We start from the raw sequence: 113,918 nt of genomic DNA, 5'->3' as shown, positions 1-113,918 counted from the left end.
GATGCCCGAAGCCTCGCTGCGGGCCTGGGTTGAGCTGATCGCTTCCTATGTGCAGCGGACATCGCCATCCATCGTCGAGATCGGATCGGGAACGGGCGTCTTCTCGGCCGCGATGGCTCGCTGGATCGAGGGAAGCGAGGTGATGGCCGTCGATGCGTCAGAGGTGATGCTTGCCGAGGCCCGACGGCATCATCCACATCCTGCGGTGCGGTATCTGTCGGGGGAGGCGGAGGCGGTGCCCGCCGCTGCGGGGACCTTCGACCTGGCCTTGATGTCCCGCGTTATTCATCACATTCCCGACCGCGCGCGAGCGGCCCGCGAGCTGGTCCGCGTGCTGCGCATCGGCGGGAGAGTGGTCATTCGCACCACGTTCCGCGAACGGCTGGATGCGCTGGTGTACGACTTCTGGCCGCAGCTCCGGGCGATCGACGAGCAACGCTTCCCGGGCGAAGAGGAAGTGGTCGGCGACTTCGTCTCTGTCGGGTTCACCTTGGACGAAGCCACCTCCTTTGCCCAGCCGGTCGCGACAAACCTGGCGGAGTACCACACCCGGCTGGTCAGCCGGCCGCAGTCGAAGTTCACCCATCTCACCGATGAGGAATTCCACCGGGGCCTTGTCCGCTTGGAGGCCACGGCTCGGAGCGAGGCGTTGGGCGAGCCCCGGCCAGTCCTCGAACGCTATGACGTGGTCGTGTTCTCCCGCTTGTGACAGGCGCTTCGTCGCTCCAGGCGGCGGTAGCCGATGAGGGTTGCGGCTATGCCGACGAAGGCCAGGAAGTGTTCGGCCTTGCGTTCATAACGGCGGTGTAGACGTCGGCAGCCGGCCAACCAGGAGACCGTCCTTTCGACCGCCCACCGGCGGCGGCCCAGCCGCTGTGAAGACTCGCCCCCCTGCGGGCAATGCGGTGGCAGATGCCCCGCCGACGGAGCCATCGGCGCAGGTGGTCGTAGTCGTAGCCCTTGTCCGCGTGCAGTTTCGTCGGCCGCCGACGCCGAGGTCCGCGGCGCGACCGGATGGGCGGGATGCCACGCACAAGTGGCTCCAGGCCCTGGCTGTCGTGCACGTTCGCGCCGGAGATTCCCAGGGACAGCGGCAGTCCGTTCCTGTCGGTAATCAGGTGGATCTTCGATCCCAACTTGCCGCGATCGGTCGGATTCGGTCCGGTCAGCGGCCCCCTTTTGTCGCCCGCAGACTGACCGAGTCGATCGCGCACCGCGACCAGTCCAGCTCGCCCCGTGCCCCGAGCTCGTCGAGGATCACGCGGTAGAGCCTGGCCCAGACCCGGTCCCGGCTCCACTGGGCGAACCGACGGTAGACCGTGGGCCAAGCCGGGCCGAACACCGGCGGCAGCTGGCGCCACGTGCAGCCCGAAGTGGCCACGAAAATGATCGCCGCGAGAGTCTCGCGATCACCGGTCCGGCGTCGGCCCCCGCCCTGCGGACGCTTCACCTCAGTTGGCGGCACCACCCGCCGGAACAACACCCACAACTCCTCTGGCACCAACCGTTCGACCAGATCCGTCATGCACGGAACAACGAACGATCACGCCAAAGGAAATGAAGTCTAAGGGCCGGGGCGCCGACGGCGGGCCGGTCCGCACCGTCGGGCCACCGAGGAGTACCCCCACACACGGACGCCCGCCAGGATGGCCGAGGCCCTTCGTGCACGCCTCGGGCGACCGCCTCCTGACGGTCCGGCCCCGTCACGCCCCCACCGGGAACGCCACCTGGAAGGCGAGCCGTCGGGCGGCGTCCGCGCCGATCCGGGTGAGCAGGTCGTCGAGGGCGAGGTACTCCTCCCAGGGCTCCCGCCCCGACACCCCGGCCAGTTCCCGTACGAGCCCGTCCTCCAGGTCCGGGACGCGCTTGTCCTTCCACACCTTGTCGGCCACGCTGACGAGGAGGTCCTCGATCCCCGCATCCGTATCGCCCCACCTCGCGTGGTCGGCGGCGAACCTGGCGAGCCCGGGTGCGAAGCCGTGTTCCAGGAGCAGGTCCCGGCCGGCCGTTTCGTGGTCCGATCCGGGTCCGGAGAGCTCCCCGGGGTGCAGCACCTTGCCCACATCATGGGTCGCCGCGCCGAAGAGGACGGCGTCACGGTCCCACACCAGTTCCGGGTAGCGGGCTTCCGCCCAGGCGACCAGTTCGGCCGCGACGTCGTGGACCAGACGCAGGTGGGCCGCCAGGCGCGGCGGGGCCTCCAGGGAGCGCAGGAGCTCCGCCACCACGGCCGGCAGCGGCCTCAAGGGCGGCTCGCCGCAGGCGTTCAGGGCGCGGGACAGGAGGTCGGAAGGCGTCGCGGTCACTCCGGGGACCCTACCGGCCACCGTCCCGATCGGCTCCGCCGTTCACGTACACGGCCGGGAAGCAGATGGTGACCTTCCGTCACATGTCCCGCCCCAGGCAACCCCGGCCCCCTCCCCCGCGATCTTCCAGGGCGCCCCCACCACCTCCACACCCCCGGAGAGCCCCCGTGCGCCGCAGCGACGTCCCGGTCCCTTCCCGTCTTCCCGTTCTCTCCGCGTCCGTGGCCGCCCTGGTCCTGGCGCAGGTTCTGGTGGGGAGTCCCGCGTCCGCCGGGGCTGCCGTCGGGCCGGAGCGGCGGGCGGCGGAGGTCGCCGCCGTCACCTATGACCTGGGGGACCGGGCGTACCGGCTGCCGTCGACCGGGGAGCCGGTCGAGATGGCCGGCGTCGTGCACTATCCGAAGGACCTGGGATCGGCGCCGCGCCCGCTCGTCGTCCTCCTGCACGGCTGGCACGAGACCTGCGCGGACCGTGCGGCGGAGGCGGCGCGGTCCGCCGCCGAGCAGGCGGAGGACTGGGACGCCTACGCGGCGGCCAGTGAGAAGCTGTTCGGCTGGCCCTGCGCCCCGGGCACCCCGGTCCTGCCGAACGAGCGCGGTTACGACTACCTCGGCGAGGAGTTGGCCCGCCGCGGCTTCATCGTGCTGTCCGTCCGGGCCAACGGCATCAACGCCTCGTCGGTGTGGGGCGACGGGAACGCCTCCGCCCGGGCCGATCTGATCAACCGTCACCTCGCGCTGTGGCAGAAGCTGAACGCCTCCGGTCGCGGCGGACTGGAGGGCGCGTTCCGCGACGCGGTGACGAACAAGCCGCGGCGCGTCGACTTCCGGCACCGCGTGGACCTGAACAGGGTCGGCACCCTGGGCCATTCGCGCGGCGGCGCGGGCGTGACGTGGCAGGCGGCGGACCGCCACCGGGCCCAGTGGCCCGCCGGCGTCACGGTCCGGGCGGTGCTGGCGCTGGCGCCCGCGTACAACGTCATGACCGAGGACATGTCCGCGTACGGGATCACCCGGACGCCGCTGGCGGTGGTGCGCGGGACCTGCGACGGGCAGGTCGGGGAGGAGGCGTTCGCCTTCGCCGCCGACGCGGCCGCCGGCGGTACGGCCGGCTTCCACCGGCGCGCGATGCGCGGCGCGAACCACAACTACTTCAACACGCAGTGGTCGCCGTCCGGCGGGCAGGTCGCCGCCCGCGACGACGCCGGGCACGACGCCGCCCGCCCCGGCGAGTGCACCGAGCCGGGCGGCACCGTCTACGACACCCAGCTGTCCGAGACCGCCCAGCGCCGCGCCGGCACCGCCTACGCCGCCGCCTTCTTCGAGCGGTACCTCACCCCGTCCGGCCGCTCCCCCCGAGGCCGCTAGGGCCCGTCCGGCACCGGCGGAACCTTCCCGCCCTGGTGAAACGTCTCTCCTCGCATGGAGACTCAGCGGACACCCCGGCGCGAAGCCGTCACCGGCGCCGCCGGGTGCCTGGCGGCGGTGCTCGGCGCGCTGGCGGGCCTCGCGGTGTGGCTGCCCCACGGCCGCCGGGGCCTCTCCGGCGCCTTCGAGGGCGAGCGGAACGTGGACCTGCTCTGGCCGGGCCTGCCGCTCCTGGTTGCCGGCGGGGCCGTGGCCGCCCTGGCGGTCCTCGCCGCCGCGCGCGGCCGGTGGCGCGCGGCGCTCGTCCTGGCGGCGACCGTCGCGGCGCTCACCGCCCTCGGGTACGGCCTGGACGTCCTGGCCGCCCCGCAGGCGGTCCGGGACTGCGGGGCGGCCTGCTGAACCCGCGGCCCGCCCGCCGCCGGGCCGTCAGGCCCGCGCCTCCCGGTGGGCGCGGATCAGTTCGGCGTACCGGCGGCCGCTGGTCTTCACCGTGCGCTCCTGGGTGGCGTAGTCGACGTGGACGAGGCCGAAGCGCTTGTCGTAGCCGTAGGCCCACTCGAAGTTGTCCAGGAGCGACCAGGCGTAGTAGCCGGCGAGCGGGGCGCCCTTGCGGACGGCGTTCGCGCAGGCGGCGAGGTGCTGTTCCAGGTAGCGGACCCGGTCGGGGTCGTGGACGGCGCCATCGGGGCCGGCGGTGTCGGGGAAGGCGGAGCCGTTCTCGGTGACGTACAGCTCGCGGACGCCGTACTCCTCGGTGAGCCGCAGCAGCAGGGTCTCCAGGCCGGCCGCCTCGATCTGCCAGTCCATGCCGGTGCGCGGCACGTCGGGGAGGCGGACCTCGCGGGCGTGCGGGACGGGGCCCTCGGGGTCGTCGGCGACGGTCACCGGGAAGTAGTAGTTGAGGCCGTGCCAGTCCAGCGGGGCGGCGATGGTCTCCGGGTCGCCCGGCTTCTCGGGGAGTTCGACCCCGTACAGCTCGCGCATGTCGGCGGGGAAGCCCTTGCCGTACACCGGGTCGAGCCACCAGCGGTTGCCGTGCCCGTCCATGCGGGCGGCGGCGGCGAGGTCCTCGGGGCGGCCGGAGGCGGGCGTGACCGTGGAGTGGTTGGTGACGAGGCCGACGCGGGCGCCGGGGACGGCGGCCCGGACCGCGGCGGTGGTGAGGCCGTGGCCGAGGAGCAGGTGGTACGAGGCGCGGACGGCGGCCGTCAGGTCGGTGAGGCCCGGGGCCATCCGCCCCTCCAGGTGGCCGATCCAGGCGGAGCAGAGCGGTTCGTTGAGGGTCGCCCAGGTGCCCACCCGGTCGCCGAGCCGGCCGGCGACGGCGGAGGCGTACGCGGCGAGGTGTTCGGCGGTCTCGCGGGAGGTCCAGCCGCCGCGGTCCTGGAGGGCCTGCGGCAGGTCCCAGTGGTAGAGGGTGACGGAGGGGGTGATGCCCGCCTCCAGGAGTCCGTCGACGAGCCGGTCGTAGAAGTCGAGGCCGGCGGTGTTGACGGGGCCGTCGCCGCCGGGGACGACCCGGGGCCAGGCGATCGACATCCGGTAGGAGTCGGTGCCCAGTTCCTTCATGAGGGCGATGTCCTGGGGCCAGCGGTGGTAGTGGTCGCAGGCGGTGTCGCCGGTGTCGGCGTTGTCGATCGCGCCGGGGACGCGGCAGAAGGTGTCCCAGATGGAGGGGGCGCGGCCGTCCTCGGCGACGGCTCCCTCGATCTGGTAGGCGGAGGTCGCCGTGCCCCAGGCGAAGGCGGGCGGGAAGGCCGCCAGGTCGGGCGCGGTGCGCGGGGCGGTGGGTTCGGACACGGGGGACCCCTTCGTGGTGGGTGTGGAGGCGGTGGGCGGGACGGGGGCGCGGGGCGTCACTTGACGGCGCCCGCGGTGAGGCCCGCGACCAGGTAGCGCTGGAGGAGGAGGAAGCCGGCGACGACGGGGACGCTCACCACGAGGGAGGCGGCCATCACCTGGTTCCAGTAGACGTCGTTGAGGGTGGAGTAGCCCTGGAGTCCGACGGAGAGCGTGCGGGTGGTGTCGTTGGTCATGACGGAGGCGAAGAGGACCTCGCCCCAGGCGGTCATGAAGGCGTAGATGCCGACGGCGACGATGCCGGGGCGCGCGGCGGGGATGATCACGCGGAAGAGCGCGCCGACCGGTCCGCAGCCGTCGACCTTGGCCGCCTCGTCGAGCTCGCGCGGGATCGAGTCGAAGTACCCGGTGAGCATCCAGACGGAGAAGGGCAGCGAGAAGGTCAGGTAGGTGAGGATCAGGCCCTCGCGGGATCCGAAGAGGGCGATGCCGGTGGCGTTGCCGATGTTGACGTAGAGGAGGAAGAGGGGCAGCAGGAAGAGGATGCCGGGGAACATCTGCGTCGACAGGACGGTGACGGCGAAGACCCGTCTGCCGCGGAACTCGTAGCGGCTGACCGCGTACGCCGCGAAGATCGCGACGGCCACCGAGAGGACGGTGGCGGCGCCCGCGACGACGATCGAGTTCACGAAGTAGTCGGCGAGCGGGACCGTCTCCCAGATGTCGAAGTACGGGGCCGCCGTCAGGGTGGACGGGATCCATTCGAACTTCCCCGAGACGTCCTCCAGCGGCTTCAGCGAGCTGGACACCATCACGTACACCGGCAGCACCACGAAGGCGGTGACCAGGGTGAGGAAGATCCGCCGGGTCCACAGGAAGGACCGGGGCGGGGCCATCGGGGAGCGCGGGGTGCGCGCGCGGGCGGCGTCAGGCACGGGAGGTCTTCCTTCCGCGGGTGGTGAGCAGGAGGTAGACGCCCGTGACGGCGAGGAGGAAGAGCAGCAGGAGCACGGACATGGCCGAGCCGGTGCCGAAGTTCCACGTCCGGAAGGACGACTGGTAGATGTGGAGCGAGATCAGGTCCGCCGCTTCCGGGGCCGCCTTGCCGAAGAGGACGAACGGCGTGTTGAAGTCGTTGAAGGTCCACAGGAAGAGGACCAGGACGAGGACCTGGTTGACGGGGCGCAGGGACGGCAGGGTGATGTGCCGGATCTGCTTCCACACGCCGGCCCCGTCGAGGGCGGCGGCCTCGTACATCTCCCGGGGGATGTTCTGCAGGGCGGCCATGACGGTGAGGAAGGCGAAGGGCCAGCCCTTCCAGACGGAGACGACGAGCAGGGCCCAGAAGCTGTTGTCCCCGATGAGCCAGAAGGCGGGGGTGTCGCCGATGCCGAGCTGGTCGTGGAGGACGTGGTTGATGACGCCGTTGTCGCGCTGGAACATGAAGGCCCAGGTGATGACGGCGGCGTAGACGGGGAGCGCGTACGGCACCAGGAAGAGGGTGCGCAGGACGGCCCGGCCCCGGAAGTTCTCCTGGAGGAAGACCGCCGCGGCCGTGCCGAGGAGCCAGCACAGGCCGACGGAGGCCGCGGTGAAGACGCACGTCGTGAGGAAGGACTTCAGGAGGGCCCGGCCGGCCGGGGCGTTGAAGTCGACGGCGACGGAGAAGTTGTCGAACCCGGCCCAGGGAGCGGCGGACCAGTCGCCGATGGAGAACTGGGTGAGTTCGCGGAAACTCATGGTGATGCCCATGAGCATGGGGACGAGGTGGACGAGGAGTTCGAGGAGCAGGGCGGGCAGGAGCAGGACGTAGGGCAGTGCGATGCGGCGGCGCCCGGAGCGACGCGGGGTGCGCGCCCCTCCGGGTGCGGCCTTGCGCACCGCCGGCGCCCGCTCGGGGGTGACGGCGGTATCGGTCATGGCGGGGGGGCCTACTTCTTGGGCATCTGCTGCTGGGCCGCTTCGAGCTTGGCCCTGACGGACGCGGTGGTGACGGGCCGGCCGGCGGCGGCCTCGGCGAAGAGTTCCTTGACCGCGGTGCCGACGACGGTCTCGAACTGGGACTCCTCCGGGACCTGCGGGAGGGCGGTGGCGCTCGTGGCGAGGGTGTCGCGCAGGACCTTCAGGGCGGGGCCGTCGAAGGCGGGGTCCTGCTGGGCGGCCATGACCGGCGGGATGGAGCCGTAGGCCTTGTTGAGGACGACCTGCTCCTCGTCGCTGGTCATGAACTTGACGAACTTCCGGGCGCCGTCGAGGTTCTTGGTGTTCTTGAAGACGGCCATGTTGATGCCGGCGACCATCGAGTTGGTCTGGGCGCCCGCGCCGGGCCCGCCCGAGAGGACGGGGGCGGGGACGACGCCCCACTCGTCGTCGTTCATGCCCTGGGACGCGAACGTGGCGGAGGCGCTCTGCCACAGGACCATGCCGGTCCTGTCCTTGGAGAAGTCGCTGAGGGACTGGTTCTGGGCGTACTCGGCGTTGCCCGGCGCGACGATCTTGTGGACGGCCATGAGGTCGACGTACTGCTTCACGGCGGTCACGGCGGCGTCGGAGGTGAAGTCGGCCTTGCCGTCGGCGGTGAAGAAGTCGGTGCCGTTCTGCTTGCCGAGGGCGAAGACCTGGTGGATGTTGTTGGAGAGGTTGGAGCCCTCGACCCCGATGCCCCACCTGCCGTCCTTGCTGAGCTTCTTGCCTGCGGCGATCACCTCGTCCCAGGTCGTCGGCGGCTGGGCGATGCCGGCGTCCGCGAACATCTTCTTGTTGTAGTAGAGCGCGTAGGCCATCGAGTAGAGCGGGACGGCCGCCGGGTCCTGGCGCCGGACGCCGGTGGAGCCGAGGGCGGATTCGACGAAGCGGTCCTTTCCGCCGATCGCCTCGAAGTTCTCGGCGTTCCAGGGCAGCAGGGCCCCGGTGGACTGGAGGGAGGCGCTCCAGGTGTTGCCGATGTTGAGGACGTCCGGGCCCTGGCCGGAGGTGGTGGCGGTCAGGATCCGGTTGAGCAGGTCGGACCAGGGCACGACCTCCAGCTTCACCTTGATCCCGGTCTCCTTCTCGAACTTGTCGAGCTCGGGCCGCAGGACCTTCTTGTCGGCCTCGATGCTGGCGCCCTGGTTGGAGGCCCAGTAGGTGAGCGTCCGGGGGTCGCCGTCGGAGCCGGCTCCGCCGCCGGAGCCGCCGCAGGCGGTCGCGGTGAGGACGAGGGAGAGCGTGACGGCGCCGGCGGCGGCGACTCTGATTCTGCGCATGGTCCTGGGGTCTCTTTCGGGGGAGGCGGCAGCCGGAAAGAAGGGGGGGCGACGTCCCGCGCTGGACCCCCACCTGGCCTCTCGGCTTAATTTAGGATGTGAGTTAAACCTCGGAAGAAGGTCGCGTCAAGAGGCGTCGCGGCGGTATCTTGCACGTAAGGCCTAAGGAAGAGGGTGTCCGGTGAGTGTGCGCAGCGGCCGTACGGTGCGTGACCTGCGACGGGAAAATCGCAGCGCGGTATTGCAACGGTTGTATTTCGACGGCCCGTTGAGCCGTCTGGCGCTCGGCCCGGTCACGAGCCTGAGCTCCGGGTCGGTGAGCAACGTGGTGGCGGACCTGCTGGCCGAGGGCCTGGTGGAGGAGGCCGGGAGCGTGGACTCCGCCGGCGGGCGGCCCCGCACCCTCCTGCGCGTCCGGCAGGACAGCGCCTACATGATCGGCGTCGACATCGGCGAGACGCGGGTCCGGATCGAGCTGTTCGACGTGGCCCTCACCGAGCTCGCGCGCGCCGACCGGCCCCTCGCCGCCAACGGACCGCGCCGGGAGGACCGCTACGACGTCGGCGTCGTCCTCGGCCACGTCCGCGACGGCATCGAGGAGGTCGTCCAGGAGGCCGGCATCGACGCCGAGCAGCTGCTGGGCGTGGGCGTGGGCGTCCCCGGCATCGTGGCGCGGACCCCGCAGGACGGCGCGGTGGTGCACGGACAGACGATCAGCTGGGACGCCGTACCGCTGGAGCGGCTGCTGCGCGAGTCCGTGTCGCTGCCCGACTCGGTGTCCTACTTCATCGAGAACGGGGCCAAGACCCTCGGCCAGGCGGAGATGTGGTTCGGCGGCGGGCGCGGCGCGGGCAGCGCCGTCGTCGTCCTCTTCGGCTCCGGGGTCGGCGCGTCCGTCTTCGGCGAGGAGCTGCGGCCCGGCCGGGCCGTCGAGTGGGGGCACCTCAAGGTGCGCGTCCGGGGCCGCCGCTGCCGCTGCGGCGCCCAGGGCTGCCTGGAGGCGTACGCCGGCGCGGAGGCGCTCCTGGAGCGCTGGCGGGAGGCCGGCGGGAAGCCGCCGTCCGACGCCGGGGAGGAGGCCGCGCTGACCGCGCTCCTCGCCGCGGCCTACCCGGCCGGCCCGGAGGAGGAGGCGGACACGGTCGCCCTCGCGGTCCTGGAGGAGACCGCCGAGTACCTGGGGGCCGGGTTCGCCGACCTGATCAACCTGCTCCAGCCCGAGCGCATCCTCGTGGGCGGCTGGGCGGGCCTCCAGCTGGGCACCCGGTTCCTCGACCGCGTCCGCTCCTACGCCACCTCGTCCGCCCTGTCCTATCCGGCCTCCCACGTGGAGATCAGGCTCGGCACCCTCGGCCCGGACGCCGTCACGGTGGGCGCCGCGATCCTCCCCCTCGCGGACTTCTTCGCCCACGGCGGCCGCCGGGCGCCCGTGGAGGCCGAGGAGCCCGCCCCGGCCTGGCAGACCACGCTCCGGCAGCGGGCCGCGCACTAGGGCGTTTCTTTCGGATCAGGCCCTGGGGCCCGTCCGGGGCGGTGCCCGTCCCCCGCGTACACGCGCCGCGCACGTGCCGTACGCACGTGGCGCGCGGGCCTGCCGGGGCCGTGGCGGCGCGCCGCGAGGAGCGCGGCCGGGCCGTCACGCGGCGCGTCCCCCTCACGGCGGAGGGGGCTCGGAGCCGCCCACCACCGTCTCCCCCTCCCACTCAGGGGCCCCCGCCGAACGCCCCACCACGATCCGGTACGGTCCGGGCTCGGTGCGCCATCCGCCCCCGCCGGGGCACCAGTGCCGCAGCGCGCGCGGCGCCACGGCCACCTCGACGGTCGTCCGCCGGCCCGGCGCGGCGCTCGCGGTCGCGTACCCCGCCAGCCACCGGACGGGGCGCTCCACGGCCGAGCCGGGACGTGCCAGGTAGACCTGGACGACCTCGCGCCCGGCCCGCCGGCCCGTGTTGCGCAGCGTGACCCGGACGGTGAGGGGCTCGTCCCGCGCGATCCGCCCCGGCGCCTCCACCCGCTCGTACGCCCAGGTGGTGTAGCCCAGCCCGTGCCCGAACCAGTAGGCGGGCCGGTTCCCCGAGCGCAGCCAGGCGCGGTAGCCGATGTGGAGGCCCTCCGCGTAGTCGAGCCGCCCGCCGACGGGCCGGGTGCTTGTGACGGGCGCGTCGGCGAGGGACGCCGCCCAGGTGGTGGGGAGCCGGCCGCCGGGCTCGGCGCGGCCGAAGAGGACGTCGGCCAGGCCGCCACCGGCCTCCTGGCCGGGGAACCAGGCGAGGAGCAGGGCCCCCACCTCGTCGCGCCAGGGCAGCTCGACGGGTCCCCCGCTGTTGACGACGGCGACGGTCCGGGGGTGGACGGCGGCGACCGCGCGCACGAGGTCGTCCTGGCGGCGGCCCAGGGACAGGTCCGTACGGTCGCGGCCCTCCGTCTCGTCGTGCTCCGTCGTGCCGACGACGACGATGACGGCGTCCGCGCCGCGGGCCGCCGCCACGGCCTCCGCCAGGGCGGACTCCGGGTCCCGCGCCGGGGGCGCGGCGACGACGACGGTGGCGCGGCCCGTGCCGGGGGCCAGCTCCCGGCTCGCCACCAGGTGGACGGCGCGGCCCTCGGCCAGGTGCGCCCGCACGGTCCGCAGGGGCGGGGTGACGTGCACGACCGCCGGATCGTCGGTGTCGCGGGGGCGGACCTCGTCGAGGACGGTGCGCCCGTCGACGCTGAGCGTCAGCCTGCCGAAGCCGCCGACGCCGAAGGTCCACGCGCCGGTGGTCTCGGGCCGCAGCAGCGCGCTGATCTCCACCGTGTGCGCCCCGGCGGGCAGGCCGGGTTCGAGCTGCCGGCCCGACAGGCGCCGTTCGGCCGACAGCTCGCGCCCTTCGGCGTCGAGGCAGCGCAGCAGCACCCCGGGCTCGCCCGTCCTGGGGTCCGCGCACCGGCCGGGGTCGAGCGGGGCGGGCGGCGGGTCCGGCGAGGGCCCGGGGGCGTGGATCACGCGGGCCCGGCCGCGCAGGTGGGCGCGGATGCCGTCGAGCGGGGTGACGGCCCGCGCCGGGAACACTCCGGCGCTGCCGCCTCCCTGGAGCCGGGGCGCGGCGGCGTGCGCGCCGAGGACGGCGACCGTCGCCAGGGCGTTCGGGTCGAGGGGCAGGACGTCCTCGTTGCGCACCAGGACCGTGCCGGCGGCGACCGCCCGGCGCAGCAGCCGCCGGACGGCCGCGGGGGGCGTCGCCGGGCGGCGGCGGCCGGGCTCCCCCAGCGCGCCCACCCGGTCCGCGAGCCGGAGCAGGCGGCGCACCTTGTCGTCGAGGGCCGCCTCCGGGACCCGGCCGTCCTCCACGGCCCGGAGGAGCTCGGCCGCCCAGGGGCCGCGGGGCCCCGGCATGGCGAGGTCGAGGGCGGCGCGGGCCGTCTCGCGCGCGGTGCGGACCGCGGCCCAGTCCGAGACGGCGACCCCGTCGAAGCCCCAGGCTCCCTTGAGGGGGTCGGAGAGGAGCGGGTGGGCGGTCATGGTCGTGCCGCCGACGCCGTTGTATCCGGCCATGACCAGCCACACTCCGGCTTCCACGGCGGCGGCGAAGGGCGCGAGGTACACCTCGTGCAGGGCCCGCTCGGAGAGGCGGACGTCGACGTGGAGCCGGTCGGTCTCGGAGTCGTTGGCGACGAAGTGCTTGGCCGTGGCGGCCACGCCGTGCTCCTGGATGCCCCTGATCAGGGCGGCGCCGGTGCGGGCGGTGAGTTCGGGGTCCTCCGCGTAGCACTCGAAGTGCCGGCCGCCCAGCGGGGTGCGGTGGAGGTTCAGGGTGGGGGCGAGCACAACGTCGACGCCCTTGCGCACGGCCTCCGAGGCGAGCAGTCCGCCCAGTTCCCGCAGCAGCCGTTCGTCCCAGGTCGCGCCGAGGGCCGAGGCGGAGGGCAGCAGCACGGACGTGTCGCGCTCGTCCCAGCTCTCGCCCCGGACGCCCGCCGGCCCGTCGGAGAAGACCATCTCCCTGAGTCCGACCGCCTCCTCGGCGGCCGTCCGCCAGGTCGTGGCGCCGGTGAGCAGGCGGACCTTCCGGGCCGTGCTCAACTTCCCGACCAGGGCGTCCAGCACGTCGTCACGCATCACGGCCCACCTGTTCTCTCCTGTCGTCTCTTCGTGCGCGGACGGCCGGGGCGGATGCCGCCCCGGCCGTGCGGTGGGGTGCCGGCCGGGTCAGGGCAGGCGGTGGTCGGCGTCCAGCACCGTGCCGCGCTCGGGGCGGTACAGGTCGAAGCCGCGGGTGTCGCACTGGAGGCCGCCGTTGATGCAGTGGTCGACCAGGGCCTTGAGGGTGCGTTCCTCCCACGCGTTGAAGAAGTCGTAGTGGAAGGAGTAGCCGCGGCCGCTGGCGAGGCGGACCTGGCTCATGTCGCCGTTGACCGGCCACGCCATCTTGAACTCGATCATCGGCAGCGCGACCGGGTGGGAGGCGGGGCACATGGTGTCGTTGGTGCCGGGCTTCACGACCGGGTACGCCATGTGGCTCTTGTGGTCGGGGGTGTCGAGATGCAGACCGTTCCAGCAACTGGGCGCCTGCATGCGCAGGTTGAGCTGGACGTCGGGCCGGCTGGGGCAGTTGGCCGGGATGTCGGTGTTGAAGAAGCTGTCGCCGCACTCCCAGCCCTCGACGAAGCCCTTGTGGGCGCGGAACTCCTGCTCGGTCTGCATCGGGTTGCCGACGACGAACCGCAGCCCCTTCGGGAAGGGACGCACGCTGCGGTAGTCGGTCACGCCCGACTTGTAGTAGATGACCTGCGGGCCCGTGGGCAGGACCTTCTGGTCGCCGTTGTACAGCGAGGGCATCCAGTACGCGGAGGCGTCCGCGGGCGCCTTGCAGGTGGTGGCGCCGCCGTAGAGGGAGGCGGTGGTGCTGGCGGCGTTCGTGGAGGTGTTGCCCATGAACGTGTGGTCGTGGGACTTGCCGAACTGGCCCGGGTAGACGATCGGGTCGTCGGGCGCGGTGTGGGTGACGGAGCAGCCGGCCTGGAACTCGTGGTGGTAGGCCGGGGGCGGGGTGTCCGTGGACGGGGTGACGCCGGTGACCGGCGGGTTCGCGGGGATGTACCCGTCCCCGTCGGCGTCGTCGCCGGACGCCTGGGTGGAGGCGGCCATCCGGTGCCCGGTGTGGTTGGCGGCCGCGGCGACGGCGGCCGGGACGCCGTCGGCCGGGTCGGTGGCCTGGGCCATCGTGCCGAAGCCGAGGGCTCCGGCGATGAGGGCCGTGCTGACGAGGAGTACGGAGAGCCGCTTCGGACTCGATCTCATGGGGATCTCCTCAGTGGGGTGGGAGGTGGGGGTGGTGCGGGCCGGTCAGCTGTAGACGCCGAACTCGTGGAGCGAGTAGCCCCAGCCGGTGCCGCGCGCGGTCATGTGCACGCGCACGTGGCGGGCGGTGGCTCCCGTCCCGATCGTGTCGACGTCTCCGTCGCCGGCGGTCTCGGTGTGGATCGTGCGCCAGTTCCGGCCGTCGTCGGAGACCTGGACCTCGTAGGCGCGGGCGTGGGCCGGGTCCCAGACGAGCTGGAGCCGGGAGAAGGAACGGACCGAGCCGAGGTCGACCTGGATCCACTGGGGGTCGGCCCAGTCGCCGGCCCAGCGGGTGTCCGGGTCGCCGTCGGTGGCGTTGCCGGCCGGGCAGGGGCAGTCGCCGTACGAGGCCTGGAAGGAGGAGGCGGTGGTGGGGCGGCCCTGGGCGATGTTCGTACCGCTGACGGGCGGGGCGACGACCTTCATCGACTTCGTCTCGATGCCGGCGTTGCCGCGGCCGTCCTCGGCCTGGACGTACACCTTCCACACGCCGAGCTTCGCGGGGGCGGTGACCGTCAGGGAGCCGTCGGCGTTGCGGCGGTGGGGGGTCTCGATCAGCCGCTTGTCGCCGTCGGCGTAGTTGCCGCTGAGGAAGACCCTGGTGGTGACGGGGTCGCCGTCGGGGTCGCGGACGGCGGCGCGGATCGTGAACTCGCCGCCGGCCGGGGCGGATCCGGACGGGGTGACGGTCATGTCCGTGATGACGGGCGGGGTGTTGTCGCCCGCGGTGCCGCCCGTGTACGCCTTCTTCACCGCGTAGTAGGAGAGCCGCTTGAGGCCGTCGGGCAGGAGGTTGAACCAGACGCCGCCGAAGTCGTGTTCGGTGCCGTAGTGGAAGACGGTGGCGCCCAGCGCGACGCCCCGGTGTCCGGTGACGCACTCCCAGGCGCGGGTGTAGCCCTCGGCCTTCCGCACGTCGGTGGGTTCGTCGGCGACGCCGTTGGCGTCCTCGGGGGTCTCCCACTCCCCCGCCGGGCCGGTCTCGGTGATGAGGTACGGCTTGGTGTAGCCGCCCCGTTCCCAGTCCTCGCGCACCCCGCACAGGTCGCCGTAGGCGTTCATCGCGTACAGGTCGAGGTCGGGGGCGTTGCGCTCGTAGTACGGCCAGGCGCCGGTCCACGCGTCCGTGGAGGTGACGGGGTGGTCGGGGTCGATGGTGTGGATCTTCCTGGCGACGTCGTTGACGAAGCTCGTGTAGGCGTCGCGCTGGGCTTCGAGTTCGGTGCCGGAGTAGCAGTTCTGGAGGCCGAGGACGGACTCGTTGCCGACGTTCCACATGAGGGTCGCCGGGTGGGACCTGTACTCCTCGACCCACGTGGCGAACTCGTTCAGCGTGTTCGTCTTGTACGTGGTGTCCGTGACGTAGTCGACGCAGCCGCCGGAGCCGGGGCCGCCCCCGGGCTGGAGCCAGAAGCCGTTCATGACGCGGATGCCCTGGGCGGCGGCCGCGTCGAGGAGCGGCCTGGTGGAGCCGTCGGTGCCCCAGGTGCGGAGAGTGTTGGCGCCCATCGCCTTCACGTCGGGCATGTACCGGCCGGCGTCGGCGGCGGACGGGCCCCAGGTGACGCCCTTCACGGTGTACGGCCGGCCGTCGACGGTCAGCTGCCAGTCGCCCCGGCTCCCGGTGACGCGGACGGCGCCGCCGGACTGGGGCGGGGTGCCGCCCTCCTGGCCGTACACCTCGAACTCCCAGAGGGAGAGGCCGTATCCGCCGGAGCGGGTGACGCCCTGGAGGCGGACGTACCGGCCGGTGCCGGAGACGGCGATCTCGTCGGTGCCGCCGTCGGCGCCGGTCACGGACTTCACGGTCCGCCAGGTGGTGCCGTCGTCGGAGAGCTGGATGTCGTACGCGGTGGCGTGGGCGGCCTCCCAGTCCAGCACGATCCGGCTGACGGTGGCGGTGCGGCCGAGGTCGACCCGGAGCCACTGGCCGTCGCTCCAGCGGCTGGCCCAGCGGGTGCCGGGGTCGCCGTCGACGGCGGCGGAGGCGGGGAAGCCGTCGCCCTCGGTGGAGGAGGCGGTGGCCGTCCCGCCCCGCGAGAGCAGGGTCTCGGCGGCGGAGGCGGGGGCGGTGGCGAGGGCGGTGAGCGAGCCGGCGAGCAGGGCGCCGAGGGCGGCGAGCGAGACGGCGGCGCGGGGGCGGCTCGGGGCGGTGTGGTGCGCGGTCATGGCGGCTCCAGGACGGACGCGATGGGGGGTGCCTTCCGGGCGGGGCGCCGCCCGGAAGGGGCCGGGGGCCGGGGCGCGGCGGGTGCCGTGCCCCGGCGGGTCGTCACGGGAAGCTGACGACGGTGGAGGGCACGGTCGAGCTGCCGGCGGGGGCGGTGGACGCCCCGGTGTCGTTGATGACGTGGTTGAAGTGGCCGTTGCCGCCGAGGGAGACCGTCAGCAGGCTGTGGAACTTCACGCCGGGCTTGACCGGGGCCTTGAAGCCGTGGTCCTGGACGATGGTCGGGTCCACGTTGTAGTAGCAGTAGCTGCCGAGGCCCCAGCCCTCGTGGGTGTCCACCGAGTCGTCGACGCGGTAGGCGGCGTAGCCCTTGGTGGAGCCGTTCTGGATGGCGGCCTGGTCGGGGGCGTCGTACGCCTTCTCGTTCTGGAAGAAGACGGTGCGGCCGCGCTCGCCGTACCACTCGACGTCGTACTTGTTGAAGTGCTCGACGAAGAGGCCGGTGGCCAGGACGTCGTCGCCGTTGACGCGGACGCCGTAGTCGGCGCGGTTGGTCTCCCAGCCCACGCCCGCGCCGTGGTCGGCGCGCCAGACCCAGGTGTGGTCGACGATGACGTCGTCGCTGTTGACGACCATGCTGGTGGTGGCCTTGCCGGGGCCCGCGCCGCCGATGCGGATATAGACGTCCTGGACGGTCGTCGGGTCGGCGGCGTGGTCGGAGGACGAGTTCCGCGGGCCTATCTCCAGCAGGACCGGGGAGTTGACCGGCCCCGCGTCGACGAGGAAGCCGGCGAGGCGGACGCCGTCGACGTCGGCGACCTTCATCGCGGCGACACCGTTGTCGGGGATGATCGTGGCGAGGCCGAGGCCGAGCACGACGGTGCCCGCGCGGTCGATCTCGATCGGCCGGTCGACGTGGTAGACGCCGGGCGTGATGAGCAGGTGAAGGCCCTGCCGGACGGCCTGGTTCATGGTCTCGGCGGTGGTGCCGGGCTTGACCACGTAGAACCGGCTGAGCGGGATCGTCTCGCCCTGCGGGGTGCCGTTCGCCCAGGTGGTGCCGCGGGCGTTGGTCCGCTTGGCGGGGACGAAGACCTTGTACTGGCCGTCCTGCCAGATCAGGTAGGGCTTCTCGCGGGAGATCGGGGTGGTCTCCAGGGTGGTGTACTTCGGCTCGGGGAAGGCGGTCGGCGGGGCGCCCTCGGTGCCGGAGAAGACCTGGTTCCAGACGCCGTTGGTCCAGCCGCCGATGGAGCTGTCTCGGGTGTACCACTGCTGCTGCGAGTAGTTGCCGACCTGGCCGTCGATCTTGGAGTCGGCGATGTAGCCGCCGGAGGCCCAGCCGTAGCCGTTCGGGGAGAGGTCGAGGCTGCCCTTGACGTGCATGCGGCGGAAGGAGGACGCCTGGGAGACGGCCCAGCGGTCGGTGCCGCTCACCGGGTCGACGGTGAGGCCCTCGGCGCCGCGCCAGAAGTTCTGGGTGGCGTTGCCGTTGAACCATCCGGCGTCGACGGTGATGTCGCCGTTGATGGTGGTCTCGCCCGGCCGGACACCGAGGCCGGCGATCTGGGTGTAGAAGCCGAGCTGGGCGTTGAGCCCGTCGTACGTGCCGGGCTTGAGCAGGAAGGCGTGGCGGCCGGAGCCGAACTGGTCCGACTCCTGCTGCCGGAAGACCTCGTCCAGTTTGGCCTGGAGGCCGGGCGTGGACGGGTCGAAGACGTGCACGTCGGGGCCGAGGTCGCCGCCGCCGGGCAGGGTCGGGCCGGTGCCGTCGGTCTCGCCGTACACCTGGAACTCCCAGAGGGAATAGCCGTAGCCGGTGGCTCTCGTGAGGCCGTTCATGCGGACGTAGCGGCCGGTGCCGCCGAGGGCGACCTCGTCGGTGCCGCCGTCGCCGGAGGTGATGGTGGTGACGGTGCGCCAGTCGGTGCCGTTCTCGGACGCCTGGATCTCGTAGTCCTTGCCGTAGGCGCCCTCCCAGGTGAGGACGGCCCGGCTGAGCCGCTTGCTGGCGCCGAGGTCGACCTGGAGCCACTGAGCGTCGTTCCACTGGCTGGCCCAGCGGGTGCCGAGGTTCCCGTCGACGGCGTTCGCGGCGGAGAAGACGGCTCCTTCGAGGGAGGAGGCGGTGGCCGTCCTCCCCTGGGAGAGCAGGGTCTCGGCCGCCTGCGCCGACGTGACCGGGACGACGGAGAGGAGGGTGGCGGCCATCGCGGTGACCACGGCGCCCGTGAGGCCGCGCCGCACCCGCCCGCGGACGGGTGGCGGAGCGGACGCGGGCATGCCGAATACAGACATGAGGGGGGTTCTCCTTGGGGTGAGAGAAGCTCGGAGAGAGCGCTCTCCCCGAACCTTGCCGCCCCTCCCGGCGCGTGGTCAATATTCCTACACGACTTTCCTTCCGTCTTGAGTTAACCCTTGGTTTTCATCTTTGGCATGTGGGAGCGCCGCCACTCGACCGCCCTGCGGGGGCCGCCGGAGCAGAACGCGCTGATGAGGGGGCCCGCGCCCGGACCCGCCGGGCGGCAGCGCGGACGGGGCCCGCCGGAGCGGATACCGGACTTCCCGGACTCCGCCGCCGCGGACCGGACCCACCGGCTTCGAACCGTCCGTGACCGGGGGTCGCGCGTACGGCCCCGTCGGCACCGGGCCGCGTACGCGCCACCCGCCCCTGGGGCACCGGCCGCCCGGCGGGGTCCGTCCGCGCTCCGGTGACCGTGCGGGGTGTCCGCACGGCCGACCGGGGCGCGGACCCCGAGCCGGTCGCGCCTTCCCGCTCTCAGAGGCGCGGGGAGTCCACCGGCGGCGGCCCGCCGGGGCGGGCCACCCGCAGCAGGACGGGGCGGAGCCGGCTGTAGCCCCGCACCGACACCGGGCGGAGCGCTTTCAGGGAGTACGCGGTCGTGCCCGCCAGTTCACCGGCGAAGGCGGTGTCGACGAGCACGGTGCCGGGGCGGGCCACGGCGGTGAGCCGCGCGGCGATGTTGACCGCCGCCCCGTACACGTCGCCGTACCGGTTGAGGACCGGGCCGTGGGCGAGCCCCGTGCGCAGCCGCGGCAGGGTCCGGTCGCGGCCGGCGCGGGCGGCCAGTTCCCACGCGATGCCGGCCGCGTCGGGTGCGGACTCGCACACGAAGAGCACCTCGTCGCCGATGGTCTTCACCACGCGGCCCCGCCCTTCGGCGACCACGTCGCCGACCAGGGCCTCGAACCGGTCGAGGACCCGGGCGAGGGCGGTGCTGTCCAGTCCCCGGGTCATCCGGGTGTAGGCGACCATGTCGGTGAAGCCCACCGCCAGGTGACGGATGTCGGTGCCGCCCGGGGACGGCTCCCCGCCGCCCGGCGCCGCCTCCTCCGTACCGGTCCCGCCGTTCGTCGCGTGCGTCCGCGCGGGCCGGCGGGACGGTTCCTCGTCGTCCGCGGCGAGCACGCGTCCGGCGTGGGCCGCGAGGTGCCGGCGCCACACGTGCCGCTGGAGCAGTTCCATCTCCGGCAGCAGCCGGGCGGCGTGCGCGATCAGCGCCGCCCGGTCCCGGGCGTTGCCTTCGGGGAGGTCACGGGCGCCGCCTTCGGGGAGGGCCGGGGCGTCGTCTTCGGGAAGGCCCCGGGCATCGCCTTCGGGAAGGTCGCGGCCGAGCCAGGTCCACAGGGTCCGCATCTGCCATTCGGCGAGCCGGGAAAGGTGGTGGCCCAGGGCGCGGGCCATCATCGTCTCGTCCTCCTCGGTGATGAGCCCGGCGGCGATGAGCCGTTCGCCCGAGCGCAGCGCCTCGACGTCGGCGTCGGTGAACACCCTCGCGCGGTCGTCGACCACGGGAAAGCCGAGCGCCCGCCAGATCTGCGCGGAGCGCTCCGGGCCGACCCCGGACCGCTCGGCGATGTCCCGCCGGGTCCAGCGACGGCCGCCGTCGAGGAGGAGTTCCTCGACGGCCCGGTGCAGCGCTTCACCGTCCGCCGGATCGTCCGCCGCCTTCCGGCCGGGCCCCACCGCACTCACGTGGTGTGCACGATCAGCACGTCGAGACCGGCCTTCCGCGCGATGTCGGCCGGCACCGAGCCGAGGATCCGTCCGGCGAGCGAGCTCAGCCCCCGGTTGCCGACGACGATCAGGTCCGCCCCGCACTCCCGGGCGATCCGCTCCAGGGCCGGGACGGGCCGGTCCTCCACCGCGACCGTCCGGACGTCTTCCGCCCCTTCGCCCCGGGCCTTGTCCTGGGCGGCGCGCAGGGTGGCCTCGGCAGGCGACGAGCCCACCACCTGGTACGCCTCGGCTCCCAGCCGGTCCTTCGCCTCGTCCAGATCGGGCCCGCGCATCGGCGAGTACGCGCAGGCGATCACGAGCTCGGCCCGGCAGGCGACCGCGAGCCGCGCGGCGCTCGCGACCGCCGCGAACGACGACTCAGAACCGTCCGTGCCGACCAGCACAGTCCGATAGGCGGCCACGGCCAACCTCCTTACTCCGAAGTAAACTTACTTCAAAGTAAGGTAGAGCGCGGGGGAGACACGGACAAGACGCCGTGAAGTGACGGCCCTCTCCTCCGCGTCCGGACCGGGCCAGGCCGTCGCCACCGGCCTCGGTGCCGGGCGGCGAAGGCGCACCGGCGCGTCGTCCGCAGCCCGCACGTCGCCGTCCCCGGTGGCGGACGGCGGAGGGGACCCGGCCCGCGAACAGCCGCCGTACGCCGCACCCGTCAGGAGGTTCGCCCGGCCCGCACCGCGGCTCGCGCGTTCGGCGGGTGGGGGTCCGACGACGTCACGCCTATCCGATCAGGCCGTTGAGGATGCCCTTCTCGGCGAGGTAGAAGACGAGGCCGCCCACGGGAGCGAGTACCGCGCACAGCCAGGAGCGGCGCACCCCGGCGCGCGCCAGGTAGACGGTCAGGAGGGCGGTGAGCAGCACACCGGCGGCCAGGAAGACGAACGCCGTTTCCCAGTAGCGGAGCGCCAGCCCCAGCCAGAGCCCCTCCCCCAGCACCACCATGGCGATGACGGCTCCGGCAACCGCGCGCAGCTCGCTCCGCGCACGCCGTACGGCCCACCCCGCCCACCCCAGCAGGGGCCCTCCGGCCAGTCCGGCCGCCGCCCACACGGCGGCGGTCCCGAGCCCTCCGGCCCCGAAGGTGCCCCCGAGAGCGGACGCCGCGTAGTAGCCGCAGCAGGTCGCGAGCATCATCAGCGCACCGCTCCAGACGGCGACCCACCGGTCGCGGATCAGCGCACCGGCCACGGCGGTCCAGATGATCCAGGTGGACGACGAGTTGGTCGCCCGGTCCAGCCAGGGCCATATCCCGTGCAGGCCGTACGTCGCCCAGCCGAGCAGCAGTCCGAAGACGGCGGTCGCGGTGAGCACGGTGCCGGGGCTGTCGCGGCGAAATGCGGTCAGAGGAGCCATACCGCGGAACTATACCTGCCATGTATACACACCATGCATAGCCGCTGACGAGGCCGAACACCACACCCTCCGAGTCGACCACCACCCTCGCCACCCCCGATCGACGACCGGCGCCACCACCCCGGTGAAGACCCCGGACGCCCCCGGCACGGCAGGCGGGCGCAAGGCACCAAGGGTGCAGGCAGCCGGGTCGCCGCCCTGGTCATGCCCTTCAAGCTCATCGAGTCGGCCAGCAACGCCGGCGGGCCGTGGATGCACCCCGCCTCGTCGCACTCGCCCGAGCCGGGCCCGCTTCGAGCGGGGCGTCCCGGCCGAGCCGTCCGAGGCCCGCGCGGCATGCACACCACCGTCCGCCGCCGATCGGAAAACAGTGGCGGGCCCAGCCTCCCCGTGGTGAGGATCGCGGCACGTCCGACTTCCTGGAGACCGACCGGCTCGTCCTGCGCGCGTTCACGGCGGCCGACATCGACCACTTGCTCGCCCTGGACAACGACCCCGAGGTCATGCGCCTCATCAACGGCGGCCGCCCCGCAAGTCGGGAGCCGGTCGGGACGCGGACCCTGCCGCGGCTCCTGCACGACTACCCGTGCCGGGAGCCCCGCGGTTACTGGGCCGCGCGGGAAAGGACCACCGGCGCGTTCCTGGGCTGGTTCGAGTTCCGACCGCTGGAGGAGCACGGTCCCGCCGTGGTCGAGCTCGGTTACCGGTTGAACCAGGCGGCGTGGGGGCACGGCTATGCCACCGAGGGGTCCCGGGCCCTGGTCCACAAGGGGTTCGCGGAACTCGGGGTCGAGCGGGTCACCGCGAACACCATGGCCGTCAACGTCCGCTCCCGTCGCGTCATGGAGAAAACGGGCCTGTCCTTCGTCCGGAACTTCACCGGGGACCGGCCGGAGGCGATCGAGGACTCCGAGCACGGTGAAGTCGAGTATCAACTCACCCGGACCGAGTGGAAGCAGCCTCGATAGATATCGACGGCCCGATCCGCACATCTTGGCAATTACCCACGCCAAGCAGGTTGACGAAGCCGATTGCCGAACCGAACTCACGGAACACTTGGCGACACTACGAACCCAGGGCCTTCAGTTTGGGTCACGCTGATGCCATCACCCATGGTGACGACCAATCTTTTTCAGCCTCCGGAGCACCTCGTCCGGCCTCCCGCTTCTCCTGAGGCCAACCGGCCACCCGCTCGCTAGAGCTCCTGAGCCTCCTGCGGAGGCATTGCGCAGGATTCTTTGTTTTATACAGCCGGGTCTACCTGCGACATGGATATACGATCTTGAAGAGGCCCGAGCATACGAGCCGCTGACCACCTAGCCGCATCGCGCCACTATCCGGAAATCGACGCTCATCGTCCGCCAGGGATTTCCGGTGGCGATCACCACATCGGAATCACGAATCACAGGAGTGCAAGACAGTCACTGGACAGCTTCGTTCCGTCCGGAACAGGACAACGCTTCCGGTGGACTCTTCCCCGTCATGCCACTGTGTCGCCGCATCATCCTGATGCGGCGACACAGTGCACCGACCAAGGAGGAACTATGAGCCTGCGGCCCTCGACCACGCGGTTCCGCGCCGCTTTCACCGGAGCGGCTGCCTGCTCCGCCCTCGCCCTGGGAACCGTGCTCGCCGGTTCCGGCACAGCAGCCGCCTCGACGGAGACAGAGCGGAACCTTTCGACCGCCTCGACGCAGGCCGCGTGCTCCGTCCACTGGAAGGTGGGGGTGGACTACGCCGGACTGACCGCAGGCTACAGCTGGGCCTGGAACGTCATCATCAGGCAGGGAGACACCGGTGACAGGGTCCGGGAGATCCAGTGTCTCGCCATTTACCACGGCTACAGCCTGACGGTCGACGGCCAGTTCGGCCCCGCGACCAAGAACGCGGTCACAGCGTTCCAGCGGGCCCGGGGAATCGGGGCGGACGGCATCGTCGGGCCCTCCACGTGGCGCCAGCTGCGCAAGTGAGCGAGCCCCTTCCATCCCGTGCCGGGGAGTGAAATGAGCTGATCGGCGGGGGTGTTGACGAGGCAGGGCCCCTCGTCGTCGGCATGGTGATTCCACTCATCACACCGGCGACCGAAGGGGCCCTGTTCGTCCCGTGGCCTGCCACGCTCGATGTCTCGCATGAGCGGCGTCGAACATGTCGCCCGACTGCCGCACGAGCACCGCCGGACCGAACCCCGACGCGTACCTCTCCACCGGGCCGCGCGGCGGACGCAACGCCACCCACCGGGACAGCATTGTCACCCGCCTCGGGCCCAACCCGCTGGTGACCGTACGTGGTCGTCGGCGTAGCGACTCCGGTCTTCTCCGGCCTCGGATGCGAGGCCGGTCGCGGTGGCGTCGGCGGGGGCGAGCCGGGCCGGCATCGACGCCGCGGGCTCAACGAGTCGCCCCGGAAGGCCGCGACGCCTGGTTGCGGCACTAACCTGCGGTGGTGACCGGAACCGAACTGGATGAGTTGATCGTTGCCGACAGCGCGGCGCTGCGCGCGTGGCTGCTGGACAACCACACCGTCTCCCCTGGCGTGTGGCTCGCCCTGACCAGGAAGGGCGGCACCATCACCACGCTGACCTGGCAGCAGGCGGTCGACGAGGCACTGTGCTTCGGCTGGATCGACGGGCAGGCCCGCAAGCGCGACGAGGAGAGCTCCTGGCGGCGGTTCACCCCGCGCCGGCCCCGCAGCGTCTGGTCCCGGCGCAACGTCGCCAACGTGGCCCGGCTGGAGGCGGCCGGCCTGATGCGGCCCGCCGGCCGCGCCGCGGTCGACGCCGCGAAGGCCGACGGGCGGTGGACGGCCGCCTACGCGCCGTCATCGGAAGCGGAGGTGCCGGCCGACCTGCGCGTCGCGATCGCCGCCGACCCAGCGGCGCAGGCGATGTTCGAGGTACTCACCAGGACCAACCGCTTCGCCCTCATCAACCGGGTCAATGCCGTCAAACGGGCCGAGACGCGAACCCGGAAGATCGCCGAGTACGTGGCGATGCTGGCCCGGCACGAGACGATCCACCCGCAGAAGGCCAGGCCGGCGGACCCGTCGGCGTCGTGACCGGACTCCTGCCGGAACGGACGGACCCGGCCTGTTGCGCGGAACTTTCCTCGGAGCCCTGACCCGTCCGCAGTATGTCCATCCCGTCGGGTGCGCACACCGCCCGGACCTCCAGCGGCGTTCGTCTGCGATCGACCTCTTCGGCGATCTCGTTCCAGCTCTCGGCAAGGTCGAAGTCCCCGGGGCGGTGCACAGGGTCACCGGTCGGGTCGGCGGACGACACGCGGTCGATCCGGAAGGTCCGTCGGCCGGTCTCGGTGTCGGAGACGAGGTACCACACAGGCCCTTTGGCGACGACGCCCAGCGGGTGGACGGTTCTCCGGGTTTCGACGCCTTTGCTGTCGACGTAGCCGAGCGACACCTGGACGCCGCTGATCACCGCGTCCTGGAGTACGTCGAGGAAGCGGTGCGGCCGGTGCTCGATCCGGCCCGCCCCCCCATCGCTGCGGGTCTACGACCAGCGACGCCGCCGCCCCGGCCCTGCTCGGATCGCATACCGACAAAACTCTCATAAAAACCGGTCATGAAGTGACCGGTTTGGGGAGCACGATGGCGACATGACCTGATCGAAAAGGTCGATCGCCAGCGAACGCCCCAGAGAGGAAATGCGGTGTTCAATCAAGCGGAATTTCCCGAGCCCACCCTCATCCAGGTCAACGGTGTGGAGCTCGAAGTCTTCGAGGCGGACCGGGAGAACAAGGGCAAGCCCCTCGTGCTCTGCCACGGCCGGCCGGAGCACGCCTTTTCCTGGCGTCACCAGATGCCCGTCCTCGCAGTGGCCGGATACCACGTCATCGCACCGAACCAGCGGGGTTACGGCAACTCGTCCCGCCCGACCGAGGTGGCGGACTGCGACATCGAGCACCTGACGGGTGACCTCGTCGGGCTCCTGGACCACTACGGCTACGAGGACGCCACCTTCGTCGGTCATGACTGGGGCGCGTTCGTCGTCTGGGCACTGACCCTGTTGCGCCCCGACCGGGTGAACAAGCTGATCAACCTGAGCCCGCCTTACCAGGAGCGCGGAGAAACGCCGTGGATCGAGGTGATGGAAACCTTCCTCGGCGGCGACTTCTACTTCGTCCACTTCAACCGGCGGTCGGGCGTCGCGGACGCCGTATTCGACGCCCACACCTCCCGGTTCCTCCGCGATCTCTACCGGAAGAACGTGCCCCCGCACCCCCTGAGCCGGGCATGGCACTCATCAACCTCGCCGAGGCGGAGACACCGCTCGGTGAGCCCCTCAAGCAGCCCGCCCTCATGATCTACGGCGACCAGGACTTCGCGATCCCGAGGTTCGAAAGACTGGCGGAGTTCGTGCCCAACGTGGACGTGGCCGGCCTGGACTGCGGTCACTGGATCCAGGAGGAAATGCCAGAAGAAACCAACCAGGTGATTTCGGAATGGCTGGAACGGCAGGGCTGATGCCCTGCGCTCCGGTTCGTATCACCTGAAGGCCGGGGCCTCTCGGCTCCAGGCGCCGCCGGTCTCGTCGCGGAGGCGGCCGGTGGTCTTGTCGTGGTGGCCGAGAACGTCCGCGACGACAGGTGCGGACCGTTCGAGGAGTTGCTGCCGGACAGCGCGTTGAACGCGCCGCGCAGCTCGGACGAGCCGCTGCGCCCCGCCCTACAGCACCCCCGCGTCGCGCGCGGCCTCCAGCCACTGGGGGAACTCCTGGAGCAACTGGTCGAACAGCACGTCGTCGTGCACGGCCCCCGGCGTCCGGCCGGCGTGGAAGAAGCCGGCGTTGTCGACGACCCGGTGGGCCGGGACGGCGAGGGTGTCGAGCTTGCGCAGGAACGCGAACTCGTTGTCGTCGGGGTCGCCGAACCCGATGAACTGCCAGAACAGGGGCAGCCGGGCCGCCTTGCAGAGGTACTTCTCGGCGGCGCGCCTGCTGGTCGGTCCGCCGTCGGTCTGGAAGACGACCAGCGCGGGAGCCGTGCTGCCGGAGTCGAGGTAGTGGTCGATGACCTCGTCCATCGCCTGGTGGTAGTTCGTACGTCCCATGTGCCCGAGGTTCGCGTGCAGCTTGTCGATGTGTCCCCGGTGCCGGCCGAGCACCAGGTGGGTGGAGCCGTCCACGTCCGTGGAGAAGAACACCACCGGGACGATCCCGTCGTCATCGAGGTGAGCCGACAGCGACAGCACCTGTTCGGCCAGGCGCTGCATGGTGCCGTCGCGGTAGTACGGCCGCATCGACCCGCTGCGGTCCAGCACCAGGTAGACGGCGGCCCGCATCCCCTCCAGCCCGTGGGCCCGGACGCTGCCGCCCGCCGCCTCGTAGTGGGGCACCAGGTCGGGCGCGTACTCGATCACCTTGGACAGGCTGATGGCCGGAACGGACCCCCGGCTGTTCGTTGAACTCACGCTCCCATCTTGCCGGGGCGCCCCCGGTGGCATGAGCGGTTCGCCCGGACCGGAGCCGGTGGTCATGTACGCGCACGGTTCCCCGCCCCGGCGGCGAACGCCCTCGACGTCCCCGGCGAAACCGCCGCGCTTCCCGTCCCCGGGCAGAGTGCCGGTGACCGCACCGCTCGGTGGGGTCGGCGAGCGGGAGGGCGACGGGGCCCGGAAGGCTCAGGCGTCCCCCGGGCCGGCCAGGATCAGCCGGCCGACCTCGCGGGTCAGGACCGCCCGGGCGTCCTCGCCCAGGGCGTCGTCCGAGACGAAGTAGTCGATCTCGTCGAGCCCGGCGAAGCGGCTGAGCCCCGTCACGCCCCACTTGGTGTGGTCCGCGACCACGGCGAGCCGGGCGGCGGACTCGATCAGCGCCCGGTTGGTCTGCGCCTCGGCGAGGTTCGGGGAGGTGAGGCCCGCCCGCTCGGACACGCCGTGGGCGCCCATGACGAGGAGGTCCACCCGCAGCGAGCGGATCGCCTGGTCGGCGAGCGGCCCCACCAGCGAGGCCGACCTGGTCGGGGCGCCGCCGGTGAGGAGCACGGTCGGGGCGCCTCCGTCGGGTTCCTCGGCGAAGTCGCGCAGCAGGTCGGCGACGGGCAGCGAGTTGGTGACGACGGTGAGACCGGGCGTGTGCCGCAGCCCGGCCGCCACCGCGTAGGCGGTGGTGCCGCCGGCCACGGCCACGACGCTGCCGGGCTTCACGAGTCCGGCCGCCGCCGTGGCCACCGCGGCCTTGGCCGCCGACTCCAGGCCGGCCTTGGCCTCGAAACCGGGTTCCTCGCCGGTGGTGGCCGTGGGCGTGATGACGGCTCCGCCGTGCACCTTCTCCAGGGATCCGGCCCGGGCCAGCGCCTCCAGGTCGCGCCGGACCGTCATGTCCGAGACGCCGAGCCGCTCGACGAGGTGGGCCACCCGCACGGCGCCGTCCCTGCGCACGAGGTCGAGGATCACCGCTCGCCGCTGCAACGCCAGCACCGATTCCTCCGCCCCTGTCTCGTCCGCGTCGTGTGGGAACCGGCCGGTGAGAAGTCCACCGAAGTCCTTATATTCGGACAGGATACATATCCTCGTACAGAGGAGCGGGACACGTACGCTCCGGTGGATGGGGGAGAGTCGCGAGCGGGCCGGTCACCGCTACGAGGTGGTGAACTGCTGGTTCGGGGCGGCGGAGCAGCCGTACTGGACGGCCTCCGCGCCGTTCGCCGTGGAGGCCCCGCTCACGTTCACGCACTTGCCGCTGTGCCGCGCCATCAGGGTGGCGAAGCCGTCGGGCGTCCGGTGCACCGACCACTGCTGGTTGGTGCCGCCGTTGCAGGCGTACTGGAAGACGATCGCGCCGTCGGCGGTCGACTCGCCGGTGACGTCGAGGCACTTGCCGCTGTGGCGGGCGACGACGTTGACGTAGCCACCGCCGACGGGACGCAGGGACCACTGCTGGTTGGTCGCGCCGCCACAGGTGTACTGGACCACCTGGGCGCCGTCCGCGGTGGAGGCTCCGGTCACGTCCAGGCACTTGCCGCTGTGGCGCGTCCGCAGCGGTGTCCAGGTGTCCGCGGCGAGGGAGCGGAAGGTCCAGGACTGGTTGGGCCCGGTCGTCGGACGGTGGACGCCGACGGGCGCGCCGTCGCTCGTGGACTCGCCGCTGACGTCGAGGAGCTTGCCACTCGCGCTGTTGACCAGGGTATGGCGCCCCTCGCCCGTGGTGGAGAGCATCCACTTCTGTTCGGCGGAGGTGCCCGCGTTCACCAGGGCGAGGGAGTCGCCCCGGGCGGCGAGGGCCTTGCCGTCGGCGACGCTGGTGACTCGGTAGGCGGCGGTGTTGCTCCAGTCGGCCGGGGACAGCTTGGTGAACTTCCACTGCTGTGCCGCGGTGGTCGGGCTGGAGGTGCGCTGGACCAGGGTGCTCCGGCCGCCGCTGCCGGCGACCGCGAGGGCCTTGCCGCTGTGGTCGTTGAGCAGCTGGCGCGCGGCGCCGGTGGGGGCCGTGGCGTCGGAGGCGTTCACGCCGGTCGCGCCGGGCAGGACGAAGGTCGTGACGGAGCCGGCGCCGACGGTGGCGGTGAGCGTCTTGCCCGCGGGGGCGAGGTCGCTCTCGCGGTGGAGGTTCTTGGTGCCGTCGGTGGTGTAGCGCTGGACGGGCCCGGTGCCGACGGTCTGGAAGCCTCCGAGGTTCAGGGTGAGCCGCTGGGGTTCGCCGGTGGGGTTGGTGTGGACGACGACGGCGCCCTGGCCGGCGGGGCGCAGGGCGGCGAAGGTGTCGGCGTTGTCGGTGTTGATGACGCGGGCGCCGGGTCGGACGAACTTGGTGTAGTTCGCCAGCGCCCAGTACTTCTTGTTCTTGCGGAGCGGCTCGGTGGCCGCGTCCTGCGGGGTGAAGTCGGTCTGGATGAGGCCCCAGTTGGAGTTCTCGCGCCCCGGTGTCATGTTCTCGTAGTCCTCGACGGCCTGCCACAGGACCCAGGCGCGGGGCTCCAGTTCACGAAAGTCCTCGTTGACGCGCTGGGTGAGGTCGAGGGCGGGGCTCATGTCGGTGAAGCTCTGTCCGACGCCGCCGCCGAGGTCGACTTCGGACATCCACAGCGGGGTGCCCGCCCCCTTGGCGATGTCGCGCACTCCGGTGCGGCCGCCGGTGCTGTACGTGTGGGTGTTGAGCTGGCCGAGTGCGGCCTTGGCGGCCGTGTCGTAGGTGTCCCAGTCGGTACGGAAGGTGTTCGGGTTCGTCTCGTCCATGGCGGCGATGCGCGTGCCGACGCCGTCGGCGTTCAGCCGGGCCCGCATGGTGGTGAGCATGCGCGCCTGGGAGGCGGGGTCCCAGTGGGAGCCTTCCTGCCGGCCACCCGCACCCCAGTAGTCGGTGTTCGGTTCGTTGAAGGGGGAGAGGGTGGCGAAGGTGACCCCGGTGGCCGCCTCGGCGCGCTTCATGGCACCCGCGAGGTACGCCGCGAACCGTTCATACTGGTCGGAGCGGAGGTTGTCCTGCCAGGCGTTCCAATTACCCGAGACCAGGCCGCTGTTCGTCATGAAGTACGGTGCGGAGTTGGAGAACGCCTCGAAGGTGTCGGCGCCCCGCGCCTTGGCGGCGGCGAGCCACCAGCGCTGGTTGGCGTCGGCGTCCGGGTTCCAGTGCGCGGGGTTGTCCGGGTCCCACCAGTCGGGGGACTCGGGCCCGGGGCGGTTCCACCAGCCGGGGACGGCGCCGCCGGCCCGCATGTAGGGGGTGGTCTCCGGGCTGTCGCCGCCTCCGATGTTGTAGCGGGCGATGGTGAAGCCGAGGCCGTCCGCTCCGTAGAGGGCGTCGGCGAGCGCGTCGCGCTGGGCGTCCGGCCAGCCTCCGGTGACGTTCGCGAACCAGGCCAGTGCGGTGCCCCAGCCCTGGAACGGCTGCTGCTGGTAGCTGGGGTCGGGGCGTACGGTCACGGCCCGGCCGGTCTCCTCGGCCGCCGCGGAGGTCACGGGCGCGAGGCCGGTCGCGAGGAGGGCGGCCACGGCGGCGGCGCCCAGGAACGCACCGCTCCGGCGCGCGCGGGTCGGGGGTCGTTCTCTGGTGGAGCGCATCGTCGGTCTCCCTGGATGGGTCGGTGGGCGTCGGTCACCGAGGACCGCGGGCGTCAGGGACGGGGCGGCCGGGTGCTGTGGGCGGGGGCGGGGCAGGCCCCGTCGGGGGCTCGGGGCCTGCCCCGGGGTGGTCCGGACGGCGTCAGGCAGCCGTGCGGAGCCATTTCTGGTTGGCACCGTTGTTGCAGCTCCACTGGATGAGCGCCGTGCCGTCGGACGTGGACCGGTTGGTCACGTCGAGGCACTTGCCGCTCGACGGGGCGGACAGCTGCACGGTGCCGCCGGAGCCGGTCACCCTCCACTGCTGGGCGGTCGTCCCGCTACAGGGGTACTGGACGATCGCGGCGCCGTCGGCGGTGGACCCGTCCTTCGGGGCCAGGCACTTGCCGCTGTAGCGGGCCACGATCTGTACCCGGTTGGTGCCGGCGGGCTTCAGCCAGAACTGCTGGTTGACGCTGTTCGCGCAGCCCCACTGGATGAGTGCGGCACCGTCGGCGGTGGAGCGGTCGGCGACGTCGGCGCACTTGCCGCTGTGCGACGCGGTCAGCGTCTCCCAGGTTCCGAGCCCCCGCACCGTGCCCGCGGCCGCGTCGACGGTGAGCTGCGGGTAGTAGTCCATGGTCATGGTGGTGGCGGTGGGGAACTTCAGCGGGAGCCAGACGTACTGGGAGCCGTTCACCGTGCCGCCCATGGAGTTGCCCCAGCGGTCGCCCATGTAGAGGTACGAGGTCCCGGACGTGCCCTGGACCGGCAGCACGTATGCCGTCTGGGATCCGTAGGTGTTCCAGTCCCCGATGTCCCGCAAGCCGCTCCAGGAGCCGGTGACGCTGGTCGCGGTGGCGTACTTCTGCTGGTTGGGAGCCCAGCCGGTGGATCCGGAAGTCAGCAGGAAGTAGACGCCGTCGCGCTTGAACATCGCCGGCGCCTCGCGCCACTGGCCGGGCCACAGCTTCTGCGCCTGCGCCGCGATGCCGGTGTAGTCCGGGGTCAGGCGGTAGACGTGGAGGTCCGCGTTCTCGTTGGCGGCGGAGATCATGTAGCCGGTGCCGTCGGTGTCGACGAACGTGGTGATGTCACGGGACATGTGCCCGAGCGGCCGGAAGCTGCCCTGCCAGGTGTAGTCGCCGTCGACGGTGTCCGAGACGGCCACCGCGGCGCGCGCCTCGGAGTAGTCGGTCGCGCTGCCCTCCTTGTGCATCCACATCACGAACTTGCCGGTGGCGGCGTTGTAGATCACCTTCGGCCGCTCGATGTTCGCCCCCGCGAGTTCGGGGTGGCTGCTCGCGGTGAGGACGTGGTGGCGGAACTCCCAGGTCTTCAGGTCGGTGGAGCGGTAGGCGGAGACGTACTGGAAGCTGTTGTCGGCGTTGCGGTTCTCGCCGAACCAGTAGTAGTACGTGCCGACCTTGACGACCCCGCCGCCGTGGGCGTGGACGGGGTTGCCCGCGGGGTCGGTGAACTGGACGGCGTTGGTGACCGTGACGGCCGCCGCGTGGGCGGTGCCGGCGGCGCCGAACAGGGACAGGAGGACGGCGCAGAGTGCGGTGAGCACCGTGGCCGTTCCCGAGGTGGTGCGTCGCATGATCGCGTACCTCGTGGTCTGGGGGGGGGAGGGATGGGCTGATGCGGCGGACGGGACGGGCGACGGCGTGGCTTCCGGGAGGGAAGCCCTTCTCCGGGGGGAACGCGCTCGTGGGATCACCGCCGACCGTGGGCGCCCGCCGGGGTCCGGAAACGCCGACGGCATGTGATCGCCGCGTTGCGGAGAGGTACCGGTCGGCTATGTTCGCGTTAACACGGGCGCTTGGGAGGAGAGTGTGGGAGGGGCGGGAAAGGGCTGTCAAGGATTCGGACACGATCCACCGAAGATCGACCGACGGGAATGTTTGCGCCAACGCGACCTGGGCCCTCCTCGCGGGCCCCGGACGCACGCGGCGGAAGGGCATCGACGGCGACGGACGACAGAACGAGGTCGCCCCGCCCGCGCCCGGCCCGTCAGCGGCCGGCCACGGCGGACGCCGCCACCCCGGCCGGCATCCGCTCGCAGACGGTGCCCCGGGCGGCGAACGACCGGCGGAACACCGGCTCCGCGCCCCGCGAAAAGGCGCTCTCCCCCGTGCGCTCGCCCGGCCACCGCCCTGACACGGCACCCCGCGCGCTGGTCACCGGCCGTTCCAGGGCGCCGGCGTCATCGGCTTCGACGTCGGCGCGCACGGCACCGCCCTGACACGGCAGCCCGCGCGCTGGTCACCGGCCGTTCCAGGGCGCCGGCGTCATCGGCTTCGACGTCGGCGCGCACGGCACCGTCCGCGCGCTCGGCGCGCTCGCCGACGCCGCCCGCGGGGCCGACTTCTCGGTGAACTTCATGGGCGTGCGGACCCAGACCGAGACCGCCGCGCGCCACGCCTTCCGGCCTCCGATGCCGCGGTCCGTCGACGGCACGGTGCCGGTCGAGTCTCGGATGCTCGATCCCCTCCCGCCGCCGCGCCCGCCGCCGTCGATGCCGGTGGTGGCCGCCGACGGCGACACCGGCCACGCGTGCCCCACGTCGGCTTCGACCAGGCGCACGGCTCCCGGAGCGCGGTGTCCCACCTCATCGGTCTCGGCCGCCGCACGGTCCGGCGCCTCGCGGGCCCGGCCGGCGCGTTCGCCACGCGCCGCCGCGCCGAGTCCTGGCGGCGGACGCCCGTGGACCTGGACGCGCCGTACCGCCCGTGGGGCACGGGGACCGGACGGCGCGGTCCGACCACCGGGCCGGGCTCGACCTCGCCCGCCGGAGGTCACAGCCGTCCTCGACGCGAACGACCGGACGGCGAGGGGTCTGACGCGCGCCCCGCACGAGGCGGGCAGGAACGCGCGGCCACGTCGGCGCCGCCGGTTTCGGCGACATCGCCGAGGCCGCCCACCCCGCTCCGCCCCTCACGACCGCGCACCAGGACCGCGAAGCGGTCGGCGAGCACCGCGCGGCGCTGCCGCTCGATCGGACCGGGGGCCGGACGGACCGGCCGCGGCGCAGGGCCGTGGAACCCGTCCTCGCGGTGTGTGCGAGCACGGCTCCGCCACGGCCGGGCGCTCCGGCCCGAAGCCGCCGCCGGACGCCCCGGGCCCGCCCTCCCCCGTGCGACCACGGGCGTGCGGCGTCAGCTCTCCCGTCCGCGCGCGGCGGGGGACGCCGTACTGTGCCGCTCCACCAGGGTGGTCGGCACCAGGCGCACCCCCGTGACCGTCTCGCCCGCCAGCTCGCGCAGGACCGCGTCGACGCACCACTCTCCGACCTGTGCGAAGTCCTGGTGGACCGTGGTCAGGGGCGGGATGAAGGACGCCGCCTCGGGGATGTCGTCGAAGCCGACGACGCTGACGTCCCCGGGGACGCGCACCCCGCGGTCGTGGAAGGCCCGCAGCAGGCCGAGGGCCATCTGGTCGTTGGCCACGAAGACGGCCGTGCACCCGGCCTCGTCCGCGAGCCTCAGACCGGCCTCGTACCCCGACCCGGGGGTCCAGTCCCCGCGCAGCACGGGCGGCACCGCCCGCCCCTCGGCACGCAGCGCCTCCTCCCACGCCTCGGCGCGGCGGCCCGCGGCGAAGGACTCCTCGGGTCCCGCGATGTGCCAGACCGTGTCGTGGCCGAGACCGAGCAGATGCCGCACGGCGGCGCGGGCGCCCTGCCTCTGGTCCGTGTCCACCACCGGGAAGTCGGTGGCGTCGGAGTCGACCACGACCACCTTGACGTGCGGCGGCAGGGTGAGAGCGGCGGTGTCGAGCAGGTGCACTTCCATGATCAGCACGACGGCGTCGACCGCCAGTTCGTCGAGGCGGGTGAACGCCCCCTTGACGTTCTCCTGGGTGGGCGCGTCCAGCGGGATGAGCGTGACCGCGTAGCCCGCGCGGGACGCCGATCCCGCCACGGCGTCCAGCGTCCGGACGTTGCCCGTGCTGGTGAGCCCCATCGTGATGACGCCGATGGCCCGGAAGTCACCGCGCTTGAGGGCGCGCGCCGCGCTGTTGGGGCGGTATCCCAGCTCCTTCATCGCGTCGAGAACCCGCTTCCGGGTGGTCTCGACGACGGCCGCGTCACCGTTGGAGACGCGCGAAACCGTCTGCGAGGACACACCCGCCAACTGGGCGACGTCCGCCATGGAGACCCTGCGCTGCCTGGTACGCGCACCTCGCCCACCGTCCTTCGCGACCACCGCCGGCCGGTCGGTCGCGTTCTGCTCGGTCACCCGATTCCCTCTCGTTCGCTGCCACTTCGTGCTTGACGCCCCCCTGCGGGAATGCCACCATCACGCTACCGATGATTACGTAAACATCTCTCGTCGGCCAGTTCTCCCCAGGGCCCGTCTCGGCCGGCTGCCGCCCTGGCCCCCGGGCGGCCACACCTCGGGCCCCATGCCTCCGCTCCCGTCCTCCGGACCGACCGGACACCGACGCTAGGAACACGCCATGACGCTTCTGTCGACGCGCGCTACGGCAGCACCACCGCCCCGCCCACGAGCCCGCTTCCGCCTCCGCAAGGAGGCCCTCGTGGGCTGGGGATTCGCCGGCCCGTTCGTCGCGGTCTTCGGCCTCGTCTTCCTCGCACCGATCGGGTACGCCGGATATCTGAGCCTCTTCCGGGACCGGCTCATCGGCGGGACCTCCTTCGTCGGCCTGGACAACTACGGCGAGGCGCTGACGGACCCCCGCTTCTGGGACGGCCTGACGCGCGTCGGCCTCTTCCTGCTGGTGCAGGTACCGATCATGCTGGGCATCGCCCTCCTCACCGCCCTCGCGATCGACAGCGGCCGCCTCTACGGCAAGACCTTCTTCCGCGTCTCGATCTTCCTCCCGTACGCCGTGCCCGCCGTCGTCGCCAGCCTCATCTGGGGCTTCATGTACGGCGGCCAGTTCGGCCTGGTGGGCAACATCAACGAGGCGCTCGGCGTCAGCCTCCCCGACCCGCTCTCCCCCTCCCTGGTCCTCGCCTCCATCGGCAACATCGTCACCTGGGAGTTCGTCGGATACAACATGCTGATCTTCTACTCCGCCCTCAAGGTCGTTCCCCGCTCGCTGTACGAGGCGGCGGCGATCGACGGCGCCGGGGAGTGGCGGATCGTCACCTCGGTCAAGCTGCCGGCCATCCGCAGCGCCCTGGTCATCGCCACGATCTTCTCGATCATCGGCAGCTTCCAGCTCTTCAACGAGCCGAGCATCCTGCAGAAGCTCGCCCCCAACGCCATCACCAACGACCTGACCCCCAACCTGTACACGTACTCGCTGTCGTTCTCGGGACAGCAGCACAACTACGCGGCGACCGTGGCGATCGTGATGGGCGTGATCACCGCGATCATCGCCTACGCGGTCCAGCTGCGCGGCATGCGGAAGGGCTGAGCCATGACCACCTCCATGACCACCGCGGCCGCCGGGTCCGGCCCGACGTCCGCGGAGCCCCGTACCGGCAGGGCCCCGGCCGCCCCGCACCGCATCCCGCCCGCCGCGGTCCGCGGCCGGAAGCGGCTCCCGCACACGCCGCTCAACCCCCGGCGCAGCGTCCCGCTGACCCTCCTCACCGGCCTGGTCCTCGTCTACACCCTGCTCCCGCTCGCCTGGCTGGTCGTCAACGCCACCAAGAGCCGGCGGGGGCTGGTCGACTCCTTCGGGCTGTGGTTCGCCGACGACTTCAGCCTGTGGGACAACATCACCCGCACGGTCACCTACGACGACGGCGTCTTCGTCCGCTGGCTGCTCAACACCCTGCTGTACGTCGCCGCCGGCGCGGGCGGCGCCACGGTACTCGCCGTCCTCGGCGGCTACGCCCTCGCGAAGTACGACTTCCCCGGCCGCAAGGCGGTCTTCGCGGTCGTCATCGGAGCCGTGGCCGTCCCCGGCACCGCCCTCGCGGTGCCCACCTTCCTCATGTTCAGCAACATGGGCCTGACGAACACCCCCTGGGCCGTCATCATCCCCTCGCTGATCTCCCCCTTCGGGCTCTACCTGATGTGGGTCTTCGCCGCCGAGGCCGTCCCCGCCGAGCTGCTGGAGGCCGCGCGCATCGACGGCTCCGGCGAGCTGCGCACCTTCTTCACCATCGCGCTGCCGCTCCTCGTGCCGGGCACCGTCACCGTGCTGCTGTTCTCCATGGTCGCGACCTGGAACAACTACTTCCTGCCACTGATCATGATCAAGGATCCCGACTGGTACCCGCTGACCCTCGGCCTCAACGCCTGGAACGCGCAGGCCCAGACGGCCGGCGGCGAGGCCGTCTTCGACCTGATCGTCACCGGCTCCCTGCTGACGATCGTCCCGATCGTGGTGGTCTTCCTGCTGCTCCAGCGGTACTGGCAGTCCGGCCTGGCCGCCGGCAGCGTCAAGGAATGACCGCCCACTCCTCCGGTCCACCTCCGCACCCGCGCATCCCTCCCCACCCGGAAGCCCCTCCCCTCCCGTACCACCGACCAGGAGCACCTCCCATGCGTACCCGCACTCCCCGCAGACTGCTCGGCGCCCTCGCCGTGCTCGCCGCTCTCTCGCTGACCGCCACGGCCTGCGGCTCCGACGACTCGGGCACCGGCACCGGCGGCGGCACCCCGAAGGACGTCGCCGCCGCGCTGGAGAAGGGCGGCAAGGTGACGGTGTGGGCCTGGGAGCCCACTCTGAAGAAGGTCGCCGCGGACTTCGAGAAGAAGTACCCCAACGTCGACGTCGAACTCGTCAACGCCGGTACCGGCGACAAGCAGTACACCGCCCTCCAGAACGCCGTCGCCGCCGGCTCCGGCGCCCCCGACGTCGCCCAGATCGAGTACTACGCCCTCGGCCAGTTCTCCATCGGCGAGACCGTCGAGGACCTCTCCCCCTACGGCGCCGCGAAGTACGGCACGAGCTTCACGCCCGGCCCGTGGAACGCGGTCACCGAGGACAAGGCGGTCTTCGCGCTGCCGATGGACTCGGGCCCGATGGCGTTCTTCTACAACAAGAAGGTCTTCGACGAGCACGGCGTCAAGGTCCCGACCACCTGGGACGCGTACGTGGAGGCGGCGCGGACCCTGCACAAGGCCGACCCGAAGATCTTCATCACCAACGACACCGGTGACGCCGGCGCCACCACCAGCCTCATCTGGCAGGCCGGCGGCCGGCCGTACAAGACCGACGGCACGAAGGTCACCGTGGACTTCGGCGACGAGGGCACGAAGAAGTACACCGCGACCTGGCAGAAGCTCCTCGACGAGAAGCTCGTCGCCCCCATCAGCTCCTGGAGCGACGCCTGGTACAAGGGCCTCGCCGACGGTTCCATCGCCACCCTCTCCATCGGCGCCTGGATGCCCGCCAACCTCTCCTCCGGCGTCGCGGCGGCCTCCGGCGACTGGCGCGTCGCCCCCCTCCCCCAGTGGACCGAGGGCGGCAAGGCCAGCGCCGAGAACGGCGGCAGCTCCCTCGCCGTCCCCAAGGCGGCCAAGAACAAGGAACTCGCCTACGCCTTCGCCGAGTTCGCCACCACCGGCGCCGGCGCCACCAGCCGCGTCGCCGAAGGCGCCTTCCCCGCCACCCGAGCCGACCTCGAATCCCGGGCCTTCCTCGACAAGCCCTTCCCCTACTTCGGCGGCCAGCAGGCCAACCGCGTCTTCGCCGAATCCGCCCGCAACGTGGGCGAGGACTGGTCCTACCTGCCGTTCCAGGTCTATGCCAACTCCATCTTCAACGACACCGCCGGCAAGGCGTACGTCTCCCCGACGAAGCTCGACGACGGGCTCAAGACCTGGCAGGACGCCAGCGTGAAGTACGGCAACGACCAGGGCTTCACCGTCGACGAGTAGACGGGACCACCCCGGGGCGGAGCCCTGGAGCCCCGCCCCGAGAGCCCCGGAAAGGGCTTGCCACGTCCATCGTGTTTACGTAAACACTATGGACGACGTCTCACCCCGCACGCCTTCACGTACAGGAGCAAGCAGCGCATGCCCGTCCTCCAGACAGACCAGACCGGATTCCTGCTCGACGGAAAGCCCTTCCGTTTCCTGTCCGGCGGGCTGCACTACTTCCGGGTCCACCCCGAGCAGTGGCGGGACCGGCTCCGCAAGGCCCGGCTCATGGGCCTCAACACCGTCGAGACCTACGTCCCCTGGAACCTCCACCAGCCGCGTCCCGACCGGTTCGTCCTCGACGGCGGGCTCGACCTCCCCCGCTTCCTCGACCTCGCCGCCGCCGAGGGCCTGTACGTCCTGCTGCGCCCCGGCCCGTACATCTGCGCGGAATGGGAGGGCGGCGGCCTGCCCTCGTGGCTGCTCGCCGAGCCGGACATACGACTGCGCTCCCGCGACCCGCGCTTCGTGGCGGCCGTGGACGACTTCTTCCACCGACTCCTCACCCCGCTCCGGCCGTACCTCGCCTCGCGGGGCGGCCCGGTCCTGGCCGTGCAGGTGGAGAACGAGTACGGAGCCTACGGCGACGACACGGCGTACCTGGAGCACCTCGCCGACTCGCTGCGCGCCCGCGGCGTCGACGTCCCCCTGTTCACCTGCGACCAGCCGGTCGACCTGGAGCGGGGCGCCCTGCCCGGCGTCCTCGCCACCGCCAACTTCGGCAGCCGCTCGGCCCACCACCTGGCCGCCCTGCGCGCGCAGCGCCCCGAAGGACCGCTGATGGCCACGGAGTTCTGGATCGGCTGGTTCGACCGCTGGGGTGCCCGGCACGTCGTCCGCGACCCCGACGACGCCGCTCGCGAGCTCGACGAGGTCCTCGCCGCCGGCGCCTCGGTGAACTTCTACATGTTCCACGGCGGCACCAACTTCGGCTTCACCAACGGCGCCAACGACAAGCACACCTACCGTCCCACCGTCACCTCCTACGACTACGACTCGCCGCTCGACGAGGCCGGAGACCCGACGGAGAAGTACACGGCCTTCCGTGCCGTGATCGCCAAGTACGCGCCCGTGCCGGACGCGCCCGTGCCCGGCCCGAGCCCCAAACTGACCGTTCCCGCGGTCACGTTGACGCGGAGCGCCGAGCTGCTCCCGAGCGCGGACGGGCTGACGTCGCGGATCGCGTCGCGCCGGCCGCTGACCATGGAGGAGCTGGAGCAGGACTTCGGCTTCGTCCTGTACGAGACCACCCTGCCCGTACGCGGCCCCGCCCTGCTGGAGATCGAGCACGTCCGCGACCGCGCCCAGGTGTTCGTCGACGGGCAGCCCGTGGGCGTCCTGGAGCGCGAGAACCACGAGCACGCGCTGGCCTTCACCGTCCCGCGGTCCGGCAGCGTGCTCTCGGTCCTGGTGGAGAACCAGGGGCGGGTGAACTACGGCCAGGGCATCCACGACCGCAAGGGGCTGCTCGGCTCGGTCCTCCTCGACGGCGTCGAACCGTCGGCGTGGACGAACCGGCCGCTGCCGCTCGCCACGTTGACGGACATTCCCTTCGCGGCGACCACGACGACCCCCGTGGGCCCGGCCTTCCACCGGGGCGAGTTCGACGTCACGGAACCGGCCGACACCTACCTGCACCTCGACGGCTGGACCAAGGGCAACGCCTGGGTCAACGGCTTCCCCCTGGGCCGGTACTGGTCCCGCGGCCCGCAGAAGTCGCTGTACGTCCCCGCCCCCGTCCTGCGTGCCGGTACGAACGAGATCGTCGTCCTGGAGCTCCACGCCGGCCCCCGGAGCCGTACCGTCGGCTTCCGCGCGACGCCCGACCTCGGCCCGACCGAGGAGTAGGCCACCGGAACCACCCGGCGGAGCCGGGACCGGACCCGTCCCCCGCGCGCCCGGTCCCGGCTCCTTTCCGCCCCCGCCCTCCCGGCTTCCGGGAGGGCTCTCGCCGTTCGACCGGGCTGCGGGGCTGCCGGGCACAGGCGTACGGCGTACGGCGGGCGGCGGGCGGCGGGCGGCAGTGTCCGACGGCCCGGCGGAGGCGCCCGCCTCGGGAAAGGACGCGCCCCTCCACGGGGACGCCGTCTCCGGTCAGGGCCTGTCCGGCGGGTTTCCCTCACCGCGTGACCCCGACGGGCGCCGAGCGGCCGAAGAGCGTGGCGTCTTCCCGTGTCCTCCCCATGCCGCGAGGCCCGCTCCCTTGGGGGAGCGGGCCTCGACCGGGCGAGGACGTGCCGGTGCGGCGGGGCGTCAGTGCGGGAGTCCGACCGCCCGTTCGCCGTTGCGGCGCTGCTGGATCACCACGGCGGCGACGAGCAGAACGCCCTGGGCGACGTTCTGCCAGAAGGTGTTGATGCCCTCGACCGTGAGGCCGTTCTCCAGGGCGCCCAGGAGGGCGACGGCGAGCAGGGTGCCGCCGACCCCGCCCTTGCCGCCCTTGAGGGCGCAGCCGCCGAGGGCCGCCGCGGTGATGGCCTTGAGTTCGAGGCCCTCGCTGCCGGAGACGGGCTGGCCCGAGCCGGTGCGGGCGGTGAGCAGGATGCCCGCGACGGCGGCGACGACGCCGATGAGGGCGTACACGGCGACGAGGTACTTGTTGATGTTGATGCCGGCCAGGCGCGCGGCGGTGTCGTTGCCGCCGATCGCGTAGAGGTTGCGGCCGATGTCGGTGTATCCGAGCATCACGTGCACGGCGATCGCGACGACGATGAGGATCCAGACCATGACGGGCAGTCCGGCGATCTTGCCGCGGCCGAGGAAGACGAAGACCGGGTCGTTGAGGACGTACCCCTGGGCGCGGCCGTCGGACAGGAGCTGGGCGAGGCCCTTGTAGGCGGCGAGTCCCGCCAGGGTGGCGATGGTCGGGTTGACGCGGCCGTAGACGATGACGAGGCCGTTGAGAACGCCCACCAGGACGCCGGCGCCGACGGCGGCGAGCACGCCGACGAACGCGCTGGAGCCGGTGCCGGTGAAGACCATGGCGCTGACGACCGAGGCGACGCCGACCTGGGAGCCGACGGAGATGTCGAGGCCGCCGCAGATGATGACCACGGTCTGCACGACGGCGAGGAGACCGGTGATGGTGGCGGCCTCGGCGATCACCTGGAGGTTCGAGAGGCTGAGGTAGTTCTCGTTGAGGGCGCCGAACAGGCCGAGGACGACGACGAGCGCACCGATGAGGCTGAGGTTCTGCCCGCCGAGGGCGGCCAGCGGGGAGCGCTTGCGCGCCCCCGGCGGGGCCTGCTCGGTCTCGGCCGGGGAGGTGGTGGCGGTGGTCATCGGGGGCCTCCAGGGGCGGAGTCGGTACGGGGCCGGGCGGCGGCCCGGGCGGGGTCGAGGGGGGCGAGGTCGTCGGCCATGGCGAGGTGGAGGATCGCTTCCTCGGTGGCCTCGGCGCGGCCGAGTTCGCCGGTGACGCGGCCGCCCTGCATCACCACGATCCGGTCGGCGAGTCCGAGCACCTCGGGGAGTTCGGAGGAGATCACGAGCAGGGCGACGCCGTCCCGGGCGAGGTCGGCGATGATCCGGTAGATCTCCGCCCTGGCCCCGATGTCGATGCCGCGGGTGGGCTCGTCGAGGATCAGAACCTTCGGCCGGCGCAGCAGCCACCGGGCGAGGACGACCTTCTGCTGGTTGCCACCGGACAGTTTGCGGACTTCGTGCTCGATGGACGGGGTGCGCACCCGGAGCCGGTCGGAGAAGTCCTGGGCGGCGGCCCGCTCCCGGCCCCGGCGGACGAAACGCATCCGGCGCAGGCGTTCCAGGCTGACCAGGGAGGTGTTGTCGCGGATCGACCTGTGCAGGAAGAGCGCTTGGGCCTTGCGCTCCTCCGGGGCCAGGCCGATGCCCGCCCGGATGGCGTCCTTCGGGCCGCGCAGCCGCAGCGGCCGGCCGTTCAGGGCGATCCGGCCGGAGCGCAGGGGGCGGTCGCCGGCGAGCGCGAGCCCCAGCTCCGAACGGCCGGCGCCCATCAGGCCGGCGAGGGCGACGACTTCTCCGGCCCTGATCCGGAGGCTGATGTCGGTGACGTCGTCGGTGGTGACGCCGTCCAGTTCCAGGACGACGTCGTCCCGGGCGACGTCCTGCCGCACGAAGAAGGAGGAGAGGTCGCGGCCGACCATCATCCGCACCACCTCGCTCTCGGTGGTCTCGGTGGCGTCGAGGACACCGGCGGAGGAGCCGTCGCGGAGCACCGCGATGCGGTCCGCGAGCCGGAAGATCTCCTTCATGCGGTGGGAGACGTAGATGATCGCGATGCCCTGGGCGCGCAGCCGGTCGATGAGGGCGAACAGCGCCTCGGCCTCGTTCTCGGCGAGCGAGGAGGTCGGCTCGTCGAAGGCGATGATCTTGGCGTCGCCGGTGAGGGCGCGCAGGATCTCCACCAACTGTCTTTGAGCAGGGGTGAGTTCGGAGCCGAGCTGGTCGGGGTCGATGACCTTCTCGAAGCCGAGCCGCGCCAGGTCCGAGGTGATCCTGCGGCGCAGTTCGGCGCGGTCGAGGCGTCGGCCGGTCGTGCGGGGCAGGGATCCGGCGTAGACGTTCTCCGCCACGGAGACGTGCGGGATGATCTCGGGTTCCTGCGGGATGATGCGGATCCCGGCGCGGCGCGCGTCGTGCGGCGAGGCGAAGGAGACCGGCGCGCCGGCGAGGAGGACGCGCCCTTCGGTGGGCTGGTGGTCGCCGGTGAGAATCTTCAGCAGCGTGGACTTGCCGGCGCCGTTCTCGCCCATGAGGGCGGTGACCTGCCCGGGGCGGAAGGCGAGGGTGACGCCGCTCAGGGCCTGGACGGCGCCGAAGCGCTTGGTGACGTTCTCGACGGCGACACCGACACCTGGGGTCGCCTGCGTGGGGGGTGGGGTGCCGGGTGTGGTCATGCTGGCCTCACGTGCCGGAGGGACGGGAAGGGGGCCGGGGCGGGCGCCGGCCGGGGGCCGGTGCGGCGGGTGGGACCGTGCGCCGCACCGGCGTCGGGGCGGCGCTCAGCCGCAGGTGACTCCGGCGGACTTCCAGGTGGCGGCGTCGACCATGGTGGTCGGGGCGAAGGCCTCCTTCGGGAACTCCTTGCCGTTCTTGAGCCTGTCGTACATGGTCTGCACGGCGAGGGCGCCGACGTCCTCGCCGTTGATGAACAGCGCGGCCTTCATGCCGGACGGCTTGCCCGAGCTCCAGTTCTTGCAGGCGAGGTAGGCGCCGAGGCCCACGCCGATGACGTCGTCGGCCTTGAAGCCGGCGTTCTCCAGCGCGGTCACCCCGCCCTGGACGTTCTCGTCGTTGCAGCCCCAGACCACCCAGTGTTTGACGTCCGGGTTGGCGGTGACGGTGGCCGCGATCTTGTCCTGGGCGCCGGTGGGGCTGTTGTCCGTGGGGACGTCGATGTTCCGCACTCCGGCCCCGGCCCCGGCGGCGAAGGCGTCCTTGGCCGCCTTGACGCGGTCGGTGCAGACGGTCACGTCCTGCTTCCAGGCGGAGATGGTCCGGGTCTCCGCGGGGTTCCAGCCGGCCTTCTTGAACTCGGCCGCGGCGCGCTTGCCGACCTCGCCGCCCATCTGGGCGCCGCTGAAGCCGATCCGGGGGACGAGGGCCTCAGGGGGGCACGAGGACGGGTCCGGTCCGGTCGTGCAGATCTGGTCGTCGGAGGTGAGCAGGGCGACCTTGGCGTCCTTGGCGATCTGGGCGACCTGGGGACCGACGGCCGGGTCGGGGACGACGACGATCAGGCCGTCGCTCTTCTGCGAGATCGCCGACTGGGCCTCGCTGATGGTCTTGTTGGCGTCGGTCCCGAGGTTGACGACCTTCAGGTCGATGCCGAGTTCGTCCGCCTTGGCCTTGGCGCCGGCCGCTTCTCCGACGAAGTACTCCTGGTCGCCCTGCTTCTGAAGGTACGTCAGGGAGATCTTGCCGTCGACCTCGGCGACCTCCCCGGCGCCTTCCGGGCCCGCCGCCTGCTGACCGCTGGAGCAGGAGGCAAGCACGAGGACGGTGGCCAGTCCCAGTGCGGCCGCCGCGATCGGACGCCGGTGATATTCCGTGAACATGTCATTCCCCTTGCCTTGCGGCCGCGCGCGGCCGGCCGACGCAACGTGGATCAGGTGGTGCCGCAGGGGCCGTCGCGAGCAGAGGGGAACAGCGGTTCCAGTCCGGGCGAACGACCATGCGAGTGAGCTACGGGGGCGCTTCAGAGATGCCGAAGCCGCCACAGTGCACCATTAATCAACTGGATGCACCAAAGAAAAGCGCTGACTTCACCAAAAGTCAACAAGCGAGTCCAGGCCCCCGGGATCGATACTGCTCCGTTACCGGGGTCGGCATAAAGAGGTGGCGACGCACTGCCGCCCCCTCGCCCAGGGCCCCGGGGCATGCCGCGTCCACCATCAAGGTGTTGAAATTTGTTTGTTCTGCCTCTCGGCACAGGGGCGGCCTCACCCTTCACGCCGGAGGCCGGGGTACGACCTGCCGACGCGGGGCGGCGTCAGCGAGCGCGGCGTCCAAGGGCGGGGCGTGCGCGCTGATGCGCCAGCTCGCCGTCGAATACGGACCCGCGGTGCGGTTCAACTCCGTCCTTCCCGGCCCGATCCTCACCGAGGTGTGGGACACCGTGTCCGAGGAGGACCGACGGCTCTCCGCGGACGCCACCGCGCTGCGCCGTCTCGGCGCCGCGGACGAGGTCGCCTCCGCGGTGGCCTTCCTCGCGTCGTCGGACGCCGCCTACATCACCGGTACCGAACTCGTCGTCGACGGCGGCTGGTCGGTCAAGAAGGAGTCGAAGTGAAGATCACCTCTCTGCGCACCTACCTCGTCGCCCCCCGCTGGTGCTTCCTGAGGATCGACACCGACGAGGGGATCACCGGCTGGGGCGAACCCGTCGTCGAGGGCCGCGCCCACACCGTCGCCGCCGCCGTCGACGAGCTGTCCGACCACCTGACCGGCCAGGACCCGATGCGGACAGAGGACCACTGGCAGGTCCTCACCAAGGGCGGTTTCTACCGCGGCGGACCGGTCCTCTCCAGCGCCGTCGCCGGCATCGACCAGGCCCTGTGGGACATCAAGGGCAAGGCCCTCGGCGTCCCCGTCTGGCAGCTCCTCGGCGGCAACGTCCGCGACCGCGTCCGCGTCTACAGCTGGATCGGAGGCGACCGCCCCGAAGACGTCGTGGAGCAGGCACTCGCCAGGAGATCCGAGGGCTTCACCGCCATCAAGATGAACGCCTCACCGCAGCTGGAGTTCATCGACACCCCCGCCGCGGCGCGCGGCATCGCCGAACGGGTCGCGAGCGTCCGGGAGGCGGTGGGCGACTCCTTCGACATCGCGGTCGACTTCCACGGCCGGCTGACCGTCCCCATGGCCCGTCGCGTGCTGCCGCTCCTGGAGCCCTACCTGCCCTTCTTCGTGGAGGAGCCGGTCGTTCCCGAGATGAGCGACCACATCGGCGAGATCGCCCGCTCCACCTCGATCCCCGTCGCCACCGGTGAACGCCTCTACTCCCGCTGGGACTTCAAGAAGGTCCTCGGCCAGGGCATCGCCGTCGCCCAGCCCGACCTCTCCCACGCGGGCGGCATCTCCGAGACCCGCCGGATCGCCGCCGTCGCGGAGGCGTACGACGTCTCCCTCGCCCCGCACTGCCCCCTCGGGCCCCTCGCCCTCGCCTCCTGCCTCCAGGTCGGCTTCGCCACGCCCAACCTGCTCATCCAGGAGCAGAGCCTCGGCATCCACTACAACACCGGCTCCGATCTCCTCGACTACCTCGTCGACCCCTCCGTCTTCCGCTACGAGGACGGGCACGTCGCCCTCCTCGCCGCACCCGGCCTCGGCATCGAGGTCGACGCGAAGGCCGTGGAGCGGGCCGCCGAGACCGGCCACCGCTGGCGCAATCCGGTGTGGCGCCACAAGGACGGCTCCTTCGCGGAGTGGTGACGAAGCCCCGCGAACAGCTCCGTTCGTCAGCGACGGAGACCGTTCACGGACCGTCCTCGCTCTGGCGGAAGGTTCTGGAGCGGTCGCTTCACACGGCGCCGCTCCATGGAGTGCTCGGTCCGGATTGCCTCGTCGAGGAACCGGCCGGCCCGTGACGTGCCGCGTGGCGAATGGAGTGCCGACGCACGGCTCCGCATTTCGGCCGATGCGAGTGTGCCCGTCCAACTCAACGGCTCGCTCAGGCAAATTCCGGAGGAGAAGAAAGGCAGGGATGGGGCAAATCTTCAGCGCGGCGGTTCTTCGCCGTTGAGCTCCCGTACGGGCTTCCCGTCATCCGACTTCACACCCCGCGTGCGGGTCCGACGTGACCGGGCGGTTCAGCTCGGCAATCCGTGGTTCAGTAAACGCATGGCTGACAGGCGACAACCGAATCGCAAGAACGGCCGACCGTTCAGCACTGATTCGCTGAACCGACTTCACCACCTCATCTGTTCGCCATAAACGCGTCCTTCGTGCTTGACATGTATCCGGCCACGGGTGCCTCATGGTGGACACCTCGGCACGACACGGACCAGCGGCTCGGTCCTTGAATTCTGACAACGTTGTCTCGTCGTCGGTTTTCTCCGTGCGCGAGGTTTCCCCCGATTCCTTATGAGGAGAGGCATGACCAAGTCATCGCGCAGGACGTGGCTCACGGCCGCCGGCAGCGCTCTCGCCGGCGTCGCCGGACTGCTGCTTCCCGTCTTCGGCGCCGCCGGAGCCGCCCAGGCCGCCGACAGCGGCATCCACGTCAGCAACGGCCGCGTGTACGAGGCCAACGGCAGCGAGTTCATGATGCGCGGGGTCAACCACGCGCACGCCTGGTACCCGGGCGAGACCGACGCCATCGCCGACATCGCGGCCAAGGGCGCCAACACCGTCCGCGTCGTCCTCTCCAGCGGCGACCGCTGGACGGAGACCAGTACCTCGCAGGTGTCGTCGATCATCGACGACTGCAAGACGAACAAGGTCATCTGCGTCCTGGAGGTGCACGACACCACCGGATACGGCGAGGACGGCGCCGCCGCCACCCTCGGCCAGGCCGCCGACTACTGGATCGGCGTCAAGAGCGCCCTCCAGGGTCAGGAGGACTACGTCGTCGTCAACATCGGCAACGAGCCCTTCGGCAACAGCGGTTACACCGCATGGACCGGCGCCACCAAGGGCGCCATCAGCAAGCTGCGGAACGCCGGCATCGAGAACGCCCTGATGGTCGACGCCCCCAACTGGGGCCAGGACTGGTCGAACACCATGCGCGACAACGCCGCCTCGGTCTTCGCCTCCGACCCGCGCCGCAACACGATCTTCTCCATCCACATGTACGGCGTGTACGACACGGCCGCCGAGGTCCAGGGCTACCTGAACCACTTCGTGAACAACGGACTGCCCATCGTCGTCGGCGAGTTCGGCGACAACCACAGCGACGGCGACCCCGACGAGAACGCCATCATGGCCACCGCCCGGTCGCTGCGCGTCGGCTACCTCGGCTGGTCCTGGAGCGGCAACGGCAGCGGCGTCGAGTACCTCGACATGGTCAACGGCTTCGACGCCGGCTCCCTGACCACCTGGGGCAACCGCTTCTTCAACGGCGCCGACGGCATAGCCGCCACCTCGAAGCGTGCCACGATCTACGGCGGTGGCGGCAATGACAACGGCGGCGACACCGGCGGCACCGCCCCCAACGGCTACCCGTACTGCGTGAACAGCTCCTCCGACCCGGACGGCGACGGCTGGGGCTGGGAGAACAGCCGCTCCTGCGTCGTCCGCGGCGGCGGCGCCGACACCGGCTCCGGCGGCGGCACCGCGCCCAACGGCTACCCGTACTGTGCCAACGGCAGCGCCACCGACCCCGACGGCGACGGTTGGGGCTGGGAGAACAGCCGCTCCTGCGTCGTCCGGGGCGGCGCCGCCGACCACTGAGCAGCGGAGTGCCCTCCCGTCCTCGCCGGCGGGAGGGCACTCCGCGTCCATACCGCGCCTCAGGCCAGCTGGGTCGCCTGGAGGCGCGCGTACGCGGAGCCTCGTTCGAGGAGTTCCTGATGGCTGCCGGTCTCCACCATCCGGCCCCGTTCCAGGACCACGATCCGGTCCGCCCGCCGGATCGTGGAGAGGCGGTGGGCCACGACGAAGACCGTCCGGCCGGCGACCAGACGGGCGAGGGCCTCCTGGACCTGCGCCTCGGAACGGGCGTCCAGCGCCGAGGTGGCCTCGTCGAGGACCAGGACCCGGGGGTCACGGATGAGGGCCCGGGCGATCGCGAGCCGCTGCCGCTGGCCGCCCGAGAGCCGCGTGCCGCGCTCCCCCACCACCGTGTCGAGGCCGTCCGGCAGCGCGTCGACGAACTCGGCGGCGTTGGCATCGCGCAGGGCGCGCCGCAGCGTCCCGTCGTCGACGTCCTCCAGACCGTAGGTGACGTTCTCCCTGACGGTCCCCTCGAAGAGGACGGATTCCTGGGGCACGACGGAGACGGACCTGCGGTAGCTCCGCAGGTCGAGGTCGGCCATGTCCTGGCCGTCGAGGAGGACCCGGCCCGCCGTGGGCCGGTGGAAGCCGAGCACGAGGTTCAGCAGCGTGGACTTGCCCGCGCCGGAGCCGCCGACGATCGCGAGGGTGGTGCCGACCGGCACGTCGAGGTCGATGTCGCTCAGGGCGGGTTCGTCGCTGTCGCCGTGGGTGAGGCCGACGCCCTCGAACCGGAACACCCCGGTGACCGGCTCCACCCGTCGCTTGCCGTCGTTGACCTCCAGGTCGGGCGCCTGGAGGACCTCGCCGACGGACTTGAGCGACTCCACCGCCCTGCCCACGACGGGCGCGAGCGCGAGCAGGCTGGTGACCGCACCGGTGAGGGTGGAGAAGTAGGCGCTGAGCATCACGACCTCCCCCGCGGTCACCGACGCCCACCCGTGGTAGGCGACGAGCGCCGCCCCGACGAGGCAGGCGGTGCCGAGCCCGTTGAAGACGACCCAGGAAAGGGATCCGAAGCGGGCGTTGAGCAGGTCGAGTCTGGTCCCCTCCCGCTGCACCTGGTCGAGCTCGCGTCCGACGCGGCCCAGGGCCGTGCGCTCCAGGGCGTGGGCACGGGTGATGGGGATGAGGGTGGTCATGTCGCTGACGGAGGCGGACATGCGCTCCACGGAACGCCGGTAGGTGTTGTTGCCCTCGCCGAGCCGCGCGCGCAGCACACCGATGAGCAGCACGGCGACGGGGACGAGCAGGAGGAAGACCGGCAGGAAGACCGGGGTGACGACGGCGATGACGGCGAGGCCGCCCGCCAGGGTCGCGACGGCGGTGAGGCCGTTGTCCGCCGTCTGCTGGAGTCCCGTCTCCAGCGCCTCGACGTCCCGGACCACCTTGGCGTGCAGCACGGACGAGCTGGTGCGGCTGTGGAAGCCGATGGAGAGCTGCTGCATCCGGGTCACGAGGGCGGACCTCAGGTCGCGGCCGAGCCGGCGGATCGCCCCGTGCGTCCAGCGGACGTACCACAGGTGCAGCGGCGGGTTCAGGAAGAGGACTGTGAGCATCACGGCGCAGTTCCACCACAGTTCGGCGATCGGCCGGTGCTCGACGACGACGTCGATGACGTTCGCCGTCACCGGGGGGAGCAGCCAGACGGGCGCGTGCTTGGCGAAGAAGACCGCGACGGCCCCGGCGAGCCGTGCCCGGTCGGGCCCGAAGAGGTAGTGGACCGTGCGGATCGGGTGTTCGCCCCGGTAACGGTGATCGAGCGGACTGTGATTCATGGCTTCTGCGGCTTCCTTCGTCGTGGCCGGCCGCGCCTCTCCCCGTGGCGCGCATCCGGTGGCGGCGCGTGGGCCGGGGCGGAGCCCGCCGCGTACGAGGGCTGCCCGGTCCCTCGGCCGTGGGACGGCCGGGGTCTCTCCGGGGCGAGGACGGCGGCGTGCTCTCGTAGAAGCATGCGACGTGCGGGCCGTCCGATTCCAGTGCCGGCGGCGGTCCGTCGAAGCTTTACGAAACCCTGGCTAAATCCGCCGGTTCTCGCAGTTCACGCCGGTGCACCGCGCCGTGGAACGACACCGTGGCGCACTCCGCGGACGGCTCCGGCGCGATGGCGCCGGCCACGCGCCGACCGGCGCCGAACCGCCTTCGACGGGCGGCCGGTGCCTCCGCGACGGCCGGATGGTCCTCCGCGCGGACGGCGCCCCACGGGTGTACGCCGCGCCCTTTGCCGACGGTGGGGGCCACGCGACCCCGGGTGCGGCGCTCCCCGGGCATCGTGCCGACGAAGTCGTAGGAGATGCCCTGGCGGTAGGGTCGGGGCATCGAGGTTCAGGATGGAGCTGAGGTGCAGGTGAAGCGGCCGACGATGGCGGACATCGCGCGGCGGGCGGGCGTGTCGAAGGTGGCGGTCTCGTACGCGCTCAACGGCCAGCCGGGGGTGTCCGAGACGACCCGGGCCGCGATCAAGGCGATCGCCGAGGAGCTCGGCTGGCGGCCGAACAGCGCCGCCCGCGCGCTGACCGGCGGACGGGCGCAGGCGGTCGGCCTGGTGGTACGACGGCCGGCACGCACCCTTGGCGTGGAACCGTTCTTCATGGAGTTCATCAGCGGCGTGGAGACGGTGCTCGCCGAGCACGCGTACGCGTTGATGCTCCAGATGGCCGGGGACCAGGAGCAGGAGGTCGAGGTCTGCCGGCGCTGGTGGGGCGAGCGGCGCGTCGACGGGGTCTTCCTCATGGACCTGCAGACCGAGGACGAGCGGGTCGGCGCCGTGCGGGACATCGGTCTGCCCGCGGTGGCCATCGGGCCGCCGGAGGTCGCCGGCGGGCTGCCGGCCGTGTGGTCGGACGACGGCGAGAGCATTCACGAGATCGTTCGGTACCTGGCAGCGCTCGGGCACCAGCGGATCGCGCGAGTGGCGGGCCCCTCCGGCCTCGCGCACACGGCGGTCCGCGACGCCGCCCTCGCGGAGGCGTGCCGGGAGGCCGGCATCCCCGGGGCGACGGTGGTGCACACCGACTACACCGGCGACGCGGGCGCGCGGGCCGCACGGGCGCTGCTGATCTCGCCGGAGCGGCCCACGGCGATCGTCTTCGACAACGACATCATGGCGGTGGCCGCGCTGTCGGTGGCGCAGGAGTTGAGTCTGTCGATCCCTGCCGACGTGTCGGTCGTCGCCTGGGACGAGTCGCCGCTGACACAGGTGGTGCGTCCGACGCTGTCGGCTGTCACCCGGGACATCGCCGCGTACGGGGCCCGTTCCGCGACCGCGCTTCTCGCGCTGATCGACGGGGACGACGTCGACAGCATCCGCGACGGATACGCGCACTTCGTGCCGCGGGGCAGCACCGCTCCGCCGCCCGCCCCGCGCTGACGGCCGTCTCCGAAGCACTGGCCGGGGGCCGGACCGTCCCCCTCGTACGGTCCGGCCCCCGGCCGTCTTCCGGTGTCTACTTGGTGGCTCCCTGGGCGAAGCCGTTGTAGATCCACCGCTGGAGCAGCAGGAAGACGACCAGCGTCGGGACGATGACGAGGATCGCGCCGGCGGAGATGGCCTCCCAGTGGGCTCCGAAGGGGCCCTTGAAGCGGAAGAGCGCCGTCGAGATCGTCCCCAGGTCCTCGGAGTGCATGTAGAGGAAGGGGATGTAGAAGTCGTTGTAGGTGGTGATCCCCTTGATGATGACGACGGTGGCGATCGCGGGCTTGAGCAGCGGGAAGATGATCTTTCGGTAGATGGTGAAGGCGTTGGCGCCGTCGAGCCGGGCCGCCTCGTCCAGGGAGACCGGGATGCCTCGGATGAACTGCAGGAAGATGTAGACCGAGACGATGTCGGTGCCCATGTAGAGCAGGATCGGCGCCCAGCGGGTGTCGATCAGGCCGAAGCCGTTGATCACCTGGAAGGTCGCGACCTGGGTGGTGACGCTGGGCACGAGGGTGGCGACGAGGAAGCCGGCCATGACGAGCTTCTTGCCGCGGAAGTCGAAGCGGTCGACGGCGTAGGCGGTCATCGAGCCGATGATCACCGTGCCGCCGATCGAGAAGACCAGGATGAAGGCGGTGTTCCCGAACGCCATCAGCATCTTGCCGTCGTTGAAGGCGGTGACGTAGTTGTCGACGTTGAACCAGTTCCCCGGCAGGGAGAGCGCGCTGCCGTCGCCGACCTCCTTCGAGGTCTTGAGCGAGGTCAGGAAGACGACGGCCAGCGGGATCAGGACGACCGCGGACGCCACGAGCAGCGACAGGTAGGTCAGCGCGTTCCCCACGGGCAGCCGGCGGCGGGCGGCGCGGTGCGCTTTCACGGTGTCGGTGGTGAGGTCGGGGGAGGTCATACGAGGTCCACCTTGTCGTCGGGCACGAGCCGGCGCTGGATCCAGGTGATCAGCAGGATGATCAGGAGCAGCACCACGGCCGCGGCCGAGGCCAGGCCGGTCTTGTTGAACTGGAAGGCGAGCTTGATCGTCTGGATGACGAAGGTCTGGGTGCCTGTGGCGCCGCCGGTCATGATGTAGGGGATCTCGAAGACCGAGAGCGAGCCGGAGATCGCGAGGATCGCGCTGAGGCTGATGACGGGCTTGATGCTCGGGGCGATGATGTGGCGGAACTGCTTCCACTTCCCGGCCCCGTCCAGCTCGGCCGCCTCGTACAGCTCCCCGGGGATGGACTGGATCGCGCCGAGGAAGAGGACGAAGTTCAGTCCGGTGAAGCGCCAGACGGAGACGCCGGCGAGGGAGACGTTCGCGGAGGTCGGGTCGCCGAGCCAGGGATGGTCGGTGGTCACGCCCAGCTGGTCGAGCACGGAGTCGAGGGTGCCGCCGTCCTGGAAGAAGTACAGGAAGACGAAACCGATGGCGACGCCGTTGATCAGATAGGGGAAGAAGAGGATCCCCTTGAAGAAGTTCCGGAACCGCAGGTTGAAGCTGAGGATCACCGCGAAGTACAGCGCGACCACGATCTGGACCACGGATGCCGCGAGGTAGTAGCCGCTGACGAAGAAGACGCGGAAGAGCTCGGGCCGTGTGAAGATCTGGACGTAGTTGTCGAAACCCACGTTCTCCCGGTCCGGGCTCACCCCGTCCCAGTCGGTGAAGCTGTAAGAGATCATGCTCGCGACGGGGACGTACGTGAACGTGATCAGCAGGGCGAGCGGGGCCGCCAGGAAGAGCCAGGGCGTGATCCGCCGCAGCGGTGAATCCCGCCAGGATCTCGTCCGTCGGGCGGCGGGGCCGCGCCGTCGGCCCGCCGGGCGGGGCCGCCTCCCCTGTGCGTCGGCCTTGGCCTTGTCCGTGCTGGATCGCCCTGTCATGGCGGCGCCCTCTGGTGCGGTGTCGGTGGTCTGGGTCATGTCGGCCTTTCGTGTCCGCGGCTGCGGAAGGTCCAGGGGCCCCGGCCGGCATCGTGCGGCCGGGGCCCACTCCGTCGGTATCAGCTACCGACGGTCTTCGCCGCCTCGTCCCACCTCTTGTTCAGGTCGGCGAAGAAGTCCTCCAGGCTGCCCTTCGCGGCCCCGCGGGCCGTGTCGATCAGCTTCTGGCGGTAGTCCTGCTTGTTGAGGCCGATCTCGGCCGCCTCGTCGATGTCGTTGACGGTCGCGGTCTTCGCCTCGGACCGGTCGAAGAAGGTGACATCGTTGTCAGTGAAGTCCTTCAGCGTGGCGGGCATCGGCGCGGACTTGACCGCGGAGACCACGCCCTCCGTCTCGGCGAAGCCGGACTTCTCGGTGAACCAGTCGATCCAGGCCCGCGCGGCCGGCTTGTTCTCCGAGTGGATGCTCACCGCCTGCTGGTAGTCGGAGACCAGGGCCGCGCAGTGCTTGCCGTTCTTCTGGACCGGGAAGGGCATGAAGCCGATGTCCTGCGCCGAACCGTTGACGTCCTCCGCCGCGTCCTGCATCTGGGTGATCGACCAGGAGCCCAGCATCATCGTGGCGATCTGCCCCCCGCCGAGCAGAGCCTTGGAGCTCTCCCAGTTCGTGGTGGTCGGGTCCTTCTCCGACAGGCCCTGCTTCACGATGTCGTAGAGGAGGGTGTCGCCGGCGTTCAGCTCGCTCCCGGCCTTCCAGGGCGAGACGGCACCCGCGAGGGCGTTGCCCGCCTGGGCGTCGCAGCCGACGACGCCGAGGTTGTTGGTCCACTGGACCAGCGGCCAGCCGTCCTTGAAGTTGGTGTAATAAGGGGTGGCTTCGGTCTTCTCCTTGATCGCCTTCAGGGCGGCCAGGAACTCCTCGGGCGTCTTGGGCCACTCGGTGACGCCCGCCTGCTTCCAGACCTTCTTGTTGTAGACGAAACCGTTGGCGGTGCCGAACTGGGCGATGCCGTAGACCTTGCCGTCGACTTCGGTCTTGTCGCTGAAACGGTACTTCGACAACTCCGCCGTGGTGCCGAGGGGCGCGAAGAACTTCGGATAGTCGTTCTTGGCCACCGCGCCGGGGATGAAGAGCACGTCACCGTACGCCTTCGTGTTCATGCGGATCTTCACCTCACCCTCGTAGTCGGTGATGCCGTCGAACTTGACCTTCACCTTCGGGTAGATCTTGTTGAACTCGGCCGCGTACTTCTGGAGCGTGCCGTTCTGGACGAGGTCGGTCCGCTGCGTGAGGACCCTGATCTCGCCGGAGACCTCCTTCGGGTCCGACGGAGGGGCGGCCACCTCTCCCGTGGCGCCGCCACCTCCGCCGCCACACGCCGACAGCGTGAGCATCACGGCGGCCAGTACGGCACTGGAGAAAGCGGTCGTCTTCTTGTTCCCCATGGCCCAACTCCTTCAAAGTCACGGCTCAGGTCATCGGTGGGATGACGGCACTATGTCAGCCAGCCGTGAACCGGTAAAGTACTGGTTTCCAGCGTGATACTCAATCGTTACCAGGATCGGTTGCCCATCAAGCTGCGATGAAGCCATGCACTCGATCCACCGTGCGCTACGGGGAACAAGCTTCACCGGTTCATGGACAGTTAAGTAAATGTACGGCTAGCTTGTCGGCCCGTACCCGTATCCCGCCCATCCGCCAGGCGATTGGAGCCGCACCATGAAGGACGTCACTCAGCTGCACGAAGGGTGGAGCCTGCGCCACGGGGGCGCACTGCTCCCCGCGCAGGTGCCCGGCTGCGTCCACACCGATCTGCTCGCCGCCGGAGTGATCCCGGATCCGTTCCTGGGCCTGAACGAGACCGAGATCGCCTGGGTCGGCCGACAGGCATGGTCGTACACGACCGAGCTCACCACCGACGGCGGCGGGCACGAGCGGAGCGAGCTGGTCTTCGAGGGCCTGGACACCGCCGCGGAGATCAGCCTCGGCGGCGCGTCCCTTGGCACGACACGGAACATGCACCGCGTCCACCGCTTCGACGTGACCGGGCGAAGCGGCCCGCTGGAGGTCAGGTTCGGATCGGCGTACGACGAAGCCGAGCGGGTCCGCGCGCTCACCGGCGACCGACCCAACGTCTACCCCGAGCCCTTCCAGTACATCCGCAAGATGGCCTGCTCCTTCGGCTGGGACTGGGGCCCGACCGTGGTCACCGCCGGCATGTGGCGCCCGGTGCGGATCGAGCACTGGTCGACCGCCCGGCTCGCCGAGGTCCGCCCTCTCGTCACCGTGGACGGCACCACCGGCCGCGTGGAAGTACGCATCCGCACCGCCCGCACCGAAAGCGGCGCGGACCGGACACTCACCCTGCGCGCCGAGGTCGCCGGCGTGACCGCGGAGACCTCCTTCGACGGGGCCGAGGCGGTGCTGTTCCTGGAGGTGCCCGAGGCGGAGCTGTGGTGGCCCCGGGGATACGGTGCCCAGCCGCTGTACGGGCTCGACGTCGAGCTCCTGGACGAGAGCGGCGCACCGCTCGACTCCTGGTCGCGGCGGATAGGCTTCCGCACCGTGACCGTCGACCGCTCCGCCGACGAGCACGGCACCGGCTTCACCTTCGTCGTCAACGGCACGCGGATCTTCGCCCGGGGGGTCAACTGGATCCCCGACGACGTCCTGCCGTCCCGGGTCACGCCCGAGCGCTACCGCGCCCGGCTCACCCAGGCCGCCGAGGCCAACATCGACCTCGTGCGGATCTGGGGCGGCGGCATCTACGAGGACGACGCCTTCTACGACGTCTGCGACGAGCTGGGCCTCATGGTCTGGCAGGACTTCCTCTTCGCCTGCGCCGCCTACCCCGAGGAGCAGCCGCTGCGCGGAGAGGTGGAGGCGGAGGCGCGCGACAACGTTGTCCGCCTGATGTCGCACGCCGGCCTCGTCCTCTGGAACGGCAACAACGAGAACCTGTGGGGCTTCCGCGACTGGGACTGGGAGGAGCCGCTCGCCGGCGACTCCTGGGGCGAGGGCTACTACCTCGGGGTCCTCCCCCGGATCGTCGCCGAACTCGACCCCACCCGCCCCTACACCGCCGGCAGCCCCTGGTCCGGCTCCTGGGACCACCACCCCAACGACCCCCGGCACGGCACCCACCATTCGTGGGAGGTCTGGAACCGCCAGGACTACGCCGAGTACCGCACCGAAGTACCCCGCTTCTGCGCCGAGTTCGGCTGGCAGGCACCGCCCGCGATCAGCACCCTGCGGCGCGCCCTGCCCGGCGAGGACCTCGCCCCCGACTCCCCCGGCATGCTGCACCACCAGAAGGCCGAGGACGGCAACGCCAAGCTGAACCGCGGCATCGAGCGCCACTTCGGCCTGCCGGAAGGCGACTTCGACCGCTGGCACTACCTCGCCCAGGTCGTCCAGGCCCGCGCGGTCGCCGCCGGCATCGAGCACTGGCGCTCCCACTGGCCGGTCTGCGCGGGCACCGTCGTCTGGCAGCTCAACGACTGCTGGCCGGTGAGCAGTTGGGCCGCCATCGACGGCGATGGACACCTCAAGCCGCTCTACCACGAGCTGCGTCGCGTCTACGCCGACCGGCTTCTCGGCCTGATCCCCGCCGACGGAGGCCCGGTCCTCGCCCTCGACAACCAGTCCGGCACCACCTGGCGCACCACCGTCACCCTGCGGCGCGTCACCGCCGACGGCACCGTACTGAAGGAGGCCGCCCTGGACCTGGAGGCGGCCGCCCGCACCGTGGTACGCCTGGTCGTCCCGGCCTCGCTGCTCCCGGACGCAGGCTCGGCGAAGGAGCTCCTGGTCGCCGACGCGGACGGCCTGCGCGCGGTCCACTTCCCGGTCCACGACAAGGAGTTCGCCTACCCGGCGGCGCGGTACGACCTCCGGGTCGAGCCGGCCGGGGACGGCGACTCGGTGGTCGTGGTCACCGCCCGCACCCTCGTGCGGGACCTCCTCCTCCAGGCGGACCGCCTCGCCCCGGCGGCGAGCGCCGACCGGGGCCTGGTCACCCTGTTGCCGGGCGAGGAGGTCCGGATCGTGGTGCGCGGCTGGTCCGGCGATGATCCGGAGGCCGTACGGACGGCCCTGTTCAGTGTGGGAACGGCGTGAACTCTCCAGCCCCTCGCATCCCCGGCCGGCGCGTCACGATCAACGACGTCGCCGCGCTGGCCGGGGTGTCCAAGGGTGCGGTCTCCCTCGCGTTCAACAACCGTCCGGGGGTGTCCCCCACCACCCGGGACCGCATCTTCGCGGCGGCTCGGGAACTCGGCTGGAGCCCGAACCAGACCGCGCGCAACCTCTCCGGGCAGCGGGCGGGCATCGTCGGCCTGGCGATCTGCCGGCCCGCCCGGCTCCTCGGCCTCGAACCGTTCTACATGGAGTTCATCTCCGGTATCGAGGACGTTCTCGCCGAGCGCTCGTGCTCCCTCCTGCTCCGGCTCGTACGCGATCTGGACGAGGAAACCGTCCTCTACCAGGAGTGGTGGCGCGGCAGGACCGTCGGCGGGGCGATCCTCGTCGACTTCCACCAGGACGATCCGCGCATCGCCCCCTTGCGGGCGCTGGGCATGCCGGCCGTCGCCGTCGGGCACCCCGCTCTGACCGGCGGCTTCCCGTCGGTGTGGACGGACGACGCCTCGGCGGCGGCGGAGGCGGTACGGTACCTGGCGGCGCTCGGGCACCGGCGGATCGCCCGCGTCGGCGGCCCCGCCGGGCTCGGCCACAGCGGCATCCGCGCCGCCGCCTTCGAGACGACCATGGCCGAACTCGGCCTGGACGGAGGCCGCCAGGTGGCGACCGGCTTCGTCGGGGAAGAGGGGGCGCGCGCCACCCGCAGTCTCCTGATGTCCCCGGACCGGCCGACGGCCATCGTGTACGACAACGACATCATGGCCGTCGCCGGGGCGGCCGTGGCGGCGGAGATGGGCCTCTCGGTCCCCGACGACCTCTCCCTGCTGGCCTGGGACGACTCCCAGTTGTGCCGTCTGACCCACCCACCGTTGTCGGCGATGAGCCACGACGTCCACCGCTTCGGGGAGGAGGTCGCCCGGACCCTGTTCGGGGTCATCGAAGGGACCCGTACGGGCGCCCACCAGGTGCCCACTCCGTCCTTGACGCCTCGCGGATCGACGGGACCGCCGCGACGCATGTAGGCCAGGACACGGTGTCGAGGGGCTGCCTTCCAGGGGCAGCCCCTCGACGCTTTTCATCGGCTCGGTGGTGGGGGCGGAAAAAGACGAGGAGCGGGCTCCGGGCAGGGACGTGCCCACGGAACCCGCTCCTCTCGCACCTGATGCGGCGGGTGCGGTACGGGGTTCAGCCCTTGGCGCAGGGGACGCCGTCGAGGCTGAAGGAGGCGGGCACGGCGCCGGGGCCCGTGACGTTGACGCCGAAACTCACGGCTCCGCCGACCGGGACGGACGCGGTCCAGGACTCGTTGGTGGCGCGGACCCGGCGGCCGTCCTGGGTGACGGAGGCGTTCCAGGCGGAGTTCACCGTGGCGCCCTCCGGGAGGGCGAAGTCGAGCTTCCAGCCCTTGAGGGGCTGTTCGCCGGTGTTGCGGACGGTGACGTCGGCGTTGAAGCCGGTGCCCCAGTCGTCGAGGCGGTACGCGATCGAGCAGCCGCGCCGGTACACGCCGGCCTCCTGGGCGGTCTGGCGGATGCCGTCGGGGCCGTGGAAGAGGCGCTCGCCCCACCCGGTGAGCCGGTCGGCGTCGAAGCCGGTGGCGAGGTCGAGGTACTCGACGCCTCCGCCGTTTCCGCTCCAGGACCAGCCGAGGTAGCCGAGGCCCAACCGGCGCGCGGTGGCCATGACGGCGTCCTCGTCGGGGTCGCCGTCCGAGTGGTCGAATCCGAACTCACCCACCACGATGGGCAGTCCGCGGTCGACGAAGCTGCCGAGGTAGTCCTCGACCTCGGCGGCGGTGTCGTACACGCCGTACATGTGGATGGAGAAGACGGTGTTGCGGTCGGGGTCGGAGGCGAAGACCGCGGGCGCGTTCTCGCGCATGGTGTTCGACCAGTCCTGCCCCCAGTTGGGGGCGTCGGCCATCAGGGTGTGGGCGAAGCCCGCCGCGCGCAGCCGGCCGATGGCGTCCTTGGTGTCCTGGGTCCAGGCGGTGTGACCGGCGTTTCCGTGGGGCTCGTTGCCGAGGTTGACGATGACGTACTTCTCCTGCCCCTTCAGGGCGCCCGCCACCTCCAGCCAGTAGTCGACGGCCTCGGACAGGGAGGCCGCACCGCCCTGCTCGCCGTATCCGGTGGTGTCGTGGGCCTCCAGGACGCAGACCAGCCGGTTGGCCTTGCACCGGGAGACGACGGCCGCGACGTCGGCGGCGTCGTTCTTCGTCCAGCGGGCGCCGGTGGAGAGGACCACGCGGACCGAGTTGGCACCGAGCGCCTTGATGTCGGCGAGGGACTGCCCGGTGCGGTCGGTGTACCAGGTGTGGGCGTGGTTGACACCGCGCAGGACGAAGTCCTTGCCGGTGGCGTCGACGAGCCGTCCGTCCACGACGCGGAAGCCGTCGGACCGCTCGGCGGCCCGGGCGGTGACGGGGGCCGAGGTGATCGTGGCGGCGAGGGCGAGCAGCGTCGCTGCCGAGAGGACCCGTGTCCTGTTCATGTGGTGCTCCCAACTCGGACCGCGCCCTCAGGGGAAGATCGGGCGCGGCGGTGCATGACATGGAGTGAGATCGCGGTTGATCGGGGCCGGTCGCCCCGGGCGGGCCCACGGGTGGTGGGCAGGCCGCCGCCTGTGCCCCACCGCCCGGATGGTGCTGCGGCTCGGTTCCGGGCAGTGGGGTTAACCGCAGGTGCGGTTCGGGGATTCGCTTTCGGTGGTCAGCGATTTCTCCTGCCGAATCCTGGCGGCCGATGTGAGGCTAGAGGCCGGGATGGCCGATAACAAGAGAGAGTGCATAACCGGTTAAGTTTAGTGGTGGTTTTGTTGACGCCCCGGATTCACCCGATCCGCTCGGCCGTCCCCGTGGTGGCGCGGAAGACCGTGCCCTCGCCCTCCAGACCGGCCTCGGCACCCGCGGACACGTACACGGCCTGCCCGGGGCCGATGCCGAGGCGCTCCCCCGCCGAGGAAACGGCCGCGGTCCCGTTGGCGCAGAGAAGGATCTGCGGGGCGTCCAGCGCCACGCGCCGCCGCGGCTCCCCGGCGCGCAGGCGGTACCGCGACAGGCGGAAATCGTCCACGGGCGCCGGATAGGTCTCCTCGCCCCCCTCCTCCCGGGGGACCAGGACGCGGGCCGGAGACGCGTCGAAGCGGACGACCCTGGTCAGTTCCTCCACGTCGATGTGTTTCGAGGTGAGTCCGCACCGCAGGACGTTGTCGGAGCTCGCCATGATCTCCACTCCGAGTCCGGAAAGGTACGCGTGCGGGACTCCGGCTCCGAGGAACAGCGCCTCGCCAGGGGCGAGTTCGACGTACTTGAGCATCAGGGCGGACAGAAGTCCGGGGTCTCCCGGGTGAGCACGTGCGATGCGGTCGTACGCATGGGCGGAGGCTTCTCCCGCCCCGGCCGCCAGCCCGTGGGCCACGGCGTCGAGCAGGCCCGCCGACGGCCGGAGGAAGGCTCGGAACACCTCTGCGAGCGCCTGCCGCTCGGGGGCACCTCGCAGGGTCTCGACGTACGGCCGCAGCGCGGGCACCTTCAGGCAGTCGAGCAGGTCGGCGGTGTCCGCCGGGTTCCGGAAACCGCACAACCCCTGGAACGGGGTGAGGGCGACGATCATCTCGGGCTTGTGCTGGTCGTCGCGGTAGTTGCGGTCGGGCGCGTCCAGGGGTATGCCGAGCGCGTTCTCCCGGGCGAATCCGATGTGGGCCTGGGCGAGGTCCGGGTGCACCTGGACGGAGAGCGGCGCCTCGGCGGCCAGGAGCTTGAGCAGGAACGGGAGCCGGGGTCCGAACCGGCGCACCGCGACCGCCCCGAGTTGACCCTCCGGATCCCCGGCGACGAGCCGGTCCAGCGGAACCGGGATGCCGTCCCGGAGCACTCGGGAAGGCGCCGCCGGATGGGCCCCCATCCAGAGTTCGGCCTGGGGCGCTCCGGTGGGCGGCACCCCCATGAGTTCCGGCAGCAGGGTGCGGGAGCCCCAGTCGTAGGGCTGGACGGTGTTGTGGAGGAGATCCATGACCATTTCCTGGAGTGCTGTACGGATGGGGTCGGGGCAGGGCGCCACGCGTCGCGGGAGCGATCGACGCTCGTACGCGGACACCAGGGCTCGGCCCATGTCCGGTGGAAGTCAGGTGTCAGGTGTCAGGTGACCGTCAGGCCGCCCGCGCCGGCACGGAACAGCCCGGAGGCCGCGCCGCCCACGGCGGCCGCGCCGATCAATCCGGCGTCGAGAGCCAGGCCGGCGGGCACGACCGGAAGGTCGCGCGTGAAGTCGAGGACCGCGAACGACCCGAGGTGATGCCGCAGCGGCCCGAACAGCACGTCACCCGCCTGGGAGACCCCGCCCCCCACGACCACCAGGTCGAGTTCGACGAGTGCGGCCGTCGCCGCGATGGCGGCGGCCAGGGCGCGGCCGGCGCGGTCGAACGCGGCGAGGGCCCTCGGGTCGCCCTCCTGGGCCGAGATCCCGACCTCGCGAGCGGTGGCGGGAAGGCCGTCCGGGGGTACCCAGCCCGCTTTCAGCGCGTGAGCGGCGATCGCCGTACCACTGGCGTAGCGCTCGACGCACCCACGAGCTCCGCAGGGGCAGACCGGACCGTTCTGGTCGACAGTGATATGCCCGATGTGACCGGCGTTCCCCGTCGTCCCCGCGTGGAGGGAGCCCCCCAGGATCAGACCGGCTCCGACGCCGGTCGACACGACCATGCACAGGGCGTTCGCGGCGCCCTTCGCGGCTCCGACCCAGTGCTCGGCCGCCGCCATCGCGACCGCGTCACCAACCAGCACCGGCTCGACACCACCGGCGACGGCGGGATGGTTCCGCACCCGCTCCACCAAAGGGAAGGAACGCCAGGACGGTATGTTCACCGGGCTCACCGTCCCGGCGAAGGTGTCCACGGGTCCGGCGCTCCCGATGCCCAGGCACGACAGCGCACCCCACTCGGGGCGGGCCGCGAGTTCGTCCACGACGGAATTCACCGCGGCCATCATCGACTGCGCGGACTCACGCGCGGGCGTCGGCCGTTGCGCCCTCGCCACCACACGCCCCTCGGCGTCGACCAGCGCCCCGGCGATCTTCGTACCACCGATGTCCAGCGCTCCGTACACCATCCGCCCAACCTCTCCAGAACCGTCAGAACTGCGAGTCACCACTCTGCCGAGGGCTGACAACGTTGTCCAGAGAATCACGGATCCGGTTAAGTCACATGCTGGCGACAGGGCTCCCGACGGGGTCTCACCAAGTCCGGTCTTCCTGGGCCACGGATCCCCGCACCGACCGCACGCGCGCGGGGGGGAGGGTCGGAGCCTTCTCTTGCGAGAGACAACGATGTAGCGAACTGCCCAGCCCATCAGGGCGGGCTGCCGATACCATCCCATTCCCGGGCTGGAGACTCCATTCATGGGTGTGTGTCAGCCTCATGGCGCTCTATCGCAGAAGAGGAACGAACACCCTGTGAGCATCGCTCGCGTAGACGGGCGGGTACAGCCTGCCCGCTCCGGTGACCCGAAGCAGGTCGGCCCCTACCAGATCATCTGACGTCTCGGCTCGGGCGGCATGGGCACCGTCCACGCCGGTCTCGATCCAGCCGGCCTCCGTGTCGCTGTGAAGGCGATCCACCCCGCACAGGCCGAGGATCCTGAGTTCCGGGCCCGCTTTCGCCGAGAAGTCCAGCTCTCCTCTCGCGTGCACGGACCGTGCCTCATCCCGCTCCTCGCAGCAGACCCGGATGCCGAGACCCCCTGGCTGGCCACCGCCTACGCGCCCGGGTCCACCCTCGACCAGCATCTCGCTGCCCACGGAGCGCTCACCAACGCCACTCTGTTCACCTTCGCCACCGGCACCGCCCAGGCCCTCGCCGCGATCCATACCGCCGGAGTCGTCCACCTGGACGTGAAGCCGCAGAACGTCATCCTCACCCCGGCCGGCCCTCGGGTCCTGGACTTCGGTATCGCACACGCCGCCGACGGCACCTCCGTGACCAGGACCGGTGTCATGACCGGTACCCCCGGTTGGATCAGCCCCGAGCACTACCGCACCGGCATCGCCGGACCCGAGGGCGACATGTTCGCCCGGGGCACGCTCGTCGCCTACGCCGCCACGGGGCACCTCCCCTTCGGGACCGGAGCTCCCGACGCGGTCGCCTACCGCGTCATGTCCCAGGAACCCGATCTCGACGGCCTCCCCGACGAACTGCGCGAGCCCCTGACGAAGGCCCTCGCGAAGAACCCCGCCGAGCGAATCAGCGCCGACGCGGCAGCAGAAGAATGCGCGCGACTCCTTGCCCGCCAGGCGACCCAGGTCCTCGGCGCAGCCGCCGAACCTGAACCGACGCGGATCAGCGACCACCTCACCACTGAGCCTTTTCCAACCTCACTCTGAGCTGGTCGGATGGAGGGTGAGGACGGCCTGGGCGAGGCTGGTGATCCGGGTGGTCGAGCACCGCAGTTTGCGGAGGAGCCGCCAGGACTTGAGGGTGGCGACGGCCTGCTCGACGAGCGTCCGGATCCTTGCGTGGGACCGGTTGGCCGCCTGCCGGCCTGCGGAGAGGGTGTCCCATCGTCCCCGGCACGGGGTGCGGACCGTGCCGCCGGCGCCTCGGTATGCCTTGTCGGTCCAGCAGGGGGTGTCTGCCTCGGCAAGGGCGTCGACGATGCCGTGTTCGCGAGCCGCGCGGATGTCGTGAACGGCGCCGGGCAGGGCCGGTGAGGCCCATAGCAGTCGGCCGAAGGGGTCGGCGAGGACCTGCACGTTCATCCCGTGCTTCTTGTGTTTGCCGGAGTGGAACGGTCGGTCTGCGGCGATGCGGTCGATAGGCAGGAAGGTGCCGTCCAGGATCAGGTACGCCTTCGCCGACGCGGTTCGCACCGCGTCGGTCAGACCGGGGGCGAGGGTGAGCAGGGCCTGGTGGCCGGCGCTCAGGCGCCGCCACCGGGAGCCGATCGCGCGGCGGTGGCGCCGCAGCTGCGTGAGGAAGCGGAGGGCGGAGCTGGACACGTCGACGCCCGACGGGTGGACAAGCACGTGAAGCCTCTGGTGGAGACGGTTCTCTTGGTCGAAAACCCATCTACCAGGGGCTTCACCACGTTGTCTGCCCAACAACCGCACTCCAGAACCAGGCTGGAAAAGGCTCAATGCTTCCTTGTAGACGCCGAGGTGCGCTCGCGCTCACACCTGACCCTCCCCCCGGCGCCAGCTCACGAACTCATGCCGGCCCCCCGCCGAAAGCCGCTCGCTGAACGGGTTCACCTCGCCGGTCAGGGCCGCCACACAGAACGACGCCATACCACCGTCAAACACAGTCCAGCGGTTCATCCCGTATGACGCCTGCCTGCGAAAGACGGCCACGCGCCAGCCGTCTGGGGCGCCCTCGCACAGCCAGAACGCGACATCGCCGCTTGCCGAGTCCGCGAAAGGCAGCAATGGCGGCACGCCTTCCGGGAGGAGCGCACTCAGATCTTCACGGTCCCGGTCCGAGAGGGCAGGATCCGCTCTGTCCAGGAGGTCCCCGTACCCTGACCCGGTGACGGGAGGCGTACCGATGGACAGGTACTCGTCGATCTCTCCACCGCCGTATGACTCCACAAACTCGCGATAGTCGGCCGGGAACGCCAGGCGCCTCGCCCTCTCGATCTCTTGCCAGTCAATCGAGTCGCCGCCAGAGACGGGCGGCGGGAGCAACTCGCGCAGGCGCGCCATCGCATGGTGATGCATCTAGAGTTCCCTTCGAGTATCGGCCGATGGAGGGTCAGTCCCACACCTGCCCCGGCAGGGGCACATCGGCACCATTGCGGCTGTCTATCGCGGTACCTAGATTCTTCCAACCCCGGCCGGCCGTGTAAGACGTCGTCTCATTTGGCAGGTTGAGCAGTCTGCGCTGTGTGGTGATGGTCGAGCGCTTGGTGCCGGACGAGCTGTGGGAGCTGTTCCAGCGGGTAGTCCCGCCCGCTCCGGCACGGCCGCAGGGCGGCGGCCGTCGCCGGTACGGGGACCGCGAAGTGCTGGCCGCGATCGTTTTCGTGGCCACGACCGGCTGTACCTGGCGGCATCTGCCGCCGGTCTTCGGTCCGTCGGGGCCGACTGCTCACCGGCGGTTCACCGAGTGGAGTGCCGCCCGGGTCTGGGCCAAGTTGCACCGCGTCATCCTGGATGAGCTGGGCTCGCGCGGCGGCCTGGACTGGTCGCGCTGTGCGATCGACTCGGTGAACATGCGGGCCCTGAAGGGGGGGAGCTGACAGGTCCGAATCCTGTCGATCGGGGCAAGAAGGGGTCGAAGATCCACTTGAACACCGAGCGGACCGGTCTGCCCATCTCCGTCGGGATCTCCGGCGCGAACCTCCACGACAGCCAGGCGCTTGAGCCGCTGGTGCGCGGCATTCCACCGATCCGGTCACGCCGCGGCCCGCGCCGGCGACGGCCCGCCAAGCTCCACGCGGACAAGGGGTACGACTACGACCACCTGCGTCGTTGGCTCCGCTCGCGCGGCATCCGCCACCGCATCGCCCGAAGAGGCGTCGAATCCTCCACGAGACTGGGCCGGCATCGCTGGACGATCGAGCGAACGATGTCCTGGCTGGGCGGCTGCCGCCGCCTGCACCGTCGTCACGAGCGCAAGGCTGAGCACTTCCTGGCCTTCACCGGCATCGCAGCCGCCCTCATCTGCTACCGCAGACTGACAACCTGACGGGCGACACCCGCAGGTGGGACGATCCACAGCGTGATCGGATGGATGCACCACGCCCCGCGCTGGGCGGTCATATCGGCCTGCGGCATCGCAGCCGTCCTGCTCTTCATCGGGGCTTCCGCACACGTCACCGACCTTCTACGCCATGGTCTGCACCCATACGACTGGGCGCCATGGTGGCTCAACCTCTACTGGTCGTCGCTGGCGCTGTTCGACACGCTCGCCGCCGTGCTACTGATCCGGGGCAAACGCCAAGGAATCGACCTCGCCTGCGTCATCGTGGCGACCGACCTCGCCGCCAACTGGTACGCGGCCTACGGCATCCAGGACAGCAACCTCGCCGCTCAGCCCGGCCTGCAACGGCTGGCCGTCTTCGCCGCACTCGTTCTGGGAACGGCACCGTTCATCCGACGGCACCTCACCAATTGAGATGACGTCTAACGAGTTCGCGCACGGTAGGCGGTGAAGCCTCGGGTTCCCAGAGAGGCTTGGTGCTCATATCTGTCGTGCAGGCGCCAAGCCTGTGGTCTGCTGGCGGGAGAACAGGCCGGCGATGACCTGGACCGTGTCGCTCATGTGCTCGCGGCGGCCGGGGGGGCGGGCGGGAGCCCGCCAGTTCTTCAGATGGGTAATGCCGTGCTCGACGCGGATCCGCCCGGAGGAATGAGCTTCTTCGATGTGGCCACCGACCGGGTGGCGGCCCGTGAAGCGCGACGGGCGAGACCTCCGCCCTGTTGATCGAGATGTCTGACGCCTCCACCACGTTGCTCGGGGGCCTTGTTGGTCATCCATCCTCGGCACGCACTCGTGGAGTGGGTGACCATTCTGATCATCACCTGTGAGAGCGAATGGCGCTGCAAGCTCCGCCCGTCACAGCGCGCGATGGTGGTACTGATGTACCTGCGCGAACACACCACTCCGGCGAAGACCGCCGTCGGGTTCAGGATCGGCGAGTCCACCGCCCATGCCTACACCAGCACGGTCGTCGACCTGCTCGCCTCCCGTGCAGCGGCTCTGCACAAGACGCTGCGCGACTACGAACTCGACTTCGTCCTGCCCTACGGCACCCTCGCCGAATGCGACCGGGCCGGCGACGGCCGGGCCCACCACTCCCACAAACACCGACGCCATAGCCTGGCCGTGCAGGTCGTCACCGATCCCGACGGCCGGCTGCTGTGGGGCTCGCCCGTCCTACCGGGCCACACCCACTACCTGACCGCCGCCCGTACCCACCGGATCATGCCGATACGGGTGACGACGCTGCCCCCGTGGGCGGCGTCGCGCAGGACGGCGGTGGAGATGCGTCCGCCGCGCGGCCCGGTGAAGAGGCGCGCGTCGGGGTTCGGTCCGGCGAGCAGGAAGCGGCGGGCAACGGGGGCCGGATCTCCTCGATGACGGGGACTTGGCGGGCCCGTTTGCCCTTGGTTCCCTTGTCCAGGAGGCCGCCGGGGGCGGGAACCCTCCCCGGTCCCCTCGCCATGACCCGCTGAGCGGTCAGGACCCATCGGTCCCCAGAAACGACCGAGGGGTCGTTTCAGATCTCCCTGAAACGACCCCTCGATCTACGACTCTCACGAGTCGGGACGACAGGATTTGAACCTGCGACCCCTTGACCCCCAGTCAAGTGCGCTACCAAGCTGCGCCACGTCCCGGTGCCCGTCTGACCTGGGGTTTCCCCTGGCCGTGCGTGCAAGAGAACTGTACCTCACTTCCGCGGGTGGTCACGAACCGCTTTCCCGGCGTCACGCCGGGCGCGTGCGCCCGGCTCGCGCTCGTCTGCGCGCGGTGGGGCTCATGAGGTGGCTTCTGTGGGGGCTCGTCACCGTATGCCCGAACATTTCTCGCCACCGGCATATGCGGGGATGAGACGGCCGGGAGGTGGCGGGAAAGGGGGTGAGCAGGGACGGGCCGGGCGAAACATAGTCGGAAGTGATCGTCAACACCGCCTGTTTCAGACAAACACTGAGTCGATATTGATCCATCTCGGAAAGATCAACACCATGAAGTGGTCGGCCTGTTCGGGACGGGACCACTGCCGATGTACCACCTGCCCGGACCCCGCCGGGCAGGCGATTCGCAGGGAGGGACCCGTTGTGAACAGCTATTTCAGCAGTCGGCTCCATCATCGGCTCCGGGAGACCGTGCGCGACTTCGCCGAGCGCGAGGTCCGGCCCCGCATACCCGAGATGGAAGCCTCGCGGACGGTGCACCACGAGCTGTCCCGGCTGATCACCGCGCAGGGCTGGCTGGGAGCGACGATCAGTCCCGAGTACGGCGGGATGGGCGCCGGCCACCTGGCCAAGACGATCATCATCGAGGAGCTGTCCCGGGTCAGCGGCGCCATGGGGGCCATGGTCCAGGCGTCCCAGCTCGGCACCGCCAAGATCGTCCACTTCGGCAGCGACGAGCAGCGCAAGACCTGGCTGCCGCGGGTCGCCTCCGGCGAGTGCCTGCCGACGATCGCCGTGACCGAGCCGGAGTCCGGCGGGCACGTCCTCGGGATGACGGCGAGCGCCGTCCGGGACGGCGACGACTACATCCTCAACGGCAGCAAGGTCTACGTCGGCAACAGCCACGTCGGCGACCTGCACGGCGTCGTGGTGCGGACCGGGCCGGGGTCGAAGGGGCTGACCGCCTTCCTGGTCGAGTCCGACCGGCCCGGCTTCCGCCTCGGCCCGCAGCAGCCCGCCATGGGTCTGCACGGCTTCAGCTTCGGCGAGCTGATCTTCGAGGACTGCCGGGTGCCGGCCGCCAACCGGCTGGGCGACGAGGGCGACGGCCTGGCCGTCGCGTACTCCTCCAGCGTGCTCTACGGGCGGGCCAACCTCACCGCCGTCTCGCTCGGCATCCACCAGGCGATCCTGGACGAGACCACCCGCTTCGCCAGCGAGCGCGTCCGCTACGGCGCGCCGCTCTCCGAGCTGCCGACGGTGAAGCTCAAGCTGGGCCAGATGCAGTCGCGGCTGATGACCGCCCGGCTCGCCGCGTACCACGCGGTCCACCTGCTCGACCAGGGCCTCTCCTGCGACACCGAGCTGATGAACGCGAAGCTGGTGAACGTCGAGTCGGCCATCGACTCGGGCCGCAACGCGATGGAGATCCACGCCGCCGCCGGGCTCTACACCGACCGGCCCATCGAGCGCTACCTCCGGGACGCGCACCACATCTTCGCCCCGGCCGGCACCTCCGACGTCCAGCTCCTCCGGCTGGGCGAGGTCGCCCTCGGCCAGGACAAGGGCAGCTGGTCGGAGCGGCTCTCCGACCTGGTCCGCACCCCGGAGCTCGAACCCCTCCACGCCTGACGGAACGCCGCGCCCGGGGCCGTAACGCCCCGCACGCCTCCCGGGCGCGCCCCCTGAGGGCCCCGTACGACGTCCGGCGATCCCTCCCCGGGTGCTCCCGGAGTCCGTACGGCACACGCATGCCCGGGGCGGTACCGGCACACGCACGCCCGGGGCCCGTACGGTGCGTGCCGTACGGGCCCCGGGCGTGCGCGCCGTGTGCCGGCGGGGAGGGCGGCGGTCAGAAGCCGGCGTCCTCGCGGCGGTGGATCTGCTCGACCAGTTCGGCCGCCATCGCCTTGATGGTCTCCAGGCCGGAGCGGCCCCACGGGCGGACGTCGGTGTCGACCACGCAGATCGTGCCGAGCGCCACGCCGGTGCGGTCGATCAGCGGCGCGCCCATGTAGGAGCGGATGCCGATCTCGTCGACGACCGGGTTGCCCGCGAAGCGCGGGTAGTCGCAGACGTCCTCCAGGACGAGGGCCTTGCGGCGGACCACCACGTGCGGGCAGTAGCCGTGGTCGCGGGCCATGAAGCGGCCGACGCCGCCCGCCCCGGCGGCCGCGGCGCCCAGGTCGGTGCCGGAGTGCGAGCCGCCCGGGGTGTGCAGACCGGCGAAGAACTGCCGGTTCTCGTCGATGAAGTTGACCATCGAGTACGGGGCTCCGGTGACGTCGGCGAGCCGGTGGGCGAACTCGTCGAAGGCGGGCTCCGGGCGCTCGCCGAGACCGAGTTCGCGCAGCCGCCGGACCCGGGCCGGCGCCTCCTTGTCGACGGGGGTGAGGAGGAGGTGACCGGTCGGGTCGTAGGTCATGGCGTGACTCCGAAGCTCGGCGCGCTGGCCGGGGTCGAGTTGAGGAGGTGCTGGACGAGGGTGAGGAGGGTGCTGATGCCGGAGCTGGAGATCCGGGCGTCGCACAGGACCACCGGCACGTCGGACCTGAGGTCGAGCGCGGCCCTGATCTCGTCCGGCTCGTAGCGGAAGGCGCCGTCGAACTCGTTGACGGCGACGACGAAGCGGATGCCCCGGCGTTCGAAGAAGTCGACGGCGGAGAAGCAGTCCTGGAGCCGCCGGGTGTCGACGAGGACGATCGCGCCGAGCGCTCCCTCGGAGAGCTCGTCCCACATGAACCAGAACCGCTCCTGGCCGGGGGTGCCGAAGAGGTAGAGGACGTTGCGGGCGTCGAGGGTGATCCGGCCGAAGTCCATGGCCACGGTGGTCGTGGTCTTGCTCTCCACGCCCTCCAGGCTGTCGGTGGCCGCGCTGACCGAGGTCAGCAGTTCTTCCGTGCTGAGCGGTTCGATCTCGCTGACCGCGCCGACGAAGGTGGTCTTGCCGGCGCCGAAGCCGCCCGCCACCAGGATCTTCAGCGCGGTGGGGAAGGCTTCGGCGGGGAAGCCGTCGTGGCGTTCGGGGTCGTGGCGCTCAGAGCCGCTGTCGTAGGCCATCGAGCACTGCCTCCAGCAAGGAACGGTCGGATGGGTTGGTGTGGAAGCGGGGGGCGCGGGCCGTCAGCGCCCCGCAGTCCACGAGGTCGGAGAGGAGGACCTTGGTGACGACGGCCGGCAGGCGTAAGTGGGCCGCTATCTCGGCCACCGAGGTGGGGCCCGCGCACAGCCGGAGGGCCAGGCCGTGCTCGGGCCCCATGTGGGGCTGGAGGCCGGATCCGGTCGCCCGCACCATGGAGAGCAGGTCGAGCGCGGTGGTGGGCTTGGTCCGGCCACCGCTCACGGTGTACGGGCGTATCAGCCGGCCGGCCGCGTCGTCGAGCCAGGGCCCGTCCTGGGGGGAGGCGTTCACTGCCCGACGCCGCCCGTCACCGCCGTCTGCCGGGCGGGCGTCACCAGGTACGGGCGGACGCTCTTGACCAGCATCGCCATCTCGTAGCCGAGGACGGCGGCGTCCGCCTCCCGGCCCGCGAGGACGGCGAGGCAGGTGCCGGAGCCCGCGGTGGAGACGAAGAGGAGGGTGGAGTCGAGCTCCACGACGACCTGCCGGACCTCACCGCCGTCGCCGAAGCGGACGCCCGCGCTGCGGCCGAGCGAGTAGAGCCCGGAGGCGAGGGCCGCCATGTGGTCGGCGGCGTCGGGGTCGAGCCCGTGGACGGATTTCACCAGACCGTCGGAGGAGAGCAGGACCGCGCTGCGGGTGTACGGGACCCGCTGCACCAGACCGCTCAGCAGCCAGTCCAGATCCGAGGAATGGCCGCTCGGCGCATTGCTCGCCATCGTGTATCTACTCCTTGTGCGCGTCGCCGAGGCGCAGCGACTCCTGGGGGGTGGGCTGGGATTCGGCGAGGCCGATCCCACGCTGGAACGCGGCCATCAGGCCGGGGTCGTGCAGGGCGTGTTCCTCGGTGTGGCGGGCCTGCGGTTCGTCGCGCAGCTGGGGGACGAGGTGCTCCTGGGCGCGCCGCTTGGGCAGGTCGGGCCGGTCGTTCGGCCGCGCGCGGGGGGCGGGCGGGGCCGTACGGGCCGGGGCCGGGGAGCCGAAGCCCTGCGGGCCGGCGGCGGGGTGGCCGGGGGCCGGGGCGGCGGGCACGAAGGGGTTCGGCGCCTGCCGCTCGCCGGGGTGCCCGGCGAGGGGCTGCGGGGCGTACCCGCCGGGGGCCGGGGCGTGCGGGGCCGGTGCCTGCGGTACGGGCTGCGCCGGGATGGCCCGGGCGGCCGGTGCGGGCGCGGGGGCCTGGGCCCGGGTCCCGGCCGGCTCGGCCGACGGGAGCGGGGCGGAGTGCGGCCGCTGGGGCGGGAGCGGGGCGGCCCCGGTCTGCGGGGTCCCGGCCGGTACGGCTCCGGGCTGCGCGGTGCCGGTCGGTACGGCCCCGGCCGGTGCGGTGCCGGGCTGTCCGGGGCCCGCCGGTACGGCTCCGGTCTGCGGGCGTTCGTGCGGGGCGAGGCCCTCCGGGTCGGTGCCGAGGAGGCCCTGCGGGAGGACGAGGACGGCCTGCACGCCGCCGTAGATGTTCGACTGGAGGCGGACGGCGATGCCGTGGCGGCGGGCCAGCGCGGAGACCACGAAGAGGCCGATGCGGCCGTCCTGGAGCAGGTGGGCGACGTTGACCTGGTCGGGGTCGGCGAGCAGGGCGTTCATCCTGGCCTGCTCGGCGGAGGGCATGCCGAGGCCCCGGTCCTCGACCTCGATGGCGAGGCCGGCGGTGACGTACTGGGCGCGCAGCAGCACGGTGGTGTGCGGCGCGGAGAACACGGTGGCGTTCTCGACGAGTTCGGCGAGCAGGTGGATGACGTCGGCGACGGCGTGGCCGCGCAGGGTGCCGTCGATCGGGGGGACGAGCTTGACCCGGGGGTACTGCTCGACCTCGGCGATCGAGGAGCGGAGGACCTCGGTCATGGTGACCGGGCTGGACCACTGGCGGCGGGAGATGGCGCCGCCGAGGACGGCGAGGTTCTCGGCGTGCCGGCGGATGCGGGTGGCCAGGTGGTCGATGTGGAAGAGGCCCTTGAGCAGCTCGGGGTCCTCGACCTCGTTCTCCAGCTCGTCGAGGAGCTGGATCTCGCGGTGGACGAGGGACTGGAGCCGTCGGGCGAGGTTCACGAAGACCTCGACCTTCTGCTCGTTGCCGACGCTGCTGGAGAGGCGGGACGCCTGGACCACGGCGGCGACGGCGGCCTCGTGGGAGCGGGTCAGCTCGGTGCCGAGCCGGTCGAACTCGTCACCGGCGGGGCCGGGGGTCGGCACGGGCCGGGGCGGCAGCTCCTCGCCCTTGCGCAACTGCTCGACGAGGGTGCGCAGTTCGTCCTGGCTCCGGGCGGCCTCGCGGCGCAGGGCGCCGGCCCGGTCGAGGACGGCGCGGGCGGCGCGGTCGGCGCCGAGCGCGGCGGCGGTCACGGAGGCGACGGTGAGCGCGGCGGCGCCGGCGAGCGCGGTCCAGAGGCCGGGGGTGAGGTCGGCGCCGGTGGAGCGGACGGTGAAGAGGACGGCGGCCGCGCCGCCGAGGGCCACCGCGACGGCGGGGAGGACCGAGGTGCGCAGCAGCTGGGGCCGGATGCGGGCCTCGGCGGAGAGGGCCGGGGAGGAGGCGCCGGTGGCGCGGGGACCCGAACGGCCGTGCCGCCCGCCCTCGCGGCGGTCGGACCGCGACTCGGGTGCGCGAAGTTGTGACATGGGTGTCCTTGGTACGTGCCCGGAGATCGGCGTACTGAGGGTGCTGGGGGTACTCGGGGGCTTGGGGAGGTGTGCGGGGAGTTCGTGCGGAGGGGTGGAGCGGGGAGGGTGGGGGGTGGACGGGGACGGCGGATGTGATGAGCCTACCGATGATCACCGACCACACACTGTAGTCGTCAACCGTCGGGGGGCGGCGCCCAGTTGGCAAACTTACCGGCAGAGCTGGGGAGTACGGGATCACCCTCCGCACGGTTGATCGACAAGGCTTGTCCGAAAGTCGTCGTGTTGGCGTGGAGTTGTCGGTAGCGGAACCGAACGAACGTGGACGAGCAGGCCACTTCGCCCCGCTCCGCTGCGGGAATCGTCTTCGGGGCGTTTCCCGCCGGAATTCCCCGGAGGTGTGCGTTCCGGCCGCCGCACCCCCTATCGTCACCGGGCGCGCGCGGGGTCCCGGCGCCCCCGCGCGGCCCGTCCGGCGGGGCCCGGAGGGGGTCCGGAGGCCGGTACGGGCCCGCTGACGTGCGGTGACGCTGGGTGACCGGCGTTCCGGGCGGCGGACGGGCCGGGGTCCGGCGCGGCGGCCGGGGCGGGCGGGAACGCCGGGGCGCGCGGGTCGCCCCTCCGCGACCTGACGAAGTACCGTGTGCGAAGGGTTTCGGCAGGCCGGAGGCGGGGGGCGGCGCGATGAGCAACGGGGTCCGGGCGCAGCAGCGCGAGCAGACGCGGCAGACCCTGCTGCGGGAGAGCCGGCGCCTCTTCGCCACCCTGGGGTACGGCTCCGTCCACCTGTCGGAGATCGTCCGGGCGGCGGGGGTCACCAAAGGGGCCCTGTACCACCACTTCGACAGCAAGGCCGAGCTGTTCCGCGCGGTGCTGACGCAGGTGCAGCAGGAGGTCGCGGCCCGGGTCGCGGCGACGGCGGACGCCCGGGAGGACGCCTGGGAGCAGCTCTCCGAGGGCTGCCAGGCGTTCCTGACCGCCACCACCGACCCGTCGGTGCAGCGCGTCCTGCTGGTGGACGGCCCGGCGGTGCTCGGCTGGCGGAACTGGCGGGAGCTGACCGAGGCCACCTCGGGCCGCCACCTCGCCCAGGCGCTCGCCGCGCTGATCGAGGAGGGCACCATTCCCCCGCAGCCCGTGGCCCCGCTGACGCACCTGCTCTCCGGTGCCATGAACGAGGCGGCCCTGTGGCTGACGGACGCGGAGGACCCCACCGCCCTGGAGGACACCCGCCGGGCCCTGACCCGCGTCCTGAGCGCCCTGCGCACCCCCTGACGGCCGGGACCGGGGCCGTACGACCTCCGGGGCGGGTTCTGCGGGGCGGGGTCAGCGGGCGGGCCAGGCGCAGGGGACGCAGGCGCCCTGGCCCCGGCGGATGTTGTTGAGGCTGGGGGCGCCGGTCCGGCCGCAGCGGGTGCAGCGGCTCGGCCAGGGGGTGCGGACCCGGCCGGGGAAGGGGACGAGGGGGAGCATGCCGGCGGCGCGGAGCTCCGCCTCGGCGACCGCCGCGTCGACGGGGGCCCGGCCCGCGCAGGCCAGGCAGCCGCTTCCGGCGCGGACGCTGAACAGCCGGGGGTGGACCACCCGTCCGCAGGCCAGGTGGCGGCAGCGCCAGCGGGCCGCGGCGCCGGGGTAGGGCTCCAGGGGCTGGAAGCCGGCGCCGCGCATGTCCGCCTCGGCCCGTTCGCTTCCGGCGGCGAGCTTCCGGGCGGCGGCCGCGGCCCGTCCGCAGCGGCGGCACCCGGAGGTGGCGCCGGAGCGGACGGAGCCGTAGGTGGGCGCTATCCGGTGCGCGCTCTTGAGGCAGCGGCAGGCCCAGGCGGCGCTCCAGCCGGGGTAGGGCTCCAGCGGTTCGAGTCCGGCGGCGCGCATGACGGCGGCCGCCGCGTCGGGATCGATTCTTCTGGACACGGCTCGTCTCCCCCTCGTGGTCGGAATCCCGGGGCCGCGACCTCGTGGTCACGGCCCCGGGGCCGGTTCCGCGCGGCCGGACGGCCCGGCGGTCCCCCGCCGGTCCGGGTGGCCGACGACTCTGTGCGCCGCGAGCCGCTCCCCCGTCTCCGGCCCGTCGCCGACGGCGGGGGTGAGCCGGACCGCGCGCACCGCGCCGTGCGGGGCGGCGGGCAGGACGGGGTGGGTGTGGTCGAGGAGCGTGAGCACGGGGCGGCCGAGGGCGGTGCGCCACGGGGTCGTCCGGGTGGCGGCGAGGTCGAGCGGTCTGCCGCAGAAGGCACGGGAGGCGTCCATGCGGGAGGTGCGGATCACCGGACAGAAGCTGGTCAGCATGGGACGGCTCCGCTCACGTACCAACGGTATGCCAAATGAACCTAATGACATACCGCCGGTATGTCAATACGACTCCCCGCCGTCCGAGCATCCAACGAGCCGGCCCCTCCCGGGGACACGCCCCGCACGTGACGGACGGCCGCGCGCCTCGTCGAGCCCGGACGCGCCGCCGTCGAGGAGCGGCGGCGGTACGGAGGGGGCGCCGTCCCGGGGGGCGTGTCGTCCCCGGCGCGGAGCATCAGGAGCATCCGGCCGGGGCCCGATGCGCCGACCGGACCGCCCGGCAGGCGGGCCGCTCATGTGCGCAGGCTGAATCGTCCGGTGGCCCGCACGAGGCCGTTGACCTGGATGTCGACGGCGTGCTCGCCCGCGTAGTAGCGGCGCGTCCGGACCTCCCTGACGGGGTGCGACTTCTCCAGGGTCCGCTTCTCGCCGGGGCCGAGTTCGAGCGCGGTCAGCTTGAAGACCTTCGGGATGGTGCGGCCGTTCTTGCGCACGTGGTGCACCACGTAGTCGACGGTGACGGTGTGCGCCCGGTCGTCGGTGTTCTCGATGTCGAAGTCGAGGGCGAGGGTGTCGCCGACGGTCACCTCGGCGGGGGCGACCCGCAGCCGGGGCACCCGGACGTGCTCGCCGCCGGTGGCGCCGAGGAGGGCCAGGGCCTGCTGGTCGCCCTGCTTCACGAGGGTGCGCAGGCCGTGCCTGACGATCCACCGCGTCTCGGGGGTGGGGCTCTCCTCCGTCCAGCGCAGGACGGTGCCGAGCACGAGGTCGGGGTGGTCCTTGGCGATGTCGTTGAGGTTGTTGGCCACGGACTTGCGCACGTACTCCGAGGGGTCGCCGCGCAGCGGTTCGAGGATCTCCAGGACCGGCCTGGGGTCCTTGACGAAGTCGCCGAGCGTCCGGGCCCAGGGCAGCCGGGGGCGGACGCCCTCGGTGGCCAGCCGCCGCACGTTGTGGCTGGGGCTGACGGCCCAGTGGGCGACGCGCTCCATGGTCGGTGCGCGGTGCCGCTCCAGGTAGGGGCGGATCGCGTACTCGCCCGTGTGCCGCTTGGTGATCTCCTCGATGGCGTCGAGGGAGAGGCCGGGGTGGTCGAGCCCGTACTCCTCGACGTAGCGGGCGACCGGCATGAGGAACCAGCTGCTGTTGAACACGCCCTCGCCCTCGGCGAGTTCGTCCCCGAGGATGGCGAGGAGGATCGGCACGGCCTCGGTGTAGTCCTGGGGGAGCCGGCTGCGCAGTCCTTCCGTCAGGACGAGGACGCGGTCCTTCAGCTCCTTCCCGGGAATGCGCTCCTCGACCTCGGCCGCATAGCCCTCCACGTCGAAACCGGGGTGGACGGCGCGGATCTTGCCGCCGATCAGGCGGGCCGCCTCACCGTTGAAGTGACGCTTCAGTCCGTATTCGCTAGCCATGATGCCGGTGCCTCTTCGTCTCGTTCTGGTTGTTCCGGTCACTCCGTGCTTCCGAGCCGGCGGAGCCCCGGAAGCGCTGCCGCTGGAAGGGGCGGGCGGGGAGGGTGGTGATCCGCTGCCCCTTTCCGGCGTGCGGGCGCCGATCTCCCGGACCGTGCCCGCGCCCGCCTGCTCGACCAGGGCGACGGCCTTGGCGAAGGGGGCGACCGCGCCGTGCATGAGGCAGGAATGGAAGGCATGGCTGACGAGCGGCTGGGACCGGAGTCCGAACACGGCACGGAACCGTTCCACGAAAAGCTTCAACGACCGTGATCGTTCCGGACCGGGGAACCACGGCACGTGCGGGAGACGTTCGGGGAACGACGGCGAAGGGCCGGCAGAGGGGTGGGCATGGGACGACAGGACCTCGCGGACGCACTGGACGGCGCCTTGCTGGAACGGCCTCTGCCCGCTGACGCGGTGCGCGTCCTGGGCGCGTGGCCGGCCGGGGCGGGCGCCCGGTACGCGGCCGGGACCGGCGGGCACTCCGTGGAGTACGTGCCCGCGCGCTGGGCGGACGTCACCGCGTGGCCCGACCGGTTCGGCGACCGGTCGGGGACGGAGACCGCCCGGGTCAGCCGGGACCAGGTGGTGGCCGCCGTACGGGAAGCCGTGGAGCACGGCCGGTGGGCCGAAGCGCTCACCGCCTCGTACGTGTGGGGGCAGGGCCGTACCGGCTACGGCCCGCACCGCCTCCGGGCGATCCTGGCCGGTTCGGGCACCTCCGAGTCCCTCGCCTCGGCGGGCAGGACTCTCCAGGAGGACGGCGCGGTCGCGGCGTACGGCGCGCTGCGCGGGGCCGTGAAGGGCCTGGGACCGGCGTTCTTCACCAAGTTCCTCTTCTTCCTCGACCTCGCCGTACACCCTTCCGCCGCCCCTCGCGCCCTCATCCTGGATCAGCGGGTCGCACGCGTCCTGCGTGCTCACGCCACCAGGACGGGACAGGAAGCCGGTCTGCCCTCCGCCGCCGGGACGGCGGCCTGGACATGGTCGGACAGCAACTGGACGCCGCACCGCTACGAGATCTACCTGCGCTGGATCACCGCCGCGTCGAACCAGCTCGCCGCGTCGGCCCCCGACTGGGCCGACGCGGGGCCGGACGTGCTGGAACTCGCCCTGTTCGAAGGCGTCTGGAACCCGGCCGCACCGGCGTAGGCCCTCCCCCTGCCTCAGCGCCCGTCCGCGAGGTCGAGGTCGCGCCGGGGTGCCGGACCGGAGAGCTCCACCGGCTCCGGACGGCGCCAAGGAGTCGGGAGCGGGGTGGAGTTCGTGCGCCACCAGGGGGTGGAGGGGAGTGTGCCGGCCGGTTCGAAGGGTTCGCCGGGGCGGGGGAGGGCCACTGCCTGGCCGGCCTCCTCTGCGGCGTCCTTCGTCCATTCGCCCGGTTCCGCCCACGGGTGCGGGGCCAGGTTGAAGGTGGCCCAGTGGATCGGGAGCAGGACGCCGCCGGGGGTGCCGCCCTGGAGGTCGAGATGGGCGCGGACGCCCTCGGCGGGGGTCATGTGGATGTCGGGCCAGAACTCCGAGTACGCGCCGATCTGGATCATCGTGACGTCGAAGGGGCCGTGGGCCGCGCCGATGTCCCGGAAGCCCTTGAAGTAGCCGGTGTCGCCGCTGTGGAAGATCCGGTGGTGCGGGCCCCGGAGCGACCAGGAGGCCCACAGGGTGTGCTGCCGGTTGCGGATCGCGCGGCCGCAGAAGTGGCGGGCCGGGGTGGCGGTGAGGGTGAGGCCGCCGACCTCGGTGGACTCGTGCCAGTCCAGTTCGCGCAGCCGGGCGGCGGGGACGCCCCAGTGCTCCAGGTGGGCGCCGACGCCGAGCGGGACGGCGAAGAGGGTGTCGGTCCCGGCCAGCGCCTTGATCGTCGGCAGGTCGAGGTGGTCGTAGTGGTCGTGCGAGATGACGACGACGTCGACCGGGCCGAGGGCGGCGAGCGGCGCGGGCGCCGGGTGGAGCCGGCGGGGCCCGGCGAAGGGGAACGGGGAGCAGCGCTCGCCCCAGACGGGGTCGAACAGGACGCGGACGCCGTCGATCTCGGCGAGCACCCCGGAGTGCCCCAGCCAGGTGATCCGCAGACCGGTGGCGGCGGGCCGGGCCAGGTCGGCGACGGTCGTCGGGTGGACGGGGATCACGCCGGACGGGGCGCGGCGGGCGCGCGACTCCTTCTCGAAGAAGGTCCGCGCGAGGTCGAGGGTGGAGCCGGAGGGCCCCCGGCGGGCCTCCTCGGGGTTCTGGAAGACGCCGTCGGCGAAGTGCGGCGAGCGGCGGATGCGGGCCAGCCGCTCCCCCGTGGGCTCGGCGCCGAAGGACTCGGGCCGCAGGGCGCGCAGCCTGGCCCGCGCTGAACGGTCGGGGCCGGTACCGGTCACGTGACCTCCTGGTCTCTGGGGTCGTTCCATTATGGGCACCGGGGCACGCGCCCCGGCCGGGGACCGGCCGTCGGTGATCGTCGGGCGGTACGACCGGTACCGGCCCCGGGCCGCGACGGGGCCGGAGCACGGCAGCCCCCGACCGCGGCGGGCCCAGAGCACGACGGACCCGGAGCACGGCCGGGCCGGGGACCGGCCGCTGGTGATCGCCGGCCGGTACGAGCGGTACCGGCCCCGGGCTGCGGCGGGCCGGGAGCACGGCCGCGTCCGGAGCACGACCAGGCCCTGAGCACGGCCGGGCCGGGACCGGTCCCCGGCACGGCCGGGGCGGCTCCGGCGCGGGTCCGGGGCCGGGCGCGCGCTGTGTAGGCTGCCCGGCGTGGCGAGAGTGCGGTTGAGCGTGGCCGAGCGGCGCGAGGAGCTGCTGCGGGCCGCCGTGGAGCAGATCGAGGCGCGGGGCGCCTCCGCCGTCCGGATCGCCGACGTGGCCGCCTCCCTCGGTGTCAGCAACGCCCTGGTGCTCTACCACTTCTCCACCAAGGAGCAGTTGGTCGCGGCCGCCTTCGCGCACGCGGCCGAGTCCGACCTGGCCCAGCTGCGCCGGATCCTGGGGCGCCGTTCGACGGCGGAGCGGCGGCTGCGGGCCGCCGTCCGCTGGTACGCGCCGACCGGGCGGGCCAAGGGCTGGCGGCTGTGGATCGAGGGCTGGTCCGCCGCGCTGCGCGATCCGGAGCCGCGCCGGGTGGCGGCCGCCCTGGACCGGGAGTGGAAGACCGCGCTGGCCGCCGTCATCGGCGAGGGGGTCGCGGCCGGCGAGTTCTCCTGCCCCGACCCGTCCGGGGCCGCCTGGCGGCTCACCGCCTATCTGGACGGCCTCGCCGTCCAGACGACCGCCCTCGCGGGCGTCCGCGGCGGCCCGTCCCGGGCGACGACGCTGCGCTGGGCGGACGCCGCGCTCTGCCGTGAGCTGGGCCTGCCCGACCCGGCGCCCGCCCCCGTGTCCGGCCCGGCGGGCGCCCGCGCCGCCCGGTCTCAGACCAGTTCGTAGACCGCCGAGACGGTGACCTGCTCCTCGATCTCGCCGGGAGCGAGGGGGACGCTCGGCTCGTCGGTCGGCATCGAGGCCATCGCGCCCTGGCCAGGCCGCAGGGACTCGCCCTCGGTGAGCGAGACCAGTCGGCCGAGCCGGTGGCCGCTGAGCCGGGCGTGCTGGGACGCCTTGTCGTACGCGTCCCGGTAGGCGGCCTCGCGGGCTCGGGAGCGCAGCTCGGTGGGGTCGGCGACGTCGAAGACGACGCCGTTCACCCGGCCGGCGTCCTCGGTGGCGTCGTTGACGGCCTCGACGACCGGCCCGGCCCGGTCGATGTCCCGGACCTTCACCGAGAAGTTCTGGCCGGCCTGGTAGCCGGTCGTCCTGGACTCGCCTCCGGACGTCTGGGCGTAGACGGGGGTGAGGGAGAGCCGGTCGGTGCGGATGTCGCGGTCGGCGACGGCCTGGCGCCGCAGCACGGCGAGGAGGGCCTCGGCGGCGGTCTTCTGGGCCGCCATGGCCTCCTTGGCCGTGGGCCGGGTGACCTCCACGCCCACCGAGAGGATCGCCAGGTCGGGGGCGGCGGAGGCGCTGCCGCTGCCCGTGACGGTGACCGTCGCCGGGGCCTCGGCGCGGGCGGCGGCGCGCGGGGCGAACCGTTCCGGCACGGCGGCCTGCGCGGGGGCGGCGGTGCCCGCCAGGACCCCACCGAGGACGGCGGCCGCGGCGAGCAGCCGGGCGGCGCGGGCGCCGCGGGACCGGAGCCCCTTTCCGTACGGGGCCGGGGAGGAGGCGGGTGTGGGGCGGTGCGGCACGGGCGGGTCCCTTTCGAGGGGTGGGGCGCCGGGCTTCCGGCGGCGGGCGCCGGGGCTCCCGGCGGGCACATCCCAGCACCCGGGAGGGCCGCCACCCGTTCGCCACTCCTGTCCGGGGCCGCCCTTCACCGTTCCGTACCAGCGGGCGGGCCGGTTCAGGTCTGCGCGAGCGGCGCGTAGGCGTCCGCGTGGAGGCCGAAGGTCCAGGCGACGCCCTCCCGGGCGGTGCGGGTGGCGGGCGGCACGCGCAGCCAGTAGGTGCGGTGCTCGCCGTCCGGTTCGGGGGTCGAGTTGACCACCTCCACCATGACGACGTCCTCGTCGCCGTCGAGGGCGATCCGCCAGAGGACGCCGGTCTCGTCGCGGCCCTCGGGGCGGGCTCCGGAGGCTTCGAGGTACCGCTCGTAGCCGTAGAACTCCAGCATCACGCGGCGCAGTTCGGCGTTCTCCTCGGCGCGGACGCGCTCGGGGGTGAGGCCGGGCAGGCCGGCGAGGAAGTCCGCGGTGACGGCCATGCCGCGCCAGGCGTGCAGCGCGAAGCCGTCCCGGTGGGCGAGGGCGGGGCCGTCGCCCCGGTCGAGCCGGCCGGCCTCGTCCCGGTGCAGTTCCACCGGCCGTTCGCAGACGACGGCGACGTTCTCGTACGGCCACCACCAGCCGGCCTGGTCCGCGACGGCGGCGAGGCCGGCGAGCCGCTCCCGTCCGTCGAAGGCGGCGAGCCAGGCGGCGTCCTGCTGGCCGAGGACGGCGTCGTAGAGCAGCTCTCCGCCGGTCCGCGCGGTGAGCGCGCCGGGCCCTTCGCGCTCCTCCAGCGCGGCCAGGACCCCGGTGCGGACGCGGTCGGCGAGCGAGCGCGTCGGCTCCCAGAGGCGGGCGCCGGTGGCCCGCCAGTGCGCCGTCCAGCCGGCCGGTCCGAGCGCGTCGTGGAGCCGGCGGCGCTCCGCCGCCCAGGGCAGGGTGCGCACCTCCTCCCGCACCGACCGGCCCCGGTCGGCCAGGCCCGCCACCAGTTCGACGCCGGCCAGCGGGGAGTCGGCCCAGAGGATCCGCGCGGGGGCGGGGAGTCCGGCCTCCCGGTAGGCCCGCGCCACGCCGGCCCCGGCGGCGGCCCGGTCGGCCGGCCCGGTGGCGGCCGCGATCGCGCGCCACTTCTCGTACGCGTCCCCGTGCTCCGCCGTCCTCGTCTTTCCCATCGCCCTCTCCCCCGCGTTCACGTTTCCCGTCCTCGTCGTCATCGTCGTCGTCATCGCCCGCTCCCCGTCCCCGCCGGCCCGTTCAGTCCGCGACGATCCGGTGGGCGCCGGGCACGTACTCCCGCTGGCGGACCACCCGGTACCAGCCCCGGGGAAGGACGATCGGGGCGTGCTCCTCGTGCACCAGCCGTCCGCCCTCGGGGAGTTCCAGCAGGAAGGGGCCGTACGGTCCCGGCTCCCGCACCAGGCGGCCGGGGCCCGGGATCGCGTGGGCGTGGCCGGTGACCTCGCCGTGGGCGAGGACGAGCCGCCCCCGGCCGTCCCGCGGTTCGCTCCGCGCCTCCTTCGCGCGGGCGGGCACGGCCCGCTCGTCGACGGGCGCGATCAGCACGTCCCCCTGCCGGTACATGGCTCTCCCCTCTCCGGTCCGGCGCCGGGGGCCGAACACACCGACGACGCTAGGGCCCGGCACTGACAACGCGCCGGGACGGCCCCTGCGGGCCCGGCTGTCGGTGCGGCTTGGTAGAACTCTTGCCGTCAGTCCGTATCCGTCCGCCCGTCCGTACCGCGTCGTCTGGAGCACCGTCATGACCATTGGGGCCCACCTGGAGGAGTTCCACGGCCTCCCCGTGTTCGACCTCCCCGAGGCCGGGGCGGGCGGCGAGCTGCCCGACGCGGCGGCCGTGGCCTGGCGCGTGTCCTGCGGGACCTACCTCGACGAGGGCGAGGAAGGCTGGGACGCCGTCTTCGCGCGGTTCCTGAAGACCGTGGACACGCGCAGGGTGCGGGCCCTGGTGGTGGGCGGCTGGGAGGAGGCGTACGAGACCTCCTCCGCGCCCGTCGTCACCGCGCTGATGGGGGCGAACGACCGGCTGACGGCCCTGGAGGCCGTCTTCCTCGGCGACATGACCTTCGAGGACTGCGAGATCTCCTGGATCCACCAGTCCGACGTGACGCCGCTGCTCGCGGCCTACCCGGGGCTGCGCGCGCTCGGCGTGCGCGGCGGCACCGAGCTGGCGTTCCCGCCGGTGCGGCACGCGGCCCTGGAGTCCCTGGTGGTGGAGACCGGCGGGCTGCCCGCCGAGGTGGTGCGCGGCATCGCCGGCAGCGACCTGCCCGCGCTGGAGAGCCTGGAACTGTGGCTGGGGACCGACGAGTACGGGGGCGACGCCTCGGTCGACGACCTGGCGCCGCTGCTCTCCGGCGACTCCTTCCCGGCGCTGCGCTCCCTGGGGCTGTGCAACAGCGTCATCCAGGACCAGGTGGCCGCCGCCGTGGCCGCCGCCCCCGTCGTGGCCCGGCTCGACCGGCTCGACCTGAGCATGGGCGTGCTGACCGACGAGGGCGGGGCGGCGCTGCTCGGCGGGCAGCCGCTGACCCACCTGCGGGAGCTGGACCTGGAGCACCACTACCTCTCGGAGCCGATGCGGGAGCGGCTGACGGCCGCGCTCGTCCCGCACGGGGTGCGGGTCGTCCTGGACGACCCGCAGAGCGGTGAGGACGACGGCGACGGCGACGTCTGGCGCTACGTCTCCGTCGCCGAATGACGGCCGGCCCGCGCCTCGTGGTCGTCGGCGGTCCGGCGGGGCGCCGCGTCGCGCTCTTCCAGGACGCGCTGCGCGCCGCCGGGCTGCCCGGGGCGCGGGCCGTGTGCTGGTCCGAGGTGCTGCGCGGGCGGGCCCGGTTCGCGGCGGGCGAGACCGTGCGGGTCGACTCGCCGGGCGAGGTGCCCGAGGTGGACCGGCTGCTGCGCGGGGCCGGTGATCCCGCCCGGGTGGAGGGCTCCCGGCTCTGGTACGAGCGGTTCACGGCGGCCGTGGCGGAGCTGGCGGACGGGGTCCGGCGGGCCGGTGCGGTGCTGGTGGACGATCCGGCGGAGACGGCGGTGCTGTTCGACAAGCGGCTGACGCACGGGCGGCTGGCCGCCGCCGGGGTGCCGGTGCCGGACTCGCCGACCTCGGGGCCGGACGGGGCGCCGGTGGGCGGCTGGGACGACATGGTGGCGCTGATGACGGGGGCCGGGCTGCGCCGGGTCTTCGTGAAGCCGGCGCACGGTTCGTCGGCGTCCGGGGTGCTCGCCGTGGAGACGGCGGGCGGGGACCGGGTGCAGGCGGCGACCTCGGTGGAGCGGGACGGGGCGGGGCGGCTGTTCAACTCGCTGCGGGTGCGGCGCTACCGGGGCGCGCGGGAGGTCGGCGCCCTGGTGGACGCGCTGGCGCCGGACGGGCTGCACGTGGAGCGGTGGCTGCCGAAGGCGGTGCAGGGCGGCCGGGCGGCCGACCTGCGGGTGGTGGTGACCGGCGGCCGGGCCACCCACGCGGTGGTCCGCACCGGCCGGTCGCCGCTGACCAATCTGCACCTGGGCGGGGGCCGGGGCGACCTGGCCGCCGCGCGGGCGTCGATCGCGGCGGCGGGGGCCCGCTGGGAGGACGCGCTGGCGGTGTGCGAGAGTGCGGCGGCGGCGTTCCCCGGGACCCGGTGCGTCGGGGTGGACCTGCTGCCGGGGACGGGCTGGCGCCGGTTCGCGGTCGGCGAGGTCAATGCCTTCGGGGACCTGCTGCCGGGGCTCACGGGCCTGCCGGGCAGCGGCGCGGAGGGCCTGGACACCTACGGCGCGCAGGTCGCCGACCTGCTGCGGGCCGCGCCGGGGACCCCGTACGACACAGCGATACGCACCACAGGAACGAGCACCACGTGAACCAGCCGCCCGACATGAGGACGGTCGTCGGGAGCCACGACCTGCTCCTGGTCACCCTCGACACCCTCCGGTACGACGTGGCCGCCGAGCTGGCCGCGGCGGGCCGGCTGCCGAACCTGGCCCGGCACCTGCCGGGCGGGCGCTGGGAGCGGCGGCACGCCCCCGGCAGCTTCACCTACGCCTCCCACCAGGCGATCTTCGCCGGCTTCCTGCCGACGCCGGCGGAGCCGGGGCCGCATCCGCGGCTGTTCGCGGCCCGGTTCGAGGGCAGCGAGACCACCGCCGGGGGGACGTACGTCTACGACTCCCCCGACCTGGTCTCGGCGCTCGCCGCCGAGGGGTACCGGACGGTGTGCGTGGGCGGGGTGGGGTTCTTCAACGGGCGGCCGCCGCTGGGTTCGGTGCTGCCGGGGCTCTTCCAGGAGAGCCACTGGGAGCCGTCCTTCGGGGTGGCCTCGCCGGTCTCCTTCGAGGCGCAGGTGGCGCGGGCCGAGGAGGTGGTGGCCGCGCTCCCCCGGGACCGGCGGCTCTTCCTCTTCGTGAACGTGTCGGCGCTGCACCAGCCGAACTGGTTCCACCGGCCGGGCGCGACCCGGGAGGACGGGGACTCGCGGGAGAGCCACGCGGCGGCCCTGGAGTACGTGGACCGGCACGTCGGGCGGCTGTTCGCGGCGGCGTCCTCGCGGCGGAGCTGCTTCGCGATCGTCTGCTCGGACCACGGCACAGCCTACGGGGACGACGGCTACACCGGGCACCGGATCGGGCACGAGGCGGTGTGGACGGTGCCGTACGCGCAGTTCACGCTGCCCGGTCCCGGGGAAGGGGCGGCCGCGTGACCGGCTCCCGGGCCCCGCGCCCGTACCGTTCGTACGTCTACGCCTATCCGCACAAGACGGCCTACCGGGAGCTGCCCGAGCCGCCGTCGCTGGCCGGGCTGTGGGCGGACGAGCCGAAGGACGCGCTCTCGCTGTACGCGCATGTGCCGTTCTGCGAGGTCCGCTGCGGCTTCTGCAACCTCTTCACCCGGATCGGCGCCCCGGACGGCCTGACGACCCGCTACCTCGACGCGCTGGAGCGGCAGGCGGTCGCGGTCCGGGAGGCGCTGGGCGACGCGGCGCCGGTGCGGTTCGCGGCGGCGGCGTTCGGCGGCGGGACGCCGACCTTCCTGACCGCCGGGGAGCTGGAGCGGCTCTGCGACATCACGGAGGGGCGGATGGGGGCGGACCTGCGGGCGGTACCGCTGTCGGTGGAGACCTCCCCGGCGACGGCCACCGCCGACCGGCTGGCGGTGCTCGCGGCGCGCGGCGCGACCCGGCTGAGCATCGGGGTGCAGAGCTTCGTGGACGCGGAGGCCCGGGCGGCGGTCCGGCCGCAGCGCAGGGCGGACGTGGAGGCGGCGCTGGGCCGGATCCGGGACGCGGGCGTGCCGGTGCTCAACATCGACCTGATCTACGGCATCGACGGGCAGACCGAGGCGTCGTGGCGCTCCTCGCTGGACGCGGCGCTGGCCTGGCGGCCGGAGGAGCTGTACCTGTACCCGCTGTACGTGCGTCCGCTGACCGGGCTGGGCCGGTCGGGTCCGGCGGAGTCGGAGCGGGCCTGGGACGAGCGGCGGCTGCGGCTGTACCGGGCGGGCCGGGACCGGCTGCTGGCGGAGGGCTACGAGCAGGTGTCGATGCGGATGTTCCGGCGGGCGGGGGCGGCGCCGGAGGGACCGGACGACCACGCCTGCCAGACGGACGGCATGATCGGTCTGGGCTGCGGCGCCCGCTCGTACACCTCGGCGCTGCACTACTCCTTCGACTACGCCGTGGACATGCGGGAGATCCGGTCGATCATCGACGCGTACACGGAGGCCCGGGACTTCTCGCGGGCCGTCGTGGGCCGGTGGATGGACGCGGCGGAGGCCCGCCGCCGCCATCTGCTCCAGTCGCTGCTCCAGGCGGCGGGGATGGACACCGCCGGATACCGGGAGCGGTTCGGGTCGTCGCCGTACGAGGACTTCGGGCCGGAGCTGGCGCGGTTCGCGGCGTACGGCTGGCTGGACGGGGCGGCGCCGGAGGGGCTGCTGCGGCTGTCGCCGGAGGGGCTGGCGCATTCGGACGGGCTGGGGCCCGAGCTGTTCTCGCCCGGGGTGCGGGCGGCGATGGCCGCGTACGAGCCTAGGTAGCGGCCGTGGACCTGACGCTGCTGTACCGGGGGCCGCTGGCCTCCTGCGACTACGACTGCCCGTACTGCCCCTTCGCCAAGCGGCGGGACCGGCCGGAGACGCTGCGGGCGGACCGGGCGGCCCTGGAGCGGTTCACCGGCTGGGCCGCCGGGCAGGACGGGGACCGGCTGCGGATCCTGTTCACGCCGTGGGGCGAGGGCCTGGTCCGCTCCTGGTACCGGCGGGCGATGGTGGAGCTGTCGCGGCTGCCGCAGGTGGAGCGGGTGGCGATCCAGACCAATCTGAGCTGCCGGACCGGGTGGCTGGAGGAGGCCGACCTGGACGCGCTGGCCCTGTGGTGCACCTACCACCCGGGCCAGACGCCGTACGAGCGGTTCCTCGGCAAGGCGCGGGAGCTGGCGGCGCGCGGGGTGCGGTTCAGCGTGGGGATCGTGGGGCTGCCGGAGCACCGGGAGCACGCGCTGCGGCTGCGGGACGCGCTGCCGGACCATGTCTACCTGTGGGTGAACGCGGCCGAGGGGCACGTGTACACGGACGCGGAGGCGGCGGCGTGGACGGCGGTGGACCCGCTGTTCCCGTACAGCCGGCGTCCGCACCGGTCGGCGGGGCTGCCCTGCCGGACCGGCGAGTCGGTGGTGTCGGTGGACGGGGAGGGGACGGTGCGGCGCTGCCACTTCGTCAGGGCGGAGCTGGGGAACCTGTACGACGGCTCCTACCGGGCCGCGCTGCGGCCGCGGCCCTGCCCGCTCGCCGTCTGCGACTGCCACATCGGCTACGTCCACCTGGAGTCGCTGCCGCTGTACGACGTCTTCGCCGGCGGGGTCCTGGAGCGGATCCCCGCCGGCGGCCCGGGGGCTACAGGGGCATGAGGTCGGGGCGCTTGGCCTCGACGTGGTCCCCGGAGCTCTCGCCGCGCAGCCGTCGCCCGATCCACGGGACGAGGTACTCGCGGGCCCAGTGGATGTCGTCGCGGCGGACCTCCAGGGTGCCGCGGACCGGCATCGGGGGCCACGGCTGGTCGGGGTCGGCGGGCACCGGGAGGCCGAGGACCTGGGCGGCGCGCAGCGCGACCCGGGTGTGGCCCTCGGGCGAGAGGTGCAGCCGGTCGTCGTCCCAGGCGCGCCGGTCCTGCACGGACCGCAGCGACCACAGGTCGAGGACCGGGCAGTCGTAGCGGTCGGCGATGGCGCGGACGTGGGCCGTGTAGGTGGCGATCTTGCCGCGCAGGTGCTTGAGGACGGGGATGTCGCGGGTGTCGAAGCCGGTGGTGACCATGACGGTGCCGACGGCGGAGGTGAGGTCCCGCACGGCCCGCTCGAAGCGCTCGGCGACGTCGTCGGGGTCGGTGCCGGGGCGGATGATGTCGTTGCCGCCGGCGCAGAAGCTGACCAGGTCGGGGGCGAGTTCCCGGGCGCGCGGGACCTGTTCGGCCACGATCTGGTCGAGGAGCCTGCCGCGGACGGCGAGGTTGGCGTAGCGGAACTCCTGGTGGTCCGGGAGCTGGTCGGCGAGGAGCACCGCGAAGCGGTCGGCCCAGCCGACGTAGGTCCCGTCGGGCCCGGGGTCGCCGACGCCCTCGGTGAAGCTGTCACCGATCGCCGCGTACGACCCGAATGACCCGAACGCGCTCATGTCTGTTGATCTCGAATCGTCTGCCACGGCAGGACATCCTTCCTTTTCGGATGTGACCTACGCGACCGTAAGGAGGGGTTGACGGTGGGTGATATATGCCACCGATAAAGATTCCGCCAAGCCGGAATAGGGCGGAGGCCCGGCACCGGGTCGGTGCCGGGCCTCCGTGAGGCGCCGTCGGGTCAGAGGGAGACGCCGTGCTGGCGCAGGTAGGCCAGCGGGTCGATGTCCGCGCCGTAGTTCGGGGAGGTGCGGATCTCGAAGTGGAGGTGCGGGCCGGTGACGTTTCCGGTGGAGCCGGAGAGGCCGATCCGCTGGCCGCCGTTCACCGTCTGCCCGGCGGAGACGGAGAGGGAGGAGAGGTGGGCGTACTGGGAGTAGTTGCCGTCGGCGTGGCGGATGACGACCTGGTTGCCGTACGCGCCGCCCCAGCCGGCGGAGACGACCGTGCCGTCGCCGACGGCGCGGACGGTGGTGCCGGTGGAGGCGATGAAGTCGGCGCCGGTGTGGTAGCCGGAGGACCACATGGAGCCGGAGGCCCGGTAGGGGGTGGAGACGCCGCCGGCGACCGGGGCGACCCAGCCGGAGGAGGCGGCCTGCGCGGGGGCGGCCGGGGTGACCGGGGCGGCCTGCTCGGCGCGCTCGGTGGAGCGGGAGGCGCGGGTCTGCTCGGTGGCGGCGGGGGCCTTCCGCTCGGCCTTGGCGGTGCTCCGCTCGGCCCGGGGCTCGGCGGCCTGGGGCGTCACGGTCTTCGGCGTGGCGGCCTGGGGCGCGGCGGCCCTGGCGGGGTTCTTGGTGCCGAGGGTGAGCTTCATGCCCGGGAAGATCAGCGAGGGGTTCGCGCCGACGACCTGGCGGTTGTCGGCGTAGAGCTTCTGCCAGCCGCCGGTGACGCCGTGCTCGGCGGCGATCTTGGACAGGTAGTCGCCGGCGACGACGGAGTACGTGGCCGGGGCGACGTGCGCGGCGGCGGCCGGGGCGGCCTGCGCGGGGGCCTGCGCGGGGGCCTGGGCGGCGGCGGCGACGACGCCGGCGGGAGCGGCGGCCGGGGCGGCCTGCTCGGCGGCGTGGGCGCCGGTGGCGCCGATCAGCGGCAGGGCGACGACGGCGCCGCCGGTGCCGGCGGCGGCCAGGCCGCGGGTGAGGAAGGTGGTCTTCTGGCGGCGGTGCTTACCCTTCGCGGGCATGGCGGATTCCTCTCCGTCGCCTGCGAGGTGAGCTGTCGGGTTCGGACTGGAGATGTCCGGCCGCGTTCTCACGCGGCTTCACCCCGAGCCGTCCTGCGTCGCGGGACCGGCGTACTTCCTTGGGTCCCCCGCTCCTGCCGGGCATTGGGATGGGATCGAATTCCGGTCGGTGGCAGGATTCGGCGGTCCGACCGGATTGACGGCGACGCTAGACGAGCCGGGTCGGCGCGAACAAGCCGCGGAATTCGCCCGGCATTCCGGGGCGATCTTCGGGGCCGGAATTCCGGTCACCCTGTGTCGATGACGGTCCTTCGATTCCCTTTTCGCCGGGGGCGGTTGCACCGGGCGGTCGGCCACGATCCGTCACTTTTATGACGCTGCTCACGCGCCGAACCCCATCTCCCCTACAACCAGGGCGCGTTACCCCAATGAGTATCAATACGGACAGATCACCCCTTACTGTCCGAGGGGGTGTCCCGGAACGCCTCCCGACGGGATGATTGCGGAGGGAACCGATCTTCCGTCCCGGTTCCCGCACGCCTACCCCAGGAGCATCCGTGACGCAGCAGCTGCCGCAGGTCCCGCCCCACGAAGCGCACGACGGCTACGAGCCCGGCGAGCCCCGGCTCGCGGAGGTCCGCAACTTCCGGGACGTGGGCGGCCTGCCGACGGCCGACGGGCGCGCCGTGCGCCCCGGGGTCCTCTTCCGCAGCGGCCACCTCGCCGACGCCACGGAGAGCGACGCGGCCTTCCTCACCGGCCTCGGCCTGCACACGGTCTTCGACTTCCGCAACGCCGCCGACGCCAAGCTGGAGGGGCCGGACGTCGCGCTGCCCGGCGTGCGGAACGTGAACATACCCCTGAGCGACCCGGCCGACGGCAAGGAGTTCTGGAAGATGGTCCGCGAGGGCGACCTCGCGCAGCTGCGGGAGCTGCTGGCCGAGGGCCGGGCGGCGGCCCGGATGACCGAGTCGTACCGCCGGATGGTGGTGGAGCGGACCCCCGAGCACAGCCGGGTCCTGCACGCCCTGGCCGAGGAGTCCGTCCCGGCCCTGATGCACTGCGCGGCGGGCAAGGACCGCGCCGGGCTCTCCATCGCCGTCACCCTGCTCGCGCTGGGCGTGGAGCGCCCGGCGATCGAGGCCGACTACGTGAAGTCGAACGCGCCGCACCGCCGCTACCGGGTGCGGCGTTCCTCCTCCACCGGGAGCGAGCAGCGCTCGCCCGAGGTGATGGAGCTGCTGAGCCCCCTCTTCGACGCCCGGATCGAGTACCTGCGGGCCGCCTTCGAGACGATCGACGCGACCTGGGGCTCGGTCGACGCCTATCTCACGGAGGGCCTGGAGCTGGCGCCCGGCACCCGCGAGCGGCTGCGCGAGCGGCTGCTCACCGGGGCGTGAGCGGCCCCGGCCCCCGCTACTGGTTCTGCCCGCCGAGCATGAAGAGCAGGTAGAGGAAGCCGGCGAAGAGGTGCCCGGCGATCAGGTAGGCGAAGAGGCGGAGGACCAGCCCCTTGGGGAACTTGCCGCCACCGCGCTCCTCGCCGGTGACCGAGACGGACTTCTCAGACATGTGATCCAACCCTTCGGGGGTTCAGCGGGAGTGCGGGGTGCCGCCGCCCAGGCACAGTTCGGCGGCGGGGCTCTGCATCAGCGTGTGGACGAACAGCAGCTCGGCGCCGGCCCGGCCGACCGCGCCGATCCGGTGCGGGGTGAGCGAGTCGAAGTGCGCGCTGTCCCCCGGGTCGAGGACGTGCACGGTCTCGCCGAGCGCGAGCCGGACCTGCCCTTCGAGGACGTGCAGCCACTCCTCGCCGGGGTGGACGCGCACGATGTCGGCCCGGGTGGCGTACGGCACGTGGACCCGCAGGCACTGCATGGCCCGGCCGGCGCCGCCGGCCTGCCGGTAGATCCAGCCGTCCGCCTCGACCGGGTCGGAGCGGTCGGCCCGCACGACGGGGTCCCGTTCGGGCGGGGTCTCCCCCAGCAGCTCGGCGACCGTCGTACCGTAGATACGGGCGAGGGCCAGCAGCATCGGCAGCGAGGGCTGCCGGTTCCCGGTCTCCAGGCGCGAGAGGTGCGCCGGGGAGAGCCCGGCCCGCTGGGCGGCGGCCTCCAGGGTGAGCCCCCGGCGCCGGCGCAGGGCCCGCAGCTGCGGGGCGACGTCGGGCACGATGCCGGGAGCGGCGGTTTCCGGGGCGGAGCCCCGGGGGACGTGGTCCATGCGTCCATTCCGCCAGGATCGTGCCTCTGAGGCAAGTTTCTTGCCCCAGAGGCAAAAACCCGGGCGGTACGGCTCAGCGCTGCGCGACCGCCTGCCTGACCAGCGTCTTCCCGAAGTCCCAGAGCAGCCCGCCGCCGTTGTGGGCGTCGTCCATGACCGCCGTGAAGGCGGTGACGAACCGGTCCACGTCCGCCTCGTCGATCACCAGCGGCGGGATCAGCTTGATCACCTCCAGGTGGTCCCCGGAGACCTGGGTGAGGATCCGGTGCCGCTGGAGCAGCGGCACCACCACCATCTGCGCGAAGAGCCCCTTGCGGGCCGCCTGGAGCATCGTCCAGCGCCCGCGCAGCCCCAGCGAGGTCGGCCGGCCGAACTCGATGCCGATCATCAGGCCCCGGCCCCGCACCTCGTGCAGCAGCTCGTACCGGGGCACCAGCTCTTCGAGGCGGCCCTTCAGCAGTCCGCCGATCCGCCGCACGTGGGCGACGGTCCCCTCGGACTCCATCACCGCCAGGACCGCGAGCCCGGCCGCCATCGCCTGCGCGTTGGAGCCGAAGCTCGCCGAGTGGACCAGGACCCGGTCCATCGACGAGTAGACCTTCTTGAAGATCCGGTCCCGGCCCAGGGTGGCGCCGACCGGCACGTAGCCGCCGGAGAGCGCCTTGGCGACGCAGACCAGGTCCGGCTCCACCCCCGCCTCGTGCTGGTAGGCGTAGAAGTCGCCGGTGCGGCCGAGGCCGGTCTGCACCTCGTCCGCGATCAGCAGCGCCCCGTGCCGGCGCAGCAGCTCCTGCGCGGCGGCGAGGAAGCCGGGCGGGGACTCCAGGACGCCCTTGCCCTGGATCGGCTCCACCACGAAGGCCGCCACGTCGCCCCGGCGCAGCTCCCGCTCCAGGGCGTCGAGGTCGCCGAGGGCGATCGCGGTGTCCGGGAGCAGCGGGTCGAAGCCGGCCCGGAAGCCCTCCTCGCCGTTGACGGAGAGGGCGCCGGTGGTGAGGCCGTGGAAGGCGTGCGCGCAGTAGACGATCCTGGGCCGCCCGGTGGCGTACCGGGCGAACTTCAGGGCGGTCTCGACGGCCTCGGTGCCGCTGTTGCCGAAGAAGACCCGGTCGAGGTGGGGGCTGTGGGCGAGCAGCCGCTCGGCGAGCAGGCCGGGCAGCGGCGGGCAGTCGAAGCGGGTGAGGTCGGGGAGGTCCGCGTCGAGCACGTCGTGCAGGGCCCGGCGGACCACCGGGTGGTGCCGGCCGAGACCCATGACGCCGAAGCCGGCCAGCATGTCGAGGTGGTCGTTGCCCTCGGCGTCCCAGAAGTGGGCGCCGGCGGCCCGCTCGTAGACCTTGTCGAAGCCGATGGTGTGGAGCATCCGGGGCAGCTGCGGGTTGAGGTGGCGGGCGTGCAGGTCGTACCGCTCGCCGCCGCGCTCGGCGAGCAGCGCCCGCAGGTCGAAGCCGTCCGTCATGGCCCGCCCCTCAGCTCCCGGAGACGGTCTCGCGGACCGCCCGCAGCGACTCCTTGAGCGAGCCCATGGTGGCGAGCACGGCGGTGGGTTCGTAGCCGCAGTGCGCCATGCAGTTGGCGCAGCGCGGGTCCTTGCCCCGGCCGTACTTGTCCCAGTCCGTCTCCTCGACGAGCTCGCGGTAGGTGGGGACGTAGCCGTCGCTCATCAGGTAGCAGGGGCGCTGCCAGCCGAAGAGGGAGTAGTTCGGGATCGCCCAGGCGGTGCAGGGGAAGTCCGCCTTCCCTTCCAGGAAGTCGAGGAAGAGGGGCGAGTGGTTGAGCCGCCAGCGGCGGCGGTTGCCGCCCGCGAACGCCTTCCTGAAGAGCTCCCGGGTCTGCTCGACGCCGAGGAAGTGCTCCTGGTCGGGCGCCTTCTCGTAGGCGTAGGCGGGCGAGATCATCATCTCGTCGACCTGGAGGTCGTCGTTGAGGAAGTTCAGCACCTCGATGACGGTCTGCGGGGTGTCGGTGTTGAAGAAGGTCGAGTTGGTGGTGACCCGGAACCCGCGCCGCTTCGCCTCCTTGATCGCGGCGACGGCCTCGTCGAAGACGCCCTCCTTCGCCACCGACTCGTCGTGCCGCTCACGCAGCCCGTCGATGTGGACGGCGAAGGCGAAGTACGGGGAGGGCGTGAACTTGTCCAGCTTCTTGCGGAGCAGCATCGCGTTGGTGCAGAGGAAGACGTACTTGCGGCGGGCGACGAGCTGGCGCACGATCTCGTCGATCTGCGGGTGCATCAGGGGTTCGCCGCCGGCGATGGAGACCATCGGGGCGCCGGACTCCAGGACCGCGCCGACCGCCTGGGCGACCGGCATGCGCTGCTTGAGGACACCCGCCGGGTGCTGGATCTTGCCGCACCCCTCGCAGGCGAGGTTGCAGGCGTAGAGCGGCTCCAGTTCGACGATCAGCGGGAACTTGTCCCGCTTGCGGAGCTTCTGTTCGAAGAGATAGGTCCCGACCCGGACGGACTGACGGAGCGGCATGGCCATGACCGGCTCACCTCCTGGGGAGCAGCAGAGAACGGTGCCATTCGGAGAATGCGGGAAGGACGGCACGAAGGACGCGGAAGGCCGATATTCCCCCGCGCACCGTGCCGATCCGGACGAGTTCGTGTTCGGGTGCGTCCACGACCACCCGTACGGCCGCAACGGGCCGGGGTCCGGCGGCCCGCGCGGTCCGCAGGGTGGCGGCGGACTCCATGTCGACGGCGATCGCGCCGCCGGCCCGCAGCGCGGCCCGCTCGGGGCCGCGCACCACGTGGTCGGAGCCGGTCAGCGGGCCGGTGTGGACGGTCCGGCCGGGCAGCGCCCTGGCCAGCGCCTTGGCCAGCAGGTCGGCGCCGTCGCAGGGGGTGGTGCCGTCGGGGCCCCGGGTCTCCCCGGCGACCACCAGGTCGCCGGGGTGCATGCCGGGGGCCAGCCCGGCGCAGAAGCCGGAGGCGACGACGGCCGCCCCCGCCCAGCCCGGCCGGGCCAGGGCGCGGGCGACCCCGCGGGCCGCCCGGTCGGGACCCATGCCGGTGCGCACCACCCGGACCGGGCCGGGCGCGCCGTCCCGGTCGCCGCCGCGCAGGGCGAGGCGCTCGATGCCGAGGGCGCAGGCGACGAGCAGCGGCGGCACGGCGGCGGCGCCCCGGTCCCCCGGCGGGCGGTCCATCACGGACTCCCGCCGGGCGAGGGCTCGCCGTGCACGTACCGGCCGAGCGCGGTGAGCGGGAAGACCTGCCGGTAGAGGTGGTAGTTGATGGAGAAGTCCCAGGGGAAGCCGGTGCCGGTGAAGTACGGCTCGTCCCAGGAGCCGTCCTCGCGCTGGGTCCCGGCCAGCCAGGCCACGCCCCGGCGGACGGGTTCCGACTCCCGCTCCCCGGCGGCGAGGAGCGCGATGAGGGCCCAGGCGGTCTGGGAGGCGGTGGAGGTGCCCCGGCCGGCCCAGGCCGGGTCGGCGTAGGAGCGCAGGTCCTCGCCCCAGCCGCCGTCCTCGTTCTGGACGGTGCCGAGCCAGGCGACGGCGCGGCGGATCGCCGGGTGGGAGGGGGGCAGTCCGGCGGCGGTGAGCGCGGGGAGCACCGAGCCGGTGCCGTAGACGTGGTTGACGCCCCAGCGGCCGAACCAGGCGCCGTGCGGCTCCTGGGCGGCGAGGAGCCAGTCGACGCCCCGGCGGGTGCGCGGGTCGGCGGCGAGGCCCTCGTGGGCGAGCATCTCCACCACGTGGGCGGTGACGTCGGCGGAGGGCGGGTCGACGACCTCGCCGAAGTCGCAGAAGGGCAGTTTGTTGGGGAGGGCGCTGGTGTTGTCGGCGTCGAAGGCGCCCCAGGCGCCGTTGCGGGACTGCATGCCGAGGGTCCAGCGGGCGCCGCGGGCGGCGGCGCCCCCGACCCGGGCGGGGTCGGGGTGGCGGACCCGGCGCAGGGCGAGGATCACCTCGGCGGTGTCGTCGATGTCGGGGTAGTTGTCGTTGTGGAACTCGAAGGCCCAGCCGCCGGGCGGCAGTCCGGGCCGGCGCACGGCCCAGTCGCCGGGCCGGGTGATCTCCTCGTCGAGCATCCAGTCGACGGCCTTGACCAGGGCCGGATGGTCGGCGGGCAGGCCCGCGTCGGCGAGGGCGACGGTGGCGAGGCAGGTGTCCCAGACGGGCGACTGGCACGCCTCGACCATGCGGACGGGGCCGTCGGGGCCGTCGGTCCAGACGGCGAAGCGGTCGAGGGACTCCAGACCGGCCCGCATCACCGGGTGGTCGAGGTCGTAGCCGAGGAGGTGGAGCGCGATGACGGAGTAGACGGCGGGCGGCTGGATGCCTCCCCAGCAGCCGTCGTTCTCCTGCCGTTCGACGATCCAGCGGGCGGCGGAGTTCATGGCGGCCCGGCGCAGGCCGCGCGGGGCGAAGCGGTGGTAGACGCGCAGGGCCTTGTCGAGGCGCTGGAAGAGGCCGTCCCAGCCGGTGAGCGGGGCGAGCGGGCGGGGCGGGGCCGGGTCGGCGGGGTCGGTGTGCAGTTCGTCGAGGGGGAAGGGCGCGGGGCGGACCGGGCGCTTCGCGGAGACGACGGTGAGCGGCACGATGGTCTGCCGGGCCCAGCAGCCGAAGTCGTAGATGTTGAGGGGGAACCACCGGGGCAGGTAGATCAGTTCCGGTGGCAGTTCGGGCAGGTCCTCCCACCGCCACCAGCCGAACAGGGCCAGCCAGATGCGGGTGAAGACGCGGCAGCCGGCGATGCCGCCGCGGGTCCGGGCCCAGGCGGCGGCGCGGGCCATGTGCGGGGCGTCGGGCGGGTCCCCGGCGAGGCGGAGCGCGACGTACGCCTCGACGGTGGCGGAGAGGTCGCCGGGCCCGCCGTAGAAGGTGGGCCAGGCGCCGTCCTCGTGCTGGCCGGCCCGGATGTGCCGGGCGGCGGCCGCGGCGGTGCCGGGGTCGAGGCGGCCGAGGAACTGGCGCAGGAGGAGGTCCTCCGCGTCCATGGTGACGTTGGTCTCCAGGTCGCCCTTCCACCAGCCGTCGGGGGCCTGGAGGGCGAGGAGGTGGGTGGTGGCCCGCTCGGTGGCGCGGGCCGCGGCTTCTTCGAGGTCGTGCGGGACGGTCGCGCGGTGCCGCCGGCCGGTACCGGCCGCGGGAGCGAGGGGGACGGGCCCTCCGGCGTTTCCGTCGGTCGTCGCTGTCATGGCTTCCCCTTCGTGCAGTCGGTTGCTTCTGCTTCTTCGGGTCTGCCGTCGGCCGGCGCCGGGTGGTGGCGCCGGCCGGCGACCGCGCACTCATATCTGCTGGCGGATGGTCATTTCTTCCGTACGACGACGAAGTCGGCGAGGGCGACCAGCTGGTCGCGGACGTGGGCGGGCATGTCGACCTCGTCCAGGGCGCGGAGGGCGACGGCGTGCTGGCGGCGGGCCTCCTCGGCGGTCCAGTCGCGGCCGCCGGCCTCCTCGATGAGGGCGGCGCGGTGGGCGAAGTCCTCTTCGGTGAAGGAGTCGAAGACGGGGGACTTGGCGTCCTCGGCGAGGAGCCGTCCGAGCCGCTCGGACGCCTCGCCGCCGGAGGCGAGGGCGGCGACGACGGGCAGCGACTTCTTGCGCTGGCGCAGGTCGCTCCAGGTCTGCTTGCCGGTGGCGTCGGGGTCGCCCCAGATGCCGAGGAGGTCGTCGACGGCCTGGAAGGCGAGGCCGAGGTGGTAGCCGTACTCCTCCAGCTTGTCGGCGGTGCGGTCGTCGGCGCCGCCGAGGACGGCGCCGATGGAGACGGCGCAGGCGAGGAGGGCGCCGGTCTTGTTGCCCTCCATCTCCAGGCACTCCTCGACGGTGACCCGCTCGCGGTGCTCGTAGGAGATGTCCTGGGCCTGGCCGTCGATCAGCTTGCGGCTGGCGGTGGTGAGCCGGCGGGTGGCGCGGCCGGCCTCCACGGTGCCGAGTTCCAGGAGGAGTTCGTTGGCGAGGGCGAAGAGGGCGTCGCCGACCAGGATGGCCTGGGCCGGGCCGTGCACCTTCCACACGGTGTCGCGGTGGCGGCGCTGCTCGTCGCCGTCCATCAGGTCGTCGTGGAGCAGCGAGAAGTTGTGCACCAGCTCGACGGCGACGGCTCCGGGGACACCGGTCTCGGGGGTGGCTCCGGCGGCCTCGGCGGAGAGCAGCGCGAGCGCGGGGCGCACGGCCTTCCCGCTGTCGGCGTCGGTGGGGTTGCCCTCGGCGTCGATCCAGCCGAAGTGGTAGGCGGCCACGGTGTCCATGGGCGGTGCGAGCCGGGCGACGGCCGCCCGCATGACGGGGGTGGACAGCGTCCGCCCCCGCTCCAGCAGGGCGCTCACGTCCGCGGTGTCGACGGCCGGGGTCCCCGGGGGCACGGTCGGCACGGTCTCTCCTCTAGTTCCTGTGATCACACTCATGCCGCCTCCTGCAGCGGATGGTCGTGGCGGCGGCCGAAGGCGGAGAGCACCGCGCCGGCAGCGCTGAAACCGCTTCGGACCGCACCCTCCATGGTCGCGGGCCAGCCGGTGGCGGTCCAGGCGCCGGCCAGATACAGACCGGGCGCACGGGTGCGGGTGCCGGGGCGCAGCCGTCCGACGCCCGGGGTGGGGGCGAAGGTGGCGGTGCGTTCCCGGGTGACGAAGAAGTCGCGGACGCCGGCGCCGCGGGCCGCGGGCAGCAGGCGTTCGAGCTCCGGGAGGTAGCGCTCGCGGAGTTCGGCGACGGGGGCGTCGATGTCGTCCTGGGCGGCCGACTGGGAGACGGCCAGGTACTGGCCCCCGCCGGTGAGGCCGGAGGAGGCGGTGCGGTCGAAGACCCATTGGACCGGGGAGCCGAGGGCGGTGAAGAAGGGCCGCTTGAGTACCTTGCGGTCGTAGACGACGTGCAGGTCGACGATGGGCGCGGTGCCGATGTCGAGGAGCCGGTCGGGGTCGTCGAGGGCGCCGTCGGGGAGCAGTCCGTGGGTCTCGGCCTGCGGGACGGCGAGGACGACGGCGTCGGCGGTGAGGGTCTCGCCGGGGACCTCGACGGTCCAGCGGCCGTCGTCGGCGCGGGTGATCCGCTCGGCCTTGGTGCGCCGCAGGGTGCGGACGCCGAGGCCGTCGAGGGCCTTGCCGGCGAGGGTGTCGTGGAGGTGGCCGAGGGGCACGTGGGCCCAGCCGATGTCGGCGGCGCCGGGGTCGGAGAGCAGCCCGGTCTTGAAGACCATGGCGGCGAGGCCCATGGAGGCGTGCGGGGCGGTGGCGTTGAGGGTGGCGACGCCGACCAGGTCCCACAGGGCCTCGACGGTGCGGGCGGACTGGCCGTGGCGGCCGAGCCAGGTGGCGAAGTCGATGCCGTCGAGGGCCGGGTCGGCGGGGTCGAGGCGGCCGAGCGCGAGGGCGGCGCGGCCGACGGAGAGCCGCTCGGCGAGGGAGAGGTGGGGGTACGTGGCGAGGCTGCGGGCCAGGTGGAGCGGGACCGGCAGGGGGTCGCGGCGGATCCGGCCGAGGCGGGGGCCGCGGGGGTGGGCGACGTCGAGGACGGGGACGTCGAGCCGGTCCTGGACGGGGGCGAGGCGGGCGCCGTCGATCCGGTCGAGGAACCAGCGGTAGGCGGTGCAGCAGCGGAGGTAGACGTGCTGGCCGTTGTCGACGTCCAGGTCGCCGCGGCGGAAGGAGAAGGCGAGGCCGCCGAGGCGGGGGCGGCCTTCGAGGAGGGTGACGCGGACCCCGGCGTCGGCGAGCTGGAGGGCGGCGGTGGTCCCGGCGAGGCCGCCGCCGACGACGACGGCGGTGCGGGGGGCGGTGTCGCGGGCGGCGGGGGCGGTCATCGGGTGCGCCCCCGGTCGGTGCGGCGGGCGATGTGGCGGGCGTCGAGGCCGGAGAGACCGCGGACGGCGACGTACGCCTTCTCGGGTCCGGGGAGCGAGACGCGGCCGCGCAGGACGGCGGCGGGGTCGCGCTCGATGCGGTCGAGGAGGCGGCGGTAGATGCCGGCCATGGCGGCGACGCAGGCGCCGCTGCGCCGGTCGAGCAGGGGCAGCAGCCGGTAGCCCTCGGCGAAGAGGGCGCGGGCGCGGCGGACCTCGAAGTGGACGAGGCCGGCGAAGTCGGCGCCGGGCGGCAGGGGGCGGGCGAAGCCGTCGCCGCAGCCGAAGCGGTCGAGGTCCTCGGCGGGGAGGTAGGTGCGGCCGTTCCCGGCGTCCTCGCGGACGTCGCGGAGGATGTTGGTGAGCTGGAGGGCGAGGCCGAGGGTGTCGGCGTACTCGGCGGCCCGCTCGGCGTCGGCGCCGCGCTGGGGGCCGAAGATGCCGAGGGAGAGGCGGCCGATGGCGCCGGCGACGCACCGGCAGTAGACCTTCAGCTCGTCCCAGGTGGTGTAGGTGGCGCCGCGGACGTCCATGAGGACGCCGTCGATCAGCTCGTCGAGTCCTTCGAGCGGGATCGGGAAGCGGCGGGCCGCGTCGGCGAGGGCGACCGCGACGGGGTCGGTGTCGTCCTCGGCGATGTCTCCCTTGCGGACCCGGGAGAGCACGGTCCTGGCGGCCTCCAGGCGGTCGTTCTTCTCGGCGGCGGGCAGCGGCCCGTCGCCGATGTCGTCGACGCGGCGGGAGAAGGCGTACAGGGCCGACATGGCCTGCCGCTTCTCGGCCGGCAGGAGCCGGATGCCGTACGCGAAGTTCCGCGCCTGCTGTCCGGTGACGGCCTCGCAGTAGCTGTAGGCGGCCTGGACCGGCGCGGACGGCCGGGTCAGTTCCTCCACGGTCACGTTCCCCCCTCTCTCCGCGCCCGGAGCAGGACCGCTCCCGCCTGGCGCGTCAGGCTCGGCTTGGTGGGCTTCGGCGGGCCGGCGAGGACGTCGAAGCCGGCGTCGGCGATGGCGTCGAGGGCGGCGAGTCCGCCGGCGGTGAAGCCGGTGAGGAGCAGGCGGAGGCGGCCGTGGACGCTGCCGACGAGCGGGGTCCCGGCGTGCAGCAGGGCGCGGGCGCGCTCGGCCTGGAAGGCGATGAGGGAGCGGACGGCGGCGCCGGCGGTGGGGCGGGCCAGCTCGTCCTCGGTGACGTGGAACCGCTTGAGGTCCTCGGCGGGCAGGTAGATCCGGTCGCGGGCGAGGTCCTCGGCGACGTCCTGGAGGTGCTCGACGAGCTGGAGGGCGGTGCAGATCTCGTCGGAGCGGCGGATCCGCTCGGGGGTGGCGGTGCCGGTGAGGGCGAGGACCAGGCGGCCGACGGGGTTGGCCGAGAGTTCGCAGTAGGCGAGGAGGTCGTCGTAGGTCTCGTAGCGGCGGACGAGCTGGTCCTGGCGGTTGGCCCGGAGGAGGCCGAGGAAGGGCTCGGGGGTGAGGGCGCGGCGGCGGACGGTGGGCTGGAGGGCACGCAGCAGGGGGTGGCGGGGGGTGCCGTCGAAGACCCGGGCGAGGTCGGCCTCCAGGGCGTCGAGGAGGACGAGCCGGTCGCCGGCCTCCCCGGGTACGACGCCGAGGGCGCGGGCGTCGGCGCCGCCGGGGGCGAGGTCGCCGTCGCCGATGTCGTCGACGAGGCGGGCGTAGCCGTAGACGGCCATGAGGTCGTCGCGCCAGGCGCGGGGCAGGAAGAAGGGGGCGACGGGGAAGTTCTCGTCCGCCGCCTTGCCGAGCGTGGCGCGCGAGGCGGGGTCGGCGCGCACGGGGCGGGGAGCCGTCACCGGGCGGCGCCCCGCGTGGGGACGGCGCCGCCCACGGGGTGCTGGAGATGCTGCGTCATGGCCGTCATGTCTCCTGTTCTACACCGCCGGTCGAATCCATCCTATTTCGGACACACCGCCGCGCGCGGAGCACGCGCCCGCGGAGTGCTCCCGGGGACTCCGGGGGCGATGTGGATCAGACCGGTACAGCTTACGTCGTACGAGGGCCGTCGCCATTCGGGGGCCCGTCCGCCGCGCCGGGGCCGGCCGGCGGGGCTGACCTGTGCGGATGCGAGCGGGCCCGGGAGGGCGGGCGGGTCAGCGGGCGCGGGCGCCCGCGACGACCATGGCGAGGGTGGCGGCGACGACGTCGTCTCGGCGCTGGGCGGGGAGCCGGCGCAGCGGCCCCTCCAGGAGGAGGAGCGAGAGGCCGTGCACGGCGGACCAGGCGGCGGCCCCGGCGGCGCAGCGGCGGCCGCCGGTGCGGCCGAGGGCTTCGAGGGCCTCGGCGAGCAGGGCGAAGGCGCGGATCTCGGCCTCCGGCGGGCGGGCGGCGGGGACGGGGGTCCCGGTGGGGCGGACGGTCTGGAAGGCGGCCCGGTAGAGGCCGGGGTGCTCGACGGCGAAGCCGACGTAGCCGCGGCAGAGGGCGCCGAGCCGGCGCTCGGCGGCGAGGACGGGGTCGTCGGCGCCGGGTTCGCGGGCGGCGGCCCGCTCCATGGCGTCGGCGAGCCGGGTCCTGGCGTGGGCGCGGACGGTGCGGAGCAGTTCGCCCCGGCCGTCGAAGTGCCGGTAGGCGGCGGTGGGCGAGACGCCGACCCGGCGGGCCGCCTCGCGCAGGACGACCCGTTCGGGGCCGCCCTCGGTGGCGAGGTCGACGGCCGCGCAGACGAGGGCGTTGCGCAGGTCGCCGTGGTGGTAGTTCTTTCCGCCCGAGATCCCTGCCATGGGCTCATCCTGCCCGATGTTGACCGCATGAACATTCCGCGTGGGAGCGCGACCCGCGAAAACCGGAACGCCCCCCACCGGTGCGGTGGGGGGCGTGCGGGAGCACGGGCGGCGCGGAGGTCAGCGGGCGGTCTCGCGCTCGTACGCCCGCAGCACCTGCTCGGTGGGGCCGTCCATCAGGAGCTGCCCCTTCTCCAGCCAGAGCACCCGGTCGCAGGTGTCCCGGATGGACTTGTTGCTGTGGCTGACCAGGAAGACCGTGCCGGCCTCCTTGCGCAGTTCGCGGATGCGCTCCTCGGAGCGGATCTGGAACTTGCGGTCACCGGTGGCGAGCGCCTCGTCGATGAGGAGCACGTCGTGGTTCTTGGCGGCCGCGATGGCGAAGCGGAGCCGGGCGCCCATGCCGGAGGAGTAGGTCCGCATGGGGAGGCTGATGAAGTCGCCCTTCTCGTTGATCCCGGAGAAGTCGACGATGTCCTGATACCGCTGGTCGACCTCCTCGCGGCTCATGCCCATGGCGAGGCCGCCGAGGATGACGTTGCGCTCGCCGGTCAGGTCGCTCATCAGGGCGGCGTTGACGCCGAGCAGCGAGGGCTGGCCGTCGGTGTAGACCTTGCCGCTCTCGGTGGGCAGCAGGCCGGCGATGGCGCGCAGCAGGGTGGACTTGCCGGAGCCGTTGGTGCCGATGAGGCCGATGGCCTCGCCGCGGTAGGCGGTGAAGGTGACGCCGCGGACGGCGTGCACCTTGCGGACGCCCCGGTTGACCTCGGCCTTGCCCTTGCCGACGATCCGGCTGAGGGCCGCGGTGGCGCCGCCCTTGCCGCCGCCGCCCGCGTTGACCCGGTAGACGATGTGGACGTCGTCGCAGATCACGGTGGGGATCTGCGCGCCCTGGGTGCTGTCAGCCACGGCCGTACCTCTCCTCAGCCTTCCAGAAGTAGACGAAGCCGCCGGCGCCGAACAGCACGGCCCAGCCCGCGGCCACGGCCCAGACGTGGGCGGGCAGGTTCTCGGCGCCGTAACCGTCGATGAGGGCGAAGCGGACGAGGTCCATGTAGATCGCCGCCGGGTTGTACATGAGGACGTCGGCGATCCAGGCCGGCTTGTCCTTGAGCATCACGGGGATGGAGAACATGACGCCGGAGGCGTACATCCAGGTCCGCATGACGAAGGGCATCAGCTGGGCCAGGTCGGGGGTCTTGGCGCCGGCCCGGGCCATGATCAGCGCGATGCCGACGTTGAAGACGAACTGGAGGAAGAGGGCCGGGACCACCAGCAGCCAGCTCATCGCCGGGTAGCTGCCGGAGACCATCGCGACCGCGACGAGCACGACCATCGAGAACAGCAGCTGCTGGAGCTGCTGGAGCGAGAAGCTGACGGGGAGGCTGGCGCGCGGGAAGTGCAGGGCCCGTACCAGTCCGAGGTTGCCCGAGATCGCCCGGACGCCGGCCATCACCGAGTTCTGCGTGAAGGTGAACACGAAGATGCCGGTGACCAGGAAGGGGATGTAGACGTCCTTGCCCATGCCCCGGCCCGCGCCCAGGATCAGCCCGAAGATCAGGTAGTAGACGAGGGCGTTGAGCAGCGGCGTCGCCACCTGCCAGACCTGGCCGAGCTTGGCCTGGCTGTACTGGGCGGTGAGCTTCGCCGAGGAGAAGGCCACGATGAAGTGGCGGCGGCTCCACAGCTGGCGGACGTACTCGAACAGTCCGGGCCGGGCGCCGCTCACCGACAGGCCGTACTTGGCGGCGAGGTCGCCCGGGGCCAGGCCCTCGTCGACGGAGGACGGGGGCGCGCTCGTCGCGACCGCCCCGCCCTGGTGAATGTCACTCACAGTCGAAACTTTCGTGTTCAAGATCTGCGGCACGTCGGGGGTACCGAGGTCGGGTGGCCGGGGACGACCCCTCGGGTCGCCACACCGTACGCCATCACGGTGACCGGCCGGTGCCCCGGGAGGCACCGGCCGGCCGGCCTCACTTCAGTCTGCTGGAGGCCAGGACCGAGACGAGGTGCAGGACGGTCTGGAGCAGGGCGATGCCGGCGAGGACGGCGACGCCGAGCCGGGAGAAGAAGAGGTCGCCCCGGAGCTGGTCGGCCACGGCCAGGACCAGGATGAGCAGGGACGCCTCGATCCCGAGGATCAGCCGGTGGAACTTGAGCGCGGCGGCGGCCCGGCGGGCCAGGGCCACGCCGGAGGAGCGGGGCTCGGAGGCCGCCTCCTTGACCGGGGCCATGCCGTTCTGGTGGCGGGCGACGCCGACCAGGTCGGTCTCGGCCTTGATCAGGATGGCGCCGAGCGCGGCCAGGGTGCCGAGGAAGGCCCACAGCCAGTCGATCCGGCCGCCGCCCCACAGGTCGGCGGCGCGCAGGCCGAAGCCGACGAGGACGGCCGCGTCGCAGAGGTAGGCGCCGACCCGGTCGAGGTAGACGCCGGCCAGCGAGTACTGCTTCTTCCAGCGGGCCAGCTCGCCGTCGACGCAGTCGAGCAGCAGGTACATCTGCACCGCGACGACGCCGAGGACGGCGCCCCACACGCCCGGCACCAGCAGGGCCGGGGCGGCGAGGACGCCGGCGAGCGTCATCAGGTACGTCAGCTGGTTCGGGGTGACCCGGGTGTTCGCCAGCTGCCGGGTGATCCGGAGGGAGATCTCCCGCATGTAGAGGCGGCCGCCCCAGTGCTCGCCGCTGCGCCGGTCCTTCACACCCGGCGGGTGGACGACCGGGCGGAGCTCAGCTACCGATGGCTTGGGCATAGTCGGCGTACGCGTCCCTGATCTCGTCGGTGGACAGGTCGAGGTGTTCGAGGATGGTGAAGCGGCCCGGCCGGGTCTGCGGGGCGAACTCCACGGCCCGGACGAACTCGTCGGGGGTGAAGCCCATCTCCCCGGGCAGCACGGGCAGGCCGTGGCGGCGCAGGGCGGCCACGATGACCCCGGCCTCCTCGCGGGCACCGCGCAGGTGCATGGCGAAGGCCGCGCCGAGGCCGCACTGCTCGCCGTGGCTGGCCGCGCGTTCCGGGAAGAGGAGGTCGAAGGCGTGGCTGATCTCGTGGCAGGCGCCCGAGGAGGGGCGGCTGTCGCCGCTGATCGACATGGCGATGCCGGACATCACCAGGCCCTCGGAGAGGGTGACGAGGAAGTCGTCGTCGCCGACGCCGCCGGGGTGGCGCAGAATCGCTTCGCCCGCGCTGCGGGCCATGGCGGCGGCCAGGCCGTCGATCTTCTCGCCGTTCTCGCGGTGGGACAGCTCCCAGTCCGCGAGGGCGGAGATGTTGGAGATCGCGTCGCCGATGCCGGAGCGGACGAAGCGGACCGGGGCGTCCCGGATCACGTCGAGGTCGATGACCAGCGCGATCGGGGTCGGGACGCCGTAGGAGCCGCGGCCGTTGTCGTTGTCCAGGGTGGAGATCGGCGAGCAGATCCCGTCGTGCGACAGGTTGGTCGCCACGGCCACCAGCGGCAGCCCGACCCGGGCCGCCGCGTACTTGGTGACGTCGATGATCTTCCCGCCGCCGAGGGCGACCACGGCGTCGTACCGCTTGCCGCGCATGGCGTCGGCGAGCTTGACCGCCTCGTCGATGGTGCCGCCGGAGACCGTGTACCAGTCGGCGCCGGGCAGCTCCGGGGCGAACCGGTCGCGGAGCTTGAGCCCGGAGCCGCCGCTGATGGCGACGGCGATCTTGCCGTTGCTGGAGATCCGCTGGTCCGCCAGGAGCCCGGAGAGGTCCTCCAGGGCGCCCCGGCGGATGTCGACGACGACCGGCGACGGGATGAGTCGGGTCAGTACCGGCACGCGATCTCCCGGCCCTTGGCGAGGTCGTCGTGGTTGTCGATCTCGACCCAGGAGACCTCGCCGATGGGCTCGACGTCGACGGTGAAGCCGCGGTTGACCAGCTCCTGGTAGCCGTCCTCGTAGTAGAGGTCGGGGTCGCGCTCGAAGGTGACCTTGAGGGCGTCCGCGAGCTCCTCGGCGGCCTCGGCCTCGATGAGGGTGACGCCGATGTACTCGCCGGTGGCCTCGGAGGGCTCCATCAGCTTGGTGATCCGCCGGACGCCCTCGCCCTCGGCGGCGACGACCTTCATCTCCTCGTCGGCGAGCTTCTTCACCGTGTCGAGGGCGAGGATGATCTTCTGGCCCTTGCCGCGGGCGGCGAGCAGGGTCTTCTCGACGGAGACCGGGTGGACGGTGTCGCCGTTGGCGAGGATCACGCCGCGCTTGAGGACCTCGCGGGCGCACCACAGGGAGTAGGCGTTGTTCCACTCCTCGGCCTTGTCGTTGTCGACGAGGGTGATCTCCAGGCCGTACTTCGCCTCCAGGGCCTCCTTGCGGTCGTAGACGGCCTCCTTGCGGTAGCCGACGACGATCGCGACCTCGGTGAGGCCGATCTCGGCGAAGTTCTTCAGCGTGAGGTCGAGGATGGTGGTGTCGCCGTCCACGGGCACGAGGGCCTTCGGGAGGGTGTCGGTGTACGGGCGCAGTCGCCGTCCCGCACCGGCTGCCAGAACGAGGCCGATCATGCTGTTTCTCCTTCGTCGTGAACGGCGGGTGCTCCGGAGGAGACCCAGAAGCGGATGGACTCCACGAGCACCACGAGGGCGAGCGCGGCCGCCAGGGCGGTGAGCGCCAGGGTGAAGTCGTCGCCGCGGTCCACGAGGAGAGCGGCGAGGACGGCCACCAGGAGCGTGCGCCCCTCGTGTCCGCCGGTGATCCGCACCAGCCAGGCGGGCGGCGCGCCGGTGCCTCCGCGAATGCGGTACACCGTGTCGTAGTGATGGTAGGCGACCGCCGCGACCAGGCCGAATGCGGCCGGGACGGCGTGCGGGGCGTCCGACTTGACCGCGAGGATCGCGATCGTGCCGTACTCGGCGGCCCGGAAGAAGGGCGGGACGAGCCAGTCGAAGGCGCCCTTGAGGGGGCCGGAGACGGCGAAGCCGGACCAGAAGATCCCGTAGAAGAGGGCCATGATGACGACCTGCCGGTCGCCGAAGGGCCACATCCACGCCGAGGTCAGCATCCCGGCCGCGCCACCGAGGGCGAAGAGGAAGCCGATGCGGCGGCCCCGGTCGCCGAAGATCCGGGCGCCGAGCCGGGCCAGCGGGCCGGAGTCGGCGAGGTCCGCGAGGGCGCGGGCGGCCCGGTCGGAGCGCGGGGCGCGGCGCTTGACGGAGCGCAGCAGGCGGCCGGCGGTGGTGTAGCAGGCGGCGAAGGAGCAGCCGACGATCAGGGCCCAGAAGACGATCCGGGGGCTGGTGACGGCGGTGAGGACGGCGATCATCGCCCAGCGCTCGCCGATCGGCAGGATGATCATGCGGCGGGCCCAGACGGTCCAGCCGACGCCGTCGAGCCTGCTGGAGAGGGCCAGGCTGGTCTTCGCGGTGCTGCCGGCCGCGGCCTCGTCGTCGGTGTTGGCCTCGTTGAACGAGAAGTCCACGACGTGCCGGCAGGTCATGAGGATCATCGCGGTGAGCGCGAGGGTCCAGACGTCGTCGCCGTTCCGGGCCGCGCCGAGGGCGAGGCCCGCGTAGAAGGCGTACTCCTTGGCCCGGTCGAAGGTGGCGTCGAGCCAGGCGCCCATCGTCGAGTACTTGAGCGCGTACCGGGCGAGCTGCCCGTCGGTGCAGTCCAGGACGAAGGAGAGCAGGAGCAGGACGCCGGCGGCGACGTAGCCGCCGCGCTCCCCGGTGGCCGCGCAGCCGGCCGCGATCAGGGCGGTGAGCAGCGAGGCGGTGGTGACCTGGTTGGGGGTGAGGCCCCGGCGGGCGCACCAGCGGGCGATGTACCGGGAGTAGGGGCTGATGAAGAAGGTGGTGAAGAAGCCGTCGTGGGCCTTCACGGCGGAGCGGAGGCGGACGGCCTCGTCGTCGACGGCGTCGACGGCGGCGCGGGCCCGGTGGCGGGCGGCGGCGTCGGCGGGGACGTCGGCGACGAGGGTGCCGAGCGCGGGCCGGTGCACGGCGACGCCCTCGGTGCCGAGGGCGTCGGCGACGGTGCCGGTGAGGTCCCCGTCGGGGGCGGTGGGCGCGGGTCCGGTGGCGAGCGCGCGGGCGAGCGCCGGGCGGGCCTCGGCCTGCGCGGCGAGCGCGCCGGGCACGGCGGCGGCCGGGAAGCGGGGGTCGGTCAGCGCGAGGCGCAGGGAGTGCAGGTGGCCGACGAAGCGGGAGTCGACGAGGGCGACCCGCTCGCCCGCGGGGACGGCGTCGAGGAGCGCGCGGGCCTCCTCGGGTCCGGCGGCCCGGCGGACGTCGAAGCCGAGCGACCGCAGATCACCGTCGAGCGAGGATCCGGGTGCCGGCGGGCCGGTGAGGATGGCGGTCGACAGACGAACTCACTCCTTGGAACGGTGCAGAGGGCCGGCGGGGCCTGGCGGCTCCGGGCACGGCGGTGCGGGCCCGGTCACGGGGCGGCGGCACGTCGGCTGAGGCTATCGGATGGACGGAGCGTGAGTTCACCGAGCCTTCGCGCGGCCGACTCCCTCCGGTCCGCCCGTGTCCGCCCGGTGCCGGGCGTCCTCGCGTGATCATCATCGGCGATCGGTGGCCCGTCCGCCAAACGGGTGAGCTGGGCGTCTCGGGGAGTGGTCCGCCAGGTGGGCGCCCTCTTGACTCACTGAGGGACATCTTCGCAGGTCAGGGCAATGACAACGGTGTTCAGTACCGTGTTGCACATACCCCCCTCCCGTAGTTCACTGGGCCACCCGGGGCACTCGTCGAGACAGGATTTGGGAGGCCATGTCATGGGGGCTGGACACGACCACGGGCACAGTCACGGGGGGCCGGCGCCGACCGGTACGGCGGGCGCCGCCTACCGCAACCGGTTGCGGATCGCGCTGGGCATCACACTCTCCGTGATGCTGGTGGAGATCGTCGGCGGCCTGCTCTCCGACTCGCTGGCGCTGATCGCCGACGCCGCGCACATGGCGACCGACGCGGTGGGGCTGGCGATGGCGCTGCTCGCCATCCACTTCGCCAACCGGCCGCCGTCGGAGAACCGCACCTTCGGCCTGGCCCGCGCGGAGATCCTGGCGGCGCTCGCCAACTGTCTGCTGCTGCTCGGCGTCGGCGGCTACGTCCTCTTCGAGGCGGTCCAGCGGTTCATGGAGCCGGCCGAGACCAAGGGCGGGCTGGCCATCGCCGTCGCGGCGATCGGCCTGGTGGCCAACATCGTCTCGCTGTCGCTGCTCATGCGGGGACAGAAGGAGAGCCTCAACGTCCGGGGCGCCTACCTGGAGGTGCTCGCCGACGCGCTCGGCTCGGTGACCGTGATCATCGCCGCCGGTGTCATCCTGCTGACCGGCTGGCAGTACGCCGACCCGATCGCGTCCCTCGTCATCGGCCTGATGATCGTGCCGCGCACGGTGAAGCTGCTGCGCGAGACGCTCGACGTGCTCCTGGAGTCCGCGCCCAAGGGCGTCGACATGGCGGAGGTCCGCTCGCACCTCCTGGCCCTGCCGGGCGTGGAGGACGTGCACGACCTGCACGCCTGGACCATCACCTCGGGCCTCCCGGTCCTCTCCGCGCACGTGGTGGTGGACGCCGGGGCGCTGGACTCGGTGGGCCACGAGAAGATGCTCCACGACCTCCAGGGCTGCCTGGGCGACCACTTCGACGTGGAGCACTGCACCTTCCAGCTGGAACCGGCCGGGCACGCGGAGCACGAGGCGAAGCTCTGCCTGTGACCGCCGGCCCCGGCCCGGCCGTGGGGTCCGCGACGCCGGTCGCGGACCCCACGGCTGTTAGGCTCGTCGTACGAGTCGTGCGACTCGTACGAACACGTGCGTGAGAGGAGCTGAGGTTGATGACCGTCGCCCAGGAGGCCGCCGTCCGCGGCCCCGTCCGGTCCCCCTTCAGCTCCCGGGTCTCCGGCTGACCTGATCCCGGCCCTTCCGCCGGTCCGTCACGTCGTCGGCCGGGGCCCTCTCCCGATCGAGGGTTCCACGTTGTCCGACCTCTCTTCCCCTTCGGCGTCCCACGACGCCTTCTTCGCCCTGCACCACGGCCTGCCGCGCCAAGGTCCGGGCTCCGACGCCACCACCCGCCGCCTGCTGGCGCTCGCGGGCCCGCTGCCCGCGCGTCCGCGCGTGCTCGACCTGGGCTGCGGCCCCGGCCGCTCCGCGCTGCTGCTGGCCGCCGAGGCGGGCGCCGAGGTGACCGCCGCCGACACCCACGAGCCGTTCCTCGACGAGCTGCGCGCGGCGGCCGCCGCGCGCGGTCTCACCGGCTCCGTCCACCCGGTGCGGGCCGACATGGCCGCGCCGCCCTTCCCGGACGGCTCCTTCGACCTGGTCTGGGCCGAGAGCTCGGTCTTCGTGCTCGGCTTCGACCGGGCGCTCGCCGCCTGGCGCAGACTGCTCGCGCCGGGCGGGACGCTGGTCCTCACCGAGTGCGTGTGGACCACCGGCGACCCCGCCCCGGAGGCCCGCGCCTTCTGGGACACGCACTATCCGCTCCGTACCGCGGCGGAGCTCTCCGCCGCGGCGGTCGGGGCGGGCTACCACGTCCTGGGCTCCTTCACCCAGCCCGACGGGGACTGGGACGAGTACTACCGGCCGCTGGCCGCGCACGCCGACGCCGCCGACACCTCGGTGCCGGGGATGGCGGAGGCGGTCGCGGGGGCGCGCGCCGAGATCGCGCTGCGCCGGGCGCACGGCGGGGACTACGGCTACGCGGGCCTGGTGCTCCGCCCGGCCGACCCCCGCTGGCCCACCCGGGCCGAGCGGCCTGCGGACCACGCGGCCGTGCGGGAGCTGACGGCGGCGGCCTTCGGGTCGCCGGCCGAGGCGGAGCTCGTCGACGCGCTGCGGGCCGACCCGGACGCCTGGCTGCCGGGGCTCTCGGTGGTCGCCGAGGCGCCGGACGGCACGGTCGCGGCGCACGCGCTGATCACCCGGTGCCGGGTGGACGGCGTACCGGCGGCGGCGCTCGCGCCGGTCTCGGTGGCGCCGGCGCACCAGCGGTCGGGGGCCGGTCTGGCCGTCGTCCGGGCGGCGCTGGACGCGGCGCGGCTCGCCGGGGAGCGGCTGGTGCTCGTGCTGGGCCATCCGGAGTACTACCCCCGGTTCGGGTTCGTACGTGCGTCCGCATATGGAATCCGGCCAGGTTTCGAGGTCCCGGACGAGGCGATGATGGCGCTCGTCCTCGACGGATCCGGTCCGGTTCCGTCGGGCAGGATCGCCTATCCGGGGGCTTTCGGGGTCTGATCCGCCCCGGACGCCCCCGCCGCTCCCCCGCACCGGTGTATGCCGGTGCGGGAGGAGCGGCGAGCTCCGGCCGCCGAAGTGCGGACAAGCCGCTTTTGTACGGCAGACTGGGGTGGCCTCCACGGGCCGAGAACCGAAGCGAAGGATGGGTATGCCGACCACACAGGGCACCACGGCCGCGATCACGCCGGGGCTTGCGCCGCGGCTCTCGTCGAACGGCGCGGCGCCGTCCGGCGCTCCGGAGCCGATCATGCTGGAACTGGTCGACGAGGCCGGTAACACCATCGGTACGGCGGAGAAGCTCGCCGCCCACCAGGCGCCGGGACAGCTGCACCGGGCGTTCTCGGTGTTCCTCTTCGACGAGGAGGGCCGGCTGCTGCTCCAGCGCCGGGCGCTCGGCAAGTACCACTCCCCCGGTGTCTGGTCGAACACCTGCTGCGGCCACCCCTACCCGGGCGAGGCGCCGTTCGCGGCGGCCGCCCGGCGCACCTTCGAGGAGCTGGGGGTCTCCCCGACCCTGATGGGCGAGGCCGGGACGGTCCGCTACAACCACCCGGACCCGGCCTCGGGCCTGGTGGAGCAGGAGTTCAACCACCTCTTCGTCGGCCTGGTGCAGGGCACCCCGCGCCCCGACCCCGAGGAGATCGGGGACTACGCCTTCGTCACCCCGGACGAGCTGGCCGAGCGGCACGCGGCCGCGCCGTTCTCCGCCTGGTTCATGACGGTGCTCGACGCGGCGCGTCCGGCGATCAGGGAGCTGACGGGTCCGGCCGGGGGCTGGTGACCCGGCCGTCCGGCGCTCCCGGCCCCGGTGCCATCGGGGCCAGGGGCAGCGCCGCCCAGATGATCTTTCCGCCGCTCGCGGTGTGCTCGACGTCGCAGGCGCCGCCGGACTCCAGGGCGATCTCCTTGACCAGGAGCAGCCCCCGGCCGCCGGTCCGGCCGTGGTCGGCCTCCAGGGCCTTGGGCCGGTAGGGGTGGTTGTCCTCGACGGCCACCCGGATCCACTCCGGTCCGATCGCCACCTCGACCGCTATCTCCGGGGAGAGCAGCGCCGCGTGCCGCACGGCGTTCGTCACCAGCTCGGAGACGATCAGCAGCAGACCCTGCCGGACGTCCTCGTGGACCGGAACCCCCTGGCGGGCCAGCAGGTCGCGTACCGCGTGCCGGGCCTGGGGGACGGAGACGTCGACGGCGGGCGCCGTGAAGCGCCAGACTCCCTCGTAGGACAGGGGCCGGGC

Annotated in this window: 94 protein-coding genes, 1 tRNA gene, 8 pseudogenes and 1 riboswitch (2 of these 104 only partly in view); of the genes and pseudogenes, 36 read left to right on the top strand and 67 right to left on the bottom strand. The window is 72.5% G+C overall.

Features of this window, described 5'->3' with window-relative positions:
- Positions 1-709, top strand: the 3' portion of a protein-coding gene (locus IE219_RS10360) for a class I SAM-dependent methyltransferase (RefSeq protein WP_189976295.1). Its footprint begins 56 nt before the window's first position; 709 of the gene's 765 nt are visible here — the last part of the coding sequence; its start codon lies off the left edge, out of view; it ends in the stop codon at positions 707-709.
- On the opposite strand, the pseudogene IE219_RS10355 reads toward IE219_RS10360, so the two are convergent.
- Both IE219_RS10355 and IE219_RS10350 read right to left on the bottom strand, forming a co-directional pair.
- A pseudogene (locus tag IE219_RS10355) lies at positions 679-1,525 on the bottom strand (IS5 family transposase). The gene IE219_RS10360 and the pseudogene IE219_RS10355 overlap by 31 nt on opposite strands.
- A 178-nt stretch (positions 1,526-1,703) precedes the next feature.
- Positions 1,704-2,306, bottom strand: a complete 603-nt coding sequence (locus IE219_RS10350; protein WP_189976294.1) for an HD domain-containing protein — start codon at positions 2,304-2,306, stop codon at positions 1,704-1,706.
- A 221-nt stretch (positions 2,307-2,527) separates the two neighbouring features.
- Between IE219_RS10350 and IE219_RS10345 the strand changes: the two genes are divergently transcribed.
- Together IE219_RS10345 and IE219_RS10340 are read left to right on the top strand one after the other, a co-directional pair.
- A complete protein-coding gene (locus IE219_RS10345) occupies positions 2,528-3,673 on the top strand; it encodes an alpha/beta hydrolase (RefSeq protein WP_308434017.1) in 1,146 nt (381 codons plus the stop codon).
- Between the two features lie 54 nt (positions 3,674-3,727).
- Positions 3,728-4,075 (top strand): hypothetical protein, encoded by a 348-nt coding sequence (locus tag IE219_RS10340; protein WP_189976292.1) that lies wholly within the window; start codon positions 3,728-3,730, stop codon positions 4,073-4,075.
- Positions 4,076-4,102: 27 nt separating this feature from the next.
- Here IE219_RS10340 and IE219_RS10335 read toward each other — a convergent pair whose 3' ends face one another.
- Genes IE219_RS10335 through IE219_RS10320 form a run of 4 tightly spaced genes read right to left on the bottom strand, consistent with a single transcriptional unit; the run spans position 4,103 to position 8,721 of the window.
- Positions 4,103-5,476 carry a GH1 family beta-glucosidase gene (locus IE219_RS10335; protein WP_189976291.1) on the bottom strand — a complete coding sequence of 458 codons (1,374 nt, stop codon included), beginning with the start codon at positions 5,474-5,476 and terminating at the stop codon, positions 4,103-4,105.
- Between the two features lie 56 nt (positions 5,477-5,532).
- Positions 5,533-6,372 (bottom strand): carbohydrate ABC transporter permease, encoded by an 840-nt coding sequence (locus tag IE219_RS10330; protein ID WP_189976427.1) that lies wholly within the window; start codon positions 6,370-6,372, stop codon positions 5,533-5,535.
- Positions 6,373-6,403: 31 nt separating this feature from the next.
- Positions 6,404-7,396, bottom strand: coding sequence for a carbohydrate ABC transporter permease (locus IE219_RS10325; RefSeq protein ID WP_189976290.1), 993 nt, complete (start codon positions 7,394-7,396; stop codon positions 6,404-6,406).
- An 11-nt stretch (positions 7,397-7,407) separates the two neighbouring features.
- Positions 7,408-8,721: an ABC transporter substrate-binding protein gene (locus tag IE219_RS10320; RefSeq protein WP_189976289.1), complete on the bottom strand. Its 1,314-nt coding sequence runs from the start codon at positions 8,719-8,721 to the stop codon at positions 7,408-7,410.
- 181 nt (positions 8,722-8,902) lie between these two features.
- On the opposite strand from IE219_RS10320, the gene IE219_RS10315 reads away from it, so the two are divergent.
- On the top strand, positions 8,903-10,213 hold the full coding sequence (locus IE219_RS10315) for an ROK family protein (protein WP_189976288.1): 1,311 nt from the start codon (positions 8,903-8,905) through the stop codon (positions 10,211-10,213).
- 162 nt (positions 10,214-10,375) lie between these two features.
- Here IE219_RS10315 and IE219_RS10310 read toward each other — a convergent pair whose 3' ends face one another.
- The 7 genes from IE219_RS10310 to IE219_RS10280 all read right to left on the bottom strand — a co-directional run bounded on the left by IE219_RS10310 (position 10,376) and on the right by IE219_RS10280 (position 21,606).
- A complete protein-coding gene (locus IE219_RS10310; protein WP_189976287.1) occupies positions 10,376-12,820 on the bottom strand; it encodes a glycoside hydrolase family 3 protein in 2,445 nt (814 codons plus the stop codon).
- A gap of 90 nt (positions 12,821-12,910) precedes the next feature.
- Positions 12,911-14,002 carry a DUF1996 domain-containing protein gene (locus IE219_RS10305; protein ID WP_189976286.1) on the bottom strand — a complete coding sequence of 364 codons (1,092 nt, stop codon included), beginning with the start codon at positions 14,000-14,002 and terminating at the stop codon, positions 12,911-12,913.
- A gap of 45 nt (positions 14,003-14,047) precedes the next feature.
- Entirely contained in the window at positions 14,048-16,213 is a 2,166-nt protein-coding gene (locus IE219_RS10300; RefSeq protein WP_189976285.1) for a discoidin domain-containing protein, read from the bottom strand.
- A 103-nt stretch (positions 16,214-16,316) separates the two neighbouring features.
- Entirely contained in the window at positions 16,317-18,512 is a 2,196-nt protein-coding gene (locus tag IE219_RS10295) for a discoidin domain-containing protein (protein ID WP_189976284.1), read from the bottom strand.
- A gap of 481 nt (positions 18,513-18,993) precedes the next feature.
- Positions 18,994-20,211, bottom strand: a complete 1,218-nt coding sequence (locus tag IE219_RS10290) for an adenylate/guanylate cyclase domain-containing protein (protein ID WP_189976283.1) — start codon at positions 20,209-20,211, stop codon at positions 18,994-18,996.
- Positions 20,208-20,657: a universal stress protein gene (locus IE219_RS10285; RefSeq protein WP_189976282.1), complete on the bottom strand. Its 450-nt coding sequence runs from the start codon at positions 20,655-20,657 to the stop codon at positions 20,208-20,210. Before IE219_RS10285 ends, IE219_RS10290 begins: the two co-directional genes overlap by 4 nt.
- 316 nt (positions 20,658-20,973) lie before the next feature.
- Positions 20,974-21,606, bottom strand: coding sequence for a DUF6518 family protein (locus IE219_RS10280; protein WP_189976281.1), 633 nt, complete (start codon positions 21,604-21,606; stop codon positions 20,974-20,976).
- Positions 21,607-21,965: 359 nt separating this feature from the next.
- Here IE219_RS10280 and IE219_RS10275 point away from each other — a divergent pair, with 359 nt between their 5' ends.
- From IE219_RS10275 to IE219_RS10260, 4 genes and pseudogenes are all read left to right on the top strand, one after another.
- A complete protein-coding gene (locus tag IE219_RS10275; protein WP_189976426.1) occupies positions 21,966-22,574 on the top strand; it encodes a GNAT family N-acetyltransferase in 609 nt (202 codons plus the stop codon).
- 576 nt (positions 22,575-23,150) lie between these two features.
- Positions 23,151-23,576 (top strand): peptidoglycan-binding domain-containing protein, encoded by a 426-nt coding sequence (locus IE219_RS10270; protein ID WP_189976280.1) that lies wholly within the window; start codon positions 23,151-23,153, stop codon positions 23,574-23,576.
- Positions 23,577-23,659: 83 nt separating this feature from the next.
- Positions 23,660-23,798 (top strand): annotated as a pseudogene (locus tag IE219_RS10265) (IS5/IS1182 family transposase); the annotation flags it as partial.
- A gap of 247 nt (positions 23,799-24,045) precedes the next feature.
- On the top strand, positions 24,046-24,660 hold the full coding sequence (locus tag IE219_RS10260) for a YdeI/OmpD-associated family protein (RefSeq protein WP_229849690.1): 615 nt from the start codon (positions 24,046-24,048) through the stop codon (positions 24,658-24,660).
- Here IE219_RS10260 and IE219_RS10255 read toward each other — a convergent pair.
- Positions 24,659-25,133: pseudogene (locus IE219_RS10255) on the bottom strand (helix-turn-helix transcriptional regulator); the annotation flags it as partial. The gene IE219_RS10260 and the pseudogene IE219_RS10255 overlap by 2 nt on opposite strands.
- Before the next feature lie 137 nt (positions 25,134-25,270).
- Here IE219_RS10255 and IE219_RS10250 point away from each other — a divergent pair.
- Positions 25,271-26,085: pseudogene (locus IE219_RS10250) on the top strand (alpha/beta fold hydrolase).
- Between the two features lie 201 nt (positions 26,086-26,286).
- On the opposite strand, the gene IE219_RS10245 reads toward IE219_RS10250, so the two are convergent.
- The 7 genes from IE219_RS10245 to IE219_RS10215 all read right to left on the bottom strand — a co-directional run bounded on the left by IE219_RS10245 (position 26,287) and on the right by IE219_RS10215 (position 34,754).
- On the bottom strand, positions 26,287-27,030 hold the full coding sequence (locus IE219_RS10245) for a vWA domain-containing protein (protein ID WP_229849689.1): 744 nt from the start codon (positions 27,028-27,030) through the stop codon (positions 26,287-26,289).
- Positions 27,031-27,240: 210 nt separating this feature from the next.
- Entirely contained in the window at positions 27,241-28,038 is a 798-nt protein-coding gene (locus IE219_RS10240; protein ID WP_229849688.1) for a DeoR/GlpR family DNA-binding transcription regulator, read from the bottom strand.
- 159 nt (positions 28,039-28,197) lie between these two features.
- Positions 28,198-30,618: an RICIN domain-containing protein gene (locus tag IE219_RS32245; protein ID WP_189976278.1), complete on the bottom strand. Its 2,421-nt coding sequence runs from the start codon at positions 30,616-30,618 to the stop codon at positions 28,198-28,200.
- A 142-nt stretch (positions 30,619-30,760) separates the two neighbouring features.
- Entirely contained in the window at positions 30,761-32,200 is a 1,440-nt protein-coding gene (locus IE219_RS10230; protein ID WP_189976277.1) for an RICIN domain-containing protein, read from the bottom strand.
- Positions 32,201-32,613: 413 nt separating this feature from the next.
- Positions 32,614-32,832, bottom strand: coding sequence for a hypothetical protein (locus tag IE219_RS10225; protein WP_189976276.1), 219 nt, complete (start codon positions 32,830-32,832; stop codon positions 32,614-32,616).
- A gap of 33 nt (positions 32,833-32,865) precedes the next feature.
- Complete coding sequence (locus IE219_RS10220) at positions 32,866-33,186, bottom strand: hypothetical protein (protein ID WP_189976275.1); 321 nt, start codon at positions 33,184-33,186, stop codon at positions 32,866-32,868.
- Positions 33,187-33,758: 572 nt separating this feature from the next.
- Entirely contained in the window at positions 33,759-34,754 is a 996-nt protein-coding gene (locus IE219_RS10215; RefSeq protein ID WP_189976423.1) for a LacI family DNA-binding transcriptional regulator, read from the bottom strand.
- Positions 34,755-35,061: 307 nt separating this feature from the next.
- Here IE219_RS10215 and IE219_RS10210 point away from each other — a divergent pair, with 307 nt between their 5' ends.
- The 4 genes from IE219_RS10210 to IE219_RS10195 all read left to right on the top strand — a co-directional run bounded on the left by IE219_RS10210 (position 35,062) and on the right by IE219_RS10195 (position 40,298).
- A complete protein-coding gene (locus tag IE219_RS10210) occupies positions 35,062-35,988 on the top strand; it encodes a carbohydrate ABC transporter permease (protein ID WP_189976274.1) in 927 nt (308 codons plus the stop codon).
- A gap of 3 nt (positions 35,989-35,991) precedes the next feature.
- Positions 35,992-36,975 carry a carbohydrate ABC transporter permease gene (locus IE219_RS10205; protein WP_189976273.1) on the top strand — a complete coding sequence of 328 codons (984 nt, stop codon included), beginning with the start codon at positions 35,992-35,994 and terminating at the stop codon, positions 36,973-36,975.
- A gap of 92 nt (positions 36,976-37,067) precedes the next feature.
- Entirely contained in the window at positions 37,068-38,408 is a 1,341-nt protein-coding gene (locus tag IE219_RS10200) for an ABC transporter substrate-binding protein (RefSeq protein ID WP_189976272.1), read from the top strand.
- Between the two features lie 138 nt (positions 38,409-38,546).
- On the top strand, positions 38,547-40,298 hold the full coding sequence (locus tag IE219_RS10195; protein ID WP_189976271.1) for a glycoside hydrolase family 35 protein: 1,752 nt from the start codon (positions 38,547-38,549) through the stop codon (positions 40,296-40,298).
- A gap of 405 nt (positions 40,299-40,703) precedes the next feature.
- Here IE219_RS10195 and IE219_RS10190 read toward each other — a convergent pair whose 3' ends face one another.
- The 3 genes from IE219_RS10190 to IE219_RS10180 all read right to left on the bottom strand — a co-directional run bounded on the left by IE219_RS10190 (position 40,704) and on the right by IE219_RS10180 (position 44,488).
- Complete coding sequence (locus tag IE219_RS10190; RefSeq protein WP_189976270.1) at positions 40,704-41,732, bottom strand: ABC transporter permease; 1,029 nt, start codon at positions 41,730-41,732, stop codon at positions 40,704-40,706.
- Positions 41,729-43,327 carry a sugar ABC transporter ATP-binding protein gene (locus IE219_RS10185; RefSeq protein WP_189976269.1) on the bottom strand — a complete coding sequence of 533 codons (1,599 nt, stop codon included), beginning with the start codon at positions 43,325-43,327 and terminating at the stop codon, positions 41,729-41,731. Before IE219_RS10185 ends, IE219_RS10190 begins: the two co-directional genes overlap by 4 nt.
- Before the next feature lie 105 nt (positions 43,328-43,432).
- Positions 43,433-44,488 (bottom strand): substrate-binding domain-containing protein, encoded by a 1,056-nt coding sequence (locus tag IE219_RS10180; protein ID WP_189976268.1) that lies wholly within the window; start codon positions 44,486-44,488, stop codon positions 43,433-43,435.
- 437 nt (positions 44,489-44,925) lie between these two features.
- Here IE219_RS10180 and IE219_RS10175 point away from each other — a divergent pair.
- From IE219_RS10175 to IE219_RS10165, 3 genes and pseudogenes are all read left to right on the top strand, one after another.
- Positions 44,926-45,222: pseudogene (locus IE219_RS10175) on the top strand (SDR family NAD(P)-dependent oxidoreductase); the annotation flags it as partial.
- A complete protein-coding gene (gene dgoD / locus IE219_RS10170; protein ID WP_189976267.1) occupies positions 45,219-46,364 on the top strand; it encodes a galactonate dehydratase in 1,146 nt (381 codons plus the stop codon). The pseudogene IE219_RS10175 and the gene dgoD, both read left to right, overlap by 4 nt.
- 663 nt (positions 46,365-47,027) lie before the next feature.
- Entirely contained in the window at positions 47,028-48,323 is a 1,296-nt protein-coding gene (locus tag IE219_RS10165; RefSeq protein WP_189976266.1) for a cellulase family glycosylhydrolase, read from the top strand.
- 59 nt (positions 48,324-48,382) lie between these two features.
- Here IE219_RS10165 and IE219_RS10160 read toward each other — a convergent pair whose 3' ends face one another.
- The gene (locus IE219_RS10160) at positions 48,383-50,143 is read right to left on the bottom strand and encodes an ABC transporter ATP-binding protein (protein WP_189976265.1); all 1,761 of its coding nucleotides are present in this window, start codon (positions 50,141-50,143) and stop codon (positions 48,383-48,385) included.
- A gap of 569 nt (positions 50,144-50,712) precedes the next feature.
- On the opposite strand from IE219_RS10160, the gene IE219_RS10155 reads away from it, so the two are divergent.
- Positions 50,713-51,735, top strand: coding sequence for a LacI family DNA-binding transcriptional regulator (locus IE219_RS10155; protein ID WP_189976422.1), 1,023 nt, complete (start codon positions 50,713-50,715; stop codon positions 51,733-51,735).
- Positions 51,736-51,811: 76 nt separating this feature from the next.
- On the opposite strand, the gene IE219_RS10150 is transcribed toward IE219_RS10155, so the two are convergent.
- The 3 genes from IE219_RS10150 to IE219_RS10140 all read right to left on the bottom strand — a co-directional run bounded on the left by IE219_RS10150 (position 51,812) and on the right by IE219_RS10140 (position 55,109).
- Entirely contained in the window at positions 51,812-52,690 is an 879-nt protein-coding gene (locus IE219_RS10150) for a carbohydrate ABC transporter permease (protein ID WP_229849687.1), read from the bottom strand.
- A complete protein-coding gene (locus IE219_RS10145; RefSeq protein WP_189976420.1) occupies positions 52,687-53,664 on the bottom strand; it encodes a carbohydrate ABC transporter permease in 978 nt (325 codons plus the stop codon). Before IE219_RS10145 ends, IE219_RS10150 begins: the two co-directional genes overlap by 4 nt.
- A gap of 119 nt (positions 53,665-53,783) precedes the next feature.
- Positions 53,784-55,109 carry an ABC transporter substrate-binding protein gene (locus IE219_RS10140; RefSeq protein ID WP_189976264.1) on the bottom strand — a complete coding sequence of 442 codons (1,326 nt, stop codon included), beginning with the start codon at positions 55,107-55,109 and terminating at the stop codon, positions 53,784-53,786.
- 274 nt (positions 55,110-55,383) lie between these two features.
- On the opposite strand from IE219_RS10140, the gene IE219_RS10135 reads away from it, so the two are divergent.
- Positions 55,384-57,783, top strand: coding sequence for a glycoside hydrolase family 2 protein (locus IE219_RS10135; RefSeq protein WP_189976263.1), 2,400 nt, complete (start codon positions 55,384-55,386; stop codon positions 57,781-57,783).
- Positions 57,780-58,826, top strand: coding sequence for a LacI family DNA-binding transcriptional regulator (locus tag IE219_RS10130; protein WP_189976262.1), 1,047 nt, complete (start codon positions 57,780-57,782; stop codon positions 58,824-58,826). Before IE219_RS10135 ends, IE219_RS10130 begins: the two co-directional genes overlap by 4 nt.
- A 163-nt stretch (positions 58,827-58,989) precedes the next feature.
- Here IE219_RS10130 and IE219_RS10125 read toward each other — a convergent pair whose 3' ends face one another.
- The 3 genes from IE219_RS10125 to IE219_RS10115 all read right to left on the bottom strand — a co-directional run bounded on the left by IE219_RS10125 (position 58,990) and on the right by IE219_RS10115 (position 62,911).
- A complete protein-coding gene (locus IE219_RS10125) occupies positions 58,990-60,297 on the bottom strand; it encodes a cellulase family glycosylhydrolase (protein ID WP_189976261.1) in 1,308 nt (435 codons plus the stop codon).
- A gap of 338 nt (positions 60,298-60,635) precedes the next feature.
- Positions 60,636-61,817 (bottom strand): mannose-6-phosphate isomerase, class I, encoded by a 1,182-nt coding sequence (gene manA, locus IE219_RS10120; protein ID WP_189976260.1) that lies wholly within the window; start codon positions 61,815-61,817, stop codon positions 60,636-60,638.
- A gap of 125 nt (positions 61,818-61,942) precedes the next feature.
- On the bottom strand, positions 61,943-62,911 hold the full coding sequence (locus tag IE219_RS10115) for an ROK family protein (protein ID WP_189976259.1): 969 nt from the start codon (positions 62,909-62,911) through the stop codon (positions 61,943-61,945).
- A gap of 289 nt (positions 62,912-63,200) precedes the next feature.
- On the opposite strand from IE219_RS10115, the pseudogene IE219_RS10110 reads away from it, so the two are divergent.
- A pseudogene (locus tag IE219_RS10110) lies at positions 63,201-64,127 on the top strand (serine/threonine-protein kinase); the annotation flags it as partial.
- A gap of 45 nt (positions 64,128-64,172) precedes the next feature.
- Here IE219_RS10110 and IE219_RS10105 read toward each other — a convergent pair.
- Both IE219_RS10105 and IE219_RS10100 read right to left on the bottom strand, forming a co-directional pair.
- Positions 64,173-64,823 (bottom strand): transposase family protein, encoded by a 651-nt coding sequence (locus IE219_RS10105; RefSeq protein WP_189976258.1) that lies wholly within the window; start codon positions 64,821-64,823, stop codon positions 64,173-64,175.
- Between the two features lie 144 nt (positions 64,824-64,967).
- Positions 64,968-65,513: an SMI1/KNR4 family protein gene (locus IE219_RS10100; RefSeq protein ID WP_189976257.1), complete on the bottom strand. Its 546-nt coding sequence runs from the start codon at positions 65,511-65,513 to the stop codon at positions 64,968-64,970.
- Between the two features lie 173 nt (positions 65,514-65,686).
- Here IE219_RS10100 and IE219_RS10095 point away from each other — a divergent pair.
- The 3 genes and pseudogenes from IE219_RS10095 to IE219_RS10085 all read left to right on the top strand — a co-directional run.
- A protein-coding gene (locus IE219_RS10095; protein ID WP_373298809.1) for an IS5 family transposase occupies positions 65,687-66,483 on the top strand; the annotation gives its coding sequence in 2 pieces (ribosomal slippage) (positions 65,687-66,029 and positions 66,029-66,483; 798 coding nt in all).
- 33 nt (positions 66,484-66,516) lie between these two features.
- The gene (locus IE219_RS10090) at positions 66,517-66,912 is read left to right on the top strand and encodes a hypothetical protein (RefSeq protein ID WP_229849686.1); all 396 of its coding nucleotides are present in this window, start codon (positions 66,517-66,519) and stop codon (positions 66,910-66,912) included.
- Positions 66,913-67,263: 351 nt separating this feature from the next.
- Positions 67,264-67,731, top strand: a pseudogene (locus tag IE219_RS10085) (helix-turn-helix domain-containing protein); the annotation flags it as partial.
- Here IE219_RS10085 and IE219_RS32405 read toward each other — a convergent pair.
- Both IE219_RS32405 and IE219_RS10080 read right to left on the bottom strand, forming a co-directional pair.
- Positions 67,725-67,942 (bottom strand): annotated as a pseudogene (locus IE219_RS32405) (site-specific integrase); the annotation flags it as partial. The pseudogenes IE219_RS10085 and IE219_RS32405 overlap by 7 nt on opposite strands.
- Before the next feature lie 119 nt (positions 67,943-68,061).
- Positions 68,062-68,135 (bottom strand) — tRNA-Pro (locus IE219_RS10080).
- A gap of 441 nt (positions 68,136-68,576) precedes the next feature.
- Between IE219_RS10080 and IE219_RS10075 the strand changes: the two genes are divergently transcribed.
- Complete coding sequence (locus IE219_RS10075; RefSeq protein ID WP_189976256.1) at positions 68,577-69,785, top strand: acyl-CoA dehydrogenase family protein; 1,209 nt, start codon at positions 68,577-68,579, stop codon at positions 69,783-69,785.
- A 220-nt stretch (positions 69,786-70,005) separates the two neighbouring features.
- Here the strand turns inward: IE219_RS10075 and IE219_RS10070 are convergent, their stop codons facing one another.
- The 5 genes from IE219_RS10070 to IE219_RS10050 are packed head-to-tail and all read right to left on the bottom strand — an operon-like array spanning position 70,006 to position 73,887.
- Positions 70,006-70,578 carry a GAF domain-containing protein gene (locus tag IE219_RS10070; RefSeq protein WP_189976255.1) on the bottom strand — a complete coding sequence of 191 codons (573 nt, stop codon included), beginning with the start codon at positions 70,576-70,578 and terminating at the stop codon, positions 70,006-70,008.
- On the bottom strand, positions 70,575-71,213 hold the full coding sequence (locus IE219_RS10065; protein WP_189976254.1) for a GTP-binding protein: 639 nt from the start codon (positions 71,211-71,213) through the stop codon (positions 70,575-70,577). Before IE219_RS10065 ends, IE219_RS10070 begins: the two co-directional genes overlap by 4 nt.
- On the bottom strand, positions 71,191-71,565 hold the full coding sequence (locus tag IE219_RS10060; protein WP_189976253.1) for a DUF742 domain-containing protein: 375 nt from the start codon (positions 71,563-71,565) through the stop codon (positions 71,191-71,193). The genes IE219_RS10065 and IE219_RS10060 overlap by 23 nt, the downstream gene beginning before the upstream one ends.
- Entirely contained in the window at positions 71,562-71,993 is a 432-nt protein-coding gene (locus IE219_RS10055; RefSeq protein WP_189976252.1) for a roadblock/LC7 domain-containing protein, read from the bottom strand. The genes IE219_RS10060 and IE219_RS10055 overlap by 4 nt, the downstream gene beginning before the upstream one ends.
- A gap of 7 nt (positions 71,994-72,000) precedes the next feature.
- Positions 72,001-73,887 carry a sensor histidine kinase gene (locus tag IE219_RS10050; RefSeq protein WP_189976251.1) on the bottom strand — a complete coding sequence of 629 codons (1,887 nt, stop codon included), beginning with the start codon at positions 73,885-73,887 and terminating at the stop codon, positions 72,001-72,003.
- 684 nt (positions 73,888-74,571) lie between these two features.
- Between IE219_RS10050 and IE219_RS10045 the strand changes: the two genes are divergently transcribed.
- Entirely contained in the window at positions 74,572-75,162 is a 591-nt protein-coding gene (locus IE219_RS10045; RefSeq protein ID WP_189976250.1) for a TetR/AcrR family transcriptional regulator, read from the top strand.
- Positions 75,163-75,213: 51 nt separating this feature from the next.
- On the opposite strand, the gene IE219_RS10040 is transcribed toward IE219_RS10045, so the two are convergent.
- The 3 genes from IE219_RS10040 to IE219_RS10030 form a co-directional block, all read right to left on the bottom strand.
- On the bottom strand, positions 75,214-75,798 hold the full coding sequence (locus IE219_RS10040) for a hypothetical protein (RefSeq protein ID WP_189976249.1): 585 nt from the start codon (positions 75,796-75,798) through the stop codon (positions 75,214-75,216).
- A gap of 48 nt (positions 75,799-75,846) precedes the next feature.
- Positions 75,847-76,173: a glyoxalase gene (locus IE219_RS10035; protein ID WP_189976248.1), complete on the bottom strand. Its 327-nt coding sequence runs from the start codon at positions 76,171-76,173 to the stop codon at positions 75,847-75,849.
- A 296-nt stretch (positions 76,174-76,469) separates the two neighbouring features.
- Positions 76,470-77,591 (bottom strand): DNA alkylation repair protein, encoded by a 1,122-nt coding sequence (locus tag IE219_RS10030; RefSeq protein WP_189976247.1) that lies wholly within the window; start codon positions 77,589-77,591, stop codon positions 76,470-76,472.
- Positions 77,592-77,981: 390 nt separating this feature from the next.
- Between IE219_RS10030 and IE219_RS10025 the strand changes: the two genes are divergently transcribed.
- The gene (locus IE219_RS10025; protein WP_189976246.1) at positions 77,982-78,785 is read left to right on the top strand and encodes an 8-oxoguanine DNA glycosylase OGG fold protein; all 804 of its coding nucleotides are present in this window, start codon (positions 77,982-77,984) and stop codon (positions 78,783-78,785) included.
- A gap of 14 nt (positions 78,786-78,799) precedes the next feature.
- On the opposite strand, the gene IE219_RS10020 is transcribed toward IE219_RS10025, so the two are convergent.
- Positions 78,800-79,999 carry an MBL fold metallo-hydrolase gene (locus tag IE219_RS10020; RefSeq protein WP_229849685.1) on the bottom strand — a complete coding sequence of 400 codons (1,200 nt, stop codon included), beginning with the start codon at positions 79,997-79,999 and terminating at the stop codon, positions 78,800-78,802.
- A gap of 379 nt (positions 80,000-80,378) precedes the next feature.
- Here IE219_RS10020 and IE219_RS10015 point away from each other — a divergent pair, with 379 nt between their 5' ends.
- On the top strand, positions 80,379-81,047 hold the full coding sequence (locus IE219_RS10015; RefSeq protein WP_189976244.1) for a TetR/AcrR family transcriptional regulator: 669 nt from the start codon (positions 80,379-80,381) through the stop codon (positions 81,045-81,047).
- Here IE219_RS10015 and IE219_RS10010 read toward each other — a convergent pair.
- From IE219_RS10010 to IE219_RS10000, 3 genes are all read right to left on the bottom strand, one after another.
- Positions 81,032-81,844, bottom strand: coding sequence for an SIMPL domain-containing protein (locus IE219_RS10010; RefSeq protein WP_189976243.1), 813 nt, complete (start codon positions 81,842-81,844; stop codon positions 81,032-81,034). The two genes, IE219_RS10015 and IE219_RS10010, sit on opposite strands and share 16 nt — an antisense overlap.
- 155 nt (positions 81,845-81,999) lie before the next feature.
- Entirely contained in the window at positions 82,000-83,037 is a 1,038-nt protein-coding gene (locus IE219_RS10005) for a DUF6745 domain-containing protein (protein ID WP_189976242.1), read from the bottom strand.
- Positions 83,038-83,119: 82 nt separating this feature from the next.
- Positions 83,120-83,446 (bottom strand): DUF8820 family protein, encoded by a 327-nt coding sequence (locus IE219_RS10000; RefSeq protein ID WP_189976241.1) that lies wholly within the window; start codon positions 83,444-83,446, stop codon positions 83,120-83,122.
- Between the two features lie 178 nt (positions 83,447-83,624).
- Here IE219_RS10000 and IE219_RS09995 point away from each other — a divergent pair, with 178 nt between their 5' ends.
- Genes IE219_RS09995 through IE219_RS09975 form a run of 5 tightly spaced genes read left to right on the top strand, consistent with a single transcriptional unit; the run spans position 83,625 to position 88,774 of the window.
- Positions 83,625-84,584, top strand: coding sequence for an STM4015 family protein (locus tag IE219_RS09995; RefSeq protein WP_189976240.1), 960 nt, complete (start codon positions 83,625-83,627; stop codon positions 84,582-84,584).
- Complete coding sequence (locus IE219_RS09990; protein ID WP_189976239.1) at positions 84,581-85,735, top strand: STM4014 family protein; 1,155 nt, start codon at positions 84,581-84,583, stop codon at positions 85,733-85,735. Before IE219_RS09995 ends, IE219_RS09990 begins: the two co-directional genes overlap by 4 nt.
- Positions 85,736-85,749: 14 nt before the next feature.
- The gene (locus IE219_RS09985; protein ID WP_189976418.1) at positions 85,750-86,571 is read left to right on the top strand and encodes an STM4013/SEN3800 family hydrolase; all 822 of its coding nucleotides are present in this window, start codon (positions 85,750-85,752) and stop codon (positions 86,569-86,571) included.
- Complete coding sequence (locus IE219_RS09980) at positions 86,568-87,905, top strand: STM4012 family radical SAM protein (RefSeq protein ID WP_189976238.1); 1,338 nt, start codon at positions 86,568-86,570, stop codon at positions 87,903-87,905. The genes IE219_RS09985 and IE219_RS09980 overlap by 4 nt, the downstream gene beginning before the upstream one ends.
- Positions 87,906-87,910: 5 nt before the next feature.
- Positions 87,911-88,774: an STM4011 family radical SAM protein gene (locus IE219_RS09975; RefSeq protein WP_189976237.1), complete on the top strand. Its 864-nt coding sequence runs from the start codon at positions 87,911-87,913 to the stop codon at positions 88,772-88,774.
- Here the strand turns inward: IE219_RS09975 and IE219_RS09970 are convergent.
- Both IE219_RS09970 and IE219_RS09965 read right to left on the bottom strand, forming a co-directional pair.
- Complete coding sequence (locus IE219_RS09970; protein WP_373298806.1) at positions 88,761-89,564, bottom strand: SGNH/GDSL hydrolase family protein; 804 nt, start codon at positions 89,562-89,564, stop codon at positions 88,761-88,763. The genes IE219_RS09975 and IE219_RS09970 overlap by 14 nt on opposite strands.
- Positions 89,565-89,719: 155 nt before the next feature.
- Positions 89,720-90,724: a LysM peptidoglycan-binding domain-containing M23 family metallopeptidase gene (locus IE219_RS09965; RefSeq protein WP_189976235.1), complete on the bottom strand. Its 1,005-nt coding sequence runs from the start codon at positions 90,722-90,724 to the stop codon at positions 89,720-89,722.
- A 4-nt stretch (positions 90,725-90,728) separates the two neighbouring features.
- Positions 90,729-90,884, bottom strand: a riboswitch (cyclic di-AMP (ydaO/yuaA leader).
- A gap of 397 nt (positions 90,885-91,281) precedes the next feature.
- Between IE219_RS09965 and IE219_RS09960 the strand changes: the two genes are divergently transcribed.
- On the top strand, positions 91,282-92,124 hold the full coding sequence (locus IE219_RS09960; protein ID WP_189976234.1) for a tyrosine-protein phosphatase: 843 nt from the start codon (positions 91,282-91,284) through the stop codon (positions 92,122-92,124).
- Positions 92,125-92,140: 16 nt separating this feature from the next.
- On the opposite strand, the gene IE219_RS09955 is transcribed toward IE219_RS09960, so the two are convergent.
- From IE219_RS09955 to IE219_RS09875, 17 genes are all read right to left on the bottom strand, one after another.
- The gene (locus IE219_RS09955; protein WP_189976233.1) at positions 92,141-92,296 is read right to left on the bottom strand and encodes a DUF6126 family protein; all 156 of its coding nucleotides are present in this window, start codon (positions 92,294-92,296) and stop codon (positions 92,141-92,143) included.
- A 21-nt stretch (positions 92,297-92,317) separates the two neighbouring features.
- Positions 92,318-92,947 (bottom strand): helix-turn-helix domain-containing protein, encoded by a 630-nt coding sequence (locus tag IE219_RS09950; protein ID WP_189976232.1) that lies wholly within the window; start codon positions 92,945-92,947, stop codon positions 92,318-92,320.
- Between the two features lie 73 nt (positions 92,948-93,020).
- The gene (locus IE219_RS09945) at positions 93,021-94,406 is read right to left on the bottom strand and encodes an aspartate aminotransferase family protein (RefSeq protein ID WP_189976231.1); all 1,386 of its coding nucleotides are present in this window, start codon (positions 94,404-94,406) and stop codon (positions 93,021-93,023) included.
- Between the two features lie 10 nt (positions 94,407-94,416).
- Entirely contained in the window at positions 94,417-95,433 is a 1,017-nt protein-coding gene (hpnH, locus tag IE219_RS09940; protein WP_189976230.1) for an adenosyl-hopene transferase HpnH, read from the bottom strand.
- 7 nt (positions 95,434-95,440) lie between these two features.
- Complete coding sequence (locus IE219_RS09935; RefSeq protein WP_189976229.1) at positions 95,441-96,100, bottom strand: phosphorylase family protein; 660 nt, start codon at positions 96,098-96,100, stop codon at positions 95,441-95,443.
- A complete protein-coding gene (gene shc, locus IE219_RS09930) occupies positions 96,100-98,097 on the bottom strand; it encodes a squalene--hopene cyclase (RefSeq protein ID WP_189976228.1) in 1,998 nt (665 codons plus the stop codon). Before shc ends, IE219_RS09935 begins: the two co-directional genes overlap by 1 nt.
- A 110-nt stretch (positions 98,098-98,207) precedes the next feature.
- Entirely contained in the window at positions 98,208-99,308 is a 1,101-nt protein-coding gene (locus IE219_RS09925) for a polyprenyl synthetase family protein (RefSeq protein ID WP_189976227.1), read from the bottom strand.
- Positions 99,305-100,702: a hydroxysqualene dehydroxylase HpnE gene (hpnE, locus tag IE219_RS09920; protein ID WP_189976226.1), complete on the bottom strand. Its 1,398-nt coding sequence runs from the start codon at positions 100,700-100,702 to the stop codon at positions 99,305-99,307. The genes IE219_RS09925 and hpnE overlap by 4 nt, the downstream gene beginning before the upstream one ends.
- Positions 100,699-101,640: a presqualene diphosphate synthase HpnD gene (hpnD, locus tag IE219_RS09915; protein WP_373298805.1), complete on the bottom strand. Its 942-nt coding sequence runs from the start codon at positions 101,638-101,640 to the stop codon at positions 100,699-100,701. The genes hpnE and hpnD overlap by 4 nt, the downstream gene beginning before the upstream one ends.
- A complete protein-coding gene (gene hpnC / locus IE219_RS09910) occupies positions 101,637-102,554 on the bottom strand; it encodes a squalene synthase HpnC (RefSeq protein ID WP_189976225.1) in 918 nt (305 codons plus the stop codon). The genes hpnD and hpnC overlap by 4 nt, the downstream gene beginning before the upstream one ends.
- 297 nt (positions 102,555-102,851) lie before the next feature.
- Entirely contained in the window at positions 102,852-103,481 is a 630-nt protein-coding gene (locus tag IE219_RS09905; protein ID WP_189976224.1) for a TetR/AcrR family transcriptional regulator, read from the bottom strand.
- A gap of 120 nt (positions 103,482-103,601) precedes the next feature.
- Positions 103,602-104,390, bottom strand: a complete 789-nt coding sequence (locus tag IE219_RS09900; RefSeq protein WP_189976223.1) for an ABC transporter ATP-binding protein — start codon at positions 104,388-104,390, stop codon at positions 103,602-103,604.
- Entirely contained in the window at positions 104,383-105,315 is a 933-nt protein-coding gene (locus IE219_RS09895; RefSeq protein ID WP_189976222.1) for an ABC transporter permease, read from the bottom strand. The genes IE219_RS09900 and IE219_RS09895 overlap by 8 nt, the downstream gene beginning before the upstream one ends.
- A 139-nt stretch (positions 105,316-105,454) precedes the next feature.
- The gene (locus IE219_RS09890; RefSeq protein WP_189976221.1) at positions 105,455-106,234 is read right to left on the bottom strand and encodes a CDP-alcohol phosphatidyltransferase family protein; all 780 of its coding nucleotides are present in this window, start codon (positions 106,232-106,234) and stop codon (positions 105,455-105,457) included.
- Positions 106,212-107,273 carry an iron-containing alcohol dehydrogenase family protein gene (locus tag IE219_RS09885; RefSeq protein WP_189976220.1) on the bottom strand — a complete coding sequence of 354 codons (1,062 nt, stop codon included), beginning with the start codon at positions 107,271-107,273 and terminating at the stop codon, positions 106,212-106,214. Before IE219_RS09885 ends, IE219_RS09890 begins: the two co-directional genes overlap by 23 nt.
- Entirely contained in the window at positions 107,261-107,998 is a 738-nt protein-coding gene (locus IE219_RS09880; protein ID WP_189976219.1) for a phosphocholine cytidylyltransferase family protein, read from the bottom strand. Before IE219_RS09880 ends, IE219_RS09885 begins: the two co-directional genes overlap by 13 nt.
- Positions 107,995-109,800 (bottom strand): DUF5941 domain-containing protein, encoded by a 1,806-nt coding sequence (locus IE219_RS09875; RefSeq protein WP_189976416.1) that lies wholly within the window; start codon positions 109,798-109,800, stop codon positions 107,995-107,997. The genes IE219_RS09880 and IE219_RS09875 overlap by 4 nt, the downstream gene beginning before the upstream one ends.
- Positions 109,801-110,214: 414 nt before the next feature.
- Between IE219_RS09875 and IE219_RS09870 the strand changes: the two genes are divergently transcribed.
- The 3 genes from IE219_RS09870 (at position 110,215) to idi (ending at position 113,461) form a co-directional block, all read left to right on the top strand.
- Positions 110,215-111,156 (top strand): cation diffusion facilitator family transporter, encoded by a 942-nt coding sequence (locus IE219_RS09870; protein ID WP_189976218.1) that lies wholly within the window; start codon positions 110,215-110,217, stop codon positions 111,154-111,156.
- 261 nt (positions 111,157-111,417) lie between these two features.
- Positions 111,418-112,677 (top strand): bifunctional class I SAM-dependent methyltransferase/N-acetyltransferase, encoded by a 1,260-nt coding sequence (locus IE219_RS09865; protein WP_189976217.1) that lies wholly within the window; start codon positions 111,418-111,420, stop codon positions 112,675-112,677.
- 145 nt (positions 112,678-112,822) lie between these two features.
- Complete coding sequence (gene idi, locus IE219_RS09860; RefSeq protein ID WP_373298803.1) at positions 112,823-113,461, top strand: isopentenyl-diphosphate Delta-isomerase; 639 nt, start codon at positions 112,823-112,825, stop codon at positions 113,459-113,461.
- On the opposite strand, the gene IE219_RS09855 is transcribed toward idi, so the two are convergent.
- On the bottom strand, positions 113,427-113,918 hold the 3' portion of the coding sequence (locus IE219_RS09855) for an ATP-binding protein (RefSeq protein ID WP_189976216.1). It continues 24 nt past the right edge of the window; the window shows 492 of its 516 coding nt (coding positions 25-516); its start codon lies beyond the right edge, outside the window; the stop codon is at positions 113,427-113,429. The two genes, idi and IE219_RS09855, sit on opposite strands and share 35 nt — an antisense overlap.

Source organism: Streptomyces termitum (genome assembly GCF_014650175.1).
Taxonomy (GTDB): Bacteria; Actinomycetota; Actinomycetes; order Streptomycetales; family Streptomycetaceae; genus Streptomyces; species Streptomyces termitum.
The sequence above is the reverse complement of the archived record's forward strand: the minus strand, read 5'-3'. Positions and strand labels throughout refer to the sequence as shown.

What these genes read in the sequence shown, in the direction of transcription:
- IE219_RS10340 (WP_189976292.1), top strand. Translation starts at nt 3,728, where the DNA reads ATGGAGACTCAGCGGACACCCCGGCGCGAAGCCGTCACCGGCGCCGCC.
- IE219_RS10330 (WP_189976427.1), bottom strand. Translation starts at nt 6,372, where the DNA reads ATGGCCCCGCCCCGGTCCTTCCTGTGGACCCGGCGGATCTTCCTCACC.
- IE219_RS10325 (WP_189976290.1), bottom strand. Translation starts at nt 7,396, where the DNA reads ATGACCGATACCGCCGTCACCCCCGAGCGGGCGCCGGCGGTGCGCAAG.
- IE219_RS10320 (WP_189976289.1), bottom strand. Translation starts at nt 8,721, where the DNA reads ATGCGCAGAATCAGAGTCGCCGCCGCCGGCGCCGTCACGCTCTCCCTC.
- IE219_RS10310 (WP_189976287.1), bottom strand. Translation starts at nt 12,820, where the DNA reads ATGCGTGACGACGTGCTGGACGCCCTGGTCGGGAAGTTGAGCACGGCC.
- IE219_RS10305 (WP_189976286.1), bottom strand. Translation starts at nt 14,002, where the DNA reads ATGAGATCGAGTCCGAAGCGGCTCTCCGTACTCCTCGTCAGCACGGCC.
- IE219_RS10300 (WP_189976285.1), bottom strand. Translation starts at nt 16,213, where the DNA reads ATGACCGCGCACCACACCGCCCCGAGCCGCCCCCGCGCCGCCGTCTCG.
- IE219_RS10295 (WP_189976284.1), bottom strand. Translation starts at nt 18,512, where the DNA reads ATGTCTGTATTCGGCATGCCCGCGTCCGCTCCGCCACCCGTCCGCGGG.
- IE219_RS10280 (WP_189976281.1), bottom strand. Translation starts at nt 21,606, where the DNA reads ATGGCTCCTCTGACCGCATTTCGCCGCGACAGCCCCGGCACCGTGCTC.
- IE219_RS10270 (WP_189976280.1), top strand. Translation starts at nt 23,151, where the DNA reads ATGAGCCTGCGGCCCTCGACCACGCGGTTCCGCGCCGCTTTCACCGGA.
- IE219_RS32245 (WP_189976278.1), bottom strand. Translation starts at nt 30,618, where the DNA reads ATGCGCTCCACCAGAGAACGACCCCCGACCCGCGCGCGCCGGAGCGGT.
- IE219_RS10230 (WP_189976277.1), bottom strand. Translation starts at nt 32,200, where the DNA reads ATGCGACGCACCACCTCGGGAACGGCCACGGTGCTCACCGCACTCTGC.
- IE219_RS10215 (WP_189976423.1), bottom strand. Translation starts at nt 34,754, where the DNA reads ATGGCGGACGTCGCCCAGTTGGCGGGTGTGTCCTCGCAGACGGTTTCG.
- IE219_RS10210 (WP_189976274.1), top strand. Translation starts at nt 35,062, where the DNA reads ATGACGCTTCTGTCGACGCGCGCTACGGCAGCACCACCGCCCCGCCCA.
- IE219_RS10205 (WP_189976273.1), top strand. Translation starts at nt 35,992, where the DNA reads ATGACCACCTCCATGACCACCGCGGCCGCCGGGTCCGGCCCGACGTCC.
- IE219_RS10200 (WP_189976272.1), top strand. Translation starts at nt 37,068, where the DNA reads ATGCGTACCCGCACTCCCCGCAGACTGCTCGGCGCCCTCGCCGTGCTC.
- IE219_RS10195 (WP_189976271.1), top strand. Translation starts at nt 38,547, where the DNA reads ATGCCCGTCCTCCAGACAGACCAGACCGGATTCCTGCTCGACGGAAAG.
- IE219_RS10190 (WP_189976270.1), bottom strand. Translation starts at nt 41,732, where the DNA reads ATGACCACCGCCACCACCTCCCCGGCCGAGACCGAGCAGGCCCCGCCG.
- IE219_RS10185 (WP_189976269.1), bottom strand. Translation starts at nt 43,327, where the DNA reads ATGACCACACCCGGCACCCCACCCCCCACGCAGGCGACCCCAGGTGTC.
- IE219_RS10180 (WP_189976268.1), bottom strand. Translation starts at nt 44,488, where the DNA reads ATGTTCACGGAATATCACCGGCGTCCGATCGCGGCGGCCGCACTGGGA.
- IE219_RS10165 (WP_189976266.1), top strand. Translation starts at nt 47,028, where the DNA reads ATGACCAAGTCATCGCGCAGGACGTGGCTCACGGCCGCCGGCAGCGCT.
- IE219_RS10160 (WP_189976265.1), bottom strand. Translation starts at nt 50,143, where the DNA reads ATGAATCACAGTCCGCTCGATCACCGTTACCGGGGCGAACACCCGATC.
- IE219_RS10150 (WP_229849687.1), bottom strand. Translation starts at nt 52,690, where the DNA reads ATGACCTCCCCCGACCTCACCACCGACACCGTGAAAGCGCACCGCGCC.
- IE219_RS10145 (WP_189976420.1), bottom strand. Translation starts at nt 53,664, where the DNA reads ATGACAGGGCGATCCAGCACGGACAAGGCCAAGGCCGACGCACAGGGG.
- IE219_RS10140 (WP_189976264.1), bottom strand. Translation starts at nt 55,109, where the DNA reads ATGGGGAACAAGAAGACGACCGCTTTCTCCAGTGCCGTACTGGCCGCC.
- IE219_RS10135 (WP_189976263.1), top strand. Translation starts at nt 55,384, where the DNA reads ATGAAGGACGTCACTCAGCTGCACGAAGGGTGGAGCCTGCGCCACGGG.
- IE219_RS10125 (WP_189976261.1), bottom strand. Translation starts at nt 60,297, where the DNA reads ATGAACAGGACACGGGTCCTCTCGGCAGCGACGCTGCTCGCCCTCGCC.
- manA (WP_189976260.1), bottom strand. Translation starts at nt 61,817, where the DNA reads ATGGATCTCCTCCACAACACCGTCCAGCCCTACGACTGGGGCTCCCGC.
- IE219_RS10115 (WP_189976259.1), bottom strand. Translation starts at nt 62,911, where the DNA reads ATGGTGTACGGAGCGCTGGACATCGGTGGTACGAAGATCGCCGGGGCG.
- IE219_RS10100 (WP_189976257.1), bottom strand. Translation starts at nt 65,513, where the DNA reads ATGCATCACCATGCGATGGCGCGCCTGCGCGAGTTGCTCCCGCCGCCC.
- IE219_RS10070 (WP_189976255.1), bottom strand. Translation starts at nt 70,578, where the DNA reads ATGACCTACGACCCGACCGGTCACCTCCTCCTCACCCCCGTCGACAAG.
- IE219_RS10065 (WP_189976254.1), bottom strand. Translation starts at nt 71,213, where the DNA reads ATGGCCTACGACAGCGGCTCTGAGCGCCACGACCCCGAACGCCACGAC.
- IE219_RS10055 (WP_189976252.1), bottom strand. Translation starts at nt 71,993, where the DNA reads ATGGCGAGCAATGCGCCGAGCGGCCATTCCTCGGATCTGGACTGGCTG.
- IE219_RS10050 (WP_189976251.1), bottom strand. Translation starts at nt 73,887, where the DNA reads ATGTCACAACTTCGCGCACCCGAGTCGCGGTCCGACCGCCGCGAGGGC.
- IE219_RS10045 (WP_189976250.1), top strand. Translation starts at nt 74,572, where the DNA reads ATGAGCAACGGGGTCCGGGCGCAGCAGCGCGAGCAGACGCGGCAGACC.
- IE219_RS10035 (WP_189976248.1), bottom strand. Translation starts at nt 76,173, where the DNA reads ATGCTGACCAGCTTCTGTCCGGTGATCCGCACCTCCCGCATGGACGCC.
- IE219_RS10030 (WP_189976247.1), bottom strand. Translation starts at nt 77,591, where the DNA reads ATGGCTAGCGAATACGGACTGAAGCGTCACTTCAACGGTGAGGCGGCC.
- IE219_RS10025 (WP_189976246.1), top strand. Translation starts at nt 77,982, where the DNA reads ATGGGACGACAGGACCTCGCGGACGCACTGGACGGCGCCTTGCTGGAA.
- IE219_RS10005 (WP_189976242.1), bottom strand. Translation starts at nt 83,037, where the DNA reads ATGGGAAAGACGAGGACGGCGGAGCACGGGGACGCGTACGAGAAGTGG.
- IE219_RS10000 (WP_189976241.1), bottom strand. Translation starts at nt 83,446, where the DNA reads ATGTACCGGCAGGGGGACGTGCTGATCGCGCCCGTCGACGAGCGGGCC.
- IE219_RS09995 (WP_189976240.1), top strand. Translation starts at nt 83,625, where the DNA reads ATGACCATTGGGGCCCACCTGGAGGAGTTCCACGGCCTCCCCGTGTTC.
- IE219_RS09990 (WP_189976239.1), top strand. Translation starts at nt 84,581, where the DNA reads ATGACGGCCGGCCCGCGCCTCGTGGTCGTCGGCGGTCCGGCGGGGCGC.
- IE219_RS09985 (WP_189976418.1), top strand. Translation starts at nt 85,750, where the DNA reads ATGAGGACGGTCGTCGGGAGCCACGACCTGCTCCTGGTCACCCTCGAC.
- IE219_RS09965 (WP_189976235.1), bottom strand. Translation starts at nt 90,724, where the DNA reads ATGCCCGCGAAGGGTAAGCACCGCCGCCAGAAGACCACCTTCCTCACC.
- IE219_RS09955 (WP_189976233.1), bottom strand. Translation starts at nt 92,296, where the DNA reads ATGTCTGAGAAGTCCGTCTCGGTCACCGGCGAGGAGCGCGGTGGCGGC.
- IE219_RS09950 (WP_189976232.1), bottom strand. Translation starts at nt 92,947, where the DNA reads ATGGACCACGTCCCCCGGGGCTCCGCCCCGGAAACCGCCGCTCCCGGC.
- IE219_RS09945 (WP_189976231.1), bottom strand. Translation starts at nt 94,406, where the DNA reads ATGACGGACGGCTTCGACCTGCGGGCGCTGCTCGCCGAGCGCGGCGGC.
- hpnH (WP_189976230.1), bottom strand. Translation starts at nt 95,433, where the DNA reads ATGGCCATGCCGCTCCGTCAGTCCGTCCGGGTCGGGACCTATCTCTTC.
- IE219_RS09935 (WP_189976229.1), bottom strand. Translation starts at nt 96,100, where the DNA reads ATGGACCGCCCGCCGGGGGACCGGGGCGCCGCCGCCGTGCCGCCGCTG.
- shc (WP_189976228.1), bottom strand. Translation starts at nt 98,097, where the DNA reads ATGACAGCGACGACCGACGGAAACGCCGGAGGGCCCGTCCCCCTCGCT.
- IE219_RS09925 (WP_189976227.1), bottom strand. Translation starts at nt 99,308, where the DNA reads ATGAGTGTGATCACAGGAACTAGAGGAGAGACCGTGCCGACCGTGCCC.
- hpnE (WP_189976226.1), bottom strand. Translation starts at nt 100,702, where the DNA reads ATGACCGCCCCCGCCGCCCGCGACACCGCCCCCCGCACCGCCGTCGTC.
- IE219_RS09905 (WP_189976224.1), bottom strand. Translation starts at nt 103,481, where the DNA reads ATGGCAGGGATCTCGGGCGGAAAGAACTACCACCACGGCGACCTGCGC.
- IE219_RS09890 (WP_189976221.1), bottom strand. Translation starts at nt 106,234, where the DNA reads ATGCCCAAGCCATCGGTAGCTGAGCTCCGCCCGGTCGTCCACCCGCCG.
- IE219_RS09880 (WP_189976219.1), bottom strand. Translation starts at nt 107,998, where the DNA reads ATGATCGGCCTCGTTCTGGCAGCCGGTGCGGGACGGCGACTGCGCCCG.
- IE219_RS09870 (WP_189976218.1), top strand. Translation starts at nt 110,215, where the DNA reads ATGGGGGCTGGACACGACCACGGGCACAGTCACGGGGGGCCGGCGCCG.
- idi (WP_373298803.1), top strand. Translation starts at nt 112,823, where the DNA reads ATGGGTATGCCGACCACACAGGGCACCACGGCCGCGATCACGCCGGGG.